Source organism: Intrasporangium sp. Soil_C_50 (assembly GCF_057656595.1).
In genome coordinates, this window is sequence record NZ_JBDGKB010000010.1 from 1 (window position 1) to 112,833 (window position 112,833).

The window sequence follows — 112,833 nt, forward strand, 5'->3', positions numbered from 1 at the left end:
CTCCTCACCTCACCCGGAGGTTCTCCTCGTCGTCAACGCCGAGGTGTCACCAACCTGCTGGCCGAGTACACCTAGGGTGGCGCCATGGCGACGGTGCGACAGGTCCAGGTGACGTTCGACTGCGCGGTGCCCGAGCGCGTGGCGCGCTTCTGGTGCGAGGTGCTCGGCTACGAGGTGCCCCCGCCGCCGCCCGGCTTCGACTCGTGGACGGCGTTCGACCAGTCGCTCCCGGCCGACCGCCAGGGCTCGGCCTTCGCGTGCGTCGACCCCACCGGCGTCGGCCCGCGCCTGTTCTTCCAGAAGGTCCCCGAGGGCAAGGTCGTCAAGAACCGCGTGCACCTCGACGTGCGCGTCGGCACCGGCCTCGTGGGGCAGGAGCGCCTCGACGCCCTAGAGGCCGAGGCGGCCCGTCTCGAGGCGCTCGGGGCCTCGCGCGTGCAGCTGCTCGTCGCGGACGGGTTCAACGAGTCGTGCCAGGTCATGCAGGACGTCGAGGGCAACGAGTTCTGCCTCGACTGAACCCGCAGGCAGCCGGCGTCAGCCGATCTTGGCCACGGTCAGCAGCACCGCGGAGTCCTCGAGCGCCTCGAGCGAGTGCCGGACGTCCGGCACCACGAGGAGGTCGCCCGGCGCGCCCTCCCAGGTGGCGCCGTCGGTGCTGAGGCGCACGCGTCCGCGCAGCACGTGCACCGTGGCCTCACCGGGGTTCTCATGCTCGGCCAGCGCCTGCCCCGCCGTCAGGGCGATGACGGTCTGGCGCAGCACGTGCTCGTGGCCGCCGTACACCGTGTCGGCGCTGCGGCCGCTCGAGGACTGGGTGGCGCGCTCGAGCAGCTCCCGGGCGAGGGCGGTCAGCGAGGACTTCTCCATGGACCCACAGTGCCACCGATGTGTGGGCGCCCTCCCCCCAATCGAGAGAGCGCTCCGTCACTTGACGGAGCGCTCTCTCGATTGAAGGAGGGGGAGGGGACGCGGGGTGGCGGATGCGTCAGTCGAGGTCGTGGACGTCGGCGCGGCGGGCGATCGTCGCCGTCGCGCGCCGGCAGGCCATCGTCGGCACCCGCGGCACGATGTCGTCGAGGAAGGCGTACCGACGCCGCAGCGACCGGTGGTACGCGTCGTCGGTCGTGTCGGCGGCGAGGGCCGTCCACCAGTCGGCGAGGTCGCCCCAGCCCGGCGCGGCGAGCGACCCGCCGTACTGCTGCAGCGCGAGCCCGGCGCACAGCGTCGCGAACGTCATCCGCTGCTCGAGCGGCCACTCCGCGAGGGTGCCGACGAGCAGTGCCGCGCCGAACACGTCGCCGGCCCCGGTCGGGTCGACCTCGTCGACGCGCAGCGAGGGCACCCGCGCCTCCTCGCCGCTGCGCTGGTCGATGCCGACCGCACCGTTCGGTCCGTCGGTGACGATCGCGACCGGCACCCGGTCGGCGAGGGCGTAGAGGGCCTCGACCGTCGTGCGCGTGCCGGTGTAGGCCATCGCCTCGACGGCGTTGGGCATGAAGACGTCACAACGTTCGAGCCGGTCGAGGACCTCGGGCGACCAGCGCTCCTTGGGGTCCCAACCGACGTCGGCGAACACGAGAGCCCCGTCGGCGCGGGCGCGGTCGACCCACGTGCTCGTCGCCCCGAACGCCTCGTCCTCGGCGAGGTCGACCATGACGGCCCGTGAGCGTGGGGGCGTGCCGATGAGCTCGCTGGCCGGCACCGGCGACGGGTGGCCGTGCGAGACCATGCTGCGGTCGCGGTCGACCGACATCGACACCGTGACCGGGCTGTGCCAGTCGGCGAACCGGCGGCTGCGCGAGAGGTCGATGCCCTCCTGCTCCTCGAGGGTGCGCCAGCAGAAGTCGCCGTAGTCGTCGTCGCTGAAGGCCGCGGCGAGCGACGTGCGCAGGCCGAGCCGGCGCGTCGCCACCGCGAGGTTGGCGATGCCGCCCGGGCACGACGCGAGCCCCTCGGCCCACACCTCCGTGCCGGGCGACGGCGTCGCCGGAAGTCCGGCGAAGATCATGTCGAGGAAGACCGTCCCCCAGACGAACACGTCGAGGTCCGGCCCGGCGGAGCTACGTCGGGCTGCGAGTGGGTCGAAGGCAGAGCTCGTCGGCATCGCCACCATGCTCCCATCCGCCGCAACCCTGTTAGCGTCGGTTCGGTGATGACGGGGTGGTGACCGGGTGACGGGGGGATGAGATCGCGATGAGGCTGGTCGTGCTGGGGGGAGGCGGGTTCCGGGTCCCGCTCGTCCACGGCGCCCTGCTGGGCGACCGCACGCCCGACGCGTCCCGACGCGTCACCGAGGTCGTCCTCCATGACACCGACGCCTCCCGGCTCGAGGTCGTGCGCCGGGTCCTCGACGCCCAGGCGGCGCGCGCGACCACGGCCGACGCGCCGCAGCCGCCCACGGTCCGAGCCACGACCGACCTCGACGCGGCGCTCGACGGCGCCGACTTCGTCTTCTCCGCGATCCGCGTCGGGGGCCTCGAGGGCCGCACCGCCGACGAGCGGATCGCCCTGGGCCTCGGGCTGCTCGGCCAGGAGACCACCGGGCCCGGTGGTGTCGGCTACGGCCTGCGCACCGTGCCGGTGGCCGTCGAGGTTGCCCGGCGCGTCGCCCGACTCGCACCCGACGCCTGGGTCATCAACTTCACCAACCCCGCCGGGCTCGTGACCCAGGCGATGCAGCAGGTGCTCGGCGACCGTGTCGTCGGCATCTGCGACTCTCCTCTCGGCCTGGCCAAGCGGGCCGCCGGCGCCCTCGGCCACCGGCTCGACGACGTCGACATCGACTACGCGGGCCTCAACCACCTCGGCTGGCTCTCCGGGCTGCGCGTCGCCGGCCGCGACGTGCTGCCCGAGCTCCTCGCCGACCGGGCGCGGCTCGGCGCCACCGAGGAGGGCCACCTCTTCGGCGTCGACTGGCTCCAGACGCTCGGGGCGATCCCCAACGAGTACCTCTGGTACTACTACTTCGGCCGCGACGCCGTCGCCCAGATCACCGCGGCCGCGGAGACGCGTGGCGAGTACCTCGTCCGTCAGCAGGCGCAGTTCTACACGGCCGCAAGGGATTCCGACGACCCGTTTGCCGTCTGGGACGCCGTGCGGCGCGAGCGCAACGCGACGTACATGCAGGAGAGCCGCAACGGCGGCGACGACGAGCGTGACGAGTCCGACGTCGAGGGTGGCGGCTACGAGGGCGTCGCGCTGACGCTCATGGCGGCGATCGCCCGCGACGAGCCGGCGCGCCTGATCCTCAACGTGCGCAACGGCACGACGCTGCCGGGGCTGCCCGAGGATGCCGTCGTCGAAGTCCCTTGTGCCGTCGACGCGTCCGGCCCGCGGCCGCTGCCGGTGTCGGCGCTGGCCGGGGCTTCGCTCGGTCTCGCCCAGCAGGTCAAGGCCGTCGACGAGCTCGTCGTCCGGGCCGCCCGCGAGGGCTCGGCCCGGCTCGCCGTCGAGGCCTTCGCCCTGCACCCGCTCGTCGACTCGGTCACCGTGGCCCGGCAGCTGCTCGACGGCTACCGCCACCGCCTCCCCGCCTTCTACGACGCCCTGCGCTGACGTCTCGACTCGATTGGCCCGGGCCGACGCGACCCGCTCATTTCATGTTCCTGCAACGGCCTGTTCGTGCCGTCGACGTGGGACGTGGGCGCTTATACCGTGACGGAACCACGTCGACGACGTGGGCAACTCACAAAGGGGATGTAGATGAAGCGAATCTTCGGATCTACTTTCGTTGCAGGCGTTTTCGCCTTGGGCGCCGTCGGGCTCACGGCACCTCCGGCACAGGCTGACGCGACCGTGGACTACTGGTACTGCACCTCCGCGTACACGTGGAAGATGATCGACAAGACCCAGTTCATGGGTTGCCCGTTCGAGAGCATCCTGATCGTGGACCACCTGGGAAACAAGAAGCGGCTGCTCGACGGCTACTGCGCCAACCAGCTGTGGAACAAGAACCGTTCTTCGACGTGGTACGACGCGTACACCAAGTGCGTCATCAGGATCTACTGACCTGAGGGAAGGGCAGTGACCAGGCAGGACTGATGGGCCGAGGTGGCGTCAGCCGGCGGGCACGGGGTAGCTGCCCGAGCCCGGCAGGAGGGCGCCGCCTCGGTCGGTGAACCGGGTGAGGAGGGTCCCGGGTACCGCGCCGGGCTGGGGCGTCACTTCGACGACGAGCGATCCCGGCCGCAACGAGCCTTCGAAGGTCTTGGTCGGGGCGCCGACGTGCTCCACCTGCCGGCCGCCGCGCACGTCGCGGACCGAGGTGATGAGCCAGCCGGGCGGCGCGACGACCGACGCCGAGTAGCGCCGGTCGGTGCTCGGCTCGAAGCCCAGGACGGTGGGCACGCCCGGCGTCACCGTCGGTGACGGCGGAGGTGGCGCCGAGGTGGTCGGCGGGCGAGTGGTGCGCGTGGGCGTCGCGGTCCGCGTCGGCGCGGGCGTCGGGGTGGCTGCCCGCGTCCGGCGCGAGGCGAGGGCCGTCGTGCCGGGTCGAGCGACCCGCGCCGCGGCGCTCACCGCCTCGACGGTGGACGTGCTGAGGGCGCGGACCGCGGTCGTCATCGTCGACGGCAGGGTCGGGGCCGCGACGACGACGCCGGGCAGGGGCCGCGCCACGGTGCCGGGGGCCGGACGCGTCGCCGAGGTCGTGGGGCGACCCGCAGCGACGTCGGACGTCGGCGAGCCCCCGCCGAGCAGCGCGAGCAGGACGGCGATGCCGGCCACCGCCATGACCGCGGCACCCACGACGAGCACGAGCGGGAGGTCGAGGCGTCGGGCATCGCCACGACCCGACGCGTCCGCCCGTGTTGCGACGAGGGCCGCTCCGGGGGCGGCGACCCCGGCGAGGAGCCCCGGCCCGTCGTCGCCGCCGGCGTCATCGGGGTCGTCCGCAGCGTCGGCAGCCGTGACGTCCGTGCCGACGTCCGTCACCCCCTCGTCCGTCACCCCCTCGTCCGCGCCGAAGAGGCCCGGCAGCAGGTGCGGCCCGACGCCGGCGCGGATCAGCTCGGTGACGTCGACGAGCCCGGCCACGGCCTCGCGGCACCGGTCGCACGTGTCGAGGTGCGCATCGACGCGGTCCCGGTCGTCGGGCGGGAGGGCGTCGCGTCCGTAGGCACCGAACTGGCGGCGCACCGCCTGGCACTCGGCATCGGGCGCGGCGTTCACGAGGTCGGCGAGGTACGCGCGGCGCAGGCGGTCGCCGGCCCGCCGGCCGAGGGTGGCGACGCCGTCCGGGGTCGTGCCGAGCACCGGCGCCAGCGCGGCCGGACCCTCCTCGTGCACGACCAGCCGCCACAGCAGCTCCCGCTCGTCACCGGGCAGGGACTGCCAGGCCGACCAGGCGGCGTCGCCGTCGGTGCCGACGAGCGCCAGCTCTCCGAGGGGCGTCCCGTCCATCGCCCCGTCGGCCTCGCCGGCCGCGGCAAGGCGTCGCACCGTTGCCAGCAGGTAGGGCCGGAAGGCGTCGTCCGGGCCGCCCCCGCCCCGGATCGCCGAGAGGGTCCTGGTGAAGGCCTCGCCGACGAGGTCGGGGGCCCGGGCCGGCGTCGAGATGCGCACGGCGACCTCGCGGGCCGCGTCGACGTGACGCAGCCACAGCGTCTCGAAGGCCAGGTCGTCACCGTCGCGGGCGCGGGCGAGGAGCTCCGAGTCGGGCTCGCCCGCTCGCCGCTCCTCGTCCGGTCGCGCCACCTGCCCGCTGCTTCCTGTTGCCGCCGATCGGCCCCGCCGCGCGTCCGCCGCGCGTCCGTACCCCTGCGTGGAGCCGCCCGAGAAGTCGGATCATGTCGCGGTTCGGAGGCCCTGACCAGAGCTGGCGCCCGTTTCGTGACCTTCACGGTGCTTCGCGACCGGTCGGCACCCCGCGCCGGGAGGCGACTTCGGGCAGGATCGGTGCATGCGGATCGACCTCAACGCCGACGTCGGCGAGTCGTTCGGGGCCTGGACGCTCGGCGACGACGCCGGGGTCCTCGACGTCGTGACGAGCGCCAACGTCGCGTGCGGCTTCCACGCCGGCGACCCGCTGACGCTGCGCACGACGTGCCACGACGCCGCCCGCCGTGGCGTCGTCGTCGGTGCCCAGGTGGGCTACAGAGACCTCGCCGGCTTCGGTCGCCGGTTCGTCGACGTGGCGCCCGACGACCTCGCCGCCGACGTGCTCTACCAGCTCGGCGCGCTCGAGGCGATGGCCCGCGTGGCCGGCACGCGCGTCGCCTACGTCAAGCCGCACGGCGCGCTCTACAACGCGGTCGTGCACCACGAGGCCCAGGCTGCAGCGGTGGTCGCGGCCGTCGTCGCCTACGACGCCACGCTGCCGGTGCTCGGCCTGCCCGGCAGCGTCCTGCTCGACGCCGCCGCCGACGCCGGGCTGCCCGTCGTGCGCGAGGCGTTCGCCGACCGCGCTTACACCCGCGACGGCCGGCTCGTGCCCCGCAGCGAGCCGGGCTCGGTGCTCCACGACCCCGACGCCGTGGCCGAGCGCGTCCTGCGCATCGTCCGCGACCGCGTGGTCCGGTCGATCGACGGGCACGACGTCGAGGTCGACGCCGCGTCGGTGTGCATCCACGGCGACACGCCCGGGGCCGTGGCCATGGCCCGCCGGGTCCGCGGCGCGCTCGAGGCGGCCGGCGTCGAGATCCACGCCTTCGCGGGCTGAGGCATGGGCGGCGGCGAGGCCCGGCTGTTGCCGATGGGGCAGGACGCCGTCCTCGTCGAGGTGGGCGGCACGGTCGAGGCCGTCGCGCTGCGCGACCGGGTGCGCTCGCTCGTCGCCGCCGGTGGCCCCCCGTGGCGCTCGGTACGGGAGGTGGTCGCGGCCGCGCGGACGGTGCTCGTGCGCACCGACGCCTCGAGCCTCGACGCGCTGGGCCGGGCCTGTCTCGACGTGGCAGCCGCCCTCACGCCCGACCTGGCGCCCGACGCGTCCGGCGGCGACGAGGGACCCGTCGTCGAGGTGGCGGTCGTCTACGACGGGCCCGACCTCCACGAGGTCGCCACCCTGGCCGGCCTGACCCGCGACGAGGTGGTCCGCGCCCACACCGGCAGCCCGTGGCGCGTCGGCTTCGGCGGGTTCGCGCCCGGCTTCGCCTACCTCGTCGGCGGCGACCCGAGGCTGCGCGTGCCGCGGCGACCGGAGCCGCGGCCGCGCGTGCCCGCCGGGTCGGTCGGCCTGGCCGGTGAGTTCAGCGGCGTGTACCCGCAGGACTCCCCGGGTGGCTGGCAGCTGCTCGGCAGGACCGACGCCCTGCTCTGGGACCCGGACCGCGACCCGCCCGCACTCCTCGGACCCGGTACGACGGTTCGCTTCGTCGACGCGTCGACGCGTCCCCCCGACGCCGAGCGCACCGCGCCCGACACCGCGCCCGATACCACGCCCGACACCGCGCCTGTGCCAACGAACCCCACGGTGTCGGACGACGTCGGCCGGGGGCTCGAGGTGCTCGCCACCGGTCCGCTCGTCCTCGTCGAGGACCTCGGCCGCCCGGGGCTCGGCGACGTCGGTGTCGGCCGGTCCGGGGCGGCCGACCGCGCGGCGTACCTGCTCGGCGTCCGACTCGTCGGACACCCCGCGGAGACCGACCACGCCGCCCACGACCGGAACACGCCGTCGCCGGCCTCGCTCGAGGTGATGCTCGGCGGCCTTGCGGTGCGGGCCCGTGGTGACCTCCTCGTCGCCCTCACCGGAGCCCCGGCGCCGGCCACCGTCGACGGTCGCCCCACAGGCCACGCCGCCCCGCTGCACCTGCGCGACGGCCAGCTGCTCGAGGTCGCGACGCCGACCACCGGGTTGCGCACCTACCTCGCGGTGCGCGGCGGCATCGACGTGCACCCGGTGCTCGGGTCACGCTCGACCGACACGCTCTCGCGGCTCGGGCCGCCACCCGTCCGCCCCGGCGACGTGCTGCCCGTCGGCGCCGCGCCCGACGCGTTTCCCGTCGCGGAGCAGGCACCGCAGCGTCGGGCTCCGGCCGGCGACGACATGGTCGTGCTCGACGTCACGCCCGGACCCCGGGCCGCCTGGTGCGACCTGTCCGGCCTCTCCGCGGCGTCGTTCACCGTGTCGTCGCGGAGCAACCGCGTCGGCCTCCGGCTCGAGGGCAGCCCGCTCCGACGCGTCGACGCGTTCGCCGACGCCGAGCTGCCGAGCGAGCCGATGGTGGCCGGCGCCGTCCAGGTGCCCCCGGGCGGTGAGCCGGTCGTCTTCCTCACCGACCACCCGGTGACCGGCGGCTACCCCGTCGTCGCGGTCGTGACGCGTCGCGACGTCGACCGAGCGGCCCAGCTGCGCCCCGGCGACCGCGTCCGCCTGCGCTGGGCCTGAGCCCGACCTGCGCCGGATCCGAGCCCGTGCGAACCTGTGCGGGCGGATGCACCCCGATCGGCCCCGACCGCCGACCCCGGGAGGTGTACTGGGAGCAGGACGCGGCGACGGCTGCGCCCGCGGACGGCTGGAGGTGAACCGGTGGCAGGTCGCGACCCGGCCCGCGGCACCGCCCGAGCGGTGGGTGCGCTGTCCGTCGTCGCCGTGGCGACCCTCCTGGCCGGCGTCGTGCTGGGCCCCTCTGCGCTCGCCGCCGACGGCCCCCAGCCCCCCACGCCCTCGCCGTCGGCCCTGCCGAGCATCCCCGCGCTGCCGGGCCTGCCGGCCACGCCGGCCAACCCGAGCTCCCCGGCCGGCTCCGCGTCGGTCCCGCAGACCGGCGGAGATCCGGCCGGCGCCGCCATCAGTGCCGTCATCGACGGCCTCGTCCTTCCGGCGCTCGCGAGCATCGGCAGCGCCGCGCGCGGCGCGACCTCGCCGGACGCCGGGGGTGGCGCGGGTGCCGGCGCCACCGCGACCCTCGAGCCGGGCGGCGGCTCCGGCGCCACGCCCGAGACGTGGAAGCCGGCCGCCCCGGTCAAGGTGCCCGTGGTGCCCTCGGTCTCGGACGGCCCGGCCCCGGTGACGACCGAGCAGGTGCTCTGGGCCGCGTACGTGTCCGCGGCGCAGGCCCAGGGCTCGTGCAACCTCAAGCCGATGCTCCTCGCGTCGATCGGGGAGGTGGAGTCGTCCTCGCTGCGCGGGCGAAGGCTCGACCCGTTCCACGACGTCGTCCCGCCGGTCGTCGGCCCGGCGCTCACCGGCGGCACGTACGCCCGCATCCACGACACCGACGGCGGCGCGCTCGACGGCGACCCGAACTGGGACCACGCCGTCGGGCCGATGCAGTTCATCCCCGCGACGTGGCGCATCTGGGGCGCCGACGGCAGCGGTGACGGCGTCGCCGACCCGCAGAACGTCGAGGACGCGGCGCTCGCGGCGGCGCGCTACCTCTGCGCGGGTGGCCGCGACCTGTCGAGGGACGCCGACCGCCGCGCTGCCGTCCGCTCGTACAACCACTCCGACCGGTACGTCGCGACGGTGCTCGGGCTGTACGCGTCGGCCCCGGCGAGCGCCCGCTGACGCGTCGGGGACGGCATCTCCCACCTGGCTGAGGGGAATGGATCGGATCGTGGACCCGCGCTGACGTCGATAATCGGTGGTTATACATTCGATTACATGACCGTCACCGACACCCCGATCGAGGCCCGCCCGGCGACCCGGCCCCCGCGTGCCGGCCGCTCCAACGGGCAGTGGAAGGTCGACGGCGCCGAGCCGCTCAACCCGAACGAGGTCTGGAAGCAGGAGGACGGCGGCCTCAACGTCCGCGAGCGGATCGAGACGATCTACGCCAAGGAGGGTTTCGCCTCCATCCCGCCACAGGACCTCTCCGGGCGCTTCCGCTGGTGGGGCCTCTACACCCAGCGCCGCCCCGGCATCGACGGCGGCCGCACCGCCCAGCTCGACGACACCGAGCTGTCCGACGAGTACTTCATGCTCCGGGTCCGGCTCGACGGCGGCGCCTTGACCCTCGCCCAGCTGCGCACCCTCGCCGAGATCTCCACCGAGTTCGCCCGCGGCACCGCCGACATCAGCGACCGGCAGAACATCCAGTACCACTGGATCCGCGTCGAGGACGTGCCCGAGATCTGGCGCCGCCTCGAGGCCGTCGGCCTGCAGACCACCGAGGCCTGCGGCGACACCCCGCGCGTCGTCCTCGGCAGCCCGGTCGCCGGCATCGCCGAGGACGAGATCCTCGACCCGACGCCCGTCATCGACGAGATCACGAGCCGCTTCATCGGCGACCCGGAGCTGGCCAACCTGCCGCGCAAGTTCAAGTCGGCGGTCACCGGGCACCCGAGCCTCGACGTCGTCCACGAGATCAACGACATCTCCCTCGTCGGCGTGGTGCACCCCGAGCTCGGCGCCGGCTACGACCTGTGGGTCGGCGGCGGCCTGTCGACGAGCCCGCGACTCGCCGAGCGCGTCGGCGTCTTCGTCCGCCCCGAGGAGGCGGCCGAGGTGTGGCACGGCGTCATCCGCATCTTCCGCGACTACGGCTACCGGCGCCTGCGCAACAAGGCGCGCCTGAAGTTCCTCCTCGCCGAGTGGGGCGCGGAGAAGTTCCGGCAGGTGCTCCAGGACGAGTACCTCGGACGGGCCCTCCCCGACGGGCCGGCTCCCGCGCCGGCCACCGGCCCCGGCGACCACGTCGGCGTGCACCTGCAGAAGGACGGCCTGCGGTACATCGGCGCCGCCCCGACCGTCGGTCGCATCAGCGGCGACGTGCTCGCGGGCCTCGCCGACATCATGGAGTCGGTCGGCTCGGACCGACTGCGCCTCACCCCGCACCAGAAGCTCGTGCTCCTCGACGTGCCCGGCCGACGCGTCCGTGGCGTCGTCGGCAAGCTCGGGAAGCTCGGCCTCACGTCCACCCCGAGCCCGTTCCGTCGCCACACCATGGCCTGCACCGGCATCGAGTTCTGCAAGCTGGCCATCGTCGAGACCAAGGCCACCGCGGCCACCGCCATCGCCGAGCTCGAGCAGCGCCTCGCCGACGTCACCGAGCAGCTCGACACCCCGATCACCCTCAACGTCAACGGCTGCCCCAACTCGTGCGCCCGCATCCAGACGGCCGACATCGGCCTCAAGGGCCAGCTCGTGACGATCGAGGGCGAGCAGGTGCCCGGCTTCCAGGTGCACCTCGGCGGCGGCCTCGCCTCCGTCGACCGCGACGATGCCGGCCTCGGCCGCACCGTCCGCGGCCTCAAGGTGACCGCCGACGACCTGCCCGACTACGTCGAGCGCGTCGTGCGCCGCTTCCTCACCGAGCGTGAGGAGGGCGAGACCTTCTCCTCCTGGACCCGCCGAGCCGACGAAGGAGCCCTCCAGTGACCGCCGTCCCCCTCGCCACGCCCACGGTGCCGCGCAAGCGACGCTCCGAGGCCGAGCTCAAGGCGCTCGTCGACGACTTCAACGCGACGCTCGGCGCCGACCCCGAGCACGAGCCGACCGCCGACGAGGTCGCGGCGTGGGCCGCGTTCCACTTCGGCGACTCGCTCGCCGTCGCGTGCTCGATGGCCGATGCCGTTCTGCCACATGTGGTCTCGCGCTTCGCGCCCGGTGTCGACGTGCTCTTCCTCGACACCGGCTACCACTTCTCCGACACCATCGTGACCCGCGACATCGTCGCCGAGGACCTGCCGATCACCCTCGTCAACGTCACGCCCGAGCTGACCGTCGCCGAGCAGGACGAGAAGTACGGCGCCCGCCTCTACGAGCGCGACCCGGCCCTCTGCTGCCAGATGCGCAAGGTCGAGCCCCTCGCCCGCACGCTGCCGACGTACGAGGCCTGGGTCACCGGCGTCCGACGCGAGGAGGCCCCGACGCGCGCCACCACCCCGCTCGTGACGTGGGACGACAAGAACGGCCTCGTCAAGATCAACCCGCTCGCGGCGTGGACCTTCGACGAGCTCCAGACCTACGCCACCGACAACCAGGTGGAGGTCAACTCGCTTCTCTCCGACGGCTACCCGTCGATCGGCTGCGAGCCGTGCACCCGCCGGGTCGAGCCCGGCGAGGACCCCCGCGCCGGCCGTTGGGCCGGCTTCACCAAGACCGAGTGCGGACTGCACACATGACGACCACCGACACGATCCCCTCCCGGACGGACGCCATCGCCGTGACCGACACGACCCTCACCACCGACGCCGACGCGTCCGCCGCGCTGGACCTGCCCACCGCGCCCGACGCGTCGACGCGCCGCCTCGGCCAGCTCGACGCCCTCGAGGCCGAGTCGATCCTCGTCATCCGCGAGATGGCCGCCGAGCTCGAGCGCCCGGCGCTGCTCTTCTCCGGCGGCAAGGACTCCGTCGTCATGCTCCACCTCGCCGCCAAGGCCTTCTGGCCGGCGCCGATCCCGTTCCCGGTGCTGCACGTCGACACCGGCCACAACTTCCCCGAGGTGCTCGACTATCGCGACGAGACCGTCGACCGGCTCGGCCTGCGCCTCGTCGTCGCGAGCGTGCAGGACTACATCGACGACGGCCGGCTGCGCGAGCGCGCCGACGGCACTCGCAACCCGCTGCAGACGCTGCCGCTGCTCGACGCCATCAACGCCCACCGTTTCGACGGCGTCTTCGGCGGTGGCCGGCGCGACGAGGAGAAGGCCCGCGCCAAGGAGCGGATCGTCTCCCTCCGTGACGAGTTCGGCCAGTGGGACCCGAAGAACCAGCGCCCCGAGCTGTGGAACCTCTTCAACCCCAGGCACCGTCCCGGCGAGCACGTGCGGATCTTCCCGATCAGCAACTGGACCGAGGTCGACATCTGGCGCTACATCGAGCGCGAGGACATCCCGCTGGCACCGCTCTACTACGCCCACGAGCGCGAGGTGTTCCGCCGCGACGGCATGTGGCTCGCCGTCGGCCCGTACAGCCGTCCGCGCGAGGACGAGACCGTCGAGACGCGCCTGGTCCGGTACCGGACCGTCGGCGACATGTCGTGCACGGGCGCCGTCGAGTCGCCCGCCGCGACCAACGCCGAGATCGTCGTCGAGGTGGCCGCCTCGACCCTGACCGAGCGCGGCGCCACCCGCGCCGACGACCGGATCTCCGAGGCCGCCATGGAGGACCGCAAGAAGGAGGGCTATTTCTAAATGGCCACCATCACCGCCCCCACCACCGCTGAGGCCTCGGCCGCAAGCCCCGCGACGGCCGGCACGCTGCTGCGCCTGGCGACCGCCGGTTCGGTCGACGACGGCAAGTCGACGCTCGTCGGCCGCCTCCTGCACGACACGAAGTCGGTGCTGTCCGACCAGCTCGCCGCCGTCGAGCGGGTCAGCCGCGACCGCGGCCTCACCGCCGCCGACCTCGCCCTCCTCACCGACGGCCTGCGCGCCGAGCGCGAGCAGGGCATCACCATCGACGTCGCCTACCGCTACTTCGCCACGGCGAGCCGGTCGTTCGTGCTCGCCGACTGCCCCGGGCACGTGCAGTACACGCGCAACACGGTCACCGGCAGCTCGACGGCCGACGTCGTCGTCCTGCTCGTCGACGCGCGCAAGGGCGTGCTCGAGCAGACGCGCCGGCACTTGGCCGTCACGGCCCTGCTGCGGGTGCCGCACGTCGTCGTCGCCGTCAACAAGATCGACCTCGTCGACTTCTCGCAGGGGGTCTACGAGCAGGTCGACGCGCAGGTGCGTGCCGTGGCCCGCGAGCTCGGCGTCGAGGAGGTGACGACGGTCCCGGTCAGCGCCCTCGACGGCGACAACGTCGTCGACCGCTCGACCCGCACCGACTGGTACGGCGGCCCGAGCCTGCTCGAGCTGCTCGAGGCGCTGCCGCCGTCCGACGACCCGGCCCACGAGTCGTTCCGGCTCCCGGTCCAGCTCGTCATCCGCCCGCAGGGCGCGGCCCTGAAGCCCGAGCACCTCGACTACCGCGGCTACGCGGGCCAGGTGGCCTCCGGCGTCGTGCGGGTCGGCGACGAGGTCGTGGCGCTGCCGTCGGGCCGCCGCACGACCGTCACCGGCATCGACCTCGGCGACCGGCCGCTCCAGGAGGCGTTCGCACCGCAGTCGGTGACGCTGCGCCTCGCCGACGAGATCGACATCTCGCGCGGCGACGTCATCGCCGCCGCGGTCGGGGCGCCCGAGCCGACCCAGGACGTCGAGTCGGTCGTCTGCTGGCTCGGCGACGCGCCGCTGCGACCCGGCCAGCGCCTGCTGCTCAAGCACGGCTCGCGCACGGTGCAGACCGCGGTGCGCACCATCGACGGCGCCCTCGACCTCGACGACCTCCACGCGGTGCCGGCAGAGTCCTTGTCGCTCAACGACATCGGCCTGGTGACGCTGCGCGTGTCGCAGCCACTGCCGATCGAGCCGTACGCCGTGTCGCGTCGCAGCGGGGCGTTCCTGCTCATCGACGCGCACGACGGGCGCACGCTTGCCGCCGGCATGGTCGGCGCGACGCTGCCGACGGCACCCGAGGCCCCCTCGTCGCCCGTGGGCGACGAGGACTGGGACATCTGAGGGCCGTGCCGTGGCGTCCGTGAAGTCCGCGCTGCCGGTGGTCCTCGACCTCGCCGGCCGGCTCGTCGTCGCCGTCGGCGGCGGCCCCGTCTCGGCCCGACGCGTCCGTGCCTTCCTCGCCGAGGGCGCGGTCGTGCGGGTCGTGGCGCCGTGGGTCTGCGAGGACCTGCGCGACCTCGTTCGTGCTGGACAGGCTGGGGACGGCGCGGGGGCAGGCACCGGACGCGTCGAGTGGGTCGAGCGCGACTACGCCGGCCCGGCCGACCTCGACGGCGCGTGGTTCGTGCACACCGCGACGGGCGAGCCGTCCGTCGACCGTGAGGTCGCCGCCGACGCCGAGGCCCTGCGCCTCTGGTGCGTCGACGCCACCGACGCCGCGGGCACGACCGCGAGCGTCGCGGCCAGGGCCGACGTCACGACGCCCGACGGACGCGTCACCGTGTCGACGTACGCCGCCGGGGACCCCGGCCTCGCCGTGACGGTCCGCGACGGCGTCGAGCACGCCCTGGCGACCGGCGGACTCGACCTGCGGCGCACCCGCACCCACGGACGCCGCGGCTGGGTCGCCCTCGTCGGGGGCGGCCCCGGCGTCGACGGCCTGCTCACCGTGCGCGGCCACGAGCTGCTCGCCTCTGCCGACGTCGTCGTCCTCGACCGGCTCGCCCCGCGCGGTGTCGTCGACCGGCTGCCCGCGTCGGTCCGGGTCATCGACGTCGGCAAGACCCCCGGCAACCACCCGGTGCCGCAGTCGCGGATCAACGACGTGCTCGTGGAGGAGGCCCAGCGTGGCCACGGCGTCGTCCGGCTCAAGGGCGGCGACCCCTACATCCTCGGGCGCGGCGGCGAGGAGCGCGCCGCGTGCGAGGCGGCCGGAGTGCCCGTCGAGGTGGTGCCCGGGGTCACCTCGGCGGTCTCCGTGCCGGCGGCCGCGGGCATCCCGGTCACCCACCGGGGCGTCGCGCGCGGCTTCACCGTCGTCACCGGCCACGACGACGTGCCCGCCCTGCCGACCGGTGGCGACCACACTCTGGTCCTGCTCATGGGCGTGACACAGCTGGCGCGCACCATGGACCTCCTTGCGGCGCATGGCCGGTCGCCCGACTGCCCGGTGGCCGTCGTCGAGCGCGGCTTCGCCCCCGACCAGCGCGTCACCGTCGGCACCGTGGCGACGATCGCCGCCACGGCGGCGGAGGTCGGCGTCGAGGCGCCCGCCGTCGTGGTCGTCGGTGACGTCGTGCGCCTGGCGCCCGCCTGGACCGCTCAGCCCGCCTGACGCGTCAGGCGGGCTGCGGCGTCAGACGGGCCGCGGCGTCCCTCAGGCCAGCCAGGTGCCGTCGCGCATCAGCGTGCGGCCCGGGATCTCGTTGGCCTCCCGCCACGCCTGGATGCGTTCCGGGCGCAGGAGGTACACGGCGTAGTCGGGCCGCTCCACGCGCGGGTCCCAGTCGGTCCGCTCGATGTAGCGCTGCCACTGGTCCTCCGGCAGGTCGGCGGTCGCCAACTCCCGGGCCGACGCGTCGACCATGACGACGTCGCGGAACTCACCGAGGGCCAGGCGCGCCCGGCCGGTCTCGCGCAGGTTTCGTCCGCACGGCGAGCCCACCGGCGTCACGACGAGGATCTCGCTGCCGTCCCAGTCGAAGGAGAGCGGCACGAGCCCCGGCACGCCACCGTCGGCGTCGGCCGTGGCCACCCAGACGTCGATGTCGTGCTCGAGCCGGTGCCGGGTGTCGGCGACGCGCGTGGCCAGGTCCCTGGCCGGTGCCGCCGACTCCGGCGCGCTCAGCGTCGCTCCTGGATGCGCACGAGGTTGCCCGCCGGGTCGCGGAACGCGGAGTCGCGCACGCCGTAGGGCTGGTCGGTCGGCTCCTGCACGACCTCGGCGCCGGTGGCCTCGATCGTCGCGAACGTCGCGTCGAGGTCGGGCGTCGCGAGCAGCAGCGAGCCGTAGGTGCCCTTGGCCATCATGTCGCCGATGGTGCGGCGCTCGTCGTCGGTGAGGCCGGGCGTCGCCTCCGGCGGGTAGAGCACGACCGACGTGCCGGGCTGGTCGGGCGGGCCGACGGTGATCCACCGCATGCCGGCGTGGCCGACGTCCATGCGCACCTCGAAGCCGAGGGCGTCGCGGTAGAAGGCGATGGCGGCGTCGGGGTCGTCCTGGGGGAGGAAGCTGGAGTGAATGCTGAGGTCCATGCCTCCCACGCTAGGCGGGCGACGTGCCGGATGCTTCTCGATTCCTGACCGGTCGCGTCACCTGTTTGGCGACGCAGGGCACGAGGCCGTCGGTGGCGCCTGCCTGCTCCTGCCGGTAGACGCTGGGCGGCACCCCGACGAGCTCGGTGAACCGGGTGCTGAAGGTGCCGAGCGAGGAGCAGCCGACCTCGAAGCACACCTCGGTCACGCTGCGGTCGCCCCGACGCAGCAGGGCCATGGCCCGCTCGATCCGGCGCGTCATGAGGTACTGGTACGGCGACTCGCCGTAGGCCGCCTTGAACTGCCGGCTCAGGTGGCCCGCAGACACGTTGACGCCGCGGGCCAGCGCCTCGACGTCGAGCGGCTGGGCGTACTCGCGGTCGATGCGGTCGCGCACCTTCCGCAGCAGCGCGAGGTCGCGCCGCCGCTGCGCGTCGTCCGTCCGTGCACCCGAGGCCGTCCCCACGGCCCGATCCTCGCACCCTCAGGTGACCGCAGCGAGCACCCGGTCGATCCGCGCGAGGGTTACCGGGTCCTCTGGGATCTCGAGGAACCAGTCCGCGAGCCGGTCGCGCTCGGGCCCCTCGTCGGCCCCGACCCACCGGGAGCACGCGAGCTGGCCGATGTGGGCCTGCTCGGCCACGAGCATCGAGAAGTGGCCCCGACGCGTCACACGTCCGGGGCCGCCGGCGGCGCGGTAGGCGTCGTGCAGGGTGCGGGCCCGGGCGGGGTCGTCCTCGCCGAACTCGAAGAGCACCATGGCCAGCTCCTGGCTCGGGTCGGCCGGGCCGAGGTTCTCGAAGTCGATGACGCAGACCGCGCCGTCCGTCGTGGCGAGGACGTTGTCGGCCCAGAGGTCGCGATGGCACACGAGGGGCGCCTCGTGCGGCTCGATGACCGACTCGACCGCCACGAGGTCGTCGACGAGGGCGCGCAGCTGGCCGGTGAACGGGGCCTTCTCGTCGGCGACGCGTCGGGCGAGGTCGCGCCAGCTCTGCTCGCCGGCTCCGGTGGCGAACCAGTTGTCGACGGGCTCGTCGCTCGGACGCGCCGCCCGGTGCAGGAGGGCCACGGTGCGCCCGACGGCGGCCGGGTCGAGCGACCGCGTGTGCGGTCGCAGGTCCACCCACTCGAAGACGCGGACCACGGTGCCGGCGACGTCGGCGCCCACGCGCCCGTCCGTCGTGCGCAGCACCTCGGGCGTCCGGACCCCGAGCGCCCGGGCGGCGTCGACGAACCCGGCGTCGCGGCCCACCTCCTCGACCCGTGGTCCGGCGTACCACTCCTTGACGGCGAACGACCGCTCGCCGACTCTGAGCCGCCAGACGCGCCCCAGCTGGCCGCGGGCCACCGGGCCTGCCAGCGCCACCGCGTCGCCCGGTCGTGCGAGCCCGTACGCCGCGGCGATCGCGTCGCCCTCAGATCCCCCGATCACCGGATCCCCTTGTGCCTCAGTCGTTCCAGGTCGTCAGCGGCGTCAGGGGACGATCCGCCAGATCGCGACCGCGACGGTGACGACGGCCAGGGCGAGCGAGGCCCACCCGAGCAGGTCGCGACCGCGCCGACCCCGACCGAACAGGAGCAGGAGCGTCGCGAGCACCGAGAGCACGGCAGCCACGACGGTCTCCTCGGCGCCGCGGTCGATGGTGCGGATGAGGATGGTGTCGGTCAGGCCGTTGCGGGTGAACCAGCCGAGCAGGCGCACGACGACGAACACCCACCACCCGACCGTCACCCAGAAGAGGGCGACGCCGATCTGCCCGAGGAGCGGGTCGACGGCCGGGTCGGCGGCGGCGGACCCGGGCCGGCCGGTGGCGTCGGCCGGCCAGACCGGCTGCCCGGCGTAGGGGTTGGGTGGGACGGGCGGTGCGACGGGGAGCTCACGCGTCGGCTCGGACCGCGGGATCGCCTGCGTCACAGGGCCCGCAGGGACCGGCACGGTGAACTGCTGGTCCCACCCGCCGCCGGTCGGGTCGGGCCGCCCGGGCCCCACGTCGCTCATGCGCTCAAGGTACCCCCGCGTCCCTGCCGAAACGGCTCACTCGGTGGCTGCGCGGCGCTGCTCCTCGTCGAAGGCCAGGTGGGCGGCCGCCTCCTTCACCGGGGCACCCGCGGCCACGGCGGAGCGGGTCAGGCCGATGTTGCGCGACGTCGCGGCCATCGCCGCGGCGACCCGGCCACGGCCGTACGTCATCGAGTTGGCCGCTGCGACGCCGATGCTCGAGCCCACCTCGATGGCGTCCTGGTCGGCGCCCATGTAGAGGAACTGCCACGAGTACTCGGCGGTCTGCCGCTCGATCATGGCCTTGACCTGGGCGTGGGTCAGCTCGTGCGAGGCGTTCTCGTGGCCGTCGGTCATGATGCCGACGATGACGACGCCGGGACGCTCGTGCTCGGACAGGGCGGCGAGGCGCTCGCCGGCCTCGCCGAGCAGGCGGCCGATCGAGTCGAGCAGCGCCGTCGACCCGCGGGGCGAGAGCCGCAGCGGCGGCACGTCGGCCACCGGCACGTCGCGGTAGACCTCCTCGTAGCGGTCGTCGAACTGGGCCAGGGTGACCCGGCAGTCGCCCGGCTGGGTGCGCTGCTCGGCGATGAACGCGTCGAAGCCGCCCTCGGTGTCGTCCTTGATCGACTGCATCGACCCGCTGCGGTCGAGCAGGAAGTAGAGGTGCGTGAGGTTCGGGTTCGTCATGGCGGGCTCCTCGGGTCGGTGGCTGGCTGGCTGGTGGGTCCTGGTGGGTCCTCGTGGTGGCCGGGCTGGGTCAGGGGCTGCGTCGGGCGCGGAAGCGCAACGGCCGGTCCGGCGCGTCGGGGGCGGGGCGGTGGCGCCCCTCCTCGAGGTCGTAGCGGGCGCGCTCGACGCCGGAGGCCGTGACGCGTCCGGCATCGGAACCGTACGCGCCGAGCAGGCTCGTGCGCGCCAGGCGGGGACCGACGGCGTTCTCGGACAGGCCCGCGAGCGCGCCGGCCGTGCGGATCGTCTCGCCGTCGGCGACGAGCACCGCGGCCATGGCCTCGTCGACGGCGGTCGTCAGGTGCTCCTGAGCGGCGCGCAGGAGCGGCAGCGCGTCGAGGGGGTGCGACGCGTCGGCCCGGCCCAGGGCGTCCCGGGCCGCGGCGATGGCCGTGTCGAGGGCCTGTTCCGCGTGGGCCGGCAGGGCCCGTCGTACGTCGTCGGTCATGCCTCAACGGTAGGCGCAGTTACTGCGGCACCGCAAGAGGTGTGACCGATCCGGCGTCGGTCAGCCGATGCCGACGGCCTGGTGCTCGACCTCGATGAGGGCCACGACGCGGGTGGGCCGGCGGTCGTACGGCTGTCCCGTGAAGGCGATCGCGATGCGGTCCACGTGCTCCCACCCAACCTCGCCCTCCAACCACTCGACGACCCGGCCGCGGACGGCGACGGGCGTGAAGGCGTCGTCGGGCTCGAGGGCGCTCATCGGGTCACCGCGTAGTGCAGGTGCGTGACGCCGGGGGCGGCGACAGCCTCGAGCAGCCGCAGGTCGACGTGCCGGGGCAGCTCCAGGAAGAACCGCCGGCCCGCGCCGAGCAGCACCGGCACCTGGTGCAGGATCACCTCGTCGACGAGGCCCGCGGCGAGCGCGGCCGTCGCGACCCCGCCGCCCATGATGGCGACGTCCTTGTCGCCGGCCTGGGCCCTTGCCTCGGCGACCGCGTCCTCGATGCCGGTGGTGACGAGCGTCTGCCGGTCGTGGTCGGCGGGCAGCGGCCGGTGGCTGACGACGACCATCGGGGCGGTCGGGTGCGGCGTGCCGCCCGTGTCCCACCCCGAGTCGTCGTAGGTGTGGCGCCCGACGAGCGAGACGCCGACCCGGGCTGCTGCGGCGTCGAAGACCTTCCGGCTCGGCTCGCTCAGCGAGAACCCGTCGAACACCGCGCTCGGTGTGTCGCCGGCGAAGTACCAGTCGAAGAGCCGGCCGCCGTCGCCGAGGCCGTGGCCGGCGTGCGGGTCGCGACCGGTGATGAAGCCGTCGACGGAGACCGAGAGTGCCACGAGGACCGAGGTCATGATGCGTCCTTCCGAGTTCCTTGAGGAGACTCCACGACCGTAGCCGGCACAGTTTCTTGAGGGAACCCCAAGCGCTAGGGTGGCGTCATGCAGCGCACGAACTTCGGCGAGATGGCCTGCTCCATCGCGCGCACTCTCGACGTCATCGGGGAGCCCTGGTCGCCTCTCGTCCTGCGCGACGTCTGGGTCGGGATCAACCGCTTCGAGCAGCTCCAGGCCGACCTCGGCATCTCGCGCAAGGTGCTGACCGAGCGCCTCAACCACCTCGTCGACCACGGCGTCCTCGAACGCCGGCCGTACGACAGCCGGCCGCGTTTCGAGTACGTCCTCACCGACAAGGGGGTCGAGCTCGTCGACGTGCTCATGGTCATGGTGGGGTGGGGCGACCGGTGGCTCGCCGGCCCGGCCGGGCCTCCGGTGCTCTACCGCCACCACGCCTGCGGCGAGGACACCAGCGTCGACCTGCGGTGCGCGCACTGCGGCGAGAGCATGCACGCCGGCGACGTCGACGTCCTCCCCGGACCGGGCGCGGCCCCGCCGTCCGGGTCGGACGACGGGGCCGCGCGCGAGTCGCTCGGCTCGTAGGAAACCGCAGCAGGGTCAGGCGAAGGCGAAGAGCACGACCGGGTCGGACGTCGGCTGGCCCGAACCGCCGGTGGGCTCGACGGTGATGCCGGCACCGGTGGCCTTGCTCGCGTCGCCGTCGAGGACGACGACCTGGTCGGTGCCCGGCGGCATGAGTCCGGCTGAGGCCATGTGACCCGTCGGGTCCTGCAGCCACAGCTGGTACACCTTGCCGTTCGGCGCCGCCGGCATGTTCGTCGTGACGAGCACGGCCTTGTGCAGCGACTCGGACCGGACGACCTTCGCCTGGGCGCCGTCGGGAAGCGTGTGCGACACGGTCGTCGCGTCGGCGGCGGCGAGCACCTGCTGGGCGATCGTCTGGTTCGGGTCGGTGTTGGCGCTGCGCCACACGGTGAACCCGGCCACCGCGAGCACGAGCGCCGTCGCGGCCGCGACGAGCCCGCGCCAGAGCGTGCGGCGACGCGGTGCGAGCGCGACGACCGTCCCACCCGGCGCGTCGGCGTCCACGTCGCCACGTACGTCGGCACGCGCGTCGGCCTGAGCGTCGGTCTGCACGTCGACGGGAGTGGCCGGGGTGCCCAGCGCGCCCGGCACCGGCGTGGCGTCGGACGCCTCGCCCGACGCGTCGGGCGCCGTGAGTGGCGGCAGCGGACGCACGCGGGAGATGTCGGCCATGACGCGCGCCTTGAGCGACGCCGGAGGGGCGACCTCGGTCAGCGCCGACATCTCGGCGGCGGCGGCCACGAGGCTGCCCACCTCGGCCTGGCACGCGGTGCAGCCGGCGAGGTGGCGCTCGAAGCGGGCGCGCTCGACGTCGTCGAGGGCGTCGACGGCGTAGGCACCCGACAGTGCGTGGATGTCGTCGCTCATGAGGTCACCCCCATCGTGTCTCGGAGTCTGATGAGGCCGTCCCGGATCCGCGTCTTCGCGGTGCCGAGCGGCAGGTCGAGCATCGCGGCCACCTCCGTATGGGTGTAGCCCGACAGGTAGGCGAGCTCGAGGGCTCCCCGTTGCGCCTCGGTCAGCGTCCCGAGCGCCTGGTGGACGCGTTCGGCGTCGAGCCGCGCCACCGCAGCCTCGGCCGTCGCGTCGTGGTCGACGTCCTGGTGCGAGGCGCCCCACGACTCGTCGCGGCTGCGCGCCGCCTCGGAGGAGCGCACCCGGTCGACGGCCTTGCGGTGCGCGATCGTCAGCATCCACGACAGGGCGCTGCCCCGACGCGCGTCGAACCGGGCGCTGTGCCGCCAGATCTCGAGGAAGACCTCCTGGGCCACCTCCTCGGACTGCGCCGGGTCGCGCACGACCCGCCGGACGAGGCCGAAGAGCCGCGCGGACACGGCGTCGTAGAGCTCGCCGAAGGCGGCCTCGTCGCCGGTCGCCGCCCGACGCAGCAGCTGGTCGAGCGGCGGACCGCCGGGGGCCTCCTCCGACGGCTCGTCGGAGGAGACCACCTGAAACCGTGACATGGGATCCATTCTGTCGCCCTGTCTGGTCGATGTCGTCGCGGGTGTCGCGAGCGGGTCGTGGCTGGGAGCCGGTGTCCGGGCTGCCCGTCAGGGCATCAGGACGGAGTCGACGATGTAGACGGTCGCGTTGGCGGTCGGCACGTTGCCGCACAGGACCTTCGCGTTCTCCTTGCCGACGGTGAAGTCCTCGCCGGAGCCCTTCACGGTGATCGTCGTGCCGGCCAGCGTCTTGTGGTCGCCGGCGAGCTGGTCCGGGGAGAGCTTGCCCGCGACGACGTGGTTGGTGAGGATCTTGGTCAGCGTCGGCTTGTCGGCGAGGACCTTCTTGAGGTCGGCGGCCGGGATCTTGGCGAACGCGTCGTTCGTCGGCGCGAAGACGGTCACCTCGGGGGCCGAGTTCAGGGTGTCGACGAGCCCGGCCGTCTTGACCGCGGTGACGAGGGTCGACAGCAGCGGGTTGTTGCTCGCGGCGGTGGCGACCGGGTCGGTGGCCATGCCCTGGAAGGAGCCCTTGCCGTCCTTCGGGACGTTGGCACAGGCGGATCCGAAGACCTGCGAGGCCGGGTCGGCCGACATGTCGCTCGAGGACGTCATGGTGTCGGACGGGGTCATGGCGTCCGAGCTCGTCGCCATCGGCGTCGAGCCGCCGGCGGAGGTCGTGGTGTTGTCCGTGTTGCTGCCGCAGGCCGAGAGGGCCAGCGGGACGGCGAGGGCGAGAGCCACGAGGCCGGTGCGCGTCTTGTTCACGATGTTCTCCTGGTCGGTGCTGTGCTGGTCGGGTGGTGCACGGTCATGAGTCGTTCGGTGCGGCATGAGCGACGGATTGGACTGTGGTGAAAGAAAGTTCGTTGGTCCGGAGATCAGCCGGCAGCCTCAGGCGACGGTGACGACGACTTCCTGGATGCCGCTGGAGCCGCTCGGGAACGGGCGTGCGCGGTCGGCGGTCTGCACGGCGCCCTTCTCGTCGACGGCGCGGACTGCGAGGCGGTGCAGGCCGGTCTTCGCGTCCCACGGCAGGTACCACTGGCGCCAGTAGTCGACGCCGACGTCGGGTCCGAGCCGTGCCTCCTGCCAGGGGGCGCCGTCGATGCTCACCTCGACCTTCCCGACGCCGCGGTGCTGCGCCCAGGCGACGCCACCGATGGCGACGCGTCCGGGCCGGATCGTCGAGAGCGGCGCCGGGGTGTCGATGCGTGCGCTCGTCTTGATCGGGGCGTCGGTGGCCCACTGGCGCTCGGTCCAGTACGCCTGGTCCTGCCGGTAGGTGGTGAGGGTCAGCCTCGTCAGCCACTTCGTCGCGCCGACGAACCCGTAGAGGCCGGGCGTGATGAGCCGGGCGGGGAAGCCGTGGCCGTCGGTCAGCTGCTGGCCGTTCATGCCGATGGCGATCATCGCGTCGCGCCCGTCGCGGACCACCTCGAGCGGGGTGCTGATGGTGAACCCGTCGACGGCGGTGCTGAAAACCTGGTCGGGATCGCCCTTGACGCCGGCACGGTCGAGCACGTCGGTGAGCCGGACGCCCAGCCAGCGGGCGGCGCCGACGTAGCCGCCGCCCACCTCGTTGGACACGCAGGTCATCGTGATGTCGCGCTCGATGAGCGGCATCGCCGACAGCTCGGCGAAGGTCATGGTGAAGGGCCGCTCCACCATGCCGTCGACCTCGAGCGCCCACGTGTCGACGTCGACCTGCGGCACGGTGAGGTTGGTGTCGACGCGGTAGAACGTCGAGGCCGGGGTGCGCAGCGGGGTGACACCCGGCACCTGCCCTTCAAGGCCGGTGGGGAAGGCCTTCGCGGGGCTTGCCGGCCGGGGCAGGACGAGGTCGCGGGCCTTGCGCGCACCGATCCGCATCTGGCCACCGGTCGCAGCGAGGGCCGACAGGGCCACGACGCCGGCCGAGCCGAGCACGAAACGGCGCCGGGCGAACCCGCCCGCGGCATCGGTGCCCCGCGATCCGCGGTCGTGGGTGCCCAGCGACCCGCGGGCGTCGGCGTCGATGGCCCGCACCAGTCCGACGAGCACCGCCACGCCCACGAGGAGCGCGACGAGCGACGGGAGGGCGTCGACGATGCCTGCGGTCGGGCGCCCCACGGCCGCCGCGCCGGCGAGGCCGACGAGAACGACGAGACCGGCGACGGAGAGCCACAGCCGGCGTCGGGCGAGGAGACCGACGAGCGCGGCCAGCCCGAGCGTCGCGACGAGGACCGACGCCTGCAGCACGAGCTTGTCGTTGGTGCCGAAGTGCTCGATGGCCCATTCCTTGAGGGGCTGCGGCGTCAGGTCGATGACCGTCGAGCCGATCGCGAGGACGGGCGAGGCCTGCGGCGCCGTGAACGCGGCCGCGAGGTGACCGGCGGCGATGCCCGCCACGGCGGCGAGCAGGCCGGTCAGCGCGAACCGGAGGCGTGTCATGGCCGTCGTTCGGTGCCGATGGGGTCGGCGGATGGTCACGGGTGGTGATGATGCGGGAGGCGCGTCGGAAGGCTTTGGGCCTCTCGTGCGTTGGAGGGGACGTGAAGAACATCGGCTTCCTCTCCTTCGGCCACTGGAGCCCGACGCCCCACTCGCAGACGCGCTCGGCGTCCGACACGCTGCTCCAGTCCATCGACCTCGCTGTCGCCGCCGAGGAGCTCGGCGCCGACGGTGCCTACTTCCGCGTGCACCACTTCGCGCGCCAGCTCGCCTCGCCGTTCCCGCTCCTCGCGGCCGTCGGGGCGCGCACGAGCCGCATCGAGATCGGCACCGGCGTCATCGACATGCGGTACGAGAACCCGCTGTACATGGCCGAGGACGCCGGCGCGGCCGACCTCATCTCCGGCGGCAGGCTCCAGCTCGGCATCAGCCGTGGGTCGCCCGAGCAGGTCGTCGACGGCTTCCGCTACTTCGGCTACGAGCCCGAGGACGGCGACCACGCCGCCATGGCACGCAAGCACACCGAGGTGTTCCTCGACGTGCTGTCGGGCCAGGGGTTCGCCGAGCCGAGCCCGCGGCCGATGTTCCCCAACCCGCCGGGCCTGCTCCGCATCGAGCCGTACTCGGAGGGCCTGCGCGAGCGGATCTGGTGGGGCGCCGGATCGCGCGCCACGGCAGAGTGGACGGCGCAGCAGGGCATGAACCTCATGAGCTCGACACTGCTGACCGAGGACACCGGGGTGCCCTTCCACCAGCTGCAGGCCGAGCAGATCCAGCGGTTCCGCGACGCGTGGAAGGCGGCCGGCCACGAGCGCGAGCCGCGGGTCTCGGTGAGCCGCAGTGTCTTTCCCATCGTCGACGACATGGACCGCGCCTACTTCGGGCGGGAGTCGGGTAGCAGCGACCAGGTCGGGATCATCGACGGCGGCACGGCGCGCTTCGGCAAGACCTATGCGGGCGAGCCGGACCAGCTGGTGCGCGACCTCGCCGAGGACGAGGCGATCGCCGCTGCCGACACGCTGCTGCTGACGGTCCCCAACCAGCTCGGCGTCGACTACAACGCGCACGTCATCGAGAGTCTCCTGACGCACGTCGCTCCTGAGCTCGGCTGGCGCTGAGCCGGATCCACCGACGCGTCGACGACCGCGGTCGTCGACGCGTCGCTGCGCGTCGTGACCCTCACCCCGATCGAGAGAGCAGCTCGTGCGCCGTGTCTCGGGCTCAGGGCTCCCACACGGCGGCGTCGTGCGCGAACACGACGCGACGCGGGTCGAGCTCGAGGATGCGTGCTATCCACGGGCTCGGCTCGGGCAGGGGCGGCCGGTGGCCGAGCGATGCGGCCTGTGCGGCGAGCGCATCAGCCGACCAGTCCGATGCAGTGTCGTGCGACTGCCCGGCGAGCACGACGGTGCCGTCGTCGCACCGCAGTATCACCGACTGGTGCCCGTCGACGTGCCCCGGAGTCGGCAGCACGTGGACGCCCGGAGCGAGCTCGGCCTCGCCGTCGAGCAGCTCGTAGCGGGCGCCCTCGAAGTCGACGAGCGCGTCGACGGTGTAGTCGCCGGCGCGGGCCGTCTCGAGCTCGGTGCGCTGGCAGAGGATCGGGCGGCCCGCGAAGCGCGGGTTGCCGCCGATGTGGTCGAAGTGGAGGTGGCAGTTGACGACGATCTCGACGTCGTCGACCGCGACGCCGACGGACGACAGCGCGTCGGCCACGTGGACGCGTCGCGGGCGGTACCACGCGTCGGTCTCCTCGTCGGCCTCGCCGAGCCCGGTGTCGAGCAGGAGCAGTCCGGCCGGCGTGCGCGCGAGGTAGCCGTAGACGGGCTCGACGCGCGGGCTGCCGGTGCCGGTCTCCTCCGCGGGGCGCACGAAGGTGCCGAGCCCCACCCGCACGACGTCGTCCACGCGCATGGACCCACCCTAAGGAGCCGTCGTCCGGGTAGCGTGGCCGCAGGACGGTCAGGGGCGGCGGAGGAGCTCCTCGAGCGTGCGCCGGTAGGCAGTCGTGGCCACGCGCGCGACGACGGGGTCCAGCGCGCCGGGTATGCCGCGCACGCCGATGCGCTGCTTCCACGTGACGACGCAGCCGTGCGGAGTGGGGGCGACGCGGAGCGTGATGTGGCCGGTGACGGCGCGGCCCTCCTTGCGGATGCGGGCGACGCCGGCGTCGTGCTCTGTGGGCGGTGTGTACGAGTCGATGACCATGACGTCGTCGAAGCCGAGGGGGCCGAGCCCGGTGTGCGCGACGAAGCGGGCCCCTGGCGTCAGCACGGAGGTGTCGAGCGCGGCCCCGGTCACGGTCGTGAGCGGGATGACCTCGCTGTGCGCACGGAGGTCGAGGACGCGGCGCCACGCCTCGGGGGCAGGCAGTGACGACACGATGGTCAGCTCGAACCGCGGCATGCCGCCAGTGTCGCGCACTGGGCCCGAAGGCGCCGGATCCGACGGACCGAACCATCCACCCGGCAGACATCAAGAACCGAAACAGACTGCGGTCCAAGCCAATTCGGTGTGGACAAGCCTTTCCCTGTTGTTCGAACACCTGTACGATAGGGGTATGTCGCAAGCAGTGATCGAGCAGGACTGGGACCTCGTCGCGTCCCTGGCCGCCGACCTGCACGACGCCCACGGCCGACTTGTGGATGCGGTGGCGGTGGCGCTGGTGGAGGGGTCGTGGCAGGCGGCCGGGATCCGTTCGCCGGAGCACTGGCTCGTGGTCCGCGCGGGTTTGTCGCGGGGGCATGCGGCGGCGGTGGTGCTGACGGCCCGGCGGGCCGGTGAGCTGCCGCAGACGGCGGCGGCGTTGCGGGAGGGGCGGATCAGCCTGGACCAGGCGGCCGTCGTGGCCCGGCACGCCCCGGCCGTGTTCGATGCCACGGTGGCGGCGTTCGCGCAGTACGCGACGGTGCCGCAGCTGCAGCGCTCGGTGGCCCGGTACGACTTCACCCTCGAACCGCGGACCTTCGACGAGGAGGGCCGGCTCCTACCCGCCGAGGTGACCGGCGGCGACGACGGCGGCGAGGACGGCGACGAGTCGTCGGCGCGCCCGCCGGCACCGGTCGAGCCGGCGTCGCTGAGCATGGGCGTCGACGCGGACGGCCGGTTCCGGCTGCGGTACGACGCGCCCGCCGAGGTCGGCGAGCTCGTGAGGGCCGCGTTGGCCGAGGCGAAGGACCACCTGTTCCACACCGTCACCGACACCACCCACACGTCCGAGGGCGACGACGACCAGCACCGGCAGGACCCGTACACCGACCCCGCCACCACACCCGGCCCGCGCCGCATCACCTGGGCCGACGCCCTGGTGCTCCTGGCAACCCGGTCGTTGGACGCGGCGGGAAGCCACGGCATCGGCGGCGGCGCGCGCAGCAGCGGTTCGGCGCGGCGGGCCCGGTACCGGGTTCAGGTCCACCTCGACACCAACGGTGGCTGGCTCACCGGCAGCCCGCGCCTGCCCCGGCACGTCGTCGACGGCCTGACCTGCGACGGGGCCCTGGTCCCGGTCTGGGAGACGCAAGGGCACCCGGTCAACGTCGGGCGCACCCACCGCGTCGTCCCGCACCGCACCCGCATCCTCGTCCTCGACCGGGACCGCGGCTGCCGGTTCCCCGGCTGCCCGGTCACCTCGGCCGACTACCTCGAGGTCCACCACCGGGTGCACTGGCGCGAGGGCGGGATGACCGACCTGGACAACCTGCTGTGCCTGTGCACCTTCCACCACGACAGCCACCACCGCGGCGACTACACCATCACCGGCGACCCCACCAGGGCGGACGGGCTCCGGTTCCAGACCCGACAAGGCTGGCCCATCGGACCACCATCGCGACCATCTGAGCCACTCGCCGTTCCCGCGGCTGGGGACAGCGACAACCCCGCGCAACCCGAGCCCGAGCCTGCGGACGACAGCCCCCGCCCCCCGACGCTGTCCGCCATCCCGATCGCTGGCGCCCACCCACCCGCCACCGACACCCGTCCCGGACCACGTCCGCGACCGACACCCCGCCTCGGGCGCACCTATCCCGCCCCGACCGGCGGCACCCTGCACCTGCACCTCGTCGACCTCACCCCGACGCGCTCGCAGGTCATGCGGAGCTGACTGCCCCCCGGCGAGGAGATGACAGGTGTCACGGCGAGGTCATGACCTTCGCCGGTGACGCGTCGGGCCCGGGCAGGCCACGCTGGAGCCATGACCAGGGACACCACCCCCGCCCAGAGCGGGACCCCCGTGCCGAGCGGCACCGGCGCGAACGCCGGGAGGCCGGCGGCCACCGCCCCCGCGATCCTCCTGCGCGACCTCGTCCGCACCTTCCACCCCCTCCGCGGCTCCGCCGACACCGAGGTCCGCGCCGTCGATGGCCTCGACCTGCGGGTCGAGCAGGGCGAGATCGTCGCCTTCCTCGGCCCGAACGGTGCCGGCAAGACCACGGCTCTCGACATGGTCCTCGGCCTCACCGAGCCGACGAGCGGCACCGTCGAGGTCTTCGGCCGCCGGCCGCGCGCGGCCGTCGTCGAGGGCCAGGTGTCGGCGGTCCTGCAGACCGGGGGCCTGCTGCGCGACCTCACGGTGCGCGAGACCGTCCGCATGATCGCGTCCACCTACCGCAGTCACGCCCCTGTCGACGACGTCATCGCCCGGGCGGGTCTCGCCAAGCTGGCCGATCGACGCGTCTCCAAGTGCTCGGGGGGTGAGCAGCAGCGCCTGCGCTTCGCCCTCGCCCTCCTGCCCGACCCGCGCCTGCTCATCCTCGACGAGCCCACCGCCGGAATGGATGTCACGGCGCGCCGCGACTTCTGGGACACGATGCACGCCGACGCCGACTCCGGCCGCACCGTCGTCTTCGCGACGCACTACCTCGAGGAGGCCGACGCCTTCGCCGACCGGATCGTCCTCATCGCCCAGGGGCGCATCGTCGCCGACGGCACGACCGCCGAGATCCGCGCCCAGGCCACCGGGCGGACCGTGTCGGCCGAGCTTCCGGCGTCGACGCTGGCCGCGTCGGTCGAGCGCCTCCGGGCCCTCGACGGCGTCCGCTCGGTGCAGGAGCGCGGCTCGCGCGTCGTCGTGTCGGCCGCCGACTCCGACGCCGTCGCCCGCCTGCTGCTCGTCGAGCTCGGTGGCCGCGAGCTCGAGATCCGCAGCGCCGGGCTCGAGGAGGCCTTCATGGCCCTGACCGGCGACACTGGTGCCGACGGCGCCGCCACCCCGACCCAGAACGACCGTCCGCAGGAGCTCGTCCGATGAACGCCACCTTCACGCTGCTCGAGATGCGCCGCATCACGCGCGACTGGTCAGCGATGTTCTTCACCGCCGGCCTGCCCGCGTTCTTCTACCTCATCTTCGGCGCGACGGTCGACGCCAAGGGCCAGGACATCGGCAACGGCAACGTCGCGATGTACGTCATGATCTCGATGGCCGCCTACGGCGCCGTCACCGCCACGACGAGCATCGGCGGCAACGCGGCTGTCGAGCGGGTCCAGGGATGGGGCCGCCAGCTCGGCCTGACGCCCTTGGCCGACTCGTCGTACATCGCCATGAAGGCCGTCATCGCCATGACCGTGGCCGCCGTGCCGGTCGTGATCACCTACGCGCTGGGTGCCGCCACCGGTGCCCGCGGCTCGGCCAGCGCCTGGATCGTCAGCGCCCTGCTGACGCTCGCCGGCTCGGCCGTGTTCGCCCTCTACGGGCTCGTCATCGGCACGGCGTTCCGGTCCGAGGCGTCGGTCGGGGCCGCGGCCGGCACGCTCGTCATCTTCGCCTTCCTCGGCAACCTCTTCATCCCGCTGTCGGGGGCGCTGCTCACCTTTGCGAAGTTCACGCCGCTCTACGGCTATGCGGCGCTGGCCCGCTACCCGCTGACCGAGGGGTACCTGCCCGACGGCACGCAGGACCCGCTGTGGCTTCCGATCGCCAACGTCGTCGTGTGGGCGCTCGTCTTCGGCGGCCTCGCCACGTGGTTCGTCCGCCGTGGGCGGGAGCGCCAGTGACGCCGTTCCGGGCGTCCCGACGCCGCGCCCCGGCCACCCGGTCCGACCTCCCGTCGGGCCGGGTGGCCGAGGCGAACCCGTGGGAGAAGTGGGGCTGGATCGTCCAGTCGGTCTGGCTCGTCTTCCTCGTCTTCCCCGTCATCTCGATCCTCACCGGCCACCTGCCCGCCTGGCAGGTCGTCGTCGGACTCGTCGTCACCGTCGCCTTCGGGGCCGTCTACGCCCGGGGCGCCGTGCACCTGGCCGCTCTGGAGAGGCAGTGCGCTCCGTCGTACCGCCTGGGCGCCCTCTACGTCGGCGGGCTCGTGGCCTGCATGGCCCTCATGGCTCTCATCATCGGCGCCGACGCCGTCAGCTACCTGCCCTTCGTCGTGTCCTTCGCCATGTTCGCGCTGCCGCGGCTCGTGTCGCTCGCCGTCGCCGTGCTCGCGGTGGCGACGGCGGTGCTCATCGCCGTGTTCAGCGACGGCGAGCAGGGCCAGTGGGTCGTGGCCACCATCGTCTTCGCCGTCGCCGTCATGACAGCCGGCGTCCGGCTCATGAGTGACCGGGGCCGTGAGTACGAGTCGATGTCGCGCGAGCTGGCTCTCGTCGAGGAGCGCGAGCGGGTCGCCCGCGACGTGCACGACGTGCTCGGCCACTCGCTCACCGTCGTCACCGTCAAGGCCGAGCTCGCCGAGCGACTCGTCGACCTCGACCCCGAGCGGGCCCGCGCCGAGCTCGCCGAGATCCAGGCCCTGAGCCGGCAGGCCCTCGCCGAGATCCGAGCGACCGTCGGTGGGCTGCGCGCGGCACGGCTCGATGCCGAGCTCGACTCCGCCAGAACGGCGCTGGCCGGTGCAGGTATCGACGGTCACGTGCCCACCGACCACGCCACCGTCGACCCGCGACACCGCACCGTGCTCGCCTGGGTGCTCCGCGAGGCGATGACCAACGTCGTGCGGCACAGCGACGCCGACGCGTGCTGGGTCGAGCTCGACTCCAACCGGCTCACCGTCCGCGACGACGGCCGCGGACTCGAGGACCGTCCCGAGGGCAACGGCATCCGAGGCATCCGTGAGAGGGTCGAGGCCGCCGGGGGCCGGCTCTCGCTCGCCACCGGACCGGAAGGACACGGGACCGTGCTGGAGGTGACGCTGTGAGCGACCCGATCAAGGTGCTGCTCGCCGACGACCAGGCCCTCGTGCGTGGGGCCCTCGCCGCGCTGCTCGCCCTCGAGAGCGACCTCGAGGTCGTCGCGGAGGTCGGCCGCGGAGACGAGGTCGTCGACGCCGCGCGCACGTCGGGTGCGCAGGTGTGCCTCCTCGACATCGAGATGCCCGGCCAGGACGGCATCGCCGCCGCGGCCGCCGTCCGCGAGGCCCTCCCCGGGGTCCGGACGCTCGTCGTCACGACCTTCGGCCGCCCGGGCTACCTGCGTCGCGCCCTCGAGGCGGGCGCGTCGGGCTTCGTCGTCAAGGACACCCCCGCGCGACAGCTCGCCGAGGCCGTCCGACGCGTCCATGCCGGGCTGCGTGTCGTCGACCCGTCGCTGGCCACCGAGTCGCTCGTCGACGGTGCGAACCCGCTGACCGAGCGCGAGCGCGAGGTGCTCACCGTCGCGCTCCGGGGCGGCACCGTGGCCGTGATCGCCGGGCACGTCCACCTGTCGCCGGGTACCGTGCGCAACCACCTCTCCTCGGCCATCGGCAAGACCGGCACGTCGACGCGCGCCGAGGCCGCCCGCGTCGCCCAGGAGCGCGGCTGGCTCTAGCGAGTCTGGGCGTGCGCTCCACGCCCGATGCGTCGTGGCTGGGAGAACGGCAAAGGGCCGACGCGTCCGCGGGAAACACTTCGCAAACTCCGTGGCGCCTGACCTCGCGAGGCCCTGTGGGGGCTCGGGGCGTGGCTAGCGTGCGTGACGCGTCCGGGCTCGCCGACCGGGTCGCCTTCGGCACCACCTCTGTCGTCCAAGGAGATCCACCATGTCCCGACCCTCCCGCCTGGCCCTGGCCGGTGGTGCGGTGAGCGCCCTCGCGGTGTCCGCCCTGGCCCTCGGCAGCGTCTCGGCCGCCGGCGCCGCCACCGCGACCGACACGGCGACCGCCCCCGCGTCCCACGGCACCGGCACCTCGACGCCGATCCAGCACGTCGTCGTCATCTTCGGCGAGAACGTCTCGTTCGACCACTACTTCGGCACGTACCCGTACGCCGCCAACCGCGCCGGCGAGACGCTCCAGGGCACCACGACGCCGGCGCCAGCCTTCCACGCGGCCCCGAACACCCCGCGGAACATCGCCACCCTGGCCCACGACGGCCTGCTCGCCCCCGACAACCCGAACGCCGCGCAGCCGACGCGCCTCACCCCGGGCCAGGCCGTGACCTGCGACCAGGACCACACGTACACCAACGAGCAGAAGGCGTTCGACGGCGGCGCCATGGACAAGTTCGTCCAGTACGTCAGCAAGGACACGTGCAAGCCGGGCCGCTACGCCACGCCCGGCCTGACGATGGACTACTACGACGGCAACACCGTCACCGCGATGTGGAACTACGCGCAGAAGTACGCGATGAGCGACAACTCCTACAGCACGACCTTCGGGCCGAGCTCGCCCGGCGCGATCAACCTCGTGTCCGGCCAGACCCACGGCGTGCGGGAGTTCACGGCTGCCAGCGACCCGGCGCACCCGACGCCCGTCGTGCCCACCTCGAGCGACTACACGGTCCGCGTCCCCGACGCGAACGGCGTCGGCACCATGACCAACGACCCCGACCCCGTCTACGACGACTGCTCCAACAACAGCCACACGACGTCGAACACCCTCGCCGGCATGCAGGACTCGAACAAGAACGTCGGCGACCTGCTGGGCGCCAAGGGCGTCTCGTGGGGCTGGTTCCAGGGTGGCTTCCGCCCGACGGCGGCCGCCGACCCGGCTGCGGGCACCCCGGCCGCGTGCCTCGCCACGCACACCAACGTCGCCGGCGTCAGCTCGACCGACTACAACCCGCACCACGAGCCGTTCCAGTACTACGCGTCGACGGCCAACCCGCACCACCTCGCCCCGGCCTCGACCGCCGAGATCGGCCACGCGGGTCCGGCCAACCACCAGTACGACCTCAGCGACTTCGACAAGGTCGTCGGCACCGACCAGCTGCCGGCCGTCACCTTCCTCAAGGCCGCGAACTACCAGGACGGCCACGCCGACTACTCCGACCCGGTCGACGAGCAGCGCTTCGTCGTCAAGGAGATCAACGCGATCCAGCAGTCGCCGAACTGGAAGGACACCGCGATCGTCCTGGCCTACGACGACTCCGACGGCTGGTACGACCACCGCGCCGCCACGCTGACCAACGCCTCGAACAGTCCCGACGACGCGGCCTTCTGCACCGCTGCGTCGGCCTCGGGCGTGCCCGTCGGGGGCGGCTACCAGGACCGCTGCGGTCCGGGCCCGCGCCAGCCGCTGCTCGTCATCTCGCCGTACGCGCGGACGAACTTCGTCGACCACACGCAGACCGACCAGGCCTCGATCCTGAGGTTCATCGAGGACAACTGGGGCACCGGGCTCGTCGGCGACCACTCGGCCGACGCGCGCGCCGGGTCGCTCGAGCACCTCTTCCACTTCGCCACCGCGAAGGCCCCGAAGGTCCTGCTCGACGCCTCGGACGGCACGGTCGCGTCCGTCGAGCGGGTGCACGGCTCGTCCCACCGCTGACGCCGCACCGCCGTCCCGCACCACCCGCGCCAGCGACGCCACCCACCGGACACGTTGTCGTGACCCATTCGTGTCCGGTGGTTCCGGCGTGCATCCCCCCACGCAGGGCCCGCCGACCGCTACAGTCCGCTCGCGCGATCCCGCGTCCCACTGAATCCACAGGGAGCCTCACATGGAGTGGTACACCAAGGTGCTCAAGAACTACGCCGGGTTCTCCGGCCGGGCCCGTCGCACCGAGTACTGGATGTTCACGCTCTTCAACATCATCATCCTGGGCGTCCTCAGCGGCGTCATGACGGCCACGAAGGGTGGCGGCCTCGGCACCCTCTTCACCATCCTGTACGTCGCGTACGCGATCGCGGTGTTCATCCCGAGCCTCGCGGTCGGCGTGCGTCGCCTGCACGACACCAACCGCAGCGGCTGGTGGATCCTCATCGGCCTCATCCCGATCGTCGGGGCGATCGTCCTCATCGTCTTCTACGCGACCGAGGGCAACCGCGGCGCCAACGAGTACGGCGCGGACCCCAAGGGCCTCGAGGCCGGCGCCGCTCCCGCGACAGCCTGACGCGTCACCGCTCGAACGTCTCGACGCCGTCCACCTCCGGGTGGGCGGCGTCGTCGCTCGTGCAGGGTCCTTCGGGATCCGAAAGGCCTGTCGTGTCGAAAGGCGTCGCCACCGGTCGACGTCGTGGTGGAGGCTGGGAACGACCCGGCCAGACCACACGAATGAGGAGAACCCATGCGCTACCTGCTCATCCACCGTCTCGACGAGAGCCGGCCCGAGGCGTGGAACCCGAGCCCCGAGTTCATCGACGCGATGGGCGCGTTCATGACCGAGTGCGCCGAGTCCGGCATCCTGCTCGCCGCCGAGGGCGTCCACCGCAGCGACGAGGGCGCCATGATCACCAAGCGGTCCGGCGGGAGCCCGTCGGTCACCGACGGCCCGTTCACCGAGGCACGCGAGGTCGTCGGCGGGTTCGCCGTCATCGACGTGGCCTCGAGGCAGGAGGCCGTCGAGCTCGGCACCCGCTTCGCCTTCCCCGAGGTGTCCGTCGAGGTGCGCCGCGTCATGGAGTTCGAGGACCTGCCCGAGGACATCCAGGAGCAGCAGGGCTCGCACGTGATCGACGCCGCACAGGGCCACCGCGGCGCCTGACGCGCACCGTCCCGTGGCGTCGATCCGTGGCGCCCCTCCGCCCGGCCCGCTAGCGTCGGGCTCGTGAACATCATCTTCGTGGAGCCGTCGTTCCCGGCCAACCAGCGTCGCTTCGTGCAGGCGTTGGCCGCCGTCGGGGCGAACGTCTACGGCATCGGGGAGTCGGAGGAGGGGCACCTCGGCGACGACGTCCTCGGCGCCCTGCGCGGGTACTACCGCGTCGGCTCGGTCACCGACGTCGGGCAGATGGTCGACGCCGTGCGCTTCTTCCAGGAGCGGGTCTGGATCGACGCGCTCGAGGCCGTCGTCGAGGCGCACACGATGCCCGCCGCGCAGGTGCGCGAGGCGTGCGGCATCCCCGGCACGAGCGTCCGCACGACGTGGCTGTGCCGCGACAAGCCGTCGATGAAGGACGCGCTGCGTGAGGCGGGTGTGCCGACCGCGGCCAGCGCGGCCGTCGACTCCGCCGCAGAGGCAAGGGCTTTCGCCGAGCGGGTCGGGTACCCGCTCATCGTCAAGCCGCGCGCCGGTGCCGGCGCGCAGGGCACGACCCGTGTCGACGACGACCGCGAGCTCGAGGCGGCCCTCGGCGCGTTCGGGGCCGAGGGCGCCGGCTCGATCGCCATCGAGGAGTTCGTCGAGGGGCACGAGGGCTTCTACGACACCATCACCGTCGGCGGCGAGGTCGTGCACGACTGGGCCACGCACTACTACCCCAACGTGCTCGAGGCGATGCGGCACCGCTGGATCTCGCCGGAGTTCGTCACGACCAACCGCATCGACGAGCCGGGCAACACCTTCTACGGCGAGGTGCGCGAGCTCGGCCGACGCGTCATCAAGGCCCTCGGCATCGAGACCTCCGCCACCCACATGGAGTGGTTCTACGGGCCGAAGGGCTTGCGCTTCAGCGAGATCGGCTGCCGCCCGCCGGGCGTCGGCGCCTGGGACCTCTACTCCGCGGCCAACGACGTCGACGTCTACCGCGAGTGGGCCCACGTCATCACGCACGGCCGCCCCGAGCAGCCGATGCGGCGCACGTACTCGGCCGGCATCGTGGCGCTCCGACCCGACCACGACGGTGTCATCCAGGGCTACTCCGGCATCGACGAGATCCAGGCCCGCTACGGCGAGTGGGTCATCGACGGCCACTTCCCCCCGCAGGGCACCGGCACCCAGGCTGTCGAGGCCGGCTACATGGCCAACGCGTGGGTGCGGGTGCGCCACCCCGACTACGACACCGCCCGCGCCATGCTCGACGACGTCGGGCGCACCATCCGCGTCCACGCGGGCTGAGGGCTCGTGCCGGAGACCATCCTCCTCGGACCCCAGCGCTTCACCACGACGGTGCAGCCGGTCGTGCGCTCCCTCGACGTGCCCGGACGCGTCGCCTTCACCAACGCCGGCTGGGAGGAGCGCGAGTCCGACGACGGCGAGCTGAACGGCCTGCTCGACGACCGCGGGGTCAACCTGCGCCTGCACCACCGGATGATCGACGTGCTGACCAAGGACGACCGGGTCGCGGCGGCGGCCCTCGCCTTCCGCGACCGGCAGGACGAGCTGCGCACCTTCTACGGCATCCGCCTGCAGAGCGCCGTCGACGCGGTGCACGCCGTGGCGCACCGCACGTCGCTGCACGGCGTCGGGCCGGTGGCCGTCGACGCCGCGATCGAGGCCGTGCGCGAGGTCGACCGCTGGTACGAGGGTGAGCTCGCCGAGCTCTACGCGTCGACGTTCGCCCGCACCCCGCGCGAGGAGAGCGGGCTCATCGGGTGGCACCGCGGCGAGATCAACGCCGTGCTCGACGAGTGCGGGGCCCTCGTCGTCGCCGGGGGCAACGTACGGACGCTGCTGCGCACCCTGCGCCTCTTCGACGTGACGCCCCGGGCCGAGCAGCACGTCGTCGCCTGGTCGGCCGGCGCCATGGTCCTCACCGACCGCGTCGTGCTCTTCCACGACCACACGCCGCACGGCGTCACGGCCGCGGAGGTGCACGACACCGGGCTCGGACGCGTCCCGGGCGTGCTCGTGCTCCCGCACGCCCGGCGGCGGCTGCGGCTCGAGGACCACGAGCGGATGTCGGTGCTGGCCCGGCGATTCCCCGAGCACCGGCTCGTCCTGCTCGACGACGGCGCCGTCGTGCGCCTGGGGTCCGGGTCCGGGTCCGCCGTCGATGACGCCGGCCCGCTGCCACAGGGCACCCGTTACCTCGACGCCACCGGCCACGTCGCCGTCGAGGGGGCCGCATGAGCCCCACGACGCGCCTCGCCATCAACGGCCTGCGCGACCGGCTGCCGCTCGACGGCCCCGCCATCGACCGGTTCATCGCCCGGTGGGGCTGCCCCATCGTCGAGGGCGAGCGCGCCACCTTCCTCTACCGCGGCGACGTCGACGAGGCGTGGATCCGTCACCGCGTCGTCGGACTTCCGGATCCCTTGCCGCTCAAACGGATCGGCGAGTCAGACCTCTGGGCCGTCACGACCGTGCTGCCGGAGGGGTCACGCGTCGAGTACCAGGTGGAGATCCGCAAGGGTGAGCACTACGAGCGCTTCAACGACCCCCTCAACCAGCGGCTCGCGCACAGCCCCATGGGGTCGTCGTCGGTGTGCGCGGCCGTCGGCTACCGGGTGCCCGACTGGGTGGCCTTCGACCCCGAGGCGCGGCCGGGCACCCTTGTCGAGGAGGTCGTGCGCAGCCGGGCCCTGCGCCGCGAGCAGCCCGTGCAGATCTACCTTCCGGCGCGGTTCAACCGGGCCCAGCGCTACCCGCTGCTCATCGTCCACGACGGCACCGACTACCTGCAGTACGCGGCGATGAAGACCGTCCTCGACAACCTCATCCACCGCCTGGACGTCGACCCGCTCGTCGTCGCCTTCGTGGCACCGCGCGACCGGCTCAAGGAGTACCCGAACCACGCGCCGCACGCCCGGTTCGTCGCCCGCGAGCTCGTGCCGCTGCTCACCGACCGCCTCCCCCTCCTCGAGGCGCCCGAGGCCCGCTGCATCATGGGGTCCTCGTTCGGCGGCATCGCCTCGCTGTCGACGGCGGTGCGCTACCCCGGGGTCTTCGGCTCGCTCGTGCTGCAGTCGGCGTCCCTCGTCTTCACCGACATCGGCTTCGACCACGGCGGCGGGCCGGCGTTCGACCCGGTCGTGAAGTTCGTCAACCGCTACCGCGCCAAGCCGACCGCGGTCGTCGACCGCATCCACATGTCGTGCGGCGTCTACGAGCCCCTCATCACGCCGAACCGGTCGATGGTCCCGGTGTTCCGCCACACCGGCATGCGGGTGCGCTACACCGAGGCCCGCGACGGCCACAACTGGGAGAACTGGCGCGACCGCCTCGGCGACGCGCTCACGTGGGTCTTCCCGGGGCCGCAGAAGTACGTCTACGAGTGACCGACCTGTGCGACCGACGCGAGCTGAGGAGCTGACCCCATGAAGGTGACCGACCGCTGGTACTCCGACCGGCTCGAGCAGGACGTCACGGTGGCCCGCTGGGGCACGTGGGGCACCCCGGTGCTGCTCTTCCCGACCGCCGGGGGTGATGCCGAGGAGGTCGAGCGCCACAAGCTCGTCGCGCACCTCATGCCGCTCGTCGACGCCGGTCGGGCCAAGCTCTACTCGTGCGACAGCGTCGCCGGCAAGGCGATGGCCGAGCGCCAGGGCTCCACCGAGTACCGGATGGCCCTCTTCAACGCCTTCCACGACGCCGTCGCCTCCGAGATCATCCCGGCGATCCACTCCGACAGCGGCGGCCCGATGCGGGTCGTCGTCGCGGGCGCGTCGATCGGGGCCTTCAACGCGCTCGCCGTCACGTGCCGCTACCCGCACCTCGTCGACGCCGCGGTCTGCATGAGTGGCACGTACTCCATCGAGAAGTTCATCGGCGGCCCCTTCACCGAGGACCTCTACTACAGCTCGCCGCTGCACTTCCTGCCCGGGCTCGAGGGCCCGGCCCTCGACGTGCTGCGGCGCCGGATGATCGTGCTGGCCTCCGGCAGCGGCCAGTGGGAGGACGTCGGGGAGGCGTGGGCGGTCGCGGACGTCCTCGGCGCCAAGGGAATCCCGAACCGCGTCGACGACTGGGGCCCGGCCTACGACCACGACTGGCCGACGTGGTGGGCGATGCTGCCGGCCTACCTCGACGACCTGCTGCCCTGACGCCGTGGCCACTGCCCCCGCCGTGACCGACACCCCGCCTGACGCGTCCGGGCTTCCGTTCCTGCTGCTCACCTCGCGGCTCGACGACGGGCTCGCAGCCCGGGAGCGCGAGGCCTTCGTGCGCCTCACCGGGCTGCCCGACCGACGCGTCGCCCATGTGCGGATGGAGCAGGGCCCGTTCACCCCGCTCGACGCGTCGGCCTACGCGGGCGTCGTCCTCGGCGGCAGCCCGTACACCGTCACCGACCCGGAGGCGCAGAAGGCGCCCGAGCAGAGACGCGTCGAGGGCGAGCTCACCGTGTTCCTGCGCGGTCTCGTCGACGAGGGGGTGCCCTACCTCGGCCTCTGCTACGGCATCGGCGCCACGGGCCTGGCCCTCGGTGGTGTCGTCGACCGCACGTACGGCGAGCCGGTCGGCACGACGACCGTCCGCGTCACCGACGCCGGCCGCGACGACCCGCTCTTCGCCGACCTTCCCGAGGTGTTCACGGCCTTCGTCGGCCACAAGGAGGCCTGCAGCGAGCTGCCACCCGGCGCCGTGCTGCTCGCGACGAGCGACCCGTGCCCGGTGCAGGCCTACCGCGTCGGCGAGCGGGCGTGGGTCACCCAGTTCCACCCCGAGCTCGAGCTCGACACGCTCGTCGAGCGGATCCACGCCTACGCCCACCACGGCTACTTCCGGCCGGAGGAGAAGGACGACCTCATCGCGTCGGTCCAGGCAGCCGACGTCGAGGCCGCCCACGACGTGCTCCGCGCCTTCGTGCGCACCTTCGGCTGAGGCGTCCCGACCGGAGCCGTTGCACGAACCTGCAGCCCGAACCGTCGACCGGGTGGGCCCGGGTGCCCTAGGTTCGGGCTCATGTCGGCGCCGACGCCTGTGCCCACCCGTGCCCTCCACGGCGGGATCACCGACGGCCTCGGCCGTGCGGTCCTCGTCGTCGCGGCCGTCGTGGTGGCCGTCGCGGTCGGGCTCCTCGGCACGCACCCCACCCCGCTCTCCGAGCTGCGCGCGGCGGTCGCGTCGGGGCAGGTCCACGACGTCCGCGTCGCCGGCACGCTGCCGCAGGGCGCGTCGGGCTACAGCACCGCGTACGTGCGCTGGTCCGACGGCGGGTTCGACCGGCTCACGACGGTCCGGCAGGTGAGCAGCCCCGACCAGGGTGAGGGGGCGAGGTCCGATGTCGTGGTCGGCAGCATCGACCAGAACCTGCGCGAGGCCCAGGGCACCGGTGTCCTGCGCATCGTGCACGACGACTCGGCTCGGCCGACCGGGGGCTCGATGTTCGGCATCGAGCTGCCGTCGTGGGTCGTCGGTGGGGCGCTCCTCGTCTGGGTGCTCTCCCTGCTCCTGCTCGTCATGGGGCCCGAGCCCTCGAGGGCCACCCGCTGGGCCTGGTTCTGGCTGCTCGTCAGCACCCTCACCCCGCTGACCACCGTCGTGTTCCTCGTGCTCGGTGAGCCGACGCATCACCCGTCCGGTGAGCCGGGCGCGCGTCGGCGGTTCGGGGGTGTCCGGGCCTTCGTCCTGATGCTGCTCGTCGGCGGCTTCGTCTGGTCCGCCCGGTAGCAGCCCGGCCGTCGGTGCTGCTGGCTACCCTCGAGGGATGAGCCGGATCTTCACCACGAGCGTCGCGTCGGTGTACCCCCTCTACGTCGCCAAGGCCGAGCGCAAGGGGCGCACCCAGGACGAGGTCGACGAGGTCATCGAGTGGCTGACCGGCTTCGACGACGCCCGGCTGCGCGAGCACCTCGACGCCGGCACGACGTTCGAGGACTTCTTCGCCGACGCGCACCTCAACCCCCACGCGTCGCTCATCACCGGCAGCGTCTGCGGCGTCCGGGTCCAGGACGTCGAGGACCCGCTCATGCGGAAGATCCGCTACCTCGACAAGCTCGTCGACGAGCTCGCCAAGGGCAAGGCCATGGAAAAGGTCCTCCGCGCCTGACGCGTCCGAGATCCTCCACCCGCCCGACCGGGCGCCTCCGCCCGCCCCTCCCTCCTTCATCGAGTGAGCAGGGAGTCCCACAGGTCCCAGGGGCCTCGTGACGGGTGGGGGCGGTGCGACGGCGTGCTCACTGGACGGGGAGGGGGCAAGGGCCGTTTCACCGTGATCGACGACGCTCAGTCGTCGAAGGTGTTCCAGCAGATGGGGCTGCGGAGGCGCTGGTCGTCGAGGACGAGCTCACGGATGGCGTCGGGCAGCTGCTCGCGCTGCCAGTCGCGCTCGCGGAGGCGTGCGGCCTCCGCCTCGCCGGCGGGAGCCGACGCCGACGCCGCCCGGATCGCGTAGGCGGCCGCGCCGAGCTCGTGGGCGGCGACGTGCGCGACGGCGACGGCCTGTCCCGCCGACAGCGCGGCGAACCGGGCCGGGTCCGGCAGCCCCTTGCCCGCCGCGTTGGCCGGGAAGGCGGCGTTGTGCGCGACGGTCATCGGCACCTCGCCGCGGATCCACCGCCGGCTGATGTCGAGGGCCTCGTGCACCCGGGCGTCGCCCGTGCCGGCAGCGTCGAAGAGCGGGAGCACGTGCTCGGCGCAGACGAGCGCCCACCCGGCGAGCAGCCGGTGGTCGTCGTCGGTCAGCGTGCCGCCGCGGCGGATCGTGATGAACCGGGGGTCGCGCGGCATCGGCAGGATCGGCACCTCCCCATTCTCGCCCCGAGGACCGTCCGGATGGCGGACGCGTGTCTCGCGCGCTGGACACGGGGTCGTGGAGGGCGCGGACCAGCTTGGGCCGCAACGGATTCCGTCGTGCGAGCAGCCCGCCGGCCGCGTCGGGGGTAGCCGACAGGGACCCGTGGCGCCGGCCGGACCGGCGGCGCCGGACTCGCCCTCGAGCCGGTCGCCACGGATTGACACGTGATCGAATGTGCTCGATTGTAGTCCCGCCCACGCACAAACGAGCGAATCGACGTGGGCTGCCCGACGAAGTGCACCCCGTCCGAGGAGACGCCCATGCGCATCCCGCGCCGAACGTCCACGCTGGCCGCCACGGCCCTGCTCCCCCTGGCCGCCCTGGCCCTGACCGCCTGCGGCAGCACCGGCGGCTCCGGCTCGGCCGGCCCCGAGAACGGGCCGGTCACCCTCTCGTACGGCATCTGGGACAAGAACCAGGTGCCGGCGATGCAGAAGATCGCCGACGAGTTCCACGCCGCCAACCCGAACGTCACCGTCAAGCTCCAGGTGACGCCGTTCAAGCAGTACTTCACGACGCTGCAGACCGCGGCCGCCGGTGGCGGCGCTCCCGACGTCTTCTGGATGAACGGGCCGAACGTCAAGCTCTACGAGTCCAACCAGCAGCTGCTGCCCCTCGACCAGACGATCAGCAGCGGCAAGCTCGACCTCGCGAAGTACCCCAAGGCCCTCGTCGACCTCTACTCCTACGGGGGCAAGACGTACGGCATCCCGAAGGACTTCGACACCGTCGGCGTCTGGTACAACAAGGCGCTCTTCGACGCCAAGAAGCTGCCCTACCCCAAGGACGACTGGACCTGGGCCGACTTCCAGTCCGCCGCCCGTGCGCTGACCGACAAGGGCAAGGGCGTCTGGGGCGCCGCCGCCCCCGTCGAGGACCAGTCCGGCTTCTACGACACCATCCCGTCGGCCGGCGGCCAGGTCATCGACGCGGCGGGCACCAAGAGCGGCTTCGGCTCGCCCGAGGCGCTGCAGGGCATCGAGTTCTGGACCTCCCTCGTCAAGGACGGCGCGTCCCCGACCGTCCAGCAGATGACCGACACGAGCCCCGGCGACCTCTTCAAGGCCGGCAAGGTCGCGATGTACTGGAACGGCTCGTGGGCCGCGGTCGAGTACAACGAGGTGCCCGAGCTCAAGGCGACTGTCAACGTCGCGCCGGTGCCGAAGGGTCCCAAGGGCCAGATCTCGGTCATCCACGGCCTCGGCAACGTCATCTACGCCAAGACCAAGCACCAGGACGCCGCGCAGAAGTTCGTCGCCTTCCTCGGCGGCGAGCGCGCCGCGCAGATCCAGGCCGAGGCCGGCGCCGTCATCCCCGCCTACGAGGGCACCCAGCAGGCGTGGGTCAAGGCCATGCCGCAGTTCAACCTCAAGGCCTACCTCGACGAGCTGCCGAACGCCGTGCCGTACCCGGCCTCGAAGAACACCAAGGTCTGGACGACCCTGCAGACCGACATCCTCACCAAGGTGTGGAACGGGGAGGTCGACGCCGCGGCCGGGCTCAAGGACCTCGCCACGCAGATGGACGCGGCGCTCGCCAAGGAGCAGTGACCGTGGCCCCCGGTACGGCCACCGCCACGAGCGGCGCCGCCGCCGTCCGGACCGAGTCGGGGAGCCGGGCCACGAGCCCGGCCCCCGGCCGCCGGGCCTCCCGCCGCCCGGCCCCGACGCGTCGACCGCCGTCGGCGAAGCGGCGCAACGACGTCTTCTGGGCGGCCGTCTTCATCACCCCGACGCTGCTCGGCCTGCTCGTCTTCTACCTGTGGCCGGTCGTGCGGACGATGCTCATCTCCTTCACCGAGACCGGCCCGTTCGGCGGCTCGCAGTGGGTCGGGCTCGACAACTACGCGAAGCTCTTCGGTGACGCGCGGCTGTGGGAGACCCTGCTCAACACGGTGAAGTTCACCGTCGTCGCCCTGCTCGGCATCCCGATCGCGCTCGTCGTCGCGGCGCTGCTGTCGACCGAGGGGCTGCGCGGCGTCAAGGTCTACCGCGTCCTCTACTTCCTGCCCGTCGTGACGATGCCGGCCGCCGTCGGCCTCATCTGGCGCACGCTCTACAACGGCGACGTCGGCGTCATCAACGCGATGCTGCACGTCGTCGGCATCCAGGGCACCAACTGGCTGTCCAACCCCGACACCGCGCTCTACGCCATCGCCGGCGTCGGCATCTGGCTCGGCCTCGGCACGCAGATCGTCATCTTCCTCGCGGCGATCCAGGGCGTGCCGAAGGAGCTCTACGAGGCGGCCTCGCTCGACGGCGCCGGGCGCATCCGGCAGTTCTGGTCGATCACGCTGCCGACGATCAGCCCGAGCGTCTTCTTCATCTCGGTGCTCGCCGTCATCGGCGCCCTGCAGACCTTCGACCTCATCTTCGTCATGAGCGGCCCGACCAACCCGGCCTACCCGCAGACGGAGACGATCGTCGCGCAGTTCTACCAGCGCGGCTTCGTCGAGAACCAGCAGGGCTACGCCGCGGCGATCGCCCTCGTCATCCTCGTCGTCATCGTCGCCGTGACCGCGCTGCAGTTCCGCCTCCAGAAGAAGTGGGTGCACTATGTCTGACGTCGCGACCCGAGTCCCCACCCCCGCATCGGGAAAGCCCCTGCGGCCCAGGCACATCGGCGTCCACGTCGTGCTCGTCCTGGGCGCCGTCGTCATGGTCGGGCCGTTCTTCTGGGAGGTCATGACCTCGCTGAAGACCCTCGGCGAGACGATGACCGTGCCGCCGACCGTCTTCCCGAAGCACGCGCAGTGGTCGAACTACGGCAAGGTCTTCGACACGCTCCCGTTCGGGCAGATGTTCTGGAACAGCACCCTGCAGACCGTCGGACGCGTCGCCGGCCAGCTCGTGCTGTGCTCGATGGCCGGCTACGCATTCGCGCGCTTCGAGTTCCGCGGCCGCGGGCTGCTCTTCGGGCTGTTCCTGTCGGTCCTCATGGTGCCGAGCCAGCTGTTCCTGCTGCCGCAGTACGAGATCATCTCCGGCCTCGGCTGGCTCAACTCGATCCAGGCGCTCGTCGTGCCCGGCCTCTTCAGCGCCTTCGGCACCTTCCTGCTGCGCCAGTTCTTCCTCACCCTGCCGCGCGAGCTCGAGGAGGCGGCCCGCCTCGACGGCGCCAACCACTGGCAGATCTTCACCCGCGTCATGCTGCCGCTGGCCCGCCCCGGCCTCGTGGCGCTCGCCGTCCTCGACGTGCTGTGGAGCTGGAACGACCTCATGTGGCCCCTCGTCGTCAACAACGACCCGACGAAGATGCCGCTGTCGGTCGGGCTCGCCTCCCTCATCGGCCAGTTCACCGTCGACACGACGACGCTCATGGCCGGGTCGGTCCTCGCAACCCTTCCAGTGCTCGTCCTCTTCATCGCCCTGCAGCGCCAGTTCATCCAGGGCATCGCGTTCAGCGGCTCCAAGGGCTGAGACCCTCGAACCAGACCCCGTGAAAGGTGACCCACGCACCATGACCACCACGACGCCCTCCCCGACGCCCTCCTCGACGCCTGCCGCGAGCGCCTCGACGCCCGACCCGACCGGCACGACCGACCTGCGCCTCGCCATCATCGGCTTCGGCCTGCGCGCCGGCCTGGCGAGGTACGCCCACCGCCCCGGCGAGGGCAGCCGCGTCACCGTCGTGTGCGACGCCGCCGAGCGTGGACGCCGCGACGCCGCCGAGCGCGTCGAGGGCGTCCGACTCGTCGACAGCGTCGACGACCTGCTGAGCCCCGAGGTGCGGGACGAGGTCGACGCCGTCCTCGTCCTGACGCCCGACCACCTCCACGCCGACCACGCCGTGCGCACCCTCGAGGCCGGGCTGCCGACCTTCGTCGAGAAGCCGCTCGCCACGACGGTGGAGGACGCCGACCGCATCCTCGCCGCGGCCGCGCGCACCCGTACCCGGCTGTACGTCGGGCACAACATGCGCCACATGCCGGTCATCCGGGCCATGCGTGCCGTCATCGAGGCGGGCACGATCGGCGAGGTCAAGGCCGTCTGGTGCCGCCACTTCGTCTCGGCCGGCGGCGACTACTACTTCAAGGACTGGCACGCCGACCGCACCCACACCACGGGCCTGCTACTGCAGAAGGGCGCCCACGACATCGACGTCATCCACTGGCTCGCCGGCGCCTACACGCGTCGGGTGGCGGCCGTCGGCGACCTCGCCGTCTACGGCGACATCACCGACCACCGCGACAACTCGGACCGCCGGATGGCCGACTGGTACTCGCTCGACAACTGGCCGCCCACCGAGCAGCGCGAGCTGCACCCGGTCGTCGACGTCGAGGACATCTCGATGGCCAACCTCGTGCTCGACGGCGGCGTCCTCGCCAGCTACCAGCAGTGCCACTTCACGCCGGACTACTGGCGCAACTACACCGTCATCGGCACCAGGGGCCGGCTCGAGAACTTCGGCGACGGCCCGGGCGCCGTCGTCAAGGTGTGGACCCGCCGCACCGACAGCTACCGCGAGGACGCCGACGAGGTGCTCGAGATCCCGCCGGCCGACACCACCGGCCACGGCGGCGCCGACCCGCTCCTCATGGCCGAGTTCGTCCGGTTCGCCCGCGAGGGCGGCCCGACCATGACCTCGCCCGTGGCGGCACGCGAGGCCGTCGCGGCCGCGGTGTGCGCGACGTCGTCGCTGCGCTCGGGCGGGGGAGCCGTCGACGTGCCACCGCTCGAGCCCGACGTCGCCGCCTGGTTCGCCGCCGGTCAGGCGTGAACCGCCGGTCGGGCGCGAGCCACGGGCGTCGGGGAACGAGCCGTATCAGGAGCGTCGCCGCGGGGCACTGACCCGGGAGGCCCGTTCGAGGGGCGGGCCCGGCCCCCGAGGATGTGCCAGCCATGAGCGTCACCGACGTCTTCCCACTCATCAAGGTCCCCGACGCGTGGCCCGTGCCGGTCGTCGCGACGCTCGCGATGGTGTGCCTGGCCGGCCTCGACCTCGCCGGGGCCGTCCTCGCCAAGGAGTGGGCGAGCAACGGGAGCGTCCGCGCGCTCGTCCTCGGCGCCGGCGCGTTCCTCGTCCTCTTCTGGGTCTACGCGTCGTCGCTGCGCTACGCCGAGCTCGCCCTCGTGACGATGGGCTGGGTCGTGATCCTCCAGGTGGGGCTCGTGCTCGTCGACCGCTGGCGCTACGGCGTCCAGCTGCCCACGGGCAAGTGGGTGGCCATCGTCGTCGTGCTCGTCGCGCAGGCCTACCTCGTGCTCGCGCCGAGTGCTGAGTCGGGAGGCGTCGCGGCGGGCGGAGCCGGATAGACTCGCCGCACGGCCCCGGGCGTCGTCAGGCAGGCGCGACGCTCCGGCAGGCACCGTCCACCGACTCGTCCGCACGGCCTCGTGCCCTCGTTCGCGGACGTGTCGGCCCCTCGAGCAGCGAAGGATCACCGTGCGTCGACGTGCCGCCCGCCACGTGGCGATCGCTGCCGTCGCGGTGGCGGCCCTGCTCACGTCCGCCTGTACCGACGCCTCGCCAGGGGGCGGCGCCACCGCGACGGCCGGGGGCACCCCCGTGGCCACGACGACGCCCGCACCGGCCCCGACGCCGCGCGATCCCCTCGTCGTCGACACCGTCTTCGACCACGCGACGCTCGACCCGACGCGCCAGTTCGACCGCAGCGGCCTGCTCGTCTCCAAGGCCGCCTACCAGACCCTCACCGACCTCGACGCCGCCGATCCGACGAAGGTCGTGCCCGGCATCGCCGAGTACACCCTCTCGCCGGAGGGCAAGTGGCTGACGATGCGCCTGCGCAAGGGCCTCGTGTTCTCCGACGGCACGCCGATGACCACCGACGACGTCGTCTTCACGCTCCAGCGCGCGCAGGGCCTCGGCGGCACGGCGGCGGCCGTCCTCGGCACCGTCAACATCGTCAAGGTCGACGACCGCACCTTCACCCTCAGCTCGCCGCGCTCGAACTTCGCCTTGCCGTCCGTCCTCGCCAACCCGGCCTTCGGCATCCTCAACTCGGCGGCGGTCAAGGCCAACGGCGGCACCGTCGGCCCCGGCGACACCGCGGCCCGGTACCTGTCGACGCACTCGGCCGGCTCGGGCCCCTATGTCCTGACCGGCGCGACGTCGAGCCAGGTGACGCTGGCCGCGAACCCCGCCTGGAGCGGAGCGGCACCCGCGTTCGGCGAGGTCGTGCTGCGCGACGTCGCGCCCAAGGACCAGGTCGGCGACGTGCGAGCCGGTCGCGCCGACGTCGCCCTCGACGTCTCGCCCGCGCAGGCGGCCGCCCTGGCCGCGAGCGCCGCCGCCACGGCGGCGGACACCGCGACGGGCGCGGCGACGGGCACCGCAACGGCGACTTCGGGCACCGGCAGCCCCTCGACGGCGTCCGGGGCCTCGCCCTCGTCGGGCACGTCGGCTCCGTCGGGCACCCCCACTCCAGGCGGGCCGGGCTCGGTCGCCGTCACGGCGTCCAACTCCTCGACGCTTGCCTTCCTCTCGCTGTCGCGCAACCCGCGCGTCAACCGCTGGACCGCGAACACCGCCTTCGTCGAGGCGGTCCGCAAGGGCCTCGACGTCGAGGCGCTCGCCCACGCGGCCGGTGACGCCCGCCCGGCTGCCGGCCTCGTGCCCTCGGGCATCGTCGGCTCGCTCGAGGACGGCGCGGTCCCGACCTCCCCACCGACCCCGACGCGCACCGGAAGCCCAGGTGCGACCGGCACCCCGTCCCCGGCGACGAGCTCGCCGACGGCAGCGGGCAGCACCGGCACGTCCGGTACCGGCACCCCGGTGCCCGGGACCACCGGCACCTCGCCGCGGCCGACCGCCGTGCCGACGGCCGCTCCACGCGACCTCGCCGGCGCGCGCGCCGCCCTCAAGCGCTCCGGGTACCGGGGCGAGCCGGTCCGCCTCACCTATGCGGTCGACGTGCCGATCTCCGGTATCCAGCGCAGCACCATCGCGAACGCCGTGCGGGGCCAGCTGGCAGCGGTCGGCATCCGGGTCGTCCTCGACCCGCAGCCGTCGTCGACGGCGCTGGCCGCCTACCGCTCCGGGCGCAGCGCCTTCAGCCTGTGGAGCTGGAGCCCCGACTACCCGGACCCCGAGAACTACCTGGCCTTCGCGCCCGGCGAGCTCGTCGGCCAGCGTGCCGGCTGGCAGCGCGGCGACGACGCCCTCGTCGACGAGCTGACCGAGGCCGCCCGCGCGTCCGTCGGCGACGACCGGGCGGGCGCGTACGCCGCCTGGCAGGTGGCGATGAACGAGCGCGGCCCGTTCGTGCCGCTCCTGCAGCCGATGACGCACGTCGCCACCGGCCCGCGGGTGCACCGCGTCCGCGCCAACCCGGTGTGGACCGTCGACCTCGCGGCGATCTCCTGACGCGTCCGTACCCGCCGGGCGGACGCGTCCCGTAGCGTCGGTCGCATGAGCACCGTGCCGCACGTGCGCGGGCTGCTCCTCGCAGCCGGAGCCGGCCGCCGGATGGGCGGTCCCAAGGCGCTCGTGCGCCGCTCGCCCGACGAAGCGACGTTCGTCGAGCGCGGCGTCGAGGTGCTGCACGCCGGCGGCTGTCGCGGCGTCACCGTCGTCGTGGGCGCGGCGGCCGAGGAGGTCGCCGCGATCGTCGACCGGCTCGGGCACGACGTCGACGTCGTGCGCTGCCCGGACTGGCACGAGGGCATGGGGGCCTCGCTGCGCGCCGGGCTGGGCGCCCTCGCCCGCACCGCCCACGAGGGCGACGCCAGCATCGACGCGGTGCTCGTCAGCCTCGTCGACCTGCCCGACCTGACGCCGGAGGTCGTCGCCCGCGTCCTCGCGACGGGTGGAGGACCCGACGCCGAGAACCCTGTGGGGCATCGCCGGTCGGTCCTGAGGCGAGCGTCCTACCGCGGCACGCCGGGCCACCCGGCCCTCATCGGCCGCGAACACTGGGAGGGCGTCATCGCGACGGCCACGGGCGACAACGGCGCTCGCGACCACTTCCGCACCCACCCGCACGAGCTCGTCGAGTGCGGCGACCTCGCGACGGGCCGCGACGTCGACACCCCCGCCGAGCTCGACGGTCGACACTGAGGGCTCGCGCTTCCGCCACGGCGCGTCATGCGTGATGCTCGGGGCATGGAGACCGCCTTCACCAGCCCCGCCGACGTCACGTCCGCCCTCGCGCGCACCGGCTACCTCGCCGACGAGGCGCTCTCCACCATCACCTTCCTCGCCAGCCGCCTCTCGCGCCCGGTCCTGCTCGAGGGCGAGCCGGGCACCGGCAAGACGGCCCTGGCCGAGGCGCTCGCCGAGGCCCTCGACCTGCGGCTCATCCGGCTGCAGTGCTACGAGGGGATCGATGCCACGCAGGCCCTCTACGACTGGGACTTCCCGCGGCAGATCCTGCACCTGCGGGCCGTCGAGGCCGTGGCCGGTGACATCGACGGGGCCGGCGCCGACCGTGACGCGCGCGCCCTCGAGCAGGAGCTCTTCGACGAGCGGTTCCTCCTCGCGCGCCCCGTCCTCGAGGCCCTGCGCGCCGCCCCGTGCGTGCTGCTCGTCGACGAGATCGACCGCGCCGACGACGAGTTCGAGGCCTTCCTGCTCGAGGTGCTCTCCACGTGGCAGGTCACGATCCCCGAGCTCGGCACGATCAGCGCCGCCACCCCGCCGCTCGTCGTGCTCACCTCGAACCGCACCCGCGAGCTGCACGACGCCCTCAAACGTCGCTGCCTCTACCACTGGATCGACCACCCGGGGCTGGCGCGCGAGCTCGAGATCGTCCGGTCCCGGCTGCCGGAGGTGCCCGCGGCGCTCGCCGAGCAGGTGGTCACGGCCGTCCAGCGGCTGCGTTCCTCCGGCGAGCTCATCAAGCCCCCGGGTGTCGCCGAGACCCTCGACTGGGCCCGGGCGCTCGAGGCCGTCGGCGCGACGCGTCTCGACACCGAGGTCGCCGCCGCCACCCTCGGCGCCGCCCTGAAGTACCGCGAGGACTCCGAACGGGTCCGTGCCGCCCTGGACAAGCTGCTCACGGCATGACCCCGGCTCCCGGACCGCAGACGGAGGCGCCCACCGAGGCACCGACCGAGGCACCGCCAGAGGCGTGGCTGCTCGGCTTCGCCCGCGCCCTGCGCTCCGCCGGCCTGTCCGTCTCGGCCGACCGCGAGCGCACCTTCCTCGTCGCGGCCGCCACGGTCGGCGTCGGGGAGCGGTTGGGCGTCTACTGGGCCGGACGAGCCACCCTGACCGCGGTCCCGGCGGACTTCCCGGTGTACGACGAGGTGTTCGAGCGGTGGTTCGGTACCGAGGAGGTGCGCCGCGGCTCGCGTGTCGACGTCGTGCGGCCACCGGTGCACCAGGCACCGCTCGGTGGCGAGGCCGAGGGGGAGGACACCTCGGCCGGCGACACCATCGAGGCCCGCGCCAGCGCCACCGAGGTGCTCCGGCACCGCGATCTCGCCGCGCTGAGCGCCGCGGAGCGCGCGGCCGCCGCCCGCCTGTTCGCCGCCCTCGACCCGCGCTCGCCGCGGCGACGGGCCCGACGGCACGTGCGGTCCCGATCCGGCGCGGTCGACGGCCCCGCGACGCTGCGCGAGCAGCTGCGCCGGATGGGTGAACCCGGGCGGATCCGCTACCGGCGCAGGGGGGTCCGCGCGCGACGCGTCGTGTTCCTCGTCGACGTCTCGGGCTCGATGAGCCCGTACGCCGACAGCCTGCTGCGCCTCGCGCACGCCTACGTCCGACGCTGCGACCACGTCGAGGTCTTCACCATGGGCACGCGACTGACCCACGTGACACGGGCGCTGCGCGAGCGCGACCCCGACCGGGCGCTCGCCGCCGCCGGGCGCGTCGTGCCCGACTGGTCCGGCGGCACCCGGCTCGGCGACTCCATCGGCGCCTTCCTCGACCGGTGGGGCCGCCGCGGCATGGCGCGCGGCGCCGTCGTCGTCGTCTTCAGCGACGGCTGGGAGCGCGACGGGCCCGAGGTGCTCGGCGAGCAGATGCGCCGCCTCGCGGGCCTCGCCCACCGGGTCGTGTGGGCCAACCCGCACCGCGGCAAGGTCGGCTACGAGCCGGTGCAGCAGGGAATCGTGGCCGCGCTGCCGTACGTTGACGACTTCGTGGCGGGTCACTCGCTCGCCGCGTTCGAGGAGCTGATCGAGGTGGTGGCCCGTGCGTGAGGTGCTCTCGGACCTGATGCGGTGGTGGTCGGCCGGCGAGACCGTCGGGGTGGGCACCGTCGTCGGCACGTGGCGCTCCGCCCCCCGCCAGGCCGGCGCGTCGATGCTCGTGGGCCCCGCCGGCGAGGCCGTCGGCTCGGTGTCGGGCGGCTGCGTCGAGGGCGCGGTGTACGAGCTCGGCCAGGAGGTCGTCGACTCCGGCACGCCCGTGCTCCAGCGCTACGGCGTCAGCGACGACGACGCGTTCGCCGTGGGCCTGACGTGCGGAGGGATCCTCGACGTGTTCGTCGAGAAGGTCTCGCGCGACACCTTCCCCGAGCTCGGCGAGGTCGCCGCGGACATCGCCGCCGGCCGCCCGGTCGCCGTGGCCACGGTCATCGCGCACCCCGACCCGTCGTGGGTCGGGCGTCGCCTCGTCGTGCGTCCCGAGGAGGAGAACGCCGGCGATGCCGCTGCCTCCGGTGCCGCACCCGCGTCCACGCTCGGCAGCGCGCGCGCCGACGACGCCGTCCGCGACGACGCGCGCGGCATGCTCGCCCAGGGCACGACGGGCACGCTGACCTACGGCCCGGACGGGGAGCGTCGGGGCGAGGGCCTACGGGTCTTCGTCGCCTCGCACGCGCCCAAGCCGCGGATGCTCGTCTTCGGCGCCATCGACTTCGCCGCCGCCGTGGCCCGCGTCGGCGGGTTCCTCGGCTACCACGTCACCGTCTGCGACGCCCGGCCCGTCTTCGCGACGGCCTCGCGCTTCCCGGGCGCCGACGAGGTCGTCGTCACGTGGCCGCACGACTACCTCACCGCGGAGGTCGAGGCCGGACGCGTCGACTCCCGCACCGTCATCGCCGTGCTGACCCACGACCCGAAGTTCGACGTGCCGCTGCTCGAGGTGGCCCTGCGCCTGCCCCAGGTGGCCTACATCGGGGCGATGGGCTCCCGGCGCACCCACGAGGACCGGCTGGCGCGGCTGCGCGAGGCCGGCCTCACCGAGGCCGAGCTGGCCCGGATGAGCTCACCCATCGGCCTCGACCTCGGGGCGCGAACGCCCGAGGAGACGGCCGTGTCGATCGCCGCCGAGATCATCGCGCTGCGCTGGGGTGGCGGCGGCGAGCGCCTCGGCGGCCTCGACGGCCCGATCCACCACCACCATCCGGCGCACGACACCGACCCGCCCTGAGGCCCCGCGCCCCCCATCGAAAGAGCACTCCGTCCCTGACAGCGAGACCGCGCAGTACGGCTCGACAAGGGACGGAGTGCTCTTTCGATTGAGAGGGGGTGGTGGTCAGGTGCGGGGGCGCCAGCGCTTCCAGAGCGCCGTCGCCTGCGCACGCACCTTGCCGTCGAAACGCAGCTCGACCTCGACGGTCATCTGTGGCTCGGACGCCGCGACGACGGCGGCGAACAGCTCGACGGTGTCGTGCAACGGGGCCGGGCGCAGGTAGCGGACGTCGAGCCCGGCCGTCACGTACGAGAGGTCGGCGCCGGGCAGTGGCGGCCAGCCGCCGCGCTCGGCCTCGAGCATGACGGCGGCCGCGCTGTGGCAGTCGAGGACGGTGCCGATGATGCCGCCGTTGAGGTAGCCGAGCCCGTTGTCGTGCTCGGGCCACGGCGTGAACGACGCGGTGACGCCGTCCGCGGCGGTGTCACCGAGCGGATGGCTGCGCAGCTTGAGGCCGCGCTCGTTGGCCTGGCCGCAGCCGAAGCAGGGGAGGTCGGGGTAGAGCCGCTCCTGGATGCTTAGGGTGCTGGGGAGGCGGAGGTCGCTGACGTCGGTGTCGGGCACGCGCGCCAACCTACCGGGCGGCGTGCGCCACAAATTGGTCCAACCTCTTGATGAGTGGACCAATGGTCGGGCAGGCTGGCCCGCATGAGTCAGCGTGGATTCACCCCGGTCGCCCGGCGCTCGGTGTCCGACGAGGTCTTCGCCGAGCTGCGAGACGCCGTCCTGACGCGGCGCTTCGCCCCCGGCGACTCCCTCCCGCCCGAGCGCGAGCTCGCCGCGTCGTTCGCCGTCAACCGGCACGCCGTGCGCGAGGCCCTCCAGCGCCTCCAGGCCGCCGGCTTCGTCCGCGTCGTCCACGGCGGTGGCACCCGCGTCCTCGACGTGCGTAGCAGCGCGGGCCTCGACCTGCTCGCCCACCTGGCCCGGTCGGCCGACGCGCTCGACCCCGCGGTCCTGCGCGACGGCCTGGAGATGCGTCGGTGCATCGGCGTCGACGCCGCCCGGCTCGCCGCCGAGCGGGCCACCCCCGAGGCGCGTGAGCGCGTCGTGCTCGCCGCGGCCGCCTACGACGACACGACCGACCCCGACGCCGACCGCGCCTTCTGGCTCGAGGTCGTCGAGGCGTCCGGCAACCTGGCGTTCCGCCTCGCGCTCAACTCCCTGCTCCATGCCATCGACGCCCGTCCCGAGGCGATGGACGCGCTGCTCGCCGCCGACCGCGCCGACCTGCTCCCGCACGGCCCGCTCGCCGCGGCCGTCGCGTCGGCGGAGGCCGACGAGGCGGCCCGGCTCGCCGACGCCATCCTCCGCCAGGCGCTCGACGTGTGGGCGGCGCTCGTGGCGGACGGCAAGCTCACCGGCACCGGCGCCAAGGGGGCGTGATGGTCGACCTCATCCTCGCCGCGGTGCCCTTCTTCGTGCTCTTCATCGTCGTCGAGGTCGCCTCGCTGTGGTTCGCGCCCGACGACGACGAGGTCGGCTACGAGGTGCGCGACACGTTCACGAGCCTCGCGATGGGCCTGGGCAGCGTCGGCGTCGGCGTGCTCTACAAGGCGATCCAGCTCGTCGTCTACGCCGCCCTCTACGAGCTGAGCCCACTGCGCCTCGACACCGCCCTCTGGTGGACGTGGATCGTCATCTTCCTCGCGGAGGACCTCGCCTACTACTGGTACCACCGCGCCCACCACGAGGTGCGGATCCTCTGGGCCAGCCACGTCGTGCACCACTCGAGCCAGCGCTACAACCTCTCGACCGCGCTGCGCCAGACGTGGACGCCGTTCAGCGGGGTGCCGTTCTGGGCGCCGCTGGCGCTGCTCGGCGTGCCGCCGTGGGCGATCTTCCTCCAGCAGTCGATCTCGCTGCTCTACCAGTTCTTCCTCCACACCGAGCGCGTCGGAACCCTCTGGCGCCCAGTGGAGCTGGCGATGAACACGCCGTCGCACCACCGCGTGCACCACGGCACGAACAACGCCTACCTCGACCGCAACTACGGCGGCATCCTCATCGTCTGGGACCGGCTGTTCCGCTCCTTCGAGCCAGAGGGCGACCGCGTCGTCTACGGCCTGACGACCCAGCTGCGCACGTACAACCCGCTCGTCGTCGCGACGCACGAGTACGCGTCGATCTGGGGCGACGTGCGCGCCGCGGCGTCGTGGCACGACCGCGTCGGCTACCTCCTGCGCGGCCCCGGCTGGCGCCCCGGAGGCGCCAGCCGGGGCTGACCAGGGGTCAGTGGGCGCTGGAGCGCTTCCAGAGGTTGATGCCGCCCTCGACGGCGTGCTTGTCGATCTTGGCCAGCTCCTCGTCGGAGAAGGCGAGGTTGTCGAGGCAGCCGAGGCTGTTCTCCAGCTGCCCGACCGAGGACGCACCGATGAGCACCGACGTGACGCGCTCGTCGCGCAGGATCCACGCGAGCGCCATCTGCGCGAGGGACTGGCCGCGGGCCTTGGCCATCCGGTTCAGGGCCCGGACGTGCTTGAGGTTCTGCTCGCTCAGCAGCTTCGGCGAGAGCGACTTGCCCTGCGAAGCGCGCGAACCCGCAGGCACACCCTTGAGGTACTTGTCGGTGAGCATGCCCTGGGCGAGCGGGCTGAACGCGATGCAGCCGATGCCCTCCTCGCCGAGGACGTCGAGCAGGTCCTCCTCGACCCAGCGGTTCAGCATCGAGTAGCTCGGCTGGTGGATGAGCAGCGGCGTGCCCATCGAGCGGAGGATCTCGACGGCCTCCTTGGTGCGCGGGCCCGAGTAGCTCGAGATGCCGACGTAGAGGGCCTTGCCCGAGCGGACCGCGGTGTCGAGCGCGCCCATGGTCTCCTCGAGCGGGGTCGTGTCGTCGAACCGGTGGCTGTAGAAGATGTCGACGTGGTCGAGGCCCATCCGCTGCAGGGACTGGTCGAGCGAGGACAGGACGTACTTGCGGCTGCCGCCACCCTGGCCGTACGGGCCGGGCCACATGTCGTAGCCGGCCTTGCTGCTGATGACGAGCTCGTCGCGGTAGCGCGCGAAGTCCTGGGCGAAGATCGTGCCGAAGTTGCGCTCGGCGCTGCCGTAGGGCGGCCCGTAGTTGTTCGCGAGGTCGAAGTGCGTGACGCCGAGGTCGAAGGCCCGACGCAGCGTCGCGCGCTGGTTGTCGAGCGGCACGTCGTCACCGAAGTTGTGCCACAGGCCGAGGGACACGGCCGGCAGGTCGAGGCCGGAGCGACCGGTCCGGCGGTAGGTCATCGAGTCGTAGCGCGAGCGAAGCGCCTGGTAGTCGTCGGCGTGCAGCGTCATGCCCGACAGTCTGCCCGGAGCGGACGCCGCCGACGAGTGCGGGTTCAGGAGGTCAGGCCACGCCGCGCCTCATCCGCAGAAACTCTTGTGCGCAGGCCACTTCTGACAAAGACTCACCGTGGGGAAGTCAACTGCAGCGCGGCAGGAGGACACATCGAATGACCCGAATCACCGTGAACGTCGACGGGGTCAGCTACTCCGACGACGTCGAGCCCAGGACCTTGCTGGTCCAGTACCTGCGCGAGACGCTCGGCAAGACCGGGACCGTCGTCGGGTGCGACACGAGCAACTGCGGTGCGTGCACCGTCCACCTCGACGGCACGAGCGTCAAGTCGTGCAACGTCCTCGCCGTCCAGGCGGACGGACACGAGGTCACCACGATCGAGGGCCTCGCCACCGACGGCGAGCTCCACCCCGTCCAGAAGGCCTTCCACGAGTGCCACGCGCTCCAGTGCGGCTACTGCACACCGGGCATGATCATGCAGGCCTGCGACGTGCTGCGGGAGAACCCGGACCCGAGCGAGGAGCAGATCCGCGAGGGCCTCGAGGGCAACCTGTGCCGGTGCACCGGCTACCACAACATCGTCAAGGCCGTGCAGCAGGCGGCCAAGGACCTCAGCTCGCAGGCGGTGTCGTCATGACCGTCACCGACGACCGGCCCGCAGAGGCCACCGGCGAGATCGGCAAGGCCCGACGCCGCAAGGAGGACCAGCGCCTCATCACCGGCCGCACCCGGTGGACCGACAACATCGTCCTGCCCGGCATGCTGCACCTCGCGATGGTGCGCAGCCCGTTCGCGCACGCCCGCATCACCTCGATCGACACGGCCGCGGCCAAGGCATCGCCGGGCGTCGTCGCCGTCGTCACGGGCGCCGACGTCGCGGGCACGCAGGGCCTCGTCGCGACGGCGTGGCCGCTCAACGCCGAGCAGAAGACGCCGGACCACCTGCCGATCGCCGTCGAGCACGTCGCGTGCGCCGGCGAGATCGTCGCCGTCGTCGTCGCGCGCACCGCGGCGGCCGCCCGGGACGCCCTCGAGCTCGTCGACGTGGACTACGAGGAGCTGCCGGCGGTCCTCGACCTCAGGGAGGCCGCGAAGGACGAGGTCCTCGCCCACCCCGACCTCGGCACGAACACGAGCGCCGTCTGGACGCTCGACTCGGCGGCCCAGGGCTCGGGCACCGACGTCGAGGAGGCCATCGCCACGGCCCGCGAGGGCGGCATCCTCATCGAGCGGGAGTACCGCCAGCAACGCCTGCTGCCCGCCTTCATGGAGCCGCGCTCGACCGTGTGCGACCCGACCGGCGAGCAGCTGACCGTGTGGACCTCGACGCAGGTGCCGCACATCCTCAAGTTCCTCCTCGCGGCGACCACCGGCATGCCGGAGTCCAAGGTGCGCGTCATCGCGCCCGACGTCGGCGGCGGTTTCGGCGGCAAGCTGCAGACGACGCCCGAGGAGTTCGCGACGGTCGCCGTGGCGCGGCTCGTCGGCAAGCCGTGCAAGTACACCGAGACCCGCTCCGAGTCGCTCCTGTCGGGCCACCACGGCCGCGACCAGTGGCAGAAGCTGACCCTCGCCGCCGAGAAGGACGGCACGGTCACCGGGCTCAAGGTCGAGCTGCTCGCCGACCTCGGTGCCTACGTCGGTCTCGTCGGCGGCGGCGTGCCGGTGCTCGGCGCGTGGATGTTCAACTCGATCTACAAGTTCGCCGCCTACCACTTCACGGTCCGCACGCTGCTGACGAACAAGACGTGGGTCGACGCGTACCGCGGGGCCGGGCGCCCCGAGGCGACGTACGCCATCGAGCGGCTCATGGACGAGCTCGCCGTCGAGGTCGGCGTCGACCCGCTCGCGATCCGGGAGAAGAACTGGATCACCCACGACGAGTTCCCGTTCACCACGGTGGCGGGCATGACCTACGACTCCGGCAACTACGAGGCCGCGACGGCCAAGGCCAAGGAGCTCTTCGGCTACGACGAGCTGCGCGCCGAGCAGCAGCGCCGCCGCGAGTCGAAGGACCCGGTCCAGCTCGGCATCGGCATCTCGACGTTCACCGAGATGTGCGGCCTCGCGCCGTCACGCATCCTCGGCGCGCTCAACTACGCCGCGGGCGGCTGGGAGTCGGCGAGCATCCGGATGCTCGCCACCGGCAAGGTCGAGGTGCTCACCGGCACCTCACCGCACGGCCAGGGCCACGAGACGGCGTGGAGCCAGATCGTCGCCGACCGCCTCGGGGTGCCGTTCGAGGACGTCGAGGTGCTGCACGGCGACACGCAGATCGCCCCCAAGGGCATGGACACCTACGGCTCGCGCTCGCTCGTCGTCGGGGCCGAGGCCGTGGTGCGGGCTGCCGACAAGGTCATCGAGAAGGCCAAGCCCATCGCGGCGCACCTGCTCGAGGCGAGCGTCGACGACATCGAGTTCACCGGCGGGCGCTTCGGGGTCAAGGGCACCGACAAGGGCGTCGGGATGGCCGACGTCGCGCTGGCGACCTGGACCGGTCACAACCTGCCCGACGGCGTCGAGCCGAGCATCGACGCCGACGCGACCTTCGACCCCGAGAACTTCTCGTTCCCGCACGGCACCCACCTGTGCGCGATGGAGGTCGACACCGAGACCGGTGCCACGACGATGCGCAGATACGTCTGCGTCGACGACATCGGCACCATCATCAACCCGCTCATCGTCGAGGGCCAGGTGCACGGCGGCCTCGTCCAGGGCATCTCGCAGGCCCTGTGGGAAGGGGCCGAGTACGACGACCAGGGCACCCTCGTCACGGGTTCCTTCGTCGACTACACGCTGCCCACCTCGGCCGACACGATCAGCTTCGTCACCGACCACACGACGTCGCCGTCGACCTACACCAAGCTCGGCACGAAGGGAGTCGGCGAGGCCGGTGCCATCGCCTCCACGCCGGCCGTCGTCAACGCGATCGTCGACGCGGTCCGCCACCTCGGCGTCGACGACATCGTCATGCCGTGCACCCCCGAGCGCGTCTGGAAGGCCATCCGGGCGGGCGCGGCCGTCACGACCGAGGGCGAGCGCGACGCGCAGCCACACTTCGACGAGGGAGCGCCGAACGCCGACCCGGCGGCCGGCGCGAGCGAAGGGAGCGGACAGTGATCCCCGCCGAGTTCGACTACGTGGCACCGGAATCCGTTGCCGACGCCGTCGCGGCGCTCGCCGAGCACGGTGACGAGGCGAAGGTGCTCGCCGGTGGCCAGTCGCTGCTGCCGATCCTGCGGATGCGGCTCAACGCACCGGGCGTCATCGTCGACCTCGGCCGCATCGCCGAGCTGCGTGGTGTCTCCGAGGACGGAGACCACGTGGTCATCGGTGCGATGACCCCGTACTCGGAGGTGCTCGCCTCCGAGGTGGTGTCGACCCACGCGGCCCTGCTGTCCAAGGCCGTCGCCACCGTGGCCGACCCGCAGATCCGCCACCGCGGCACGGTCGGCGGTGCGCTCGTGCACGCCGACCCGGCCGGTGACGTCGGGGCACCGGCGCTCGCGCTCGGTGCACAGCTCGTCATCGCCGGGGCGGGTGGGGCCACCCGCACCGTCGCGGCCGACGACTTCTTCGAGGACCTCTTCACGACCGCGGTCGGGGACGGCGAGCTGCTGACGCAGATCCGCATCCCGAAGCACACCGGCTGGGGCGCGCACTACGAGAAGTTCGTGCGCGTCAGCCACCAGTGGTCGATCGTGGGGGTCGCGGCAGCGGTGCGCACCGACGGCGGCTCGATCGCCGAGGCCCGCGTCGGCCTGACGAACATGGGCTCGACACCGTTGCGCGCCAAGGCCGTCGAGGAGGCGCTCGTCGGGCAGCCAGCCACCGACGAGGCGGTCCGCGCGGCCGTCGCCGCCGTGGCCGAGGGCACCAACCCGCCCTCGGACCTCAACGGCGACGCCGACTACCGCCGCCACCTCGCGACGGTCCTGACGCGTCGGGCGGTTCTTGCCGCGGCAGGGGCGTGATCGCCGGATGCAGCTGACCCACTCCTTCACCGTGCCGACCTCGGTCGACGACGCGTGGGCCCTGTTCATGGACCTCGAGCGCGTCGGCGGCTGTTTCCCCGGCGCGACCGTGACCGACGTGACCGCCGACGGCTTCTCCGGCACGGTCAAGGTCAAGCTCGGGCCGATCGCGCTCGTCTACGCCGGCTCGGGCTCGTTCGTCGAACGAGACGACGCCACGCACCGGGCCGTCATCGAGGCCAAGGGCAAGGACAAGCGGGGCAACGGCACCGCCGGCGCGACCGTCACGATCGGGCTCGCGCCCGACGGCGACGGCACCCGGGCCGACGTGACCACCGACCTCGCGGTCACGGGCAAGCCGGCCCAGTTCGGCCGTGGCGTCATGCAGGACGTCTCGGACAAGCTGCTCCAGGCCTTCGTCGCGTGCATCGAGAGGCAGCTCGGCGAATCCGTCTCGGGCGCAGAGGAGCCCGCTCCCGAGCCCGCCGGGTCCGAGCCTGCCGTCACCGACCCTGCCGTCACCGAGCCGAGTGGTGCTGTCGCGCCCGAGTCAGGTGCCGCCGCAGCAGCGGCGGTGACGCCCGTCGCCGCACCGGGAGCACCGACCAAGGACGCGACGGCGCCGGCAGCGCCACCTCGCCCGACGCGTCCGGCATCGGCGGCTCCGCCCGAGGACGACGCGCTCGACCTCGGCACCGCGGTGCTGCCGGTGCTCGTGCAGCGCTACGCCCCCTACGCCGGGGCAGCCCTCGTCGGGCTCGTCCTCGGCTGGTTGCTCGGTCGTCGCCGCGGGGGCTGACGCGCACCGCCGACCGCCCGCAAGCGTGGGCGGGACGGCGAGAGGGCCCATCCGCATCCGGTGGATGGGCCCTCTGCCGTCTCCCGCGAGCCTTGGGCTCCGGGGCCGGCTGTCGTCCGGCGCAGGCCCCTCAACGTGCGCAGCGGACGACCACGTCCTGCCATCGTCGACCGGTGGCCGGCACCGTGGGGCCGGGTTGCGAAAAGTCGTCGTCGGCGCAACACCGGCGCACCGTCGGGGAAGAGGAGCGGGCCCGCGGGGCGTTGCCGACGAGGACAGCCCGAAACGAACGAACCGGACCGACTGACGTGGCCGGACCGGACCGGACGAAGGAGACCACACATGGCACGCGTCGTCGTCATCGGAGCCCACGGGAAGGTCGCCCTGCTCGCCGCGCCCCTGCTGCGTGAGGCCGGGCACGAGGTCACCGGAGTCATCCGCAACCCGGCCCACGCCGCCGACGTCGAGGCGTCCGGCGCGACCCCGCTCGTCGCCGACATCGAGACGCTCGACACCGAGGGCCTCCGCGACGTTCTCGCCGGGCACGACGTGGTGGTGTGGTCGGCGGGCGCCGGCGGCGGTGACCGGGACCGCACCTACGCGGTCGACCGCGACGCCGCGGTCCGAGCCGTCGACGCGTCCGCGCCGGCGGGCGTCCGGCGCTTCATCATGGTCTCCTACTTCGGCGCGGGTCCCGAGCACGGGGTGCCCGAGGGCGACCCGTTCTTCGCCTACGCCGATGCCAAGACGGCCGCCGACGCACACCTGGCCGCATCCGACCTCGACTGGACCATCCTGCGACCGAGCCGGCTCACCGACGACGCGGCGACCGGGCGGATCGACGCCGGCCCCGACGCGCGCCCGGGCTCCGTGCCGCGCGCCGACGTCGGACGCGTCATCGCCTCCGTCGTCGACCACCCGGGCACGACGGCGCAGCGCGTGATCGCCTTCAACGGCGGCCCGACGCCGGTCGACGAGGTCGTCACCGCCGAGGGGTGAGGGCGCGGCTCAGCGCCCGACCGGCACCGCGACGAGGACGCTGATGTCCTCGTAGTTGCGGGTTGCGCCGTTCGAGCGGCCTCACGTGACGCACGGCACGACGACCCGCGAATTGCGATGTGGGGGAACGGGCGTCAGTGACGCGCCGCGTGCTCGGCGACGACGAGGTCCTGCCAGGCCATGCCGACGCTCTTGAAGACGTTGGGCCGGTCGGTGGCCCGTTCGACGTGACCGAGGACGAGGTCTGCGAGGGTGTGCACGGCGTCCCAGGACAGGTGCCCCTGCGCGGCGGCGAGGATGACGTCGCCGGCCTCGCGCCGCGCCGTCGCGATGTCCTCGACGACGACGAGCGAGCGCCCGAGCAGAGGGCCCGGCAGCTCGCGACGGTGCGGCTCGTGCGACCCGATCGCGACGACGCACGCGCCTGCCGACACCCAGTCGTCCTCGAGCACCGGCGTCGGGGCGCTGGTGGCGGTGACGACGAGCTGCGAGCGGCGGACCGTGTCGGCCACCGCCTCGACGTCGGCGACGCCGTCGGTCCGCTCGCCTGTCGCCCAGCCGCCGGTGTGCAGGCCCACGGTGCGCACGCCGGGCGCGATCCCTGAGATGCGGGCGGCCGTGGCCCGTGCCGCCTCGGCCCGCCGGCCGACGACGGTGATCGTCTCCGGCTCGCGGATGGCGAGGATCGCCTCGGCGTGGCCGACGGCCTGCGGGCCGGTGCCGACGATGACGACCGAGCGAACGTCGTCGGGGGCGAGCGCGTCGGCTGCCACTGCCGAGACCGCAGGGGTGCGCAGCGCCGTGATCGCCGTGCCGTCGAGCAGCACGGACGGGCTCAGGGTGGCGGCGTCCATGAGCACGTAGACGGCCTGGATGCGTTCGAGCCCTCGCCCGGGGTTGCCCGGAGCGACAGAGAGCACCTTGACGCCGGCGGCCCCGGCGGAGGTGGCGGGCATGACGAGGAGCTGGCCGTCGCCCGCGGTGGGCGCGAGGCGCGGCAGGTCGCCGGCCGGGTCGAAGCCGTCGGCCAGGCGCTGGCGCACGAGGCGCCGCGCGCGGTCGGCCGACACGGTGCGTCGGACGTGCTCGGCGTCGAGCCAGCGGGGCGGCGGCACAGGGGGCACGAGCAGACTGTATGCCGGGTGCACGCGTAGGGCGCGCGGGGACGTAGGCTCGATCGGATCCGTCCACACCCCTCGGGCGGTCGCCGTCAACGACGACACGAAGTCAGGACACCATGGCGCTCAGCGTTTTCGACCTCTTCTCGATCGGCATCGGGCCGTCGAGCTCGCACACCGTCGGGCCGATGCGGGCCGCGGTGCTCTTCGCCGAGCGCCTGCGCGACGAGGGCCGCCTCGCCGACGTCGCACGCGTCCGGTCCGAGCTGTTCGGCTCGCTCGGCGCCACCGGCCACGGCCACGGCAGCGACAAGGCGGTCCTGCTCGGCCTCACCGGCGAGCGCCCCGAGCTGTGCGACCCGCGGGCCGTCGAGGGACGCCTGGCCGAGATCCGGGCGAGCCGCCGCGTCAGCCTCCTCGGCGAGCACGAGATCGACTTCGTCGAGGACGAGGACCTCGTGCTGCACCGGCGCAAGACCCTCCCGCTGCACCCCAACGGCATGACGTTCACGGCGCTCGACGCGTCGGGCGGCGTCGTCGCGGCGCACACGTACTACTCCGTCGGGGGCGGCTTCGTCGTCGGCGAGGACGCCGACGGCTCCTCGAAGATCGTCGAGGACTCGACGCCGGTCGCGCACCCGTTCCGCACCGGCGACGAGCTGCTGGCGCACTGCAAGGAGACCGGCAAGTCGATCGCCCGCATCATGCTCGAGAACGAGCTGTCGTGGCGCACCGAGCAGGAGGTCCGCGACGGCCTGCTCGACATCTGGAAGGTCATGAAGGAGTGCGTCCGCAACGGGATCGACACCGAGGGCGTGCTGCCCGGTGGCCTGCGCGTGCGGCGTCGCGCCCCCGAGCTGGCCCGGCGGCTGCGCCTCGAGGGAGCGAGCGACGACCCGCTGCGCGGGATGGACTGGATCACCCTCTACGCCCTCGCCGTCAACGAGGAGAACGCGTCGGGCGGGCGCGTCGTCACCGCCCCGACCAACGGTGCGGCGGGCATCATCCCCGCCGTCCTGCACTACTACGCGAACTTCGTCAACGGCGCCGACCGCGACGGGATCGTCCGGTTCCTGCTCACCGCCGGCGCCATCGGCGTCATCTACAAGGAGACCGCATCGATCTCCGGCGCCGAGGTCGGCTGCCAGGGCGAGGTCGGCTCGGCGTGCTCGATGGCGGCCGGGGCGATGGCCGCGGTCATGGGCGGCACGCCCGAGCAGGTGGAGAACGCCGCCGAGATCGGCATGGAGCACAACCTCGGCCTCACCTGCGACCCCGTCGGCGGTCTCGTGCAGATCCCGTGCATCGAGCGCAACGCCATCGCGTCGGTCAAGGCCATCACGGCGGCCCGCACCGCCCTGCGCGGCGACGGCTCGCACGTCGTCAGCCTCGACAAGGTCATCAAGACGATGCGCGAGACCGGCCGCGACATGAAGGTCAAGTACAAGGAGACGGCGCGCGGCGGCCTCGCCGTCAACGTCATCGAGTGCTGAGGCCACCCCCGACGCCGTCCACGCTCTCGACCGGCAGCTCCCACCCCGCGAGGGGCAGCTCGACCGAGCACTCGTAGTAGCGCATGGCCAAGGTGGCTTTGGCCACGTCGATGGCTCCCTCGCCGACGGCCAGGACGGTGTTGAGCCACAGGTGGTCCGGCGCCGAGGTCTGGAACATCAGCACGTGCAGCCCCCGGCCGTCGTCGAGCGACGACAGCCCGGTGAGCGTGAAGAGCACCTCGCCGTCGGCGACCTCGATGACGCCGCGCGCGTCGGGCAGGGCGTAGCCGTCGCGGATGCGCGGGAAGTTCGACCACCGGGCGGTGCCGGCGAGCCGTCCGGTGAGGGTCCCCGTCCCCTGTCCGTAGACCCGGCCGTCACGGTGCTCGGCCGGCGGCGCCTCCTTGAGCAGGTCGTAGGTCCAGCTGGCGTCGCACAGGTGCTCGAGGTGCATGGCATCCTCCCGGAGTCTCCGACCTGTCGACGCTACTCCTCGCCCCGGGTCGGCGTCACCGAGTTCCGACGCGTCGGGCGGGGGCGTTCAGTCGTCGAGGCCGGCCCGCTGGACCATGAGCGGGTTGCCGTCCCGGGCCGGAGGAAGAACCGCGGTGACGCTAGCCGCGCGGCGGGGCGCCGTCCGAGACCGGGTACTCCTGACCAGCGACGTACCGCTCGCGCATCGCCGCCGTGATGCCCCCGGCGGCCGCGACCTCGGCGAAGAACCGGCCCGAGTCGCGGACCGTGCGCTCCTGCGTGGCGTAGTCCAGGGCCACGAGGCCGAACCGCGGGCCCTCGCCCTGCGCCCACTCCCAGTTGTCGACGAGGCACCAGTGGTAGTACCGCTCGACGGGGACGCCGCGGGCCCGCAGCCGCGCCACGACCTCGAGGTGCTCGGCGAGGTAGCGGGCCCGGAAGGCGTCACGGGCGTCGGCGGTGCCGTTCTCGGTGACCCACACCGGCAGGCCGTAGCGCTCCCAGGCCCACGTCGCGGTCTCGGCGAGTCCCTCGGGGTGCACCTCCCAGCCGAGGTCGTTGACGGGGACGCCGGGCGGCGTGCCGTCCTCGAACCGGGTCACCGTGGTGCGCGAGTAGTAGTTGAGCCCGAAGAAGTCGGCATACCGGCCACGCCTGATGCCGCGGGGACGGCGCAGCGGCGGCGCGAACTCTCCCGTCGTCGTGGCCCGGACGATCGCGTCCTGGAACAGGTACCGCATCGCCGGCGTGAGGACGCGGTGCCACGGGTTGCGGGGGTCGCCGGGCCTGAACGGGCGCAGGTGGTGCGCGACGCCGACCTTCGTCGCGAGCCCCGGCCGGAGGTCGTGGACGAGGCCGTACGCCCTGATGTGCGCCTCGGCGAGCCGCCCGTACACGCGCATCGCCTCGCGCAGGCTGCGATGCCCAGGCGGGAAGTCGCCGAAGACGTACGCGCCGGTGACGAAGACGTTCGGCTCGTTGACGGTGACGTACTCGTCGACGAGGTCGCCGAGGCGCTCGACGACGGCACGGACGAGGCGCAGGTACGCCGCGACGGCGTCGGGGCCGAGCCACCCGCCCTGCTCCTCGAACCAGCGCGGGCTGTTGAAGTGGTGCAGCGTCAGCAGCGGGCGGATGCCGTTGTCCCGCAGCAGCTCCAGCTCGGCGCGGTAGCGGGCGAACGCGTCGTCGTCCCAGCGTCCGGGGGCCGGCTCGAGGCGCGCCCACTCGATGCCGAGGCGGTACACCCGCACGCCGAGCGACGCCATGAGCGCGGTGTCCTCGTGCCAGCGGTTCCAGTGGTCGGTGGCCCGCACCGGGCTCGACCCGTCGGCGATGGTCCCCGGGCGGGCGGCCCAGTCGACCCAGTTGCTGGCGACGTCGCCGCCCTCGATCTGGGTGGCAGCCGTCGCGACGCCGAGGAGCAGCCCGGTGAGGTCGACCTCGAGGTCGCCGTCGGGCACGGCGGGGGCGTCGTCACGCTCGGCAGCGGTCACGGACCGATCCTGCCGCAGACCCGGCTTCGGCGGGCGCCGCTGGTGCGGCAGACTTGCGGCGTGCCGAGCGACCACCCCGACCACGTCTCCGTGGACGCGCACCGTGCTGCGGTGGCGGGCCTGCTCGGCGCCGCGCCCGTCGTCCGGGTCGCCCTCGACCACCGCGCCCGCGGCAGGTACCTCGCCGCCGACCTCGTGGCCCGCGACGACCTGCCCCGCTTCGACAACAGCGCCATGGACGGGTACGCCGTCCACCCGGACGCGGGGACACCCGATGCCTGCACCTACCCCGTCGTCGGCGACGTCGCCGCCGGTGACGCCCCCACGTTCGCGCTCCGCCCCGGCGAGGCCGCGCGCGTCATGACCGGCGCCCGCGTGCCCGAGGGCACCCACGCCGTCGTCCCCGTCGAGCGCACCGACGCCGCCCGCACCGGGGCGGCCCCGGCGTCGGTGACGGTCGGCGGAGCCGTCGAGCCCGGCCAGCACGTGCGCCGACGCGGCGAGGACCTGCGCGCCGGCGGCACCGTCGCGCGCGCGGGCGACGCCCTGACGCCCGGGGTGCTGGCGCTGGCCCGCTCGGCCGGCTGCGTCGACGCCGAGGTGCACGTGCTGACCCGGGTCGCCGTCGTCGCCACGGGAGCGGAGCTGACCGGCCCCGGCCTCGACCCCGGCCCGGGCGGCATCCACGAGTCGAACTCCGACATGGTCGCCGCGCTCGTCGAGGCCGCGGGCGCGACCCTCGCACGCGTCGACACGTGCCCCGACGACCCCGCGACGCTCCACGCCCTGCTCGACGAGCTCGACGCGTCACCGACCATCGACCTCGTCGTCACGACGGGCGGCGTCAGCGCCGGCGCGCACGAGGTGGTGCGCCAGGTGTGCGAGCCCGTCGACGGCTTCCGCTTCGTCCACCTCGCCCTCCAACCCGGCGGACCGCAGGGGCTGGGCCGGTGGGGGTCGACCCCGGTCGTCTGCCTGCCGGGCACGCCGACGGGGGCGTTCGTCGCCTTCCACGTGCTCGTGCGGCCCGCGCTCGACGCCCGGCACGGCGCCCCGACGCGTCCCGTCCTGAGGGCGACCTACCGCGGTCCGCGTCGCCGCACCCGCGTCGGCCGGCTCCAGCTGCTGACGAGCGTCCTGTCGCCCGACGGCACGGTGCGTGCCCCCGACGCGCGACACCTCACGGCGCTGGCCGCCGCCAACTGCCTCGTCGAGGTGCCCGAGCCGGCCGACGAGATCGTCGACGGCGACGTCGTCACGGTGCACCCGCTGTGAGCGCGACGCTCGTGGCCAAGGACCTCGCCGGCGGCCACGCCCACCGCACGCTCTTCGAGCGCCTCGACCTCACCGTCGCGCCCGGCGACGTCGTCGGCGTCGTCGGTCCCAACGGCGCCGGCAAGTCGACGCTGCTGCGCCTGCTCGCCGGTGTCGACACCCCGCTCGGCGGCAGCGTCACCACCGCCCCGACCGACGCGTTCGTCGGCTGGCTGCCCCAGGAGCACGAGCGCGTGCCCGGCGAGACCGTGGCCGGCCACGTCGCGCGCCGTACCGGTGCGGCCGCCGCCACCGCCGAGATGGAGGAGGCCGCGTCGCTGCTCGGCACCGACGCGGTGGCCGACGACCGGTACGCGGTCGCCCTCGACCACTGGCTGGCGAGCGGCGCCCCCGACCTCGAGGACCGGCTGCCCGCGGTGCTCGGCGAGCTCGGCCTCGACGTCGGCGCCGACGCGTTCATGACCTCCCTGTCCGGCGGCCAGGCCGCGCGCGTGGCCCTGGCCGCGCTGCTGCTCAGCCGGTTCGACGTCGTGCTCCTCGACGAGCCGACCAACGACCTCGACCTCGCCGGCCTCGACCGGCTCGAGGCGTTCGTCGCGGGGCAGCGGCGCGGTGTCGTCGTCGTGTCGCACGACCGGGAGTTCCTCGCCCGCTGCGTCACCCGCATCGTCGAGCTCGACCTGCACCAGAACGCCGTCCACGTCTACGACGGCGGCTACGAGTCCTACCTCGACGAGCGTGAGCGGGCCCGGCGGCACGCGCGCGAGGCCTACGACGAGTACGCCGGCACCAGGGCCGACCTCGAGGGCCGGGCCCGCACCGTGCGCGAGTGGTCGTCCAAGGGCGTGCGCAACGCCATGAAGAAGAGCCCGGACAACGACAAGATCCGCCGTGCGGCCCAGCAGGACTCCGCCGAGAAGCAGGCCCGCAAGGTGCGCCAGATGGAGTCGCGCATCGCCCGGCTCGACGAGGTCGTCGAGCCGCGCAAGGAGTGGGTGCTGCAGTTCACCATCGCCGCCGCCCCGAGGTCGAGCAGCGTCGTGTCGACGCTCGACGGTGCGGTCGTGCGACGCGGCGACTGGTCGCTCGGGCCGGCGTCGCTGCAGGTCGAGGCCCGGCGTCGCATCGGCATCACCGGCCCGAACGGCGCCGGCAAGACCACGCTGCTCTCGCTGCTGCTGGGCCGGCTCGCGCCCGACGAGGGACGCGCGTCGCTCGGCGCCAGCGTCGCGATCGGCGAGATCGACCAGGGCCGCACCGGCCTGCGCGAGGACCTCCCGCTCGGCGACGCGTTCGCCGACGCGCTGCCCGACCTCGCACCCGCCGAGCTGCGGACCCTCCTGGCCAAGTTCGGCCTCAAGGCCGACCATGTCACCAGCGCGGTCGGGCGGCTGTCACCCGGCGAGCGCACCCGGGCCGCGATGGCGCTGCTGCAGGCCCGCGGCGTCAACCTCCTCGTGCTCGACGAGCCGACCAACCACCTCGACCTGCCGGCGATCGAGCAGCTCGAGGAGGCGCTCGAGTCCTACGACGGCGCGCTGCTGCTCGTCAGCCACGACCGTCGCCTGCTCGAGAACGTCCGCCTCGACGAGCGCTGGCACGTCGAGGACGGTCGGGTCACCCGCACCTGACGCGTCAGCCGTCCTTCGGCCCGTCCGCAACTCGACGCCACGTGGCGCGTTGTCGTGGTGATCGCGGCGCCGTGACCGCAACAAGCCGCCACATGGCGCGCTGGTGCCGGGCGGGGCGCCTGACGCGTCAGGCGGGGGACTGGGTGGCGTCGGCGACCCAGGGGCCGAGCGGCGGGTCCCACGCGCGGACGACGCGTCGCAGCACGTAGCCGCCCTGCCAGTACGGGTCCTGGTCGAAGGTCGCCGTGACCGCCTCCACCGAGTCGCCCGAGACGACGATGAGCGCCGCGTTGGCCGGCTCCTGGTCGGTGGTCTCGCCCTCGCTGACCTCGTCGATCCCCGCCTGGTACATGCCCGCCACGAGCAGGCCGGGCTGGCTCGTGAGCCACTCGCGGTGCGCCGGTCGGACCGTGAGCATCTCGGTTGGGTCGTCGGGGTAGGTGTAGTGGATCGCGAAGACGGGCACGGCTGCTCCTCTGGTCGGCACGGGTCGGCGGCTGGGCGGCTCAGGTGGTGACGCGGTGGGCGCCGGTGTAGACGTTGAAGCGCGTGCCGCGGACGAACCCGACGAGGGTGGCCCCGGCGTCCTCGGCGAGGTCGACCGCCAGTGACGACGGTGCGGAAACCGCTGCCAGGCAAGGGATCCCGGCGACGACCGCCTTCTGCACCAGCTCGAACGAGGCCCGCCCCGACACCATGAGGACGCACCCGGCGGCCGGCAGCCGGCCCTCGAGCATCGCCCACCCGACGACCTTGTCGACGGCGTTGTGGCGACCGACGTCCTCGCGCACGACGAGCAGCTCGCCGTCGGCGGTGAAGAGCCCCGCCGCGTGCAGCCCGCCGGTGCGGTCGAACGAGCGCTGCCGGGCCCGGAGCGCGTCGGGCAGGGCGAGCAGCGTCGAGGCCGTGACGCCCATGGGGTCGGACGCGACGTCGAAGGCGGTGCGGGTGCGCAGCTGCTCGATGCTCGCCGTGCCGCAGACGCCGCACGAGGACGACGTGAGGAAGGCGCGGGCGGCCGACGCGTCGGGCGGGGTGACGCCGGGCGCGAGCGTCACGTCGATGACGTTGTAGGTGTTCTCGTCGAAGCCGGTCTCTCCGGAGGTGACGGCCCCGGCGCAGTACCGGGCGAGGGACACGTCGTCGGCCGAGCCGATGATCCCCTCGGACAGCAGGAACCCGTGGACGAGCTCGATGTCGTGCCCGGGCGTGCGCATCGTGACCGTCAGCGGGACGTCGCCGACGCGGATCTCGAGCGGCTCCTCGACGGTCAGCGTGTCGGGGCGCAGCGTGGTGGTGCGGTCCGCGGGCGCGGCGACGTCGACCGTCGTGACCTTGCGCCGCACCGTGACCCTGCCCATGCCGCCCAGCCTAGGAGACGGCGCGCCCGATGCGGCGGCCCAGGCCCCGACGCCCTCAGCCGGCGGGGGTGGGCGGCGTCGCAGGGCGCCAGTCTGGGAGAACCGCCAAGCCACCGCCAGTCGCGAATCTCCTTGCCGCCAGCCGTTACTCCGCGTTTGGAAGGAGTTTGGCAAAGACTTGGTAAGCCCCGTTGACCCTGATTCGCGGCGGCTGGGAGCGTCGCGCTCGTTCCGCCGCATCCCACCCTGCGAGATGCCAGGAACACCCCTCCGAGGCGGCTTTCTGCCGCGTCCTGACAAGGAGTTCCCAGTGAATCGACTGAAGTCCGGCCTTGCGACCGGGGGCCTTCTCGCCCTCGCGCTGGCCATCTCGCCGGCAATCCCGGCGGGTGCAGCGGCAGGTGGCGGCCACGACAAGGCACCCGCTCCCGAGTCGCAGTCCCTCAAGGCGAGCGAGCAGTCCCACGCCGCGGCCACGGCCAGCGCGCTCGGCCTCAAGGGCGAGGCCCTCACCGTCAAGTCGGTCATCGCCGACCCGAACGGTGCGACGCACGTCCGCTACGAGCGCACCATCAACGGCCTCCGCGTCGTCGGCGGCGACTTCGTCAGCCACAAGGATGCGTCCGGCGCCGTCAAGAGCGTGACGTGGAACATCCGCAAGGACGCCACCCCGGCCTCCTTCTCGCCGAAGATCGCCCGCAGCACGGCCCAGGCCGCCGGCCTCGCCGCGGCCAAGGCGAAGAACGAGAAGGCCTCCCCGGGCGAGCTCGTCGTCTTCCAGTCGCCGACCGGCCCGAAGCTGGCCTACGAGGTGGTCACCGAGGGCATCAAGGCCGACCAGACGCCGACCCGCCTGCACACGATCGTCGACGCGAACACCGGCAAGACCCTGACCAGCTGGGACGACATCAAAGAGGGCACGGGCAACGGCATCTTCGTCGGCACCGTGACCTTGGCGACGTCGGGCAGCGCCGGCAGCTACACGATGCAGGACACGCACGGCAACTACACGACCGACCTCAACCAGGCCACGAGCGGCAACGGCACGACGTTCACCGACGCCGACGACGTCTGGGGCACGGGCGCGCAGAGCAACCGCCAGTCGGCCGCCGTCGACGCCCACTACGGCGCCGGCAAGACGTACGACTACTACAACACCCAGCTCGGCCGCGCCGGCATCTGGAACAACGGCACCGGCGCCCGCAGCCGCGTCCACTACGGCCAGAACTACGTCAACGCCTTCTGGGACGGCACGCAGATGACCTACGGCGATGGCGCCAACAACGCCGCCCCGCTCGTCGAGCTCGACGTCGCCGGCCACGAGATGAGCCACGGCGTCACCGAGAACACGGCCGGCCTGGCCTACACCGGCGACGCGGGCGGCCTCAACGAGGCGACCTCGGACATCTTCGGTACCGGCGTCGAGTGGTACGCCAACAACCCCTCCGACACGCCGGACTACCTCATCGGCGAGGAGATCAACATCAACGGCAACGGCACGCCGCTGCGCTACATGGACAAGCCGAGCAAGGACGGCGCGTCGAAGGACTGCTGGAGCAGCTCCCTCGGTGGCCTGGACCCGCACTACTCCTCGGGCCCGCTCAACCACTGGTACTACCTGGCCTCCGAGGGCTCGGGCGCCAAGACGATCAACGGCGTCAGCTACAACAGCCCGACGTGTGACGCCTCGACGGTGACCGGCATCGGCCACACCAAGGTCGAGAAGATCTGGTACCGCACGCTGTCGACGTACCTCACCTCGAGCAGCAACTACGCGGCGGCCCGCACCGGCGTCATCAAGGCGGCCAAGGACCTCTACGGCGCCGGCTCGGCCGAGTGCACCGCGGTCGACAAGGCCATGGGCGCCATCTCGGCCCCGGCCAGCACAGAGACCTGCGGCACCGGCGGCGGTGGCGGTGGCGGCACGGCCCTGACCAACGGCGGCTTCGAGTCCGGCCAGACCGGCTGGACAGGTACGGCCGGCCCGATCACCAACAACACGGGTCGCCCCGCCCGCACGGGTTCGTGGAAGATGTGGCTCGGCGGCAACGGCACCTCCGGCTCGGAGAACGAGTCGCAGACCTTCTCGGTCCCCGCCACGGCCACCTCGCCGACGCTGACGTACTACATCCGCATCGACACGTCCGAGACCACGACCACGACGGCCTACGACACCGCCACGGTCCAGATCAACGGTGTGACGAAGCAGAGCTACTCGAACCTGTCGACGCCGAAGGCCTCGTACGTCGCCAAGACGATCGACCTCACCGCCTACAAGGGCACGAACGTCACGCTGAAGTTCGCCGACACCGAGGACTCCTCGCTGCAGACGAGCTTCGTCATCGACGACGTGTCGACGAACTTCTGACGGTTCGTCCACCCACCCCTCCACGCTCGACGCGAGGCCGGTGTGTCGCCCAGGCGGCACACCGGCCTCGCCGCGTTGCCAGGTCGCCGAGGTCAGGACGCCGCGGCGTCGGTGCAGCGTGTCGTGGCAGGCGCGGTCAGCGTCACGTCGGCCACGAGCGTGGCGACGAGACCGGCCACCTCACCGACCGACGGGTCGGTGAGATCGACTGCGCGGGAACGGTCGTCGGTGACCGAGATGAGGATGGGGTCGCTGGCCGGGACGCTCGCGGGGTCGCCCGGAGACCCGTCGGTCGGCGTCGCGCTGAAGCTCCACGGCCCGAGACGCAGGGTGCTCAGGGCCCCGACGATCTGGCGCAGCTGGGCGCCGCCGAGGGTGCAGATGCGTCCGTGCACCGACCGGGTGTCGACGAGCAGCTTGCCGTCGGCACGCAGCACGATGCGGTCGTCGAAGCCGGCGACGCCGCCGGTGCGGCGGAGGGTCAACGGGAACTGCGGCCCGTACTCGGGCCCCACAGTGGCATCGGCGGTGGTCGGGAGGCCGGTGTTCGCCGCACCGGGGGAGGCGCTGGTGGCGTGGAAGCCAGGTGGCGTCGTGAAGTCGCCGTCGGTCGAGGGGGCGTCGACGCCGCACCCTGCGAACAGCAGTGCCGCGGCTGCCAGTCCCACGCACCGGCCTGCGCGCCCCATGACATCCATGGTGGCCCTCGGCCGGGGCCCGTGTCCGCGGGACGCGACGACTCGCGGCAACGCTTCGATGAACTTTTTCGAGTGGCGGGTGCGAGAGGTCGGGGGAATGCTCGGCGACAGAGGTGTCTGTCGGGCTCGGGGCCGGTGGCGCCCACCAGACCGACCAGGGGACACGAAAGGGACTTCGAGTGATTCCGAGCTCACCACCACGCCCAGCACCGCGCGCTGCCCGCAGCACGCGCCGGCTCCGCCAAGGGGCTGCGGCCGTCGGGGCCGCCGCCGTCGTCGTCGCGGGGCTGGCCCTGCAGGGCCCGAGCGCCCAGGCCGACACCACGTCGGGCACGACCTCGACGGCGGCGACGTCCGCGGGCAGCGACTCCGGAAGCCGGGCCCGTGCCTTCGCGGCGGCCGCGCAGGAGTACGGCGTGCCGCTCACGGTCCTCGAGGCCGTGTCGTACGCCCAGACCCGCTGGGACTTCCGCCCCGGCCACAGCACGTCCGGCGGCTACGGCCCCATGCACCTCGTCGACGCGTCCCTCGGCTCGCCCCAGGAGGGGCGCGGCCTCGGCGACGCCCCCGACGCGTCCGGCGCCTCCGACGCGAAGCCGGTGGCCGACACGCTGGGCCGCGCGGCCGAGCTGACCGGGCTGACCGAGGACGCCCTGCGCAGCGACGAGCTGGCCAACATCCGCGGTGGCGCGGCCCTGCTCGCCGACACCCAGCGACGCCTGGGGCTGCCGACGGGCACCTCGAGCGCGGCAGGCGACTGGTACGCCACCGTCGCCGACGCGTCCGGCGCCGGAGAGCAGGAGGCCGCCTCAGCGTTCGCCGACGACGCGTACTCCGCTGTATCAGAAGGTGCCTCGCGCACGACGAACGATGGCAAGGTCGTCTCGCTGGCCGCGACGTCGGTGTCGCCGCAGCGCGGGCAGGTGGGCCGCCTCAAGCTGCCCAAGGCCAATGCGAACGGCCCGGTCGACTGTCCGCCCGGGCTCGACTGCGAGTGGGTGCCGGCGCCGTACGCCAAGACCGGCCCTGGCGCCGGTGACTACGGCAACCACGACCTCGCGACCCGTCCCACCTCGCCGGCGATCACCAACATCGTCATCCACAACACCGAGGCGTCCTGGAACACGACGCTCAAGCTCGTCCAGGACCCGACGTACCTGGCCTGGAACTACTCCCTGCGCTCGAGCGACGGGCACATCGCCCAGCACCTCGAGCCCAAGGACGTCGGCTGGCACGCCGGCAACTGGTACGTCAACAGCCACTCGATCGGCCTCGAGCACGAGGGCTTCGCGGCCACCGGAGCCGAGTGGTTCAGCGAGCCGATGTACCGGTCGTCGGCCCGGCTCGTGCGCTACCTCGCCCGCACGTACGACGTCCCGCTCGACATGCAGCACGTCTTCGGCCACGACCAGATCCCGGGCGTGACCCCGAACAACGTGGCCGGGATGCACTGGGACCCGGGGCCCTACTGGGACTGGGAGCACTACTTCCAGCTGCTCGGGGCGCCGCTGCAGAGCCACGGCGTCGACGGCGCCCAGGACCTCGTGCGGATCCTGCCGGGCTTCGACGACAACGTGCAGACGGTCACCTCCTGCACCTCGGCCGGCACCGCCTGCACCCCGCAGGGCACGAACTTCGTCTACCTGCACACGTCTCCGTCCGAGAGCGCGCCGCTCGTCAACGACATCGGCCGCAAGCCGAACGGCGCCCCGTCGACGACGTCGGTCTCCGACATCGGCGCCCGCGCCCAGACCGGCCTGACCTTCGCCGTCGCGGAGCGCCAGGGCGACTGGACCGCGATCTGGTTCAACGGCGTCAAGGGCTGGTTCCACAACCCGGTGAGCGACCCGACGGCCATCCCCGTCGGCGGCCAGTACGTCGTGCCGAAGGCGGGCCGCACGTCGGTGCCGGTGTACGGACGCGCCTACCCCGAGGCATCGGCCTACCCGGCGGGCATCCCGGTGCAGGCGCTCGCGCCGCTGCAGTACCAGTTCACGGCCGGGCAGCGGTACGCCGTCGGTGACCTCACCGTGCCGACGAACTACTACCGCGCGACGACGTTCTCGGCGGACACCCCGAACGACCACGTCGACGTCGTCGGCAAGGACGTCTACTACCAGATCTCGCTCGGCCACCGGTTCGCGTTCGTGCGCGCCGCCGACGTCGACGTCGTGAAGGCCCAGTAGCAGCAATCGAAAGAGCAGTTCGTCCGCTCACCAGAATCGAAAGAGCAGTTCGTCCGCACGGGCGAACTGCTCTTTCGATTCCCCGGGGAGGACGAACTGCTCTTTCGATTCTCAGCGGAGGTTGGTCTTCTTGAGGAAGTCGACGATGAACGGGGCCGACCCCGTCACACCGTTGTCGCCGAGCTCGTTGTAGGCGGCGATGGCGATGTCTCCGCGGCCGGCGACCATCCACGTGTGGGTGTCGGGCGGGTTCTTCGTGCCGAACTCGGCCGTACCGGTCTTGGCGTACTCGACGCCGAGGGGCTTGAGCACCGTGCCGGACCCTTCCTGCACGACGGCTCGCATCTCCTGGCGCAGCACCTGCGCCTCCTCCGGCTTGAGCGGCGTCGCCGGTGCCGGCAGCGCGGGGCTGCCCTTGACGAGCAGCGGGCGCACCGTCTGGCCCTTGACGACCGAGGCGACGACGAGCGCCATCGTGAGCGGTGAGGCCTCCACGCGTCCCTGCCCGATGAACGACGCGGCGTGCTCGACGGTGTTGTCGGTGCCGGGCACCGAGCCGAGGAAGCCGGTGAAGGGCAGCTCGAGCTTCTCGCCCATGCCGAGCGACTGTGCCGCGCTGATGAGGTCGTCCTGGCTGACCTTCTCGTGCTGGCTGATGAAGGCCGTGTTGCACGAGAACGCGAGTGCGGTCTGCATCGGGATGTCGCCGAGGTGGTTCTTCGGGTAGGTCGTGTAGTTGCCGAACCGGCGGCCGTCGACGGTGAGCGAGTCGGTGCACGGCAGCTTCGTGTCGGCCGTGTCGCCCTTGCGGACGAGGGCGAGCGAGCTGATGATCTTGAACGTCGAGCCGGGCGGGTTCTTGCCCGCGAGGGCGAGGGTAGCGCCGTTCGCGCCGGGGCCCACCGCGGCGGCGAGCACCTCACCGGTCGAGATGCGCACGGCCACGAGCGCGGTCGGGCGCTGGGTCTGCGAGGCGAGTGCCGCCTCGGCGGCGGTCTGGAGCCTCTGGTCGATGGTCAGCGTGACGGGCGTGCCGTCCTTCGACTGCTCGGCGAACACCTCGCGCTTGTCGAGGACGCTGCCGTCGGCGCCGCGTCGGACGGCCTGCACGGCGAGGCCCGGCGTGCCGCGCAGCTGGGCGTCGTAGCGGTACTCGAGGCCGTTCTTGCCGATGGTGTCGCCGGCCTCGAGGGCACCCTTGGCGGCCTTGACGTCCTCGGCCGACACCTCGCCGACGGTGCCGAGGATCGGGGCTGCGAAGGTGCGGCTCGGGCCGAGGACGGTCAGGGCCGGCACGGTGATGGCGCCGGTCACCTTGTCGATGGCCGGCCCGTTCTTCGTCAGCTGGGGGTCGTCGGCGCGGAAGGTGATGGCCTCGACGAACGCCTTCGCCCCGGCCTGCGACACCTTCGTGGCGTAGCGGCCGGGGTCGACGCCGACGAGGGCGGCCAGCCTGCGGGCCGACGCGGTGGCGGCCGAACCGGGCGCCTTCGTCTTGTCGATGCCGACGACGGCCACCTCGCGCTCGGTCATGAGCTTGGCGCCGTTGCGGTCGAGGATGTCGGCGCGACGCGGCCAGGTGCGCGCGAGGACGAGGCTCTCGTCGGAGCGCAGGTCGGGGGCGACGACGCGCGGGCTCCACGTGGCCTGCCACGCGTCGTCGACGAGGTTGAGGTCGACCTGCGTCGTGTACGACCACCTGGCGGGGGACGCGGCCGGCGACGAGGAGACGTCCCACGTCGTGGCGAGGGTGGCGGTGGCCTTGTCCGAACCCTCCGCGTGGCTCATCTTCTGCAGCGACACGGTGGGGCGCTTGCCGTCCATCCCCTTGAAGGCGGTCGCGAGGAAGGCGTTGACCTTCTGCGCCGTGGTGCCCTTGAGGGCGACGCCGGTGACGTCGGCCTTGGCCAGGCCGGCGGCGAGGGCGCGGGCGGTGTCGTCGGGGGCGGGAGGCTGCTGGAACATCGAGCAGCCCGCGCCGAGGCCGCCGACGACCGTCGCAGCGAGGGCGGCGGCCGTGGCTCTTCTCATCCGGGTCCTGCGAAGCATGGCCCCACCGTACGTGGCGACGGCCGAAAGGGGCGTGTCGGTCAACGCGTCGTGCGCTCGGCCGGCACCGAATCACCCGACGCCGGAGCCGATGCCGACGCCGGGACTGCGGCGCGCGTGGTGTCGGCGGCACGGACGCGTCGGACGCCCCGGGCGTCCCGGGCGTCCCGGGCGTCCCGGGCGCCCCGGGCGCGTCGGGTGGCGGGCGCCCCGGCGATGGCGACACCGACGGCCACGACGAGCCACCACCACGACTGGTGGCCGGGGGCGAGCGCGTCGAGGAAGACGCCGCGGGACTCGCCGGTGAGGCCGCCGAGGGCTCCCGGCAGCCCGGCGCCGGCGTGCAGGCGGCCGGCGAGGTGCTCGAACGCGGAGAACGCGGCCTGCGCCACGGCGACGACGGCCGTGACGGCCGCCCACGTGCCGAGGCGTCGTGCGGGCGCCACGCCGACGCGGGCGAGCCCGATGCCGACGACGAGGCCCACGGTCGCCGCGGAGGTCCACTGCACGACCGAACCGGCGTCGTCCGGGCCCAGGGCCACGACGACGAGACGCGTCGTCCACGCCCCGGCGGCGACGGCCAGCGGGGCGCCCGCGAGGGCCGCCGCGACCGGCGCCCCGTACGCGAGGCACCACCCGAGCACCAGACCGGTCAGCCCGCCCGCCACCGCGACGGCGACCACGCCGACGAGCACGCGGTCGTCGCGGTCGAAGTCGCTGCCGAGCTGACGGGTGGCACCGGCCGACTGGGCGACGGTGTAGGCGATCGCCGCGAGCGCGCCCACGGCAGAAGCGAACCCGGCAAGGATCGGGCGCCGGGCGCCTCTGCTCGTCCATCGGACGGTGATCCCGGCAGCGGCGCCGCCGACGAGTGTCAGCGCCAGCAGCAGCGGCAGGAAGACGGCGCGGAAGGGCAGCAGCGTGATGTAGCCCCCGCTCGCCTCGCCCGTGACGGCGTCGGCGACCCAGTACCGGGGCGAGGAGGACCCGAGGCCGTCGACGATCCACGGCAAGGCGCCCACGACCCACCAGGCGGCCGCCGCGAGGGGCAGGACCGGCCAGACGAGCGTGCGGGCGTACCGGAGTCGTGCCTCTGGGCTGAAGCGGCGGTCGGCGGTGTCCACCGGGAGATCCGATCACGGCGACCGCGGTCGCGCCAATCGGTCGTCGACGGTTGCAGGGACGTGAACGGGCCGGTCAGCCGCGCTCCGGCCGCCACAGCTGGACCGAGGCCACCGGCTCGAAACCCGCTGACAGGAAAGCCCGGAGGGCCCGGGCGTTGCCCGGCGCGCACGTCGCGACGACGACCTCGTCCTGCGCCACGAGCGTCAGGCTGTCACGCACGACGTCGGTGCCCGAGCGTTCCTGCTCGGGGTCGGTCTCGACGCCGACCTCGTGGAGGCCACCGAGCCCGCGGGAGAGCGTCACGAGGGTCTTGTCGCGGGCCTCCGGGTAGCCGAAGGTGCGGACGCTGGTGCGCACGACCGTCGCGTGCTCGGCCCGCGGGTGGTTGCGCAGGTCGCTGCGGGGCACGAGCGCGGGCTCGCCGCCACGGCCGCGTGCGACGAGGACGACGTCGAGCGAGTCGATCCAGCCGCCGGAGGCGAGTGCCGACACGACGCGCGGGTTGCTCGCGCCGCCGAAGCCGTCGGCGCCCAGGGCGGTGACGTCGTCGTCGTGGACGTCCTCGCCGATGGCGAGCACGGCGTGGCCGGTGAAGGCGATGACGCCCTCGATGCCGTCACGCCACGGTTCGACGCGGCGCCAGGCGCCGTCGACGTCGGGGAAGTCGCCCGTGGCGGCGCTGGACAGGGCGGTGGCGATCGGGTGCACGAGCCCCATGAAACCCCCGGACGCCGCGCGGCGCGCGCCGTCGTCCACGACGTGGCCATCCGCCCCCACGACGCCACGGCACGGGCGCGCCGAAGCCGCGACCCCGCCGGGTAGGGTCGGGTCATGTCCCGACCGCACGCGGCCGCCATCATCGAGGACACCGTCCACGAGCAGATCGAGCGCGTCCTGCGCGGCCGCGGCTGGGGCAACCGCGTCATCACCCACGTCGGCTACGGTTCGTCGTCGTTCGTGCGCGTCTACGCGCGAATCCTTCTGGGGCGCAAGGGCCGTGAGCAGACCGAGGGCCCCGAGGCGCGTCAGGACGCGACCGGTGCGCTCAGCCCGGCCCACTACGACCGCGGGTGGCGTGCCTTCATCACGTCACCGGCCACCGGCGTCCCGGTCAAGGTCACCGCCGGCGACCGTGAGGTGTACGGCCGCTCGGATCGCGGCGGACACGTCGACATCGTCGCCCGCGACCACGGCCTCGAACCGGGTTGGCAGCAGGTGATCGTCGAGGTCCAGGGCACCGACCCCGTCGCGGCCGACGTCTTCATCGTCGCCGACGGCGTCACCCACGGGATCGTCAGCGACATCGACGACACCGTCATCACCACGATGCTGCCCCGCCCGATGATCGCGGCCTTCAACACGTTCGTGCGCCGGGGCAAGGCCCGCCACGCGGTGTCCGGCATGGCGCCGATGTACCGCCGCATCCTGGCGGCGCACCCCGGCGCCCCCATCGTCTACGTGTCGACCGGCGCGTGGAACACCTCGGCGACGCTCAACCGGTTCCTCGTCGACAACGGGTTCCCGCTCGGGCCGCTCATGCTCACCGACTGGGGCCCGACCAACACCGGCTGGTTCCGCAGCGGCCAGGACCACAAGCGCACGAGCCTGCACCGCCTCGCCCGCGACTTCCCCGAGATCCAGTGGCTGCTCGTCGGTGACGACGGCCAGCACGACCCCGCGCTCTACACCGAGTTCGCCGAGGCGCGCCCCGACCGGGTCGACGCCATCTGCATCCGGCAGCTGACGCCGGCCGAGCAGGTGCTGTCCAACCCGATCAAGCTCGACCCGCCGCTGCGGCCGTGGGCGGCCCGCTCGGTGCAGACGTTCTCGGCACCCGACGGGCACGGCCTGCTGCGCCTGCTCGAGGAGCACGGACGCGTCGGCGAGCCGGTCGCCTCCGACGAGCAGCCGTCGCGTCCCGGGCCGCGGCGTCCCCACCGGGTGACAGACTGACGCCATGCCCGAGCTGCCCGAGGTGCAGGCGCTCGTCGACTTCCTCGCCGAGCGCACGGACGGCCTTGCCGTCACGAAGGTCGAGCTCGCCTCGTTCAGCGTCCTCAAGACGTTCGACCCGCCGCCGCAGGCGCTCGAGGGCGCCCCGGTCGACGGCGTCCACCGGCACGGCAAGTTCCTCGACCTCGACGTCGACGGCACGCACCTCGTGTTCCACCTGGCCCGGGCCGGCTGGCTGCGGTGGTCCGACCACCTGCCCGAGACCGTCCTGCGTCCGGGCAAGTCGCCGATCGCGCTGCGGGTGCGCCTGTCCGACGGCTCGGGCTTCGACCTGACCGAGGCCGGCACGAAGAAGTCCCTCGCCGCCTACATCGTCCGCGACCCCTCGGAGGTCCCCGGCATCGCCCGCCTGGGCCCCGACCCCCTCGCCGACGACTTCACCCGCGAGCGGTTCGGGCAGATCCTCGAGGGGCGCCGCACCCAGATCAAGGGCCTGCTGCGCGACCAGGAGGTCATCGCCGGCGTCGGCAACGCCTACTCCGACGAGGTCCTGCACGTCGCGAAGATCAGCCCCTTCGCCATCGCGGGGTCGCTGGCCCCCGAGGTCGTCGACCGGCTCTACGCCGCGCTGCGCGACACGCTGACCGCGGCCGTCGCCACGGCGTCGGGCAAGCCGGCCAAGGAGCTCAAGGACGCCAAGCGCGCCGGCATGCGCGTGCACGCCCGCACCGGCGAGGCCTGCCCCGAATGTGGTGACGTCGTGCGCGAGGTGTCCTTCGCCGACACCTCGCTGCAGTACTGCGCCACGTGCCAGACCGGCGGCAAGCCGCTCGCCGACCGGCGGATGTCCCGGCTGCTCAAGTGACCCCCTGACGCGACGCCGCTCCCGACCCGGGGTGGGGCCGGGTTCGAAGGCCTGGTTCGAAGGCCGGGTTCGTCCGGAGTGCAACGTTTCGCCTCGCGTGGTTGTCTCCACCGTCATGAAGCCGATCCGTCGCGCCCCCTCCACCGCCCTCGTGCCCGTCGCAGCTGCAGCGCTCGCCGCCCTCGCCCTCGCGTCCTGCGGCAGCGCGGCCTCCCCGGGCTCCGGCTCCTCCATCGGCTCGACCGTCGTCGGCGGGACGATGCCGGCCCCCTCCGGCAGCGGCTCCGCCGGGTCGGGCGGCGTGAGCGAGGCCACGGGCACGTCGGGCGACGTGCGACTCGTCGCGACCGTGGCTCCGGGTTCGCCGGCCACGGGCAGCGGTATCAAGGCCGAGCCGGGCGTCGTCGTCGAGTACACGGTGTCGAACACCGGCTCGGCGCCGCTCGCCGCGGTCGACGTCGTGCCCGCCTCGCTCGGCTCGGCAACACTGCCGCCGGACGTCGACCGCGAGCACGCGTGGGTCTACGCCCACGAGGGCACGGTCCGGGTCAGCAAGCAGGGGTTCGCCACGGCGCCGAACGTGCGGTTCGCCGCGGCGCCGACGATCGGGGTGCGCAGCCTTCCCGCGGGGGGCACGCTGACCGGACGCGCCTTCGTGCCGACGCCGCTAACGCGCGCCGTCCCCGGTGCCGACTTCACGGCCCCGTCCGAGCCCCTGCCGGCCGCGGCCGGCTCGTTCTCCTTCTGCGTGCAGGTGGGCCCGGCGGGCAGCCCGATGCGCCCGTCCGCGGCGGTCGAGGGCGTCCTCGAGACCCCGGTCGCGGCGCCTGCGGCGGACACCCTCGTGTGCACCGGGTCCCTGGCGCTGCCGGAGTCCTGACGCGTCAGGGCGCCGCGGTCAGCGCCCGGCGAGCATCGCGATCCCGTTGAGCGTGCCGAAGAGCAGGAACGCGCAGGGGATCGCGACGATCGCGGCGATCGACCAGCGCCGGGCCGACCGAGACGCCGCTCGCGCCTGCTCGTACCGTCCGGCGGCCCAGTGCGGCGTCACCTGCAGCGACCGGATGAGCGCCACGAGCCCGAACGGGACCGCGAAGAACACCAGGGCCAGCAGGGCCAGGCCGAGGTAGGTCGGCGGCTGGCCGGGCGAGAGGGCAGGGGCGGGCCGACCGGCGCCGTAGCTCCAGCCGGTGCTGTAGCTGCGTCCTCCCAGTGGCGTGACGGTGATGCTGAACGAGGACTGGGGAGGTCTCGACGGCGGCGGCGGCGGCAGGTGCGGCAGGTGGGGCAGGGAGGGCGGAGGTGGCGGCGGCGGCGTGGTCGCCGTGGGTGGCGCCTCCGGCGTCTCGGAGTTTAGGGGGGTCTCCGGGGCTGCCGCGGTCCCCGGTGCGGGGGCGTCCGGAGGGTCGAGGTGGGGCAGCCAGGCCGACCACTCGTCGGACGTCGGGTCGGGGTTGGGGTCGCGCGACGCGTCGTGCCTCGGGTCCGGTGCGGACGCGTCGACCATGGTGCTGCTCCCGACCCCTCAGATGATCCGGGCGTCGCCGTCGGCGACGACCGACTTGCCGGCCCGCTCCCACTCGAGCATGCCGCCCTCGACGTTGGCGACGTCGTACCCCTGCATGACGAGCCACTGCACGGCGCGGGCCGAGCGCCCGCCCATGCGGCACACGATGCCGACGGTGTCGTCGGAGTCGGGCAGCTCGCCGAGGCGCGCCGGCAGCTCACCGAGCGGGATGTGGACGGCGTTCGGGGCGTGGCCGGCCTCCCACTCGGCGGGCTCGCGCACGTCGACCATGACGGCGTCGTCGGGCAGCTCGGACACGGTCGTCGTCGGGATGCTCATGCCCTCATCGTGACACGGCGGAGCGGGTGGCCGGCCAAGGTGGCAGCAGGTCAGGAGACGCGGGTCGCGAGGGTGTTGAGGACGGCGGCCGCCTCCGCCGCGTCGTCGACCGTGACGACCACGGGTGGTTCGCCGACGCGCTCGACGATGAGTGCCTCACCCCCTCGGGTGACGAACCCGCGCCGGCCGTCGCGGCCGATGCGCCAGCCCCACCCGCCGAACTCGCGCAGCGGCGACACGGTGGTGACGTCCGCACGGGCCACGCGAGCGAGCGGCGCGCGGCCCCACGTGACGAACAGGCTCGTGATGCGCAGCCCGTCGGCGTCGATGACGACCCGCGCCGAGCACGTCACGACGAGGAGGGCGACGAGAGCGGCGAGGAGCAGCAGCACCCACGGCTGGCCGACTATTGCGATGACGAGCAGCGGGAGCAGCGCGACGACGACCACGAGCGCGACTCCACGGCCGGGCAGGGCGGCGCGGCCGGTCCAGGCCAGGCGCGTCGTGTCGGGCACGGCGAGCCGTGGGGCGTCGGCCGGCACCGGCGGGCGGGTGGCGTCGAGCGGCGGGGGCACGACGCGGCCCCACCACCACAGCGCCAGCCCGACCGCGACGGCGCCGACGAGCGTCGGTACCACCCACGCGGTCGGGAAGGCCTGTGGCGGCACGCCGGGGCGCTGCGACGTGAGCCCACCGAAGGTCAGGCCGAAGAGGAGGACCGCGAGCGCGCCGGCGAGCCCGGCGAGCGGGCCGCGGCCGCTGCGGTGCACCGCAGCGCCGAGCCCGACGAGCAGCAGCGGCAGCAGCGCGGTCATGGCGGCGGCGGTGACGGTGGCGCCCGCGATCGACGCGTACCGGTCCGGCTGGCCGTCGACGCCCCAGTGCACGGCGATGCTCGCGGGCAGCTCGTCGCGCACCGACGTCGTCAGCGCGACGCCGACGACGGCGAGGACCGGACCGACGAGGGCGCTCGCGACGAGCGCGGCGGTGGGGCGCCGATCGGGGTGGCCGAGGTGGCCGGGTCCGGGGGCGGTGGTCATGTCAGTACTCGCTCTCGATGAGTCGGGCCAGGTCGGAAGGGGTCGCGCCGACGCGTCGCGCCTCGGTGACGAGCTCGGTGACGAGCGTGCGCAGGCGGGCCTCGGGCGCGGGGTCGACGGCGCTGACGACGGCGCCACGGCCGCGTCGGAGGTCGATCAGTCCCTCGTCGCGCAGGGACTGGTAGGCGCGCAGCACGGTGTGCAGGTTGACGTCGAGCAGGCCGGCGACCTCCTTGGCCGAGGGGAGCCGGTCGCCGCGGTCGAGCCGGCCGGCGGCCATCTCGCGACGGACGCACGCGGCCACCTGGACGTGGAGCGGGGTGCTCGAGGTCGGGTCCACCTGCCACAACATAGTTCTATTATGACTAGAAATAGCCAGGATGTGCAAGGCACTAGGGTGAGGCGGGTGAAGATCCTGTCGATCCAGTCCCACGTCGCGTACGGCCATGCCGGCAACTCGGCCGCGGTCTTCCCGTTGCAGCGCCTCGGCCACGACGTCTACCCCGTGCTCACGGTGACCTTCTCCAACCACACCGGCTACGGCGCGACCCGCGGCCCGCTCATCGCCCCGGCCGACGTCGCCGAGGTCATCACCGGCGTCGAGGAGCGGGGCGCCTTCCCGTCGATCGACGCGGTGCTCTCGGGCTACCAGGGCGCCGAGTCGGTCGGCGAGGTCGTCCTCGACGCCGTCGCCCGCGTCAAGGCGGCCAACCCGGCGGCGATCTACTGCTGCGACCCCGTCATGGGTGACGTCGGTCGCGGCTTCTTCGTGCGCGAGGGCATCCCCGAGTACATGCGCGACCACGTCGTGCCCAAGGCCGACATCGTCACGCCCAACCAGTTCGAGCTCGAGTTCCTGTCCGGCCGCAAGGTGCAGACCCAGGACGACCTCCTCGCCGCGGCGGACCACCTGCGCGACTCGGGGCCGGACGTCGTCCTCGTGACGAGCGCGCTCACCGCCGACACCCCCGAGGACTCGATCCAGATGGCCTGCGTCACCGGCGACGGCGCCTGGACCGTCACGACGCCGATGCTGCCGATGACGGTCCGCGGAGGCGGCGACGTCACGGCCGCGGTCTTCCTCGCCCACCACCTCACCGACGGCCCCGAGGTCGCGCTGCGACGCACCGCGGCCACGATGTACGCCGTCCTCGAGCGCACCCATGCCGAGGGCTCCGACGAGATGCTCCTCGTCGCCGAGCAGGACGCGATCGCGAATCCCGACGAGAAATTCGAGATCACCCGGGTTCGGTGACCCATTCCGGCGCCGGAGGCCGTATAGTCACAGGCGCGCCGTTCCGCATGACCACCCCTGACCGTGCGGAACGGCGCCTTTTTGTCCCTGTTTTCAGTGGAATTCGCCTCTAACGACGGGCAATTGCTCGCAGACCGTGCATCCGGCGGCGACACGCTCTCGCCCCGTATGCGGATGTCTCCGGTCTTCCGTAGAGACGCGTATAGCCTCCGATCGTGGACCCGATCACGAACCCGTACGCACCGGGCGCGGGCCAGCGTCCGCCCGAGCTCGCCGGACGCGACGAGCAGCTGCGCACCTTCGACGTCGTCCTCGAGCGCATCGCCCGCGGGCGCTCCGAGCGATCCATCGTGCTGACCGGGCTGCGTGGCGTCGGCAAGACCGTGCTGCTCAACGCCCTCCGCTCCTCGGCCGTGCGGGCCGACTGGGGCACCGGCAAGTTCGAGGCGCGCCCCGACCAGCGGCTGCGCCGGCCCCTGGCGGCGGCCGCCCACCAGGCCGTCCGCGAGCTGGCGCACCCCCGCGGCGAGGACGTCGACCAGGTGCTGGGCACCATCAAGGCCTTCGCGCTGCGCGACAACCCGACCGGCGCGAAGCTGCGTGACCGGTGGCAGCCGGGCATCGACGTGCCCACCGTCTCGGGGCGGGCCGACAGCGGGGACATCGAGATCGACCTCGTCGAGCTGTTCACCGACATCGGCGGTCTCGCGGCCGACGTCGGCAAGGGCATCGCCTTCTTCATCGACGAGATGCAGGACCTCGATCCCGACGACGTCTCGGCGCTGTGCGCGGCGTGCCACGAGATCTCCCAGTCGGGCCTGCCGGTCATCGTCGTCGGTGCGGGCCTGCCGCACCTGCCGGCCGTGCTCTCGGCGTCGAAGTCGTACTCCGAGCGGTTGTTCCGCTACTCGCGGATCGACCGGCTGCCGCGCGAGGCCGCCGACCACGCGCTCGTCGGGCCGGCCGCCGAGGAGGGCTGCGCGTTCACGCCCGACGCCCTCGACGAGATGTACGCCGTGACCGCGGGCTACCCGTACTTCATCCAGGCATACGGCAAGGTCGTGTGGGACGTCGCGCCCACCTCGCCCGTGACCGCCCAGGACATCCGGGTCGCCGTGCCGGAGGCCGAGAGCGAGCTCGCCGTCGGGTTCTTCGGATCGCGCTTCGAACGTGCCACCCCGGCCGAGCGCGAATACCTCCGGGCCATGGCCGACGCCGCGCTCACGGAACCTGCTGCGCTGCACGAGGATCCGCACCCCGAGGAGCGCGAGGCGGTACCGACCTCTGCCGTGGCCGATGTGCTCGGCCGCAAGCCGCAGTCACTGTCCCCGGCCCGCGACTCGCTCATCAAGAAGGGCCTCATCTACTCCGGCGAACGGGGCCTCATCGCCTTCACCGTCCCGCACTTCGGTCGGTACCTGCGGACCCAGTCCTGAGTCACAGGGGCTGGAGCGGCCCGGGCGGGTCGAGCGTGCGAGCGGATCGCGGCAGGTCCTCCCACTGCGGGGGGATCAGGACCCTGAGTCGGGGCCGGCCCTCGACGTACCCGGACACCTGCGGCAGCGGCACCTGGCGGTTCTGCCAGGTCCTGCCCTGGTCGAGGCTGACGACGAGCTCGTACCGGTCCGCGGCGACGCTCTGGTAGTAGGCGACCTCGCACTCGGACCCGCCCTCCGCCATGACTGCAGGGGCGCCGTCGTCCGGGATGTCGGCGGTGGCGAACGAGCCGTCGCGCTGCTGGATGACGAGGCGCAGGTTGCCGCCGATGCCGGCCAGCGCCCACAGTCCGCACCCATCGGCCGTGGGGGTGGCCCACCGGGTGTCCGCCAGGTCAGGACGCACGAGCCGCTCGACGGTGCGCGCGTTCGGGTCGAGCGTGCACAGGCCGACCCGGTCGGGACACTCGATGCTGGACACCCCGAAGCCGTAGCTGACGGGGCGTTCCCTGAACGCCAGCTCCACCGGCTGGGTCATGGTCGCCGAGACGAGGTAGGGGCCGGGGTGCTGGTGCGCCCAGTACCAGACTCCGGCACCCACCTCGCGGATCAGGCCGTCGTCGCCCAGGTCCTGCTGCTGGGCGGAGCCGGTCACGGCTCCGAGCGTGACGAAGCGGTGGCCGGCCTCGTCGGAGACGGCGATGGCCTCGCGCCCGAGGCAGTCGTGGTCGGGCCGGGGTGCCGCGCAGCGCTTCCACACCCGAAGGACCGTCGACGACCGCGTGCGGGACTGGAGCTGGGTGACGACGAAGGCGTCCGGGCTCCCGAGGACCTCGTCGGCGGTCCAGGCGGGCAGGAGCCGCGAGAGGTCCTCCGACGCGAGCGGCGCCGCCGACATCCGGGAGAGGGCCGTGACACCGAGCACGCAGGCGAGCACGGCAGTGACTGCTGCCCCCACGACGTGGACCGCTCTTCGCCGGCGAGCGCGACGCCGAGCCGCGATCATGTCGTCGAAGGGCGGCGGGTCGAGGAACCGCTCGGTGTCCCGCGCCAGAGCGGTCAGGTCAGACACGGGCCGCCGCCTCGAAGTCGCTCAGGTGTGCGGCCATCTCGCTGTGGGCCCGGGCCAGGCGCGCCCGGACCGTGCCCTCCGAGATGGCGAGCTCGCGGGCGATCTCGGCAACGGCCAGGCCGTCGAGGTGCCGCAGGACGACGGCGAGGCGCACCGGCAGGCTGAGCCGGCTCAGCGCGTAGACGACGGCGGCGTGCTCCTCGGGCACCCCAGGGCCGAGGTCGATGCTCGGCTCGGACCGCAAGGCCGGTCGGCCCCGCCCGACGACGCGGGCCCGGAGCCAGCGGTGGCGCAGCAGCGTCAGCGTGACCGCGCGGAGCCAGGCCTCCTTGTCGGCGGCCTCGGCGAAGTCGCCCCGGTGGGTGACGGCGACGAGGAAGGCCTGCTGCACGATGTCCTCGGCTTCGGAGCGGCTGCCCGACAGTGCGGTGCAGTGAGCCACGAGGCGCCGGTACGACCGTTCGTACACCGCGCGGACCAGGTCATCATTCATGTCGCCCCCTGCTGTCGCAGCGACCGTCTTTCGACGCTACGGGCCGGCGGGCCGGCGCCGCATCCGTGGATCTACGGGTATTCCCGGCGGGGCTCCCGTGGCCCGGGTGCCACGGTGCCCACCGTGGCCGGGTGACGCCCGGCCCTCCCGAACGGGTACGTACCGGGTCGTCCGCAGACCCACCGTCCGCCCCGGGAGGCGCCGTGCCGGCGTATCGCCTCGAGTCCGTCGCGCCCGCGCTGACCGCACGCATCGGTGCCGCGACCGCCGGAGGCGCCCGTCGCTTCGCCTTCGCGGCTGCGCGGCTCGCGTGCGGGGTGGCCGGCGTCCACGACCGCACCGCGCTCGACGTCGCGCGGGGCGGGCTGACCGCCGGGCCCGGCATGGACGAGCTCGTCGGGCTCTGGGAGCTCGAACGCCGCCTCGACGCCGCCTGCGACCGGGGCCTGGACCCCGACGCCGCCTACCCCGACCCGGCGACGTTGCGGCTGCACGACGAGTGCGCCGAGGCCAAGGCGGTGGCATCGGTCATCGCCGCCCTCAAGCCCGACGCGCACGACGCCGCCCGCGAGTCCGCGTACGAGGCGTGGGCCGCCGGGTGTGAGCCGACCGCGCTCGACGCCCTCGCCGTGCACCTCGAGGCCGCCGACGCGAGCCACTGAGGCCGATCGCACCTCGGGCTCAGTGGCCGGCCGACCCGACCCCGACGAGCTCCAGCGTCGCGTCGATGGACGGGAGCAGCACCTCGACGCCGCCGGCGAGCGAGAAGGTCAGCCAGGCGGCGGCGAGGAAGAGCGCCGGCCCGACGAGGAAGCGCTCCGTGGCGTGGTCGGTGCTGAGCGAGGCGTAGTTGTAGCGGTGCCGGTGGAACGGCCAGAACAGCGGGCACCCCTGCACGGTGGCCATGTCGCCGACGAGATGCGTCAGAGCGCCGACCGCGACGGTCCACCGAGTGCGTGCCGTTGCGGTGGCCGCCCGAGCCCGTGTCGGAGCGCAGCGCCGTCTGTCGACAGTGCCTCGGGCTACCCCTCGGCGAGGTCGTCGCGGAGGACCCGCTTGAGCAGCTTGCCGCTCTGGTTGCGGGGCAGCTCGTCGACGAAGTGGACGCGTTTCGGCAGCTTGAAGCCGGCGAGCGAGCCGCGGGCGTGCTCCACGAGCTGCTCTGCCGTCACCTCGTGGCCGTCCCGGACGACGACGACCGCGGTGATCGCCTCGATCCAGCGCTCGTCGGGAGTCGCGATGACGGCCACCTCCGCCACGGCCGGGTGCGTGTAGAGCGCGTCCTCGACCTCGCGGGAGGCGACCATGACGCCGCCGGTGTTGATGACGTCCTTGATCCGATCGACCACCGTCAGGTAGCCCGACGCGTCGCGACGCACGAGGTCGCCGGAGTGGAACCACCCGTCGCGGAAGGCCTCCTCGGTGGCCTCGGGCTTGTCCCAGTAGCCGGTGCACAGCTGCGGCGAGCGGTAGAGCAGCTCGCCCGGCTCGTCGACCTCGACGTCGCGGCCCTCCGGGTCGACGACCCGCGCCTCGACGAACAGCACGGTCCGGCCCGCCGCGTCGGGGCGCTCGTCGTGCTCCTCCGGGCGCAGCACCGTCGCGAGCGGCCCGATCTCCGACTGCCCGAAGCAGTTCCAGAAGCCGAGCCCGGGCAGCCGCTCCCGGAGCCGGTCGCGCACCGGGCCGGGCATGATCGACGCGCCGTAGTAGGCCTTGCGCAGCGACGACAGGTCGGCGGTCGCGAGGTCGGGGTGGTTCGACAGCGGCACCCAGACCGTCGGGGCGAGGAAGAGCGACCCGGTCCCGTGGGCCGCCACCTGGCGCAGGATCTCCGCGACGTCCGGCCGTGGCAGCAGGTGGTTGGTCGCGCCGACGGCGAGGTAGGGCAGGAGGAACACGTGCATCTGCGCCGAGTGGTAGAGCGGCATCGAGTGCAGCGGCGCGTCGTCCTCGCGCAGGTCGAGCCCGACGATGCTCGACACGTACTCGTGGACGAGGGCCCGGTGGGTCATCATCGCGCCCTTGGGCAGGCTCGTCGTGCCCGAGGTGTAGAGCAGCTGCACGAGGTCGGTGTCGGCGCGCTGGACGGTGAGCTCGGGCACCTCGCCGGCGCGCCACGCATCGAGCACGGCGTCGCCGGTGCCGTGCAGGACGAGCACCTGCTCGATCGCCGTGTCGCCGCGGACGGACTCGACGCCGTCGCGCAGGCCGGTGTCGACGAGCGCGACCCGTGCACCGCAGTCTCGCAGGAGGTAGCGCAGCTCCGGCCCGGTCAGTGCGTAGTTGATGGGCACGTGGACGAGCCCCGCACGGGCGCACCCGAGGAAGGCGAGCAGGTAGGCGTCGGAGTTGACCCCGACGGTCGCGACCCGGTCACCTCGGGCGAGGCCGAGCGCCAGCAGGTGCGCCGCGGCCCGCGTCACCGCCGCGTCGAGCTCGGCGTACGTCCACGTCCGGTCGGCGAAGACGAGGGCGGTGCGGTGGGGGTGACGTGCGGCGCTGCGGCGCACGACGTCGTCGACGGTGCTCGAGGTGGTGACGCTCACGGGCGCTCCTTGGGCTCGGTGGGCTCGGTGGGCTCGGCGTTCCCGGTGGGGTGGTCGTGGGGGCCTGACGCGTCGCCGCCGAAGGCCTGCAGCAGGCGGTCGGCGTCGGGGGTCGTCGACAGGCGGCCGATCGTCGCGGCCTCGTCGGCCAGCTGCTCCGCGTACGGACGGTCGGGCGCGGCACGGAGCAGGCGGGCCGCCTCGCCGACGGCCATCGCGGGCTGGGCGACGATCCCGGCCACGACGGACTCGACGCCGGCGTCGAGATCGTCGGCGGCACAGACCTGCCCGACCAGCCCCCACTCGAGCGCCGTGGACGCGTCGATGCGCAGCCCGGTGAGCAGGAGCAGTGCGGCCCTTCGCGGGCCGACGACGAGCGGCAGCAGCGCCGACACGCCGCAGTCGGGCGAGAGCCCCACCGCGCCGTAGGCGGCGAGGAACGTGGCCCGCTCCGAGGCCACGACCACGTCGGCGGCGAGCACGAGACCGAGTCCGGCCCCGGCGGCCGGCCCCTGGACCGCCGCGACGACCGGTACCGGCAGCGTCCGCAGGCCGGTCAGCGCCTCGTGCAGCACCCCGGCGAGCTCGGCGACGAACGCCGACCGGTCGGGCGCGTCGGCCATGGCCCGGACGTCGCCGCCGGCGCAGAAGACGCGGCCGGTCGAGCGGAGCACGACGCACCGCAGCGCGTCCGGCCCGACGGCGTGCGCGAGCTCCGCGAGTCGCGCCACCGCCGCGCGCAGGGCGAGCGCGGTCGGCAGGTCGAGGGCGTTGCCGGCGTCCGGGCGCTCGAGGCGCACCGTCGCCACACCGTCGACCACGTCCACCACCGGCAACGACGTCGTCACGTCGCCATCCTGCCCGCCGGGCCCCGACCGGTGCGGCGATCGGCCGCTGTGTCTCGCCCACCGGTCGCCCGTAGGGTTGGGGCATGACGGACCGGGCCCGAGGCGGCAGCGACCTCGCGGCATGGGGTCCGACGGCGTGAGGGTCCCTCTCGACGTCGCCGGCGTGCTCGTCGCCCTCGTGGCGCTGGTCCTCGCCCTCTCGTGGAGGCGCCGTGAGCCGCGCCGGTGGCGGGTCGGGGTCGCCCTGACGGTCGTCGCCTGGGCCGCTGCTGCCCTGGTCCTCGAGCGCCTCGACGCGCTCCTCGACGGCACGCACCGCAGTGACGTCGTCGTCCTGGCCCTGCCCTGGGTGCTCGCCCTCGGCGTCGGCGGGGTCCTCCTCGTCAACGGGGTGCGGATGGTCCGGCGGGAGGGGCGCACGCTCGGCAACCTGCTCGCCTTCCTCCTCGGGGCCGCGATGACGGGGGCGACGCTGGTCGGGGTGGCCCTGCTGTGGTTCGGCTCCGCGCCCGGACCGGGGGCCGGCCCGCTCGCGGTGCTCGGCGTGGTCGTCCTGCTCCTGCCCGGCTACCCGGCCCTCGTCATGCTCAGCTACCTCCTCTACTGCGTCGTCTACCTGCGCCGCAGGCCGCGCGCCGCGCCGGCGGCCGTCGTCGTGCTGGGGTCCGGGCTCGTGGACGGGCAGATCCCCCGTCTGCTCGCGAACCGGCTCGATGCAGCGGTGTCCGTGCTGCGCGCCGAGCAGGCCCGCGGCCGGTGCCCGGTGCTCGTCCCCTCCGGGGGCCAGGGCGAGGACGAGCCGATGTCCGAGGGCGCCGCGATGACGACCTACCTCGCCGACCGTGGTGTCGACCCGGCCGGCATCCTCGTCGAGGACCGGGCCACGACGACCGAGGAGAACCTCGTCCTCTCGCTGCGCCTGCTCGCCGAGCGCGGCGTGCAGGGCCCCGTGCGCGTCGTGACGTCGAACTACCACGCCGGCCGTGCCGCGCTCCTCACCCGTCGGCTCGGCATCGACGCCGACCTGACCCCGGCCCCCACCGCCTGGTACTTCCTGCCGAGCGCCTTCCTGCGCGAGGTCGTCGCCGCCGTCACCTACCACCCGTGGGTCAACGTGGCCGGCCTGGCGCTGTGGGCGGCGTTCACCGGCGTCGTCGCGCTGGCCGTCGTCCCGGGCTGAGCCGGGGCCTCACCGCGCCGCCGTCCGCCCCCGTCCGCCGCCGTCCGCCCCCGTCCGCCCCCGTCCGCCCCGTCCGTGACGCCCGCCACTGCGCCCGGCGTGTCGGGAATGTTCCGGCGGCGCCGCGTCGTTGCCCACGACCGTACCGATCGTCGAAATGTCAACGAACGAGGAGCTGTCCCCATGTCGCGTGCCTTCGAGAGCATCCGGGTCGGAGCCTTCGACCTGCCCCAGCGGTTCGTCATGGCGCCGCTGACGCGCAACCGCGCGGGTGCCGGCGGCGTGCCCACCGACCTCAACGTCGAGTACTACCGCCAGCGCGCGTCCGCCGGCCTCATCGTCACCGAGGGCACTCAGCCCTCCGCCGTCGGCCAGGGCTACCTCGACACCCCCGGCATCCACAGCGACGAGCAGGTCGCCGGCTGGCGCCGCGTCGCCGACGCCGTCCACGAGGAGGGCGGTCGCGTCGTCGTCCAGCTCATGCACGCCGGCCGGATCGCCCACCCGGAGAACAAGAACGGCCTCGAGTCCGTCGCGCCGAGCGCCATCGCCGCGCCCGGGCAGATGGTGACGGCGAACGGCCAGGAGCCGCACCCGGTGCCCCGTGCCCTCGAGACCGACGAGGTGCCCGGCATCGTCGCCGACTTCGTGCACGCCGCCCGCCAGGCCCGCGCGGCCGGCCTCGACGGCGTCGAGATCCACGCCGCCAACGGCTACCTGCTGCACCAGTTCCTCGCGCCGTCGAGCAACACCCGCACCGACGCGTACGGCGGCTCGCCGGAGAACCGCGCCCGCCTCGTCGTCGAGGTCGCCCGTGCGGTCGCCGAGGCCATCGGCGCCGACCGCGTCGGCATCCGCATCTCGCCGGCGCACAACATCCAGGGCGTCCTCGAGGAGGACGCCGCCGACGTCGCCGCCACCTACGGGTACCTCGTCGACGCCATCGCGCCGCTCGGCCTGGCCTACCTCAGCGTGCTGGCCGACCCGGCCTCCGACCTCGTCCGCGACCTGCGCCAGCGGTTCGGCGGCCCGGTCGTCGTCAACACCGGCTTCAGCGCCGTCACCGACCTCGAGGAGGTCGAGGACGTGCTCGCCCGCGACGACGCCGACCTCGTCGCCGTCGGCCGCCCGTTCCTGGCCAACCCCGACCTCGCCCGACGCTGGCGCGAGGGACTGCCGCTCAACGAGCCGAACCCGCAGACGTTCTACGGCGGCGGCGCCGAGGGCTACACCGACTACCCGTACGCCGCGGCCTGATCGAGCCCGCTCTGCATTGCTCCACGTCGTGAGCCAGCCGCCGGTCGTGCCGGCGTGGCCCGTCCGGTGGAGCAATGCAGAGCGTTCGGCCTAGCCGTCCAGGCCCGCCTCGACCGCGGAGATGATCCGCGGCCTGATGTCGTGCGGTGCGACGACCTCGTCGACCGACCCGACGGTGACGGCGCGCTGGATGCTGTGCACGCCGTCGAACTCCGAGGCCACCTGGCCGAGCTTCTCGGCCCGGACCGAGCTGCGCACCTCGGCGAGCTCGGTGGCCAGGCGCGCCCGCTCGACGCCCGACGCGGCCGCGACCTGCTCCTGCAGCTGTGCGACGCGCGGGTCGGCGGACGTGCGCGCGTCGACGTCGCGCGAGAATACGACGGCCGCGGCCGGCGCCCCGCCGAGCACCGAGGCGAACGAGCCGTCGACGGCGAGGACCGTCATCCGCGGGTTGAGCGTCTTGGAGAACACGACGAACGCGCCACCGTGGTACCGGGACACGACGGTGAAGACGATCGGGCCCTCGAAGTTGACGATGGCGCGGCCGATCTCGGCGCCGTACTCGAGCTGGAGGCTGCGCATCGACTCCGGCGAGCCGTCGAAGCCGGACAGGTTGGCGAGCACGACGACCGGGCGGTTGCCGCTCGCGGCGTTGATGGCGCGAGCCACCTTCTTGCTCGACCGCGGGAACAGCGTGCCGGCCGTGTAGGTGTCGGGCCCGTCGGTGGGCGGGAACCCGCGCCGCGGCACCGGCTTGGACTCGATGCCGATGAGCGTCACCGGGATGCCGCCGAGGTGGGCGTCCTGCACGACCGCGGTCTCGGCGTCGGCCATGCCGGCCCAGCGCTCGAGCGGCTCGTGGTCCTGGTCGCTGACGGCGCGCATCAGCGTGCGGATGTCGAACGGCTTCTTGCGGTCGGGGTTGGTGACCGCGGAGAAGATGTCGCCGACGGTCTTGAACCCCGACTCCGGCAGGTCGTGCGGGTAGAGCGTGACGTCGCGGTGCGACGGGTCGCTCGTCGGGACGCGTCGGGGACCGGACTCTCCGGGCGCCACGTACGCGTGGTCGTAGTGCGCCATGAGGATGGCGCGCGCGCCGACGAGGTCCTTGGCCCAGTACTGCGCCTGGCCGTTGGGACCCATGACGCGGTCGTAGCCGCCGATGCCGAAGTTGTCCTCGGCGCTGACGCCACCCGAGAAGTCGAGCGACTGCTTGCCGGTGAGCACCATGGCGCTGTCGGGCGTCATGACGAGGATGCCCTTGGTGTGCATGAGCATCGTCGCCTCGGCGTTCCAGTACGGCTGGGCGCCGACGTTGATGCCGGCGACGACGATGTTGATCTCGCCGCCCGCCTGGGTGAACTCGATGATCCGCTTGAGCGCGCGCGCCACCCAGTCCATGTTCTCGGTGCCGGAGTCCATCGAGATGCGGGCGCCGGCCGAGAGCGAGTACCACTCGAGCGGCACGTGCATCCGCTCGGCGAGGTCGATGGCGGCGATGATGCGCGCGCACTCGGCCTCGGCGACCGAGCCGAGGGAGCGCAGCGGGTCACCGGAGAGCACGACGCGCGTCACGCCCTGCGGGTGCCGCTGCGTCGGCGTCGTGACGACGGCGACGATGATGCCGGCCTTGTTGAGCCCGACCGGGCGGTCGACCGGCACGAGGGCGCCGGTGTCGTCGAGGTCGTGCTCGAGGACGGTGCCCCCCTGCCCGGCGATCATGGACTGCAGCTCGTACGGGTAGACGAGGCCGCGGCGTCGGGCGCGCACCACCTTCGACGCGTAGTCGTCGAGCGGCGCGAGCGGCTCGGTGGGCGGGGCGCCGACGGACGCCTCGACGCCCGAGCCCGGCTGGTAGAAGAAGCGCCCGGCGATGGGGGCCGGCTTCTGGTCCGGCGCCGTCGCGACATCGGCCTGGACGAGGACCTCCTCGATGCCGGCACCGGCGGTCAGCGGGGCGATCTTGCCGCGCAGCGCCGTCAGCTGGCCGAGGTCGGCCTCGATCGTCGGCCAGATCTGCACCCACACGTGGTTCATGTCGAGGCGTGAGCCGCCCGGGCCGCGGCTCGCCCGGACCCGGCGGATGGCCTCGAGGCAGTTGGCGATGGCGCGCTCGACGTGCGGCAGGCCCGACACCTGGCCGTGCTCGTCGCGCACGACGACGATCTGGCGCACCTGGGCGAGGGCGACGAGGCGTCGGTCCTCGGGGTTGTCCTTGGCGACGCACTCGTAGAGCAGGACGTCGTCGGGGGCCTCGAGACGCGTCACGTCGAACGCGGTGAGGCGCCACAGGTTGAGGCGGCGGCCGACCATCGGGTGGACGCCGCGGACGAGCCGGTCCTCGACGAGGCGGCCCTCGACCGGGCGGAAGGTGAAGTAGTCGACGTGCCGCTCGACGCCGGCGCTGACCGCCACGGCGACGCGTCGGGTGTCCTGGGCGAACGGCAGCTCCTGGAGCAGCGCCGCCAGCCGGTCGCTCGCCTCGTCGGGCGACTCCGGCTCGTCGGGCCAGCGCAGGTAGAGGTCGACGACCGAGTGGCTGCCCTCGGTGCGGGCCCAGACGTCGGCCGACACCGCGGTGTCGAGGGCGCTGCCGGGCACGAGCTCGTCGACGGCCCCGATGCTCGAGGTCAGGTGGGTGTGCCGCTCGTCGAGGGTGTAGTCGGCCGTCGCGAACGGGCGGCCGCCCTCGGTGAAGGTGCGCAGCGCGTGCAGCTCGTGGCCACGGTAGTGGCGCTTGATGAGCACCTCGAGCATCGGCTCGTGCTGCTGGATGCCCTCGGGGGTCTCGGCCGACGCGTACAGCCGCTCGGCGAGGAAGCGCACGATCTGCTCGGGGATCGCCGCGAGCTCGTCGACGCGCAGGGCGTGGTCGGCGGCGTCGCTGTCGGCCGCGAGCGCGGCCACCTTGTCGCGGACCCCGGCGAGCACGCTGGCGCGGCCCTCGTCGACGAGCGGCTGGTCGAACCAGCGGAACCGGACGCTGCGGGCGAGGTCGCCGATGACCGGGAAGCGCAGCTGCGTGGCGACGACGAGGCGGTCGAGCGCGTCACGGGCCGACGCGTCGAGCGGGGCCGCCGGCACCGGCTCGGCGAGCCAGCGCTGCAGGACCGACGTCGCGAAGGCTACCTCGGGGGCCGAGCGCTGCTGCGACAGGAAGATGCGGAAGACCGCCTCCTCGAGCTCGGGGGTGCGCTCGAAGTCGGTGACGCCGTAGTGGCGCAGGACGCGGGCGAGCTTGTCGCGGAAGTCGGTCGGCAGGCCGGCCCGGTCGGGGTCGAGGCTCTGCAGGTAGGTGTGGAAGAACTCCTTCGGGCTGTGCACGAGCAGCTCGGTGTGGCGCTCCTCGAGCGCCGGGCGGTTGCGGCTCAGCTCGGCGAAGTCGCTGATGAGGTCGAGGATCGCGATCTCCTCGGTGAGCGGCTCGTCGCCCCGCGTGCCCCCGGCGGCGAGCTCGTCCCGGGCGGCGAGGTAGGCCGCGAGGGTGCCGCGGTCGCCGCCGTCGGCGCCGCCGTCGAAGCCGAGGACGGTGGCCGAAAGGTCGGCCAGGCCGCGGGCCGCGCGCTGCTGCGCGGTGGCGGTGCCCGTGGTCGGCTCGGGCAGGTCGAGGTCGACCGACTCCTCGGCCGCGGGGCCGGCCTCGGCCACCTCGTCGGCGTCCTCGAGGGGCTCGAGGCGCACGAGCGGCGCGCCGGTCTCCACCTGGCTGCCGACGCTCGCGAGGATCTCGCGGACCCGGGCGGCCATGGGCGCGACGAGGACGGTCTCCATCTTCATCGACTCGAGCACGAGCACCGGGGCGCCCGCGGCGACCTCGGCGCCGACCGCGACCGGCGTCGCGACGACGAGCGCCGGCGCGGGAGAGCGGACGACGCCGCCCTCGTCGCGGCTGACGCGGTGGGTGACGCCGTCGACCTCGACGAGCTGCACGGGCCCGTGCGTCGCCGTGACGAGGCGGTGGCCGCGGCCCTCGACGCTGATGCGTCCGGCGTACTCGTCGATGAGGTCGAGCTCGGCGTCGACGACGTGCTCGGCGCCGCCGCCCGCGACCGTGACCCGGTAGCGGTGCGAGGCGGTGCGCAGGACGGTGACCTTGTAGGCGGTGCCGCGCAGCTTGAGGTCGATGGCCCGGCCCACGGTGTGCTGCACCTGCGGGCGGCCGCCGCGCGCGGACTCGAACAGGCGCGCCCGCTCGATGGCCTCGGCGTCCTCGTAGGCCTCGATGCCGGCCGCGACGAGCGCGACGCCGGAGTGGCGGTGCGAGACGAGGCGGCCCTCGGCCCGGACCCGGTCGATCCAGCCGGTGTCGGCCGAGCCGTCGATGATCTCGGGCTGGTCGAGCAGGTCGAGGATGAACGACTTGTTCGTCGAGCCGCCCTCGATGACGACGGTGGTCTCGGACATGGCGCGGCGCAGGCGGGCCAGCGCCTCGTCGCGGTCGCGGCCGTAGGCGATGATCTTGGCGATCATCGAGTCGAAGTCGGCGGGGATCGAGTCGCCCTCTCCCACACCGGTGTCGACGCGGATGCCGGGGCCGGCGGGGAACTGGAGCAGGCTGATGCGGCCGGGGCTCGGCGCGAAGTCGCGGTCGGGGTCCTCGGCGTTGAGACGGGCCTCGACGGCGTGGCCGCGCTCGGTGGGCCGGCCCTGCGGGAGGTCGTCGAGGCGTCCGCCGTTCGCGACGTGGATCTGCAGCTTGACGAGGTCGGTGTCGGTGACCGACTCGGTGATCGGGTGCTCGACCTGCAGGCGGGTGTTGACCTCGAGGAAGGCGAAGAAGCGCTCTCCCGGGTGGTAGAGGAACTCGACGGTTCCGGCACCCGCGTAGCCCACCGCGATCGCGAGCCGCTCGGCGCTGTCCTTGACCTCCTGCGCCTGCTCGGGGCTGAGCACCGGCGAGGCCGACTCCTCGATGACCTTCTGGTTGCGGCGCTGCACGGAGCAGTCGCGGACGCCGACGGCCCACGCGGTGCCCTGACCGTCGGCGATGACCTGCACCTCGATGTGACGGGCGCCGGTGACGAGCTTCTCGAGGAAGACGACGCCCGAGCCGAAGGCGCGCTGCGCCTCGTCGCGGGTGCGCTCGTACGCGTCGGTGAGGTCGGCGTCGGAGTCGACGCGGCGGATACCGCGGCCACCACCGCCGGCGGTCGCCTTGAGCATGAGCGGGTAGCCGATGCGCGCGGCCGCTGCAGTGGCGTCCTCGAGCGTGTCGACGCCGCCGCGGCTCCACGGCGCGACCGGCACGCCGACCTCCTCGGCGATGAGCTTGCTGCCGATCTTGTCGCCGAGCTTGGTCATCGCCTCGGCGCTCGGGCCGATGAACGTGACGCCGATGCGGTCGCACAGCTCGGCGAACGCCGGGTGCTCCGCGACGAAGCCCCAGCCGACCCACGCGGCATCGGCGCCGGTCTCACGCAGGGCGCGCTCGAGGACGGCGTAGTCGAGGTATGGACGCGCGGAGGCCGGGCCGAGGTCGTAGGCGCGGTCGGCCTCGCGGACGAACATCGCGCGGCGCTCGCCCTCGGTGTGGAGGGCGACGGTCTCGATGCGGTGGCCGTCCGGCCCGGCTGCGGCGTTGAGGTCACGCACCGCGTGGATGAGCCGCATGGCGGCCTCGCCGCGGTTCACGATGGCGATGCGCGAGATCATCGAGTGCTCCTTCGACCGGGGTCAGACGGGTGCTGCAGAGGTGCCGACAAGGGTGGTGTCGCACCCTGCAGCCTTCCACGCCACCTCGGTGACCGGCGAGTAGACAGGCCTGCCGTTCGCCCGTGGGCAGCTGGCCGGCACGCTACCGTCGGCTCGTGGTGGGGACCCCGGCCGTCGGCGCCTTCGGTGCGCGGCTCCGCGCCCTGCGCGAGGTCAGGTCCCTGACGCAGGAGGAGCTGTCGGATCGATCCGGCCTCAGCGTCAAGGCGATCGGCGCCCTCGAGCGTGGCGAGCGGCTGCGGCCGCACCCGCACACCGTCCGTTCCCTGGCCGACGCGCTGCACCTCGACGACGCGGAACGCGCTGAGCTCGTCGCAGCGGTGCCGCGCCGGGGCGAGCCGTCCGGGCTCCACGAGCCGGTGGCGGCGTCCGGGCCGGTCGGGCTCGGGAGCCGGCCGGCGGCGGGAGACGCCTTCGTGGCGTCGGGGCTCGCGCCGCTCTTCGGCCGCGACGAGGACCTGACGCGTCTCGCGGAGCTCTTGACCACGCGCGGCGCCCGGTTCGTCACGCTCACCGGGCCGGGCGGCGTCGGCAAGACGCGTCTCGCCACGGAGGTCGCGACGCGCGTCGGCGACGCCTTCCCCGGCGGGGTCCGGCTGCTCGACCTCGCGGCCGTGCGGGAGCCGGAGGACGTGCTGCCGCAAGTCGCGGCGGCGCTCGGGGTGATGGAGGAACCGACCGGCACCGTGCACCTCGTGGAGCGGATCGCGGGCCACCTCGCGGACCGTCGGGTGCTGCTCGTCCTCGACAACCTCGAGCAGGTCGTCGCGTGCGGGCCTCGCCTGGCCGAGCTCCTCGGGCGCGCTCCCGGGCTGACGGTGCTCGCCACGAGCCGCGCTCCGCTGCGGGTCCGCGCCGAGCAGGAGGTGCCGGTGACGCCGCTCGCACTCCCGGCCCTCGACGACGGGACGGATGCCCTGACCGACGTGGCCGGCTCGCCCGCCGTCGCGATGTTCCTCGACCGCGCCTCGGCGGTCGGTAGTCAGGTGCGCGGCGGCGCAGCCGACGCCAGCAGCGCCGCGACCCTCGCCGCCATCGCGCGCCACCTCGACGGGCTCCCGCTCGCCATCGAGCTGGCCGCGGCTGCGGCCCGCGTGCTCCCGCCCGACGCGCTGCTGTCGCGGTTGCAGGCCGGCGCCACCGACGTGGGCGTCGCGGGGCCGCGCGACCTGCCCGAGCGGCAGCGCAGCATGGCGACCGTGCTCGACGGCAGCATCGGCCTGCTGGAGCCCCGGCAGCGCGACCTGTTCCTGCGCACGGCCGTGTTCTCCGGCGGCTTCTCGCTCGACTGGCTCGCCTCCGTCGAGCCAGCGGCGGAGCCGGCGGTGGAGCCGGCCCCGACCGGCCGGCCCGACGACGTGCTGCCCCGGGTCGCCGCCCTCGTCGAGCAGGCGCTCGTGCTGCCGGCGCCCTCGCCGGACGGCGTCCCGCGCTTCCGCCTCCTCGAGCCGGTGCGGCAGCACGCGGTCACGCGGGCTCACGCTGCGGGCCTGGCGCTGCCGGCGGCCGACGCGCACGCCGCGTACGCCCGGGAGGTGGCCCTGGACGCGCACCGACGCCTCTGGTCGGCCGGCATCGGACCGGTGCTCGACCGCGTCGAGGCCGAGCGCGGCAACCTGAGGTCGGGACTGCTCCGACTCCTCGAGCTGGGCCGGATGTCCGACGCCGCCGACCTCGCCGGCGGCCTCTGGCCGTACTTCGCGATGCGCGGACGCGTGCGGGAGGCGCACGAGTGGCTCGAGCGCGTCCACGGCACCGGCACCACGACGGCCGTGGCGTGGACAGCGGTCGGCCGCATGGGGCTGATGCTCGTCGTCGGCGAGGTCGGCGGCATGCGCCTGCTCGGCGACCTGGCGATCCGGCTGTCCGAGCGCGCCGGCGACACCCTCCTCGTCGTGGAGGCCGCCCTGCTCAGTGGGCTCGGGGCGCTGTTCGCCGGTGACCTGGCCGCGGGGGAGCGGCTGCTGGCCCTGGCCGAGGCCCGGGCGGAGCACCTGGCTGTCGAGCAGGTCGGCCACCCCGACCCGCGGGCGTGGGCGCGGCTGCACGTGCAGGTGGGGCGCGGGCAGGCGCTCCTGCTCGCGGGCGATGCGGAGGGCGCGACCCGACTGCTCGAGGAGGCGGTCACCTCCGCGAGGGTGCTCGGCAACGAGTTCGGCCTCGCCACCTCGCTCAACACCCTCGCGACGGCACGACAGGTCGCCGGCGACGACGCCGCGGCCGCGGCGCTGCTCGGCCAGTCACTCGCGGTGTCGTTCCCGCTGCGGCTCGCCTGGACACTCGGCTACGCCGTCCCGGAGCTCGCCGGCGTGGCAGCGCGGTCGGGGCGAGCCCCAGCCGGGGCGTACCTGTTCGGCGCTGCGGCGACGCTCGGCGACACGACCGCGGTGGACCCGCACTACCCGCCCTCGCGTGCCACCTCGGACGCCGGGCTGGTGGCCGCCCGGGCGCGGCTGGAGCCCGACGAGTTCACGGCCGCGTGGGAGGCCGGTCGGACCGCGACGCAGGAGGAGGTGGCCCGCTTCGCGGCCGCGGTCGTCGCCGACATCGCCACCCCGGGCGCCGCGGACCTCAGCCTTCGCGGACGCGGCTGACGAAGCGTCGGTACTGCCGCGCGCCGACGGTGCGCAGGAGGACGCGGGCCGGCAGGGGCAGCTTCGCGAGCATCGCCCGACGCTCCTCCGGCGAGCAGTCCTCGAGGATGGCCCCGAAGAGGATCGGTAGCTGCGACCGCGCCATGGTGTCCATCCCGTGCTGCCCGAGGCTGTCCCACTCGGCGACGGTGACGTACCGCAGGCACAGCGGCAGGATCTCGCGCTCCTCGAGGTCGAGGTGCGCGGCGAGGTCGGCCGCGAACCGGTCGAGGACGTCGGCCAGCTCGGCGCTGCGCGCGGGGGTCGGGTCGGCCTCCCACGCGGGCAGCAGGTGCTCGACGCGCTCGAGGTGGTCCTCGACGCCGTGGTGCTGGGCCTGCATCGTCTCGACGAGACCGGTGGAGGGTGCGGCCCGCTCCAGCAGCGCCGGCCACAGCACGGCGTCCTCCCCGGTGTGGTGCATCTCGAGGCCGCCGACGACGAGCCGCAGCACCTCGGCGAGGGTCCGGGCCCGCTCCACGTCGCCGTCGGCGACCTCGCGGACGAGTCCCGGCAGCAGGCGCGTCTCGCGGCGGAAGGCACGGTGGATGATGACCATCTCGTGGACCCACGGGCGGTCGGTGGTCGGCGTGGTGGCGAAGGTCGTGGTGCTCACGGTGGTGCCTTTCGACGAGGACTGGCGGGTCTCCTCCAGCGTCGGGCGGTCACGCACGCGGTCCCAGCCACAGCGGGCCCACGCCACCCCCACAGTCGTGCCACGACGGCGGCGTCAGGCCACGTCCGGTCAGGTCAGCTCGGCGATGACGGCGCGCACCATCCGGCGGCCGTGCTCGGCCATCCGCGGGAACGTCTGCCGGTAGTAGCCGATGCCGGTCAGCGACGGCGCGAGGGCCCAGCCGCAGGCCCGCACCCACGTCGCGTCGTCCGGGGCCATGGCGTCACGGTAGGCGGCGCGAGCGGCGCCGGTGAAGGTCCAGAGGGCGGGGGCGACGTCGGGCGCGGGGTCGCCGACGCCGAGCGCACCCCAGTCGATGACGGCCGCGAGCCGTCCCGCGTCGACGACGAGGTTGCCGGGCTGCAGGTCGCCGTGGATCCACACCTGCTCGCGGTCCCAGTCCGGTGCGGCGAGGCACGCGCCCCATGCTCGCTCGGCCGCCGCGAGGTCGAAGCCGTCGTCGTGGCCACGCAGCCGCTCGAGGCCTCTGCGGACGGCGTCGTCGGCGTGCCGCAGCGGTGTGCCGCGGTGGCCGGGCGGCTTCGTCGGGCCACCGGTGGCGTCGACCGCCTGCAGGGAGCGGGTGAACGTCGCGAGGTCGCGGGCGAGCGGGACGTCGTCCGAACCGAGGCGCGGAGGCGTGGTGCCCTCGACCCATGGCACGACCGACCACGCCCAGGGGTAGCCCTCGCCCGGACGACCGAGGTGCGCCGGCACCGGGACCGCGGCGGGCAGGTGCGGCGCGAGCCCCGGGAGCCAGCGCGCGTCCGACTCGGCCTGCCCCGACGCGTACTCCACCTTCGGCATCCGGACCACGAGGTCGTCGCCGAGGCGGAACAGCACGTTGTCGGTTCCCTCGAGGTCGTCGGGCAGCGGTGTCACTGCTCGGTCGGCCCACTGGGGGCACTGGTCGTCGACGAGCCGGCGCACCAGCTCGGGGGTGGCCCTGACCTCGTCCTCATGCATCGGCACGCCGCCACGCTAGGCGTCGGCGCGTTCCACGGGCGAACCCTTTTGCAGGGCAGTACCGTCGGCGCACGGCGTGCAGAGGGGCGCGCTTCGTCGACAGGGGATGTCATGGACGCGACCTCGCAGGACGCCGGCGGCTCGCCGCACGTCGACCACCAGGCGCCGGCGCCGCCGGAGTACTCGGCGCACGGTCCGGAGTCGCCGCTCGCGGGCGTCGAGCGTGGCCTGAGCCGGCCGTTCAGCGTCGGGCTGGCCCTGCTGCTCGTCGTCGGGAACCTGCTGGGCTGGGCGTGGTTCGTCCAGCACCAGGACGAGCGGTTCGACCAGCTGGAGTCGCAGGTGTCCTCCGTCGACACCGGGCCGCCGCCGCAGACGACCGACGTCGCGCTCTGCTGGCTGCTCGGCGCGTCGGCGCGCACGGACGGCCGCGGGAGCGCGCTGGCGGCGCAGCTGTCGAAGTCCGGGGTGCTCGACGACTGCAGCGAGGCCGCGATCCGGGGCGCGAACGGGTACGGTCCGTGACGCGGGCGGGCCTGACGGCCGCCGTCGGCGCGGGGGGGATACCGTTGCCGCCCGTGACCACGATCGACGACGTCAGGCAGGCCGTCCGCACCGCGAGCGAGGTGTCGCTCGACGTCGTCCTCGGGCCGATGAAGTCGGGCAAGAGCCTCGAGCTCATCCGCCTGCTCTCGCCGCTGCAGTACACGCGCGTCAAGCACCGCGTCTACCAGTCGGCGCGGCACGTCCGCGACACCGGCGTCACCTCCCGCAGCGGCGGCGTCCTCACGACGACGAAGACGCTCGCCCTCGCCGAGGCCCTCGACGCCGAGCTCGACCTCGTCGCGGTCGACGAGGTGCACATGTTCGACATCGCCGACATCGAGGTCGTCGACCAGCTGCTGCGCCGCGGCACGCGCGTCGTGGTCGCCGGCATCGACCTCGACCACCGCGGCGAGCTCTTCGCGCCCGTGCGGGCGCTGCTCGAGCTCGGCCCCGACGCCGTCACCTACCGGCGGGCCGTGTGCGACGTGTGCCGCGACTTCAGCGCCACGCACACGCAGGTCCTCCGCGCGGGCGTGCCGTTCCTCGAGCGGCTCGGCGCCCCGGGCGAGGAGAGCGGGTCGGAGGCGCTGCCCGACGACGGCACGTTCTCCTACGAGGCCCGCTGCCGCACCTGCTTCGTGCGGCCGCGCGACTGACGCCGGTCACTCGCCGCGTCGGCGTGCACGGTGCGCCGCGGCCTTGACGCGGCTCTGGCACCGGCACCGTCACGGATGACGACCACGACTCCCGCGCGCGTCCGACGCTGAGCACGCCCGACGCGTCCACCGTCCGATGGTGGTCGTCATCCGGGACGACGGGCGTGCCGCGTTCGCCTCAGCCGGCGGCGGCCGCGCGGGCGGCGTCGAGGTCCGCGCGCGTCAGCACCGAACGCGTCTCCACCTCGACCTCGTGGAGGCGGTTGGCCCCGGGCTCGCTGCGGTCGATGGCGCACACGACGAGCCCGACCGACGCGTCCCGCTCCCGCAGCGCCACGGCCGCGTTGCGCACGGCGCCGCCGGTCGTCACGACGTCCTCGACGAGGGTGACGCGTCGCCCGGCCACGTCCGGGCCCTCGGCGAGCTTGCGGGTGCCGTACGCCTTGGCCTCCTTGCGCACGAAGAGCGCCGGCAGCCCGGTGATGCCGCTCAGCACCGTGACGATCGGGATGCCGCCGAGCTCGAGCCCGCCGAGCAGCTCGGTGTCCTCGGGCAGGAGCGGCACCATCGCCTCGGCGACGCGCCGCAGCAGGGCGGGGTCGCTCTCGAAGAGGTACTTGTCGAAGTACTCATCGGCGACGAGGCCGGAGCGGAGCGTGAACTCGCCTCGGAGCCGGCACGTGGCGTCGATGTCTGCCGCGAGGTGAGCGAGGTCGGGACGTGCGTCGGTCGGCATGGCCGCCATGCTGCCACCACGTCGCGCGACGGGCTGTGGCTCACCGGATGGAGCAATGCTGAGGGAGCGCAGCACCTCACCGGCGCTGCGGGAGCCGGACGTCAGGCGGGTGGGTCGGGCTCGTGCGTCGTGACGATGTCGTTGGCCGCCGCCCACGCCGTGATGTCGCGCTTCTCGATCGCCGTGGCCATGAGCTCGGGGAACTTGTCCGGGGTGCACGCGAACGCCGGGACGCCGACCGCCGCGAGCGCGGCCGCGTGCTCGGCGTCGTAGCTCGGGCTGCCCGAGTCGCTGAGGGCCAGCAGGGCCACCATCGTCGCGCCCGAGGCGACGATCGACGACGCGCGGCGCACCATCTCCTCGGCGATGCCGCCCTCGTAGAGATCACTGATGAGCACGAGGACGGTGTCGGCCGGCTGCTCGATGAGTGACTCGCAGTAGGCGAGGGCCCGGTTGATGTCGGTGCCGCCGCCGAGCTGGACGCCGAAGAGCACGTCGACGGGGTCGTCGAGCTCGTCGGTGAGGTCGACGACCTGGGTGTCGAAGACGACGAGCCGGGTCTCGACCGACCGGAGCGAGGCGAGCACGGCGCCGAACACGCTCGAGTACACGACCGACTCGGCCATCGACCCTGACTGGTCGATGCAGAGGATGATCTGCCGCTCGACGCGGTGCGCCCTCCGGGCATAGCCGACGAGCCGCTCGGGCACGACGGTGCGCAGGTCGGGCTGGTAGTGGCGCAGGTTCGCGGCGATCGTGCGGTTCCAGTCGATGTCGGAGTGCCGCGGACGTCGGGTGCGGGCGGCCCGGTTGAGCGCGCCGGTGACGGCCTCGACGGTGCGCTGACGCAGCCGCTCCTCGAGCTCGTCGGTGACGGTGCGCACGACGGCGCGGGCGGTGGCGCGCGACCGCTCCGGGATGACGCGGCCGAGCCCGACGAGCGTCGACACGAGGTTGATGTCGGGCTGCACGGCCTCCATGAGCTCGGGCTCGAGGAGCAGCTGGGTCAGGCCGAGTCGGTCCATCGCGTCAGCCTGCATGACCTGCACGACCGACGACGGGAAGTAGCCGCGGATGTCGCCGAGCCACCGCGCGACCCGTGGCGCCGACGCGCCGAGCCCGCCCTTGCGCTGACCGTCGTACAGCTCGCGCAGGGCCTCGTCGCGCTTGACGTCGTCGGCGTCGAGCGACGCGGCCTCGCCGATGCCGTCGGCGTCCTCGCCACCGAGGACGAGACGCCACCGCGTCAGCCGGTCCCGACGGGTCGGGGCGGCTTCGGGCGCAAGCGAATCCGTCATCGGACGCCTCCGGCCTCGAGCCCGAGCAGCCGGGCGACGGTGGCGACGGCGGGTGCCGCACGATCGAGGTCGACCGACGCCGACGCGTCGGCACCCGGCGCGCGAGCACCGGTGCCGAGCGCGCGCAGGTGCTGGCCGATGAGCCGACGCTCGGCGCTCTCGTACCGGGAGAAGGTGCGCCGCACCAGCGGCAGCAGGTCCTCGAAGACGGCGTCGGGTGCGTGCGTCAGCCACTCGTCGATGATCGCGAGCAGCGTGTCGTCGGTCACGAGCAGCAGCGCCTCGCCGGTGAGGAACCCGTCGACCCAGGCCGCGGCCGCCGGGGCGCTCGCGCCCGTCGAGAGGCGCCGGCTCAGGCGGGCGGCGGCCTCGTCGCGCTCCAGGAGCCCCGCATCGAGCAGGAGGCGGTTGGCACGGCCGGCGACGGCGCCGTGGAGGTTCTCGTCGGCGGCCACCGAGGCGAGGGCCCGCTGCCACGGCTCGCGCAGGTCGGGCAGGTCGAGGAGGGCGACGCCGCGGTCGGCCGACTCCACGGCAGCCCGCATCGCCGTGGCCGCGTCGTCGTCGAGGGAGGCGCACGCCGCCCGCAGCCCCACCGAGGCCCGCACGACGACGGTGCGCAGCACGTGCTCCACCTCGCCGACGTCGACGCCGCGCACGTCGCCGTAGCGGCAGGTGCGCGCCAGTGGCTCGACGGTGCCGAGCAGGGCGCGGGTGTCGTGCTGCCGGGCCGTGCGGTCGGCCAGGGCCGCCACGACCGCACGCAGCGCGTCGGGCAGCTCGGCGAGGAGGCACTGCTCGATGAGGGTGCCGAGGCGGTCGAGGTCGTCGGCGCTGCCGGCCTCGTCGGCGACCTTGGCCTCGGCCGCGCTCTGCACGGTGTTGCCCCAGAGGCTCGCCTCGACGACCGACACGGCCAGCTCGGGGTCCCACTCGAGCTGCCACGCCTCCTTGAAGGTGCCGGTGGAACGACCGGCGTCGACCTGTTCGCCCCATGGCACGCCGAGCAGGCGCAGCCGGTGCAGGAGCACGGAGCGCGCCAGCTGGCTCTCGCGCCGCAGGTCGAGCTGCACGGTGGTGACCGACGCAGAAGGCTTGAGCCGCAACGACTTCTGCTGCCGGGACAGGTCGGCCGCGAGCGGCACCATGGGCGTCGACTCGGGCACCCGGCCGAGCTGCTCGCCGACGACGATGCGCCGGTCGACGAGCCGCAGCGGCAGGTCGGAGCCGTCGGTCAGCACGGCCTGCGCCGCGTCGGTCAGCTCGGCGAGCCCGACCGACGGCCGTCCGCGGACCGCAGCGAGCGCGTCGGCCAGGCGGGTGGCCTCGACGACGGCCGCGGTCGAGGTGTCGAGGTCCTCCTCGCGCAGGGCGCGGGCGACGCGGACGAACCACGAGGGCACGACGTCGTCGTCGGGGGTGACGAAGAGGTGCTGGTACCAGCCGGGGGAGCGGACGCCGGCGCCGTAGCCGCTCGCGTACGCGAGGCGCGCGGCGGTCCACGGCGCCCACGTGGCGGCCACCTTGGCCTTCGGCAGCTTGGCGAGCAGGGCGTTGTCGCGCGTGGCCGGCGGGAAGGTGTCGGGGTCGAGCATCGGCGCGTGGAAGGCGCCGCAGACGACGGCGACGCGCTCGCGGCCGGCCTTGAGCTCGGCGCGGATCACTTTGCGCATGAACGCCTCCCGACGTGCATCGTCGCCGATCGTCGTGTCGCCCCGGACGCCGCGCATCGCCTCGAGCAGGAACCGGAAGTGCTCGAGCGAGGAGGTGCGTCGGTGCTCGACGGCGTCCTCCCACCACCGCTCGGGATCGTCGTAGCCGGCGGCGCGGGCCAGCGTCGAGATCGGGTCGACGCGCTCGCGGACCACGCCTTGCGCCGGCCCGGCGGGCTCCTCGGCGTCTGGCGCTGGCGCGTCGGGCGCCGGCGCGTCGGCGAGGAAGTGCGCGGCGGGCAGGTCGGCGAACCGCACCGCGACCCCGCGTGCCACCGCCCACTGCAGCGCGACCCACTCGGGCGAGAACACAGCGAACGGGTAGAAGGCCGCGCGCCGCGGGTTGTCGACCGCGTAGACGAGGCCGGCGACCGGCGGCACGAGGTCGGGGTCGCGGACGAGGGGGATGAGCGCGTCGAGCTCGGGCGGCCCCTCGATGACGACCGAGTCGGGCTCGAGCTCGTCGAGGGCGCGCGCCACCGACCGGGCCGATCCGGGCCCGTGGTGGCGGATGCCGAGCACCTCGACGGTCATGCGCGCGAGGCCCCGATCAGCCGAGCTCGCGGCAGGCGCGGTAGAGGTCGGTCCACTCGCGGCGGTCCTTGACGACGGTCTCGAGGTACTCCTGCCAGACGATGCGGTCCTGGACCGGGTCCTTGACGACCGCACCGACGAGCCCCGCGGCGACGTCCTCGGCCCGCACGACGCCGTCACCGAAGTGGGCGGCCAGCGACAGGCCGTTCGTCATGACCGAGATCGCCTCGGCCGTCGAGAGCGTCGCCGACGGCGACTTCACCGTGGTGCGCTGGTCGGCCGTGACGCCGGAGCGCAGCTCGCGGAACACCTGCACCACCCGCTCGATCTCGGCGAGCGACTCGAGCTCGGCGGGCAGCTGGAGGCTGCGGCCGAGCGACGCGACGCGGGTGCGGACGATCTCGACCTCCTGGTCGAGGGTGTCCGGCAGCGGCAGGACGACGGTGTTGAAGCGTCGCTTGAGCGCCGAGGAGAGGTCGTTGACGCCCTTGTCGCGGTTGTTCGCCGTGGCGATGACGTTGAAGCCCGGCCGGGCCTGCACCTCGGAGTCGAGCTCAGGCACCGGCAGGGTCTTCTCCGACAGGATCGTGATGAGGGAGTCCTGCACGTCGGCCGGGATGCGCGTCAGCTCCTCGATGCGCACGAGGGCGCCGGTCTCCATGGCGCGCATCACCGGGCTCGGCACGAGGGCTTCGCGCGTCGGGCCCTCGGCGAGCAGCCGGGCGTAGTTCCAGCCGTAGCGCAGCGACTCCTCGGGCGTGCCCGCGGTGCCCTGCACGACGAGCGTCGACGCGTCGCTGATCGCCGCGGCGAGGTGCTCGCCGACCCACGTCTTGGCGGTGCCCGGCACGCCGAGCAGCAGCAGCGCGCGGTCGGTGGCGAGCGAGGCGACCGCGACCTCGATGAGCCGGCGCGACCCGAGGTACTTCGGAGTGATCTCGGTGCCGTCGGGCAGGGTGCCACCGAGCAGGTAGGTGGTCACGGCCCAGGGGGAGAGCCGCCAGCTCGGCGGGCGCGGGCGGTCGTCGGCCGCGGCGAGCGCCACCAGCTCGGACGCGTAGGCGTCCTCGGCGTGGGCGCGCAGGACGTCGGGGGTCGTCGCTTCGGTGGTGTCGGTCATCGGAACGCCTCGCTGATCGATCGCTTGACGG

The 112,833-nt window shown here is 73.5% G+C and carries 107 protein-coding genes and 1 pseudogene (1 of these 108 only partly in view); 61 read left to right on the forward strand and 47 right to left on the reverse strand.

Annotated features, from left to right (window positions below; all coding sequences use genetic code 11):
• The first annotated feature begins 84 nt into the window (after positions 1–84).
• Entirely contained in the window at positions 85–519 is a 435-nt protein-coding gene (locus tag AC3A5R_RS17155; protein WP_487621973.1) for a VOC family protein, read from the forward strand.
• An 18-nt stretch (positions 520–537) separates the two neighbouring features.
• Here AC3A5R_RS17155 and AC3A5R_RS17160 read toward each other — a convergent pair whose 3' ends face one another.
• Complete coding sequence (locus AC3A5R_RS17160) at positions 538–870, reverse strand: cupin domain-containing protein (RefSeq protein WP_487621974.1); 333 nt, start codon at positions 868–870, stop codon at positions 538–540.
• A 118-nt stretch (positions 871–988) separates the two neighbouring features.
• Positions 989–2,107: a carbohydrate kinase family protein gene (locus AC3A5R_RS17165; protein WP_487621975.1), complete on the reverse strand. Its 1,119-nt coding sequence runs from the start codon at positions 2,105–2,107 to the stop codon at positions 989–991.
• An 89-nt stretch (positions 2,108–2,196) separates the two neighbouring features.
• Here AC3A5R_RS17165 and AC3A5R_RS17170 point away from each other — a divergent pair, with 89 nt between their 5' ends.
• Both AC3A5R_RS17170 and AC3A5R_RS17175 read left to right on the forward strand, forming a co-directional pair.
• Positions 2,197–3,558 carry a 6-phospho-beta-glucosidase gene (locus tag AC3A5R_RS17170; protein WP_487621976.1) on the forward strand — a complete coding sequence of 454 codons (1,362 nt, stop codon included), beginning with the start codon at positions 2,197–2,199 and terminating at the stop codon, positions 3,556–3,558.
• Between the two features lie 240 nt (positions 3,559–3,798).
• Positions 3,799–4,011 carry a hypothetical protein gene (locus tag AC3A5R_RS17175; protein ID WP_487621977.1) on the forward strand — a complete coding sequence of 71 codons (213 nt, stop codon included), beginning with the start codon at positions 3,799–3,801 and terminating at the stop codon, positions 4,009–4,011.
• A 48-nt stretch (positions 4,012–4,059) separates the two neighbouring features.
• On the opposite strand, the gene AC3A5R_RS17180 is transcribed toward AC3A5R_RS17175, so the two are convergent.
• A complete protein-coding gene (locus AC3A5R_RS17180) occupies positions 4,060–5,697 on the reverse strand; it encodes a zf-HC2 domain-containing protein (protein ID WP_487621978.1) in 1,638 nt (545 codons plus the stop codon).
• A 205-nt stretch (positions 5,698–5,902) separates the two neighbouring features.
• Here AC3A5R_RS17180 and AC3A5R_RS17185 point away from each other — a divergent pair, with 205 nt between their 5' ends.
• The 8 genes from AC3A5R_RS17185 to cobA all read left to right on the forward strand — a co-directional run bounded on the left by AC3A5R_RS17185 (position 5,903) and on the right by cobA (position 15,666).
• Positions 5,903–6,661 (forward strand): LamB/YcsF family protein, encoded by a 759-nt coding sequence (locus AC3A5R_RS17185; protein ID WP_487621979.1) that lies wholly within the window; start codon positions 5,903–5,905, stop codon positions 6,659–6,661.
• A 3-nt stretch (positions 6,662–6,664) separates the two neighbouring features.
• Entirely contained in the window at positions 6,665–8,326 is a 1,662-nt protein-coding gene (locus tag AC3A5R_RS17190; protein WP_487621980.1) for a 5-oxoprolinase subunit B/C family protein, read from the forward strand.
• 141 nt (positions 8,327–8,467) lie between these two features.
• Positions 8,468–9,448, forward strand: a complete 981-nt coding sequence (locus AC3A5R_RS17195; protein ID WP_487621981.1) for a lytic transglycosylase domain-containing protein — start codon at positions 8,468–8,470, stop codon at positions 9,446–9,448.
• Between the two features lie 96 nt (positions 9,449–9,544).
• Positions 9,545–11,260, forward strand: a complete 1,716-nt coding sequence (locus tag AC3A5R_RS17200; RefSeq protein WP_487621982.1) for a nitrite/sulfite reductase — start codon at positions 9,545–9,547, stop codon at positions 11,258–11,260.
• The gene (locus AC3A5R_RS17205) at positions 11,257–12,006 is read left to right on the forward strand and encodes a phosphoadenylyl-sulfate reductase (protein ID WP_487621983.1); all 750 of its coding nucleotides are present in this window, start codon (positions 11,257–11,259) and stop codon (positions 12,004–12,006) included. The genes AC3A5R_RS17200 and AC3A5R_RS17205 overlap by 4 nt, the downstream gene beginning before the upstream one ends.
• Positions 12,003–13,019: a sulfate adenylyltransferase subunit CysD gene (gene cysD / locus AC3A5R_RS17210; protein ID WP_487621984.1), complete on the forward strand. Its 1,017-nt coding sequence runs from the start codon at positions 12,003–12,005 to the stop codon at positions 13,017–13,019. Before AC3A5R_RS17205 ends, cysD begins: the two co-directional genes overlap by 4 nt.
• Positions 13,020–14,393 carry a sulfate adenylyltransferase subunit 1 gene (locus AC3A5R_RS17215; protein ID WP_487621985.1) on the forward strand — a complete coding sequence of 458 codons (1,374 nt, stop codon included), beginning with the start codon at positions 13,020–13,022 and terminating at the stop codon, positions 14,391–14,393.
• Positions 14,394–14,412: 19 nt separating this feature from the next.
• Positions 14,413–15,666: a uroporphyrinogen-III C-methyltransferase gene (cobA, locus tag AC3A5R_RS17220; protein ID WP_487622103.1), complete on the forward strand. Its 1,254-nt coding sequence runs from the start codon at positions 14,413–14,415 to the stop codon at positions 15,664–15,666.
• Positions 15,667–15,708: 42 nt separating this feature from the next.
• Here cobA and AC3A5R_RS17225 read toward each other — a convergent pair whose 3' ends face one another.
• The 9 genes from AC3A5R_RS17225 to AC3A5R_RS17265 form a co-directional block, all read right to left on the reverse strand.
• Positions 15,709–16,086 (reverse strand): pyridoxamine 5'-phosphate oxidase family protein, encoded by a 378-nt coding sequence (locus AC3A5R_RS17225; protein WP_487621986.1) that lies wholly within the window; start codon positions 16,084–16,086, stop codon positions 15,709–15,711.
• Positions 16,087–16,175: 89 nt separating this feature from the next.
• Positions 16,176–16,586 carry a VOC family protein gene (locus tag AC3A5R_RS17230; RefSeq protein WP_487621987.1) on the reverse strand — a complete coding sequence of 137 codons (411 nt, stop codon included), beginning with the start codon at positions 16,584–16,586 and terminating at the stop codon, positions 16,176–16,178.
• A gap of 10 nt (positions 16,587–16,596) precedes the next feature.
• Entirely contained in the window at positions 16,597–17,052 is a 456-nt protein-coding gene (locus AC3A5R_RS17235) for a helix-turn-helix transcriptional regulator (RefSeq protein WP_487621988.1), read from the reverse strand.
• A gap of 18 nt (positions 17,053–17,070) precedes the next feature.
• Positions 17,071–18,021 (reverse strand): phosphotransferase enzyme family protein, encoded by a 951-nt coding sequence (locus tag AC3A5R_RS17240; protein WP_487621989.1) that lies wholly within the window; start codon positions 18,019–18,021, stop codon positions 17,071–17,073.
• A 42-nt stretch (positions 18,022–18,063) separates the two neighbouring features.
• Positions 18,064–18,588, reverse strand: a complete 525-nt coding sequence (locus AC3A5R_RS17245; RefSeq protein ID WP_487621990.1) for a hypothetical protein — start codon at positions 18,586–18,588, stop codon at positions 18,064–18,066.
• Positions 18,589–18,624: 36 nt separating this feature from the next.
• Positions 18,625–19,278, reverse strand: a complete 654-nt coding sequence (locus tag AC3A5R_RS17250) for a vWA domain-containing protein (protein ID WP_487621991.1) — start codon at positions 19,276–19,278, stop codon at positions 18,625–18,627.
• Between the two features lie 70 nt (positions 19,279–19,348).
• Positions 19,349–19,768 carry a hypothetical protein gene (locus AC3A5R_RS17255; protein ID WP_487621992.1) on the reverse strand — a complete coding sequence of 140 codons (420 nt, stop codon included), beginning with the start codon at positions 19,766–19,768 and terminating at the stop codon, positions 19,349–19,351.
• A 60-nt stretch (positions 19,769–19,828) separates the two neighbouring features.
• Entirely contained in the window at positions 19,829–20,026 is a 198-nt protein-coding gene (locus AC3A5R_RS17260) for a hypothetical protein (RefSeq protein WP_487621993.1), read from the reverse strand.
• Positions 20,023–20,616, reverse strand: a complete 594-nt coding sequence (locus AC3A5R_RS17265) for a dihydrofolate reductase family protein (protein WP_487621994.1) — start codon at positions 20,614–20,616, stop codon at positions 20,023–20,025. The genes AC3A5R_RS17260 and AC3A5R_RS17265 overlap by 4 nt, the downstream gene beginning before the upstream one ends.
• An 87-nt stretch (positions 20,617–20,703) precedes the next feature.
• Here AC3A5R_RS17265 and AC3A5R_RS17270 point away from each other — a divergent pair, with 87 nt between their 5' ends.
• The gene (locus tag AC3A5R_RS17270) at positions 20,704–21,201 is read left to right on the forward strand and encodes a winged helix-turn-helix transcriptional regulator (RefSeq protein ID WP_487621995.1); all 498 of its coding nucleotides are present in this window, start codon (positions 20,704–20,706) and stop codon (positions 21,199–21,201) included.
• Between the two features lie 15 nt (positions 21,202–21,216).
• Here AC3A5R_RS17270 and AC3A5R_RS17275 read toward each other — a convergent pair whose 3' ends face one another.
• From AC3A5R_RS17275 to AC3A5R_RS17290, 4 genes are all read right to left on the reverse strand, one after another.
• A complete protein-coding gene (locus tag AC3A5R_RS17275) occupies positions 21,217–22,071 on the reverse strand; it encodes an anti-sigma factor (protein ID WP_487621996.1) in 855 nt (284 codons plus the stop codon).
• On the reverse strand, positions 22,068–22,667 hold the full coding sequence (sigK, locus tag AC3A5R_RS17280) for an ECF RNA polymerase sigma factor SigK (protein WP_487621997.1): 600 nt from the start codon (positions 22,665–22,667) through the stop codon (positions 22,068–22,070). The genes AC3A5R_RS17275 and sigK overlap by 4 nt, the downstream gene beginning before the upstream one ends.
• Before the next feature lie 87 nt (positions 22,668–22,754).
• Complete coding sequence (locus AC3A5R_RS17285; protein ID WP_487621998.1) at positions 22,755–23,414, reverse strand: fasciclin domain-containing protein; 660 nt, start codon at positions 23,412–23,414, stop codon at positions 22,755–22,757.
• Between the two features lie 126 nt (positions 23,415–23,540).
• Complete coding sequence (locus tag AC3A5R_RS17290) at positions 23,541–25,079, reverse strand: molybdopterin-dependent oxidoreductase (protein ID WP_487621999.1); 1,539 nt, start codon at positions 25,077–25,079, stop codon at positions 23,541–23,543.
• 101 nt (positions 25,080–25,180) lie between these two features.
• On the opposite strand from AC3A5R_RS17290, the gene AC3A5R_RS17295 reads away from it, so the two are divergent.
• Positions 25,181–26,197 (forward strand): LLM class flavin-dependent oxidoreductase, encoded by a 1,017-nt coding sequence (locus AC3A5R_RS17295; RefSeq protein ID WP_487622000.1) that lies wholly within the window; start codon positions 25,181–25,183, stop codon positions 26,195–26,197.
• 103 nt (positions 26,198–26,300) lie between these two features.
• Here AC3A5R_RS17295 and AC3A5R_RS17300 read toward each other — a convergent pair whose 3' ends face one another.
• Positions 26,301–26,993: an MBL fold metallo-hydrolase gene (locus AC3A5R_RS17300; protein ID WP_487622001.1), complete on the reverse strand. Its 693-nt coding sequence runs from the start codon at positions 26,991–26,993 to the stop codon at positions 26,301–26,303.
• 48 nt (positions 26,994–27,041) lie between these two features.
• Positions 27,042–27,485, reverse strand: coding sequence for an SRPBCC family protein (locus AC3A5R_RS17305; RefSeq protein WP_487622002.1), 444 nt, complete (start codon positions 27,483–27,485; stop codon positions 27,042–27,044).
• A gap of 154 nt (positions 27,486–27,639) precedes the next feature.
• On the opposite strand from AC3A5R_RS17305, the gene AC3A5R_RS17310 reads away from it, so the two are divergent.
• The 15 genes from AC3A5R_RS17310 to AC3A5R_RS17380 all read left to right on the forward strand — a co-directional run bounded on the left by AC3A5R_RS17310 (position 27,640) and on the right by AC3A5R_RS17380 (position 42,021).
• Positions 27,640–29,178 carry an HNH endonuclease signature motif containing protein gene (locus AC3A5R_RS17310; RefSeq protein ID WP_487622003.1) on the forward strand — a complete coding sequence of 513 codons (1,539 nt, stop codon included), beginning with the start codon at positions 27,640–27,642 and terminating at the stop codon, positions 29,176–29,178.
• A 90-nt stretch (positions 29,179–29,268) separates the two neighbouring features.
• Entirely contained in the window at positions 29,269–30,324 is a 1,056-nt protein-coding gene (locus AC3A5R_RS17315) for an ABC transporter ATP-binding protein (RefSeq protein ID WP_487622004.1), read from the forward strand.
• Positions 30,321–31,067 (forward strand): ABC transporter permease, encoded by a 747-nt coding sequence (locus AC3A5R_RS17320; protein ID WP_487622005.1) that lies wholly within the window; start codon positions 30,321–30,323, stop codon positions 31,065–31,067. Before AC3A5R_RS17315 ends, AC3A5R_RS17320 begins: the two co-directional genes overlap by 4 nt.
• On the forward strand, positions 31,064–32,209 hold the full coding sequence (locus AC3A5R_RS17325; RefSeq protein WP_487622006.1) for a sensor histidine kinase: 1,146 nt from the start codon (positions 31,064–31,066) through the stop codon (positions 32,207–32,209). Before AC3A5R_RS17320 ends, AC3A5R_RS17325 begins: the two co-directional genes overlap by 4 nt.
• Positions 32,206–32,820 (forward strand): response regulator transcription factor, encoded by a 615-nt coding sequence (locus AC3A5R_RS17330; RefSeq protein WP_487622007.1) that lies wholly within the window; start codon positions 32,206–32,208, stop codon positions 32,818–32,820. Before AC3A5R_RS17325 ends, AC3A5R_RS17330 begins: the two co-directional genes overlap by 4 nt.
• A gap of 211 nt (positions 32,821–33,031) precedes the next feature.
• Positions 33,032–34,759, forward strand: a complete 1,728-nt coding sequence (locus AC3A5R_RS17335; RefSeq protein WP_487622008.1) for a phospholipase C — start codon at positions 33,032–33,034, stop codon at positions 34,757–34,759.
• A gap of 172 nt (positions 34,760–34,931) precedes the next feature.
• The gene (locus AC3A5R_RS17340) at positions 34,932–35,324 is read left to right on the forward strand and encodes a DUF805 domain-containing protein (protein WP_487622009.1); all 393 of its coding nucleotides are present in this window, start codon (positions 34,932–34,934) and stop codon (positions 35,322–35,324) included.
• 174 nt (positions 35,325–35,498) lie between these two features.
• Positions 35,499–35,915, forward strand: coding sequence for a YciI family protein (locus tag AC3A5R_RS17345; RefSeq protein ID WP_487622010.1), 417 nt, complete (start codon positions 35,499–35,501; stop codon positions 35,913–35,915).
• 63 nt (positions 35,916–35,978) lie between these two features.
• Positions 35,979–37,208, forward strand: coding sequence for an ATP-grasp domain-containing protein (locus AC3A5R_RS17350; protein WP_487622011.1), 1,230 nt, complete (start codon positions 35,979–35,981; stop codon positions 37,206–37,208).
• Positions 37,209–37,214: 6 nt separating this feature from the next.
• A complete protein-coding gene (locus AC3A5R_RS17355; RefSeq protein WP_487622012.1) occupies positions 37,215–38,162 on the forward strand; it encodes a Type 1 glutamine amidotransferase-like domain-containing protein in 948 nt (315 codons plus the stop codon).
• A complete protein-coding gene (locus AC3A5R_RS17360; protein WP_487622013.1) occupies positions 38,159–39,310 on the forward strand; it encodes an alpha/beta hydrolase in 1,152 nt (383 codons plus the stop codon). Before AC3A5R_RS17355 ends, AC3A5R_RS17360 begins: the two co-directional genes overlap by 4 nt.
• A gap of 39 nt (positions 39,311–39,349) precedes the next feature.
• Positions 39,350–40,075, forward strand: a complete 726-nt coding sequence (locus AC3A5R_RS17365) for an esterase family protein (RefSeq protein WP_487622014.1) — start codon at positions 39,350–39,352, stop codon at positions 40,073–40,075.
• A gap of 4 nt (positions 40,076–40,079) precedes the next feature.
• The gene (locus tag AC3A5R_RS17370; RefSeq protein ID WP_487622015.1) at positions 40,080–40,853 is read left to right on the forward strand and encodes a glutamine amidotransferase; all 774 of its coding nucleotides are present in this window, start codon (positions 40,080–40,082) and stop codon (positions 40,851–40,853) included.
• 81 nt (positions 40,854–40,934) lie between these two features.
• Positions 40,935–41,642 (forward strand): hypothetical protein, encoded by a 708-nt coding sequence (locus tag AC3A5R_RS17375; RefSeq protein ID WP_487622016.1) that lies wholly within the window; start codon positions 40,935–40,937, stop codon positions 41,640–41,642.
• Positions 41,643–41,679: 37 nt separating this feature from the next.
• Positions 41,680–42,021: a DUF2200 domain-containing protein gene (locus AC3A5R_RS17380; RefSeq protein WP_487622017.1), complete on the forward strand. Its 342-nt coding sequence runs from the start codon at positions 41,680–41,682 to the stop codon at positions 42,019–42,021.
• Between the two features lie 176 nt (positions 42,022–42,197).
• On the opposite strand, the gene AC3A5R_RS17385 is transcribed toward AC3A5R_RS17380, so the two are convergent.
• A complete protein-coding gene (locus AC3A5R_RS17385) occupies positions 42,198–42,716 on the reverse strand; it encodes a putative immunity protein (RefSeq protein ID WP_487622018.1) in 519 nt (172 codons plus the stop codon).
• 312 nt (positions 42,717–43,028) lie between these two features.
• Between AC3A5R_RS17385 and AC3A5R_RS17390 the strand changes: the two genes are divergently transcribed.
• The 10 genes from AC3A5R_RS17390 to AC3A5R_RS17435 all read left to right on the forward strand — a co-directional run bounded on the left by AC3A5R_RS17390 (position 43,029) and on the right by AC3A5R_RS17435 (position 54,051).
• The gene (locus tag AC3A5R_RS17390; protein WP_487622019.1) at positions 43,029–44,318 is read left to right on the forward strand and encodes an ABC transporter substrate-binding protein; all 1,290 of its coding nucleotides are present in this window, start codon (positions 43,029–43,031) and stop codon (positions 44,316–44,318) included.
• A 2-nt stretch (positions 44,319–44,320) separates the two neighbouring features.
• Entirely contained in the window at positions 44,321–45,331 is a 1,011-nt protein-coding gene (locus AC3A5R_RS17395) for a carbohydrate ABC transporter permease (RefSeq protein WP_487622020.1), read from the forward strand.
• Positions 45,324–46,187, forward strand: coding sequence for a carbohydrate ABC transporter permease (locus tag AC3A5R_RS17400; RefSeq protein WP_487622021.1), 864 nt, complete (start codon positions 45,324–45,326; stop codon positions 46,185–46,187). The genes AC3A5R_RS17395 and AC3A5R_RS17400 overlap by 8 nt, the downstream gene beginning before the upstream one ends.
• Before the next feature lie 40 nt (positions 46,188–46,227).
• Positions 46,228–47,487, forward strand: coding sequence for a Gfo/Idh/MocA family protein (locus AC3A5R_RS17405; RefSeq protein ID WP_487622022.1), 1,260 nt, complete (start codon positions 46,228–46,230; stop codon positions 47,485–47,487).
• 122 nt (positions 47,488–47,609) lie between these two features.
• Positions 47,610–48,023, forward strand: a complete 414-nt coding sequence (locus AC3A5R_RS17410) for a hypothetical protein (protein WP_487622023.1) — start codon at positions 47,610–47,612, stop codon at positions 48,021–48,023.
• Positions 48,024–48,153: 130 nt separating this feature from the next.
• Positions 48,154–50,094: an ABC transporter substrate-binding protein gene (locus tag AC3A5R_RS17415; protein ID WP_487622024.1), complete on the forward strand. Its 1,941-nt coding sequence runs from the start codon at positions 48,154–48,156 to the stop codon at positions 50,092–50,094.
• A 45-nt stretch (positions 50,095–50,139) separates the two neighbouring features.
• Positions 50,140–50,787 carry a nucleotidyltransferase family protein gene (locus AC3A5R_RS17420; RefSeq protein ID WP_487622025.1) on the forward strand — a complete coding sequence of 216 codons (648 nt, stop codon included), beginning with the start codon at positions 50,140–50,142 and terminating at the stop codon, positions 50,785–50,787.
• A 45-nt stretch (positions 50,788–50,832) separates the two neighbouring features.
• Positions 50,833–51,735: an AAA family ATPase gene (locus tag AC3A5R_RS17425; RefSeq protein WP_487622026.1), complete on the forward strand. Its 903-nt coding sequence runs from the start codon at positions 50,833–50,835 to the stop codon at positions 51,733–51,735.
• The gene (locus tag AC3A5R_RS17430) at positions 51,732–52,877 is read left to right on the forward strand and encodes a vWA domain-containing protein (protein ID WP_487622027.1); all 1,146 of its coding nucleotides are present in this window, start codon (positions 51,732–51,734) and stop codon (positions 52,875–52,877) included. Before AC3A5R_RS17425 ends, AC3A5R_RS17430 begins: the two co-directional genes overlap by 4 nt.
• A complete protein-coding gene (locus AC3A5R_RS17435; RefSeq protein WP_487622028.1) occupies positions 52,870–54,051 on the forward strand; it encodes an XdhC family protein in 1,182 nt (393 codons plus the stop codon). The genes AC3A5R_RS17430 and AC3A5R_RS17435 overlap by 8 nt, the downstream gene beginning before the upstream one ends.
• A gap of 105 nt (positions 54,052–54,156) precedes the next feature.
• On the opposite strand, the gene AC3A5R_RS17440 is transcribed toward AC3A5R_RS17435, so the two are convergent.
• The gene (locus AC3A5R_RS17440; RefSeq protein ID WP_487622029.1) at positions 54,157–54,657 is read right to left on the reverse strand and encodes a PaaI family thioesterase; all 501 of its coding nucleotides are present in this window, start codon (positions 54,655–54,657) and stop codon (positions 54,157–54,159) included.
• Between the two features lie 84 nt (positions 54,658–54,741).
• Here AC3A5R_RS17440 and AC3A5R_RS17445 point away from each other — a divergent pair, with 84 nt between their 5' ends.
• Both AC3A5R_RS17445 and AC3A5R_RS17450 read left to right on the forward strand, forming a co-directional pair.
• Positions 54,742–55,479 (forward strand): FadR/GntR family transcriptional regulator, encoded by a 738-nt coding sequence (locus AC3A5R_RS17445; protein ID WP_487622030.1) that lies wholly within the window; start codon positions 54,742–54,744, stop codon positions 55,477–55,479.
• A complete protein-coding gene (locus AC3A5R_RS17450) occupies positions 55,479–56,318 on the forward strand; it encodes a sterol desaturase family protein (protein WP_487622031.1) in 840 nt (279 codons plus the stop codon). The genes AC3A5R_RS17445 and AC3A5R_RS17450 overlap by 1 nt, the downstream gene beginning before the upstream one ends.
• Positions 56,319–56,325: 7 nt before the next feature.
• Here AC3A5R_RS17450 and mgrA read toward each other — a convergent pair whose 3' ends face one another.
• Complete coding sequence (mgrA, locus tag AC3A5R_RS17455) at positions 56,326–57,369, reverse strand: L-glyceraldehyde 3-phosphate reductase (RefSeq protein ID WP_487622032.1); 1,044 nt, start codon at positions 57,367–57,369, stop codon at positions 56,326–56,328.
• Positions 57,370–57,527: 158 nt separating this feature from the next.
• On the opposite strand from mgrA, the gene AC3A5R_RS17460 reads away from it, so the two are divergent.
• From AC3A5R_RS17460 to AC3A5R_RS17480, 5 genes are all read left to right on the forward strand, one after another.
• Positions 57,528–58,010: a (2Fe-2S)-binding protein gene (locus tag AC3A5R_RS17460; protein WP_487622033.1), complete on the forward strand. Its 483-nt coding sequence runs from the start codon at positions 57,528–57,530 to the stop codon at positions 58,008–58,010.
• Positions 58,007–60,493, forward strand: a complete 2,487-nt coding sequence (locus AC3A5R_RS17465) for a xanthine dehydrogenase family protein molybdopterin-binding subunit (protein ID WP_487622034.1) — start codon at positions 58,007–58,009, stop codon at positions 60,491–60,493. Before AC3A5R_RS17460 ends, AC3A5R_RS17465 begins: the two co-directional genes overlap by 4 nt.
• Positions 60,490–61,347, forward strand: a complete 858-nt coding sequence (locus tag AC3A5R_RS17470; protein ID WP_487622035.1) for an FAD binding domain-containing protein — start codon at positions 60,490–60,492, stop codon at positions 61,345–61,347. The genes AC3A5R_RS17465 and AC3A5R_RS17470 overlap by 4 nt, the downstream gene beginning before the upstream one ends.
• Positions 61,348–61,354: 7 nt before the next feature.
• Positions 61,355–62,146 carry an SRPBCC family protein gene (locus AC3A5R_RS17475; RefSeq protein WP_487622036.1) on the forward strand — a complete coding sequence of 264 codons (792 nt, stop codon included), beginning with the start codon at positions 61,355–61,357 and terminating at the stop codon, positions 62,144–62,146.
• A 342-nt stretch (positions 62,147–62,488) separates the two neighbouring features.
• On the forward strand, positions 62,489–63,145 hold the full coding sequence (locus AC3A5R_RS17480) for an SDR family oxidoreductase (protein WP_487622037.1): 657 nt from the start codon (positions 62,489–62,491) through the stop codon (positions 63,143–63,145).
• 134 nt (positions 63,146–63,279) lie between these two features.
• On the opposite strand, the gene AC3A5R_RS17485 is transcribed toward AC3A5R_RS17480, so the two are convergent.
• The gene (locus AC3A5R_RS17485) at positions 63,280–64,269 is read right to left on the reverse strand and encodes an ornithine cyclodeaminase family protein (RefSeq protein ID WP_487622038.1); all 990 of its coding nucleotides are present in this window, start codon (positions 64,267–64,269) and stop codon (positions 63,280–63,282) included.
• Positions 64,270–64,382: 113 nt separating this feature from the next.
• On the opposite strand from AC3A5R_RS17485, the gene AC3A5R_RS17490 reads away from it, so the two are divergent.
• Entirely contained in the window at positions 64,383–65,756 is a 1,374-nt protein-coding gene (locus AC3A5R_RS17490; RefSeq protein WP_487622039.1) for an L-serine ammonia-lyase, read from the forward strand.
• On the opposite strand, the gene AC3A5R_RS17495 is transcribed toward AC3A5R_RS17490, so the two are convergent.
• Positions 65,743–66,210, reverse strand: a complete 468-nt coding sequence (locus AC3A5R_RS17495) for a DUF3237 domain-containing protein (protein WP_487622040.1) — start codon at positions 66,208–66,210, stop codon at positions 65,743–65,745. The two genes, AC3A5R_RS17490 and AC3A5R_RS17495, sit on opposite strands and share 14 nt — an antisense overlap.
• A 160-nt stretch (positions 66,211–66,370) precedes the next feature.
• Positions 66,371–67,726: a glycoside hydrolase family 1 protein gene (locus tag AC3A5R_RS17500; protein ID WP_487622041.1), complete on the reverse strand. Its 1,356-nt coding sequence runs from the start codon at positions 67,724–67,726 to the stop codon at positions 66,371–66,373.
• A 60-nt stretch (positions 67,727–67,786) separates the two neighbouring features.
• Here AC3A5R_RS17500 and AC3A5R_RS17505 point away from each other — a divergent pair, with 60 nt between their 5' ends.
• Together AC3A5R_RS17505 and AC3A5R_RS17510 are read left to right on the forward strand one after the other, a co-directional pair.
• Positions 67,787–69,001, forward strand: coding sequence for a molybdopterin molybdotransferase MoeA (locus tag AC3A5R_RS17505; RefSeq protein ID WP_487622042.1), 1,215 nt, complete (start codon positions 67,787–67,789; stop codon positions 68,999–69,001).
• Positions 68,998–70,632, forward strand: a complete 1,635-nt coding sequence (locus AC3A5R_RS17510) for an ABC-F family ATP-binding cassette domain-containing protein (protein ID WP_487622043.1) — start codon at positions 68,998–69,000, stop codon at positions 70,630–70,632. Before AC3A5R_RS17505 ends, AC3A5R_RS17510 begins: the two co-directional genes overlap by 4 nt.
• A 127-nt stretch (positions 70,633–70,759) precedes the next feature.
• Here AC3A5R_RS17510 and AC3A5R_RS17515 read toward each other — a convergent pair whose 3' ends face one another.
• Together AC3A5R_RS17515 and fdhD are read right to left on the reverse strand one after the other, a co-directional pair.
• A complete protein-coding gene (locus tag AC3A5R_RS17515) occupies positions 70,760–71,098 on the reverse strand; it encodes a YciI family protein (RefSeq protein WP_487622044.1) in 339 nt (112 codons plus the stop codon).
• Between the two features lie 40 nt (positions 71,099–71,138).
• Positions 71,139–71,993 carry a formate dehydrogenase accessory sulfurtransferase FdhD gene (fdhD, locus tag AC3A5R_RS17520; protein WP_487622045.1) on the reverse strand — a complete coding sequence of 285 codons (855 nt, stop codon included), beginning with the start codon at positions 71,991–71,993 and terminating at the stop codon, positions 71,139–71,141.
• A gap of 310 nt (positions 71,994–72,303) precedes the next feature.
• Between fdhD and AC3A5R_RS17525 the strand changes: the two genes are divergently transcribed.
• On the forward strand, positions 72,304–74,361 hold the full coding sequence (locus AC3A5R_RS17525; protein ID WP_487622046.1) for a M4 family metallopeptidase: 2,058 nt from the start codon (positions 72,304–72,306) through the stop codon (positions 74,359–74,361).
• Between the two features lie 92 nt (positions 74,362–74,453).
• Here AC3A5R_RS17525 and AC3A5R_RS17530 read toward each other — a convergent pair whose 3' ends face one another.
• Positions 74,454–75,050: a hypothetical protein gene (locus AC3A5R_RS17530; RefSeq protein ID WP_487622047.1), complete on the reverse strand. Its 597-nt coding sequence runs from the start codon at positions 75,048–75,050 to the stop codon at positions 74,454–74,456.
• A 188-nt stretch (positions 75,051–75,238) separates the two neighbouring features.
• On the opposite strand from AC3A5R_RS17530, the gene AC3A5R_RS17535 reads away from it, so the two are divergent.
• Entirely contained in the window at positions 75,239–77,245 is a 2,007-nt protein-coding gene (locus AC3A5R_RS17535) for an N-acetylmuramoyl-L-alanine amidase (RefSeq protein WP_487622048.1), read from the forward strand.
• A gap of 111 nt (positions 77,246–77,356) precedes the next feature.
• Here the strand turns inward: AC3A5R_RS17535 and AC3A5R_RS17540 are convergent, their stop codons facing one another.
• From AC3A5R_RS17540 to AC3A5R_RS17550, 3 genes are all read right to left on the reverse strand, one after another.
• Positions 77,357–79,294, reverse strand: coding sequence for a penicillin-binding transpeptidase domain-containing protein (locus AC3A5R_RS17540; RefSeq protein ID WP_487622049.1), 1,938 nt, complete (start codon positions 79,292–79,294; stop codon positions 77,357–77,359).
• Between the two features lie 41 nt (positions 79,295–79,335).
• Complete coding sequence (locus AC3A5R_RS17545) at positions 79,336–80,418, reverse strand: hypothetical protein (RefSeq protein WP_487622050.1); 1,083 nt, start codon at positions 80,416–80,418, stop codon at positions 79,336–79,338.
• A 73-nt stretch (positions 80,419–80,491) separates the two neighbouring features.
• Positions 80,492–81,175, reverse strand: a complete 684-nt coding sequence (locus AC3A5R_RS17550) for an N-acetyltransferase (protein ID WP_487622051.1) — start codon at positions 81,173–81,175, stop codon at positions 80,492–80,494.
• 75 nt (positions 81,176–81,250) lie between these two features.
• Here AC3A5R_RS17550 and AC3A5R_RS17555 point away from each other — a divergent pair, with 75 nt between their 5' ends.
• The 3 genes from AC3A5R_RS17555 to AC3A5R_RS17565 all read left to right on the forward strand — a co-directional run bounded on the left by AC3A5R_RS17555 (position 81,251) and on the right by AC3A5R_RS17565 (position 84,117).
• A complete protein-coding gene (locus AC3A5R_RS17555) occupies positions 81,251–82,372 on the forward strand; it encodes an App1 family protein phosphatidate phosphatase (protein ID WP_487622052.1) in 1,122 nt (373 codons plus the stop codon).
• A gap of 4 nt (positions 82,373–82,376) precedes the next feature.
• Positions 82,377–83,237: an Fpg/Nei family DNA glycosylase gene (locus AC3A5R_RS17560; protein ID WP_487622053.1), complete on the forward strand. Its 861-nt coding sequence runs from the start codon at positions 82,377–82,379 to the stop codon at positions 83,235–83,237.
• 97 nt (positions 83,238–83,334) lie between these two features.
• The gene (locus AC3A5R_RS17565; RefSeq protein WP_487622054.1) at positions 83,335–84,117 is read left to right on the forward strand and encodes a hypothetical protein; all 783 of its coding nucleotides are present in this window, start codon (positions 83,335–83,337) and stop codon (positions 84,115–84,117) included.
• Positions 84,118–84,135: 18 nt separating this feature from the next.
• On the opposite strand, the gene AC3A5R_RS17570 is transcribed toward AC3A5R_RS17565, so the two are convergent.
• From AC3A5R_RS17570 to AC3A5R_RS17585, 4 genes are read right to left on the reverse strand one after another with little or no spacing between them, the layout of a single operon-like run.
• The gene (locus AC3A5R_RS17570; RefSeq protein WP_487622055.1) at positions 84,136–84,744 is read right to left on the reverse strand and encodes a CD225/dispanin family protein; all 609 of its coding nucleotides are present in this window, start codon (positions 84,742–84,744) and stop codon (positions 84,136–84,138) included.
• 18 nt (positions 84,745–84,762) lie between these two features.
• Positions 84,763–85,083: a rhodanese-like domain-containing protein gene (locus AC3A5R_RS17575; protein WP_487622056.1), complete on the reverse strand. Its 321-nt coding sequence runs from the start codon at positions 85,081–85,083 to the stop codon at positions 84,763–84,765.
• Between the two features lie 50 nt (positions 85,084–85,133).
• Entirely contained in the window at positions 85,134–86,123 is a 990-nt protein-coding gene (locus AC3A5R_RS17580; RefSeq protein ID WP_487622057.1) for a DUF1648 domain-containing protein, read from the reverse strand.
• A 1-nt stretch (position 86,124) separates the two neighbouring features.
• Entirely contained in the window at positions 86,125–86,475 is a 351-nt protein-coding gene (locus AC3A5R_RS17585; RefSeq protein WP_487622058.1) for a GntR family transcriptional regulator, read from the reverse strand.
• A gap of 54 nt (positions 86,476–86,529) precedes the next feature.
• Here AC3A5R_RS17585 and pdxY point away from each other — a divergent pair, with 54 nt between their 5' ends.
• Complete coding sequence (gene pdxY / locus AC3A5R_RS17590; protein WP_487622059.1) at positions 86,530–87,378, forward strand: pyridoxal kinase PdxY; 849 nt, start codon at positions 86,530–86,532, stop codon at positions 87,376–87,378.
• Positions 87,379–87,593: 215 nt separating this feature from the next.
• Positions 87,594–88,814: an ATP-binding protein gene (locus tag AC3A5R_RS17595; protein WP_487622060.1), complete on the forward strand. Its 1,221-nt coding sequence runs from the start codon at positions 87,594–87,596 to the stop codon at positions 88,812–88,814.
• A 1-nt stretch (position 88,815) separates the two neighbouring features.
• On the opposite strand, the gene AC3A5R_RS17600 is transcribed toward AC3A5R_RS17595, so the two are convergent.
• Together AC3A5R_RS17600 and AC3A5R_RS17605 are read right to left on the reverse strand one after the other, a co-directional pair.
• Positions 88,816–89,886: a hypothetical protein gene (locus AC3A5R_RS17600; protein WP_487622061.1), complete on the reverse strand. Its 1,071-nt coding sequence runs from the start codon at positions 89,884–89,886 to the stop codon at positions 88,816–88,818.
• Positions 89,879–90,379: an RNA polymerase sigma factor gene (locus AC3A5R_RS17605; protein WP_487622062.1), complete on the reverse strand. Its 501-nt coding sequence runs from the start codon at positions 90,377–90,379 to the stop codon at positions 89,879–89,881. The genes AC3A5R_RS17600 and AC3A5R_RS17605 overlap by 8 nt, the downstream gene beginning before the upstream one ends.
• 203 nt (positions 90,380–90,582) lie before the next feature.
• On the opposite strand from AC3A5R_RS17605, the gene AC3A5R_RS17610 reads away from it, so the two are divergent.
• Positions 90,583–91,041, forward strand: a complete 459-nt coding sequence (locus AC3A5R_RS17610; protein WP_487622063.1) for a hypothetical protein — start codon at positions 90,583–90,585, stop codon at positions 91,039–91,041.
• A 19-nt stretch (positions 91,042–91,060) separates the two neighbouring features.
• Here AC3A5R_RS17610 and AC3A5R_RS17615 read toward each other — a convergent pair.
• The 3 genes and pseudogenes from AC3A5R_RS17615 to AC3A5R_RS17625 form a co-directional block, all read right to left on the reverse strand.
• A pseudogene (locus tag AC3A5R_RS17615) lies at positions 91,061–91,327 on the reverse strand (metal-dependent hydrolase); the annotation flags it as partial.
• Between the two features lie 74 nt (positions 91,328–91,401).
• A complete protein-coding gene (locus AC3A5R_RS17620) occupies positions 91,402–92,928 on the reverse strand; it encodes a fatty acyl-CoA synthetase (protein ID WP_487622064.1) in 1,527 nt (508 codons plus the stop codon).
• Positions 92,925–93,776 (reverse strand): enoyl-CoA hydratase/isomerase family protein, encoded by an 852-nt coding sequence (locus AC3A5R_RS17625; protein WP_487622065.1) that lies wholly within the window; start codon positions 93,774–93,776, stop codon positions 92,925–92,927. The genes AC3A5R_RS17620 and AC3A5R_RS17625 overlap by 4 nt, the downstream gene beginning before the upstream one ends.
• A 136-nt stretch (positions 93,777–93,912) precedes the next feature.
• Here AC3A5R_RS17625 and AC3A5R_RS17630 point away from each other — a divergent pair, with 136 nt between their 5' ends.
• Both AC3A5R_RS17630 and AC3A5R_RS17635 read left to right on the forward strand, forming a co-directional pair.
• Positions 93,913–94,956 carry a YdcF family protein gene (locus AC3A5R_RS17630; protein ID WP_487622066.1) on the forward strand — a complete coding sequence of 348 codons (1,044 nt, stop codon included), beginning with the start codon at positions 93,913–93,915 and terminating at the stop codon, positions 94,954–94,956.
• 183 nt (positions 94,957–95,139) lie between these two features.
• Positions 95,140–96,213 carry an alkene reductase gene (locus AC3A5R_RS17635; protein WP_487622067.1) on the forward strand — a complete coding sequence of 358 codons (1,074 nt, stop codon included), beginning with the start codon at positions 95,140–95,142 and terminating at the stop codon, positions 96,211–96,213.
• A 90-nt stretch (positions 96,214–96,303) separates the two neighbouring features.
• Here AC3A5R_RS17635 and AC3A5R_RS17640 read toward each other — a convergent pair whose 3' ends face one another.
• Positions 96,304–101,865, reverse strand: coding sequence for an ATP-binding protein (locus AC3A5R_RS17640; protein WP_487622068.1), 5,562 nt, complete (start codon positions 101,863–101,865; stop codon positions 96,304–96,306).
• Positions 101,866–102,020: 155 nt separating this feature from the next.
• Here AC3A5R_RS17640 and AC3A5R_RS17645 point away from each other — a divergent pair, with 155 nt between their 5' ends.
• Positions 102,021–104,519 (forward strand): ATP-binding protein, encoded by a 2,499-nt coding sequence (locus AC3A5R_RS17645; RefSeq protein ID WP_487622069.1) that lies wholly within the window; start codon positions 102,021–102,023, stop codon positions 104,517–104,519.
• Here the strand turns inward: AC3A5R_RS17645 and AC3A5R_RS17650 are convergent.
• The gene (locus AC3A5R_RS17650; RefSeq protein WP_487622070.1) at positions 104,497–105,174 is read right to left on the reverse strand and encodes a hemerythrin domain-containing protein; all 678 of its coding nucleotides are present in this window, start codon (positions 105,172–105,174) and stop codon (positions 104,497–104,499) included. The genes AC3A5R_RS17645 and AC3A5R_RS17650 overlap by 23 nt on opposite strands.
• Before the next feature lie 129 nt (positions 105,175–105,303).
• A complete protein-coding gene (locus AC3A5R_RS17655; protein ID WP_487622104.1) occupies positions 105,304–106,200 on the reverse strand; it encodes an aminoglycoside phosphotransferase family protein in 897 nt (298 codons plus the stop codon).
• Between the two features lie 111 nt (positions 106,201–106,311).
• Between AC3A5R_RS17655 and AC3A5R_RS17660 the strand changes: the two genes are divergently transcribed.
• Both AC3A5R_RS17660 and AC3A5R_RS17665 read left to right on the forward strand, forming a co-directional pair.
• Positions 106,312–106,725: a hypothetical protein gene (locus tag AC3A5R_RS17660; protein ID WP_487622071.1), complete on the forward strand. Its 414-nt coding sequence runs from the start codon at positions 106,312–106,314 to the stop codon at positions 106,723–106,725.
• A gap of 53 nt (positions 106,726–106,778) precedes the next feature.
• On the forward strand, positions 106,779–107,402 hold the full coding sequence (locus AC3A5R_RS17665; RefSeq protein ID WP_487622072.1) for a thymidine kinase: 624 nt from the start codon (positions 106,779–106,781) through the stop codon (positions 107,400–107,402).
• Between the two features lie 178 nt (positions 107,403–107,580).
• Here the strand turns inward: AC3A5R_RS17665 and pyrE are convergent, their stop codons facing one another.
• From pyrE to AC3A5R_RS17690, 5 genes are all read right to left on the reverse strand, one after another.
• On the reverse strand, positions 107,581–108,138 hold the full coding sequence (gene pyrE / locus AC3A5R_RS17670) for an orotate phosphoribosyltransferase (protein WP_487622073.1): 558 nt from the start codon (positions 108,136–108,138) through the stop codon (positions 107,581–107,583).
• Between the two features lie 101 nt (positions 108,139–108,239).
• Entirely contained in the window at positions 108,240–109,436 is a 1,197-nt protein-coding gene (locus tag AC3A5R_RS17675; protein ID WP_487622074.1) for a VWA domain-containing protein, read from the reverse strand.
• Entirely contained in the window at positions 109,433–111,682 is a 2,250-nt protein-coding gene (locus tag AC3A5R_RS17680) for a DUF5682 family protein (RefSeq protein WP_487622075.1), read from the reverse strand. Before AC3A5R_RS17680 ends, AC3A5R_RS17675 begins: the two co-directional genes overlap by 4 nt.
• Before the next feature lie 16 nt (positions 111,683–111,698).
• Positions 111,699–112,802, reverse strand: coding sequence for an ATP-binding protein (locus tag AC3A5R_RS17685; RefSeq protein ID WP_487622076.1), 1,104 nt, complete (start codon positions 112,800–112,802; stop codon positions 111,699–111,701).
• Positions 112,799–112,833: the final stretch of a DUF5691 domain-containing protein gene (locus tag AC3A5R_RS17690; RefSeq protein WP_487622077.1), read on the reverse strand. 1,492 nt of this gene lie beyond the right edge of the window; only the last 35 of its 1,527 coding nucleotides appear in the window; the start codon falls outside the window, past its right edge — the gene reads right to left on this strand; its stop codon occupies positions 112,799–112,801. The genes AC3A5R_RS17685 and AC3A5R_RS17690 overlap by 4 nt, the downstream gene beginning before the upstream one ends.

Excerpts from the sequence above, each read along its gene's own strand:
- AC3A5R_RS17155 (WP_487621973.1), top strand. The coding sequence starts at position 85 with ATGGCGACGGTGCGACAGGTCCAGGTGACGTTCGACTGCGCGGTGCCC.
- AC3A5R_RS17160 (WP_487621974.1), bottom strand. The coding sequence starts at position 870 with ATGGAGAAGTCCTCGCTGACCGCCCTCGCCCGGGAGCTGCTCGAGCGC.
- AC3A5R_RS17165 (WP_487621975.1), bottom strand. The coding sequence starts at position 2,107 with ATGCCGACGAGCTCTGCCTTCGACCCACTCGCAGCCCGACGTAGCTCC.
- AC3A5R_RS17170 (WP_487621976.1), top strand. The coding sequence starts at position 2,197 with ATGAGGCTGGTCGTGCTGGGGGGAGGCGGGTTCCGGGTCCCGCTCGTC.
- AC3A5R_RS17185 (WP_487621979.1), top strand. The coding sequence starts at position 5,903 with ATGCGGATCGACCTCAACGCCGACGTCGGCGAGTCGTTCGGGGCCTGG.
- AC3A5R_RS17190 (WP_487621980.1), top strand. The coding sequence starts at position 6,665 with ATGGGCGGCGGCGAGGCCCGGCTGTTGCCGATGGGGCAGGACGCCGTC.
- AC3A5R_RS17200 (WP_487621982.1), top strand. The coding sequence starts at position 9,545 with ATGACCGTCACCGACACCCCGATCGAGGCCCGCCCGGCGACCCGGCCC.
- cysD (WP_487621984.1), top strand. The coding sequence starts at position 12,003 with ATGACGACCACCGACACGATCCCCTCCCGGACGGACGCCATCGCCGTG.
- AC3A5R_RS17215 (WP_487621985.1), top strand. The coding sequence starts at position 13,020 with ATGGCCACCATCACCGCCCCCACCACCGCTGAGGCCTCGGCCGCAAGC.
- AC3A5R_RS17230 (WP_487621987.1), bottom strand. The coding sequence starts at position 16,586 with ATGGACCTCAGCATTCACTCCAGCTTCCTCCCCCAGGACGACCCCGAC.
- AC3A5R_RS17245 (WP_487621990.1), bottom strand. The coding sequence starts at position 18,588 with ATGAGCGACGTGGGGCCCGGGCGGCCCGACCCGACCGGCGGCGGGTGG.
- AC3A5R_RS17250 (WP_487621991.1), bottom strand. The coding sequence starts at position 19,278 with ATGACGAACCCGAACCTCACGCACCTCTACTTCCTGCTCGACCGCAGC.
- AC3A5R_RS17255 (WP_487621992.1), bottom strand. The coding sequence starts at position 19,768 with ATGACCGACGACGTACGACGGGCCCTGCCGGCCCACGCGGAACAGGCC.
- AC3A5R_RS17260 (WP_487621993.1), bottom strand. The coding sequence starts at position 20,026 with ATGAGCGCCCTCGAGCCCGACGACGCCTTCACGCCCGTCGCCGTCCGC.
- AC3A5R_RS17265 (WP_487621994.1), bottom strand. The coding sequence starts at position 20,616 with ATGACCTCGGTCCTCGTGGCACTCTCGGTCTCCGTCGACGGCTTCATC.
- AC3A5R_RS17270 (WP_487621995.1), top strand. The coding sequence starts at position 20,704 with ATGCAGCGCACGAACTTCGGCGAGATGGCCTGCTCCATCGCGCGCACT.
- AC3A5R_RS17275 (WP_487621996.1), bottom strand. The coding sequence starts at position 22,071 with ATGAGCGACGACATCCACGCACTGTCGGGTGCCTACGCCGTCGACGCC.
- sigK (WP_487621997.1), bottom strand. The coding sequence starts at position 22,667 with ATGTCACGGTTTCAGGTGGTCTCCTCCGACGAGCCGTCGGAGGAGGCC.
- AC3A5R_RS17290 (WP_487621999.1), bottom strand. The coding sequence starts at position 25,079 with ATGACACGCCTCCGGTTCGCGCTGACCGGCCTGCTCGCCGCCGTGGCG.
- AC3A5R_RS17300 (WP_487622001.1), bottom strand. The coding sequence starts at position 26,993 with ATGCGCGTGGACGACGTCGTGCGGGTGGGGCTCGGCACCTTCGTGCGC.
- AC3A5R_RS17305 (WP_487622002.1), bottom strand. The coding sequence starts at position 27,485 with ATGCCGCGGTTCGAGCTGACCATCGTGTCGTCACTGCCTGCCCCCGAG.
- AC3A5R_RS17310 (WP_487622003.1), top strand. The coding sequence starts at position 27,640 with ATGTCGCAAGCAGTGATCGAGCAGGACTGGGACCTCGTCGCGTCCCTG.
- AC3A5R_RS17315 (WP_487622004.1), top strand. The coding sequence starts at position 29,269 with ATGACCAGGGACACCACCCCCGCCCAGAGCGGGACCCCCGTGCCGAGC.
- AC3A5R_RS17320 (WP_487622005.1), top strand. The coding sequence starts at position 30,321 with ATGAACGCCACCTTCACGCTGCTCGAGATGCGCCGCATCACGCGCGAC.
- AC3A5R_RS17335 (WP_487622008.1), top strand. The coding sequence starts at position 33,032 with ATGTCCCGACCCTCCCGCCTGGCCCTGGCCGGTGGTGCGGTGAGCGCC.
- AC3A5R_RS17340 (WP_487622009.1), top strand. The coding sequence starts at position 34,932 with ATGGAGTGGTACACCAAGGTGCTCAAGAACTACGCCGGGTTCTCCGGC.
- AC3A5R_RS17345 (WP_487622010.1), top strand. The coding sequence starts at position 35,499 with ATGCGCTACCTGCTCATCCACCGTCTCGACGAGAGCCGGCCCGAGGCG.
- AC3A5R_RS17360 (WP_487622013.1), top strand. The coding sequence starts at position 38,159 with ATGAGCCCCACGACGCGCCTCGCCATCAACGGCCTGCGCGACCGGCTG.
- AC3A5R_RS17365 (WP_487622014.1), top strand. The coding sequence starts at position 39,350 with ATGAAGGTGACCGACCGCTGGTACTCCGACCGGCTCGAGCAGGACGTC.
- AC3A5R_RS17375 (WP_487622016.1), top strand. The coding sequence starts at position 40,935 with ATGTCGGCGCCGACGCCTGTGCCCACCCGTGCCCTCCACGGCGGGATC.
- AC3A5R_RS17380 (WP_487622017.1), top strand. The coding sequence starts at position 41,680 with ATGAGCCGGATCTTCACCACGAGCGTCGCGTCGGTGTACCCCCTCTAC.
- AC3A5R_RS17390 (WP_487622019.1), top strand. The coding sequence starts at position 43,029 with ATGCGCATCCCGCGCCGAACGTCCACGCTGGCCGCCACGGCCCTGCTC.
- AC3A5R_RS17400 (WP_487622021.1), top strand. The coding sequence starts at position 45,324 with ATGTCTGACGTCGCGACCCGAGTCCCCACCCCCGCATCGGGAAAGCCC.
- AC3A5R_RS17405 (WP_487622022.1), top strand. The coding sequence starts at position 46,228 with ATGACCACCACGACGCCCTCCCCGACGCCCTCCTCGACGCCTGCCGCG.
- AC3A5R_RS17410 (WP_487622023.1), top strand. The coding sequence starts at position 47,610 with ATGAGCGTCACCGACGTCTTCCCACTCATCAAGGTCCCCGACGCGTGG.
- AC3A5R_RS17420 (WP_487622025.1), top strand. The coding sequence starts at position 50,140 with ATGAGCACCGTGCCGCACGTGCGCGGGCTGCTCCTCGCAGCCGGAGCC.
- AC3A5R_RS17425 (WP_487622026.1), top strand. The coding sequence starts at position 50,833 with ATGGAGACCGCCTTCACCAGCCCCGCCGACGTCACGTCCGCCCTCGCG.
- AC3A5R_RS17430 (WP_487622027.1), top strand. The coding sequence starts at position 51,732 with ATGACCCCGGCTCCCGGACCGCAGACGGAGGCGCCCACCGAGGCACCG.
- AC3A5R_RS17445 (WP_487622030.1), top strand. The coding sequence starts at position 54,742 with ATGAGTCAGCGTGGATTCACCCCGGTCGCCCGGCGCTCGGTGTCCGAC.
- AC3A5R_RS17450 (WP_487622031.1), top strand. The coding sequence starts at position 55,479 with ATGGTCGACCTCATCCTCGCCGCGGTGCCCTTCTTCGTGCTCTTCATC.
- mgrA (WP_487622032.1), bottom strand. The coding sequence starts at position 57,369 with ATGACGCTGCACGCCGACGACTACCAGGCGCTTCGCTCGCGCTACGAC.
- AC3A5R_RS17460 (WP_487622033.1), top strand. The coding sequence starts at position 57,528 with ATGACCCGAATCACCGTGAACGTCGACGGGGTCAGCTACTCCGACGAC.
- AC3A5R_RS17465 (WP_487622034.1), top strand. The coding sequence starts at position 58,007 with ATGACCGTCACCGACGACCGGCCCGCAGAGGCCACCGGCGAGATCGGC.
- AC3A5R_RS17475 (WP_487622036.1), top strand. The coding sequence starts at position 61,355 with ATGCAGCTGACCCACTCCTTCACCGTGCCGACCTCGGTCGACGACGCG.
- AC3A5R_RS17480 (WP_487622037.1), top strand. The coding sequence starts at position 62,489 with ATGGCACGCGTCGTCGTCATCGGAGCCCACGGGAAGGTCGCCCTGCTC.
- AC3A5R_RS17490 (WP_487622039.1), top strand. The coding sequence starts at position 64,383 with ATGGCGCTCAGCGTTTTCGACCTCTTCTCGATCGGCATCGGGCCGTCG.
- AC3A5R_RS17495 (WP_487622040.1), bottom strand. The coding sequence starts at position 66,210 with ATGCACCTCGAGCACCTGTGCGACGCCAGCTGGACCTACGACCTGCTC.
- fdhD (WP_487622045.1), bottom strand. The coding sequence starts at position 71,993 with ATGGGCAGGGTCACGGTGCGGCGCAAGGTCACGACGGTCGACGTCGCC.
- AC3A5R_RS17530 (WP_487622047.1), bottom strand. The coding sequence starts at position 75,050 with ATGGGGCGCGCAGGCCGGTGCGTGGGACTGGCAGCCGCGGCACTGCTG.
- AC3A5R_RS17540 (WP_487622049.1), bottom strand. The coding sequence starts at position 79,294 with ATGCTTCGCAGGACCCGGATGAGAAGAGCCACGGCCGCCGCCCTCGCT.
- AC3A5R_RS17555 (WP_487622052.1), top strand. The coding sequence starts at position 81,251 with ATGTCCCGACCGCACGCGGCCGCCATCATCGAGGACACCGTCCACGAG.
- AC3A5R_RS17560 (WP_487622053.1), top strand. The coding sequence starts at position 82,377 with ATGCCCGAGCTGCCCGAGGTGCAGGCGCTCGTCGACTTCCTCGCCGAG.
- AC3A5R_RS17570 (WP_487622055.1), bottom strand. The coding sequence starts at position 84,744 with ATGGTCGACGCGTCCGCACCGGACCCGAGGCACGACGCGTCGCGCGAC.
- AC3A5R_RS17575 (WP_487622056.1), bottom strand. The coding sequence starts at position 85,083 with ATGAGCATCCCGACGACGACCGTGTCCGAGCTGCCCGACGACGCCGTC.
- AC3A5R_RS17580 (WP_487622057.1), bottom strand. The coding sequence starts at position 86,123 with ATGACCACCGCCCCCGGACCCGGCCACCTCGGCCACCCCGATCGGCGC.
- AC3A5R_RS17585 (WP_487622058.1), bottom strand. The coding sequence starts at position 86,475 with ATGTTGTGGCAGGTGGACCCGACCTCGAGCACCCCGCTCCACGTCCAG.
- AC3A5R_RS17605 (WP_487622062.1), bottom strand. The coding sequence starts at position 90,379 with ATGAATGATGACCTGGTCCGCGCGGTGTACGAACGGTCGTACCGGCGC.
- AC3A5R_RS17635 (WP_487622067.1), top strand. The coding sequence starts at position 95,140 with ATGTCGCGTGCCTTCGAGAGCATCCGGGTCGGAGCCTTCGACCTGCCC.
- AC3A5R_RS17640 (WP_487622068.1), bottom strand. The coding sequence starts at position 101,865 with ATGATCTCGCGCATCGCCATCGTGAACCGCGGCGAGGCCGCCATGCGG.
- AC3A5R_RS17655 (WP_487622104.1), bottom strand. The coding sequence starts at position 106,200 with ATGCATGAGGACGAGGTCAGGGCCACCCCCGAGCTGGTGCGCCGGCTC.
- AC3A5R_RS17660 (WP_487622071.1), top strand. The coding sequence starts at position 106,312 with ATGGACGCGACCTCGCAGGACGCCGGCGGCTCGCCGCACGTCGACCAC.
- pyrE (WP_487622073.1), bottom strand. The coding sequence starts at position 108,138 with ATGCCGACCGACGCACGTCCCGACCTCGCTCACCTCGCGGCAGACATC.
- AC3A5R_RS17675 (WP_487622074.1), bottom strand. The coding sequence starts at position 109,436 with ATGACGGATTCGCTTGCGCCCGAAGCCGCCCCGACCCGTCGGGACCGG.
- AC3A5R_RS17680 (WP_487622075.1), bottom strand. The coding sequence starts at position 111,682 with ATGACCGTCGAGGTGCTCGGCATCCGCCACCACGGGCCCGGATCGGCC.
- AC3A5R_RS17685 (WP_487622076.1), bottom strand. The coding sequence starts at position 112,802 with ATGACCGACACCACCGAAGCGACGACCCCCGACGTCCTGCGCGCCCAC.